This window comes from Leclercia adecarboxylata (assembly GCF_006874705.1).
Taxonomy (GTDB): domain Bacteria; phylum Pseudomonadota; class Gammaproteobacteria; order Enterobacterales; family Enterobacteriaceae; genus Enterobacter; species Enterobacter adecarboxylatus_C.
The window spans coordinates 3042364-3157706 of sequence record NZ_CP035382.1 but is presented as its reverse complement, the minus strand read 5'-3'; the positions used below and the strand labels follow the sequence as shown (position 1 = coordinate 3157706).

Genomic DNA, 115343 nt, shown 5'->3' with positions numbered 1-115343 from the left:
GACCGGCGCTGTTGATTAACCAGTCTGCCGGTTTCGCATCCCAGGCGTAGACATAAGACGCGCCGACGCTCCAGCCCGCCAGGTTCAAGTTACTCAGGTCATACATGGCCCCGAAGAAGACCGCCTTTTCGCCGTTGGCGTTAAAGTCGGAGCGGTTATCCCACCATACGTCCAGACGACCGTTGGATGACGCGTAGGTTGGGGTCATACGCTGCAGGAAGTAGCCCTGCTGGCCTTCAGCCTTGACGTAAGTTCCTTCCAGACGTAAATCGACCTGACCGACCTTGTAGCCCAACGTCAGCGCCTGCAGCCAGGCCGTACCGTCGTAGATATCGTTTACGGTGCCGCTGTCGGCTTTATCACGCGTGCCGTAGAACTGATAGGTAGTGGAGAGCGGGCCGCCCACGATATCAAGCTTGTAGCTGGCTTTGGCAAAGTACTGATCGATGAAGCCTTCAGCCTGGCCAAATGCGGCTTCCAGAATCAGGTTATTTTTGAAATCGTACTTCGCGCCGAAGGAGTGGAGATAGTCGACGCGGGTTTTTCTGTCATTCTGATAGAACTTGTCCATCTCGAGGTGCCACGGCGCTTTATACTCGTTGGTCCACATGTAAGAGAAACTCAACGCACCGCTATCGCCGTAGTCAAAGTTGGCTCCGGCTTCGGCACCCTGATAGGTACCCGGCATAAAGCTCCAGTGCGGCGCTAGCAGGGTTTGACCGGTTGGCTGAAGCCAGCCACCGCGTGCCCAGGCCGGGCCGTATTTGAATTTTGCTGCCGCTTTGTACAGGCTGATCCCGCTCTTATCACCGGACCAGTCCTCTTTATAGGCTTTATTGCTGGAGGAGAAGGCAATTTCGTTCGGGTGGCCGCTGTCGCCGTTTTCCGCCATTTCGATAGCAGTGAACGCAGCCAGATCAAGACCAAACATATCGGCGGCATAGCCGGACTGGAAATCAAGGTTGGCGTTCCAGGTGGAATGAGCCAGGTTGGTTTTATATTTGTCTGCATCGACATCTTTGCGGTCACGTTCACGCTGCCAGTAATAGACACCGCCCGTGAGGGTTGAATCATCGATGAAACCTTCGGCCTGGGCTTTCGGAGAAACCATCCAGCCTGACATTGCTGTAACACCGGCGATAGCCAGCGCAAGCGCACTACGTTTGCCACTAAACGTACGCATAATTAATCCTCTTTGACGTATTAAAAGCGCCTTAAACGGCGAAAAACAAAAAAGTAAAAAGTGGAGGCAACCGGAAATACCCGCTTACATCTCCTGTCCTTAGACTATTTTTCGCGACGCGAATTATCAATGCTTTTCAGCGATCAAAAGTCAGGATTATGACAAAGCGCACATATTTGGTTGCGGTTTGTAACAAAGCCAATGGGGAAGAATATTTATTTAAAATAATATTCAGAATGAGCGATTTATTTTTAATTAATAATAATTAAACAGCGCATCTGGTATCGATGACGGTTAATTTGCGAAAGGGAAGAGAAAGTAAACCGTTTTAAAAAATATAATTAATTCGCAACGCGAAGATTTAAAGGGTTAAGGGCATAATGGTCAGGCAAAAAAAACGCCGCATACGCGGCGTTTTTCAAAAGGAGAAAGGGATTACTCGCCCGCTTTCGCCCAAGTATCACGCAGACCGACGGTACGGTTAAATACCAGTTTGTCGGCAGTAGCATAGCGGCTGTCGAGGCAGAAGTAGCCTTCACGCTCGAACTGATACGCGTGACCAGCAACGGCAGCTTTCAGGGACGGCTCGGCAAAGCCCTGCTTGATCACCAGTGAATCCTGGTTAATCACTTCCAGGAAGTCCTCTGCGGCACCCGGATTTGGCACGCTGAACAGACGATCGTACAGGCGGATTTCAACCGGCAGCGCATGTGCCGCGCTCACCCAGTGAATAACGCCCTTCACCTTGCGACCGTCGGCCGGATCCTTGCTCAGGGTCTCAGCATCGTAGGTGCAGAAGATGGTGGTGATATTGCCTTCAGCATCTTTCTCGACGCGTTCGGCTTTGATCACGTAGGCATTACGCAGACGCACCTCTTTGCCCATCACCAGACGTTTGTACTGCTTGTTGGCTTCTTCACGGAAGTCGGCGCGATCGATCCAGATCTCGGCGCTGAACGGCACATCACGGCTGCCCATCTCCGGTTTGCTCGGATGATTTGGCATGGTCACCAGCTCGCTTTCGCCCTGCGGATAGTTTTCGATAACCAGTTTAACCGGATCGATAACCGCCATGGCGCGCGGGGCATTTTCGTTCAGATCTTCGCGGATACAGGATTCCAGTGACGCCATCTCAATGGTGTTGTCCTGCTTGGTCACGCCAATGCGTTTGCAGAACTCACGGATGGAGGCGGCGGTATAGCCACGACGACGCAGACCGGAAATGGTCGGCATACGCGGGTCATCCCAGCCTTCAACGTGCTTGTCGGTCACCAGCAGGTTCAGCTTACGCTTGGACATCACGGTGTATTCCAGATTCAGACGAGAGAACTCGTACTGACGCGGATGCACCGGAATAGAGATGTTATCCAGCACCCAGTCATACAGGCGACGGTTATCCTGGAACTCCAGGGTACAGAGCGAGTGGGTAATGCCTTCCAGCGCATCGCTGATGCAGTGAGTGAAGTCATACATCGGGTAGATGCACCACTTGCTGCCGGTCTGGTGGTGATCGGCAAACTTAATGCGGTACAGCACCGGGTCGCGCATCACGATAAACGGCGAGGCCATATCGATTTTGGCACGCAGACAGGCTTTGCCCTCTTCGAAGCCACCGGCACGCATTTTTTCAAACAGCGCCAGGTTCTCTTCTACGCTGCGATCGCGGTATGGGCTGTTTTTGCCCGGCGCGGTCAGCGACCCGCGGTATTCGCGGATCTCGTCAGCGGAAAGCTCGTCAACGTAGGCCAGGCCTTTGTTGATCAGCTCAACGGCATAAGCGTACAGCTGATCAAAATAGTCAGAGGAGTAGCAGATGTCGCCAGACCAGTTGAAGCCCAACCATTGCACGTCGTTCTTAATGGACTCTACGTATTCGATATCTTCTTTCACCGGGTTGGTGTCATCGAAACGCAGGTTGCATTGACCCTGGTAGTCCTGCGCGATGCCGAAGTTCAGGCAGATCGATTTCGCATGACCAATGTGCAGGTAGCCGTTCGGCTCCGGCGGGAAACGGGTGTGAACGGTAGTGTGCTTACCGGTGGCCAGATCTTCATCAATGATCTGACGGATAAAGTTGCTCGGGCGGGCTTCAGCCTCACTCATCGTGGATTCCTCAAAGCGTAAACGACGTATAACGGCATATGATCTTATAAGCCGGGCGTAGTGACAACCTTTAGTTACGCAAAAAAAGGTCTCTGAAGAGAATAATCGGGGCAATTGCTGCAAAAAAAAGCGGCGGGGATATCCCCGCCGCTCAGGCATTAACGCTGACTCAGGAGCACTTATTTGCCTTTAATTTCATACAGTGGTGTCTGACCGGCAACAACCTGACCCTGCGCCTTGATCACAAGGCCGCTGAAGTCGTCAATATTGCTGCAGACCACCGGGCTGATCATGGAGCGGGCATTGGCGTTCAGGTAGTCGAGATCCATTTCCAGAACCGGCTGACCGGCAACCACTTCGGCACCCTCTTCAACCAGGCGTTTGAAGCCCTGGCCACCCAGCGCAACGGTATCGATACCCATATGGACAACGATCTCCGCGCCTTTCTCTGTTTCCAGGCAGAACGCGTGGTTGGTGTTAAAGATCTTGACGATAGTACCGGCTGCCGGAGAGACCACGGTTTTATCCGTTGGTTTCACCGCTACGCCATCGCCCACTGCTTTGCTGGCAAAGGCTTCATCAGGCACCTGCTCCAGAGCAACCACTTCCCCGGTCACTGGCGAAACCAGCGCAGCGATGGTGGTGGCATTGGCAACAGCCTGTGGCTTAACCGCAGCAGGCGCAGCGGCTGGCGCAAATGTCGCTTCAGCAGCGGCAACCGGACCGGTGGTTTTCATTGCGTTGGCGATTTTCTCGGCCACAAAGCCGACGATAATCTGAACGCTGGTTTTGTTCAGGCGGATCACGCCAGACGCACCCAGGCGTTTCGCCATTGCTTCGTTAACCAGAGAAGAGTCTTTCACGTTCAGACGCAGACGGGTGATGCAGGCATCAATACCGGTCAGGTTGTCTGAACCGCCGACTGCCGCGATGTACTGACGCGCCAGGCCGGAAACGTCTTCCGTCGCGGTGCCGCTCACGTTCACGTCCTGACCATCCGCTTCGCTACCGGCGACAGCCAGCTCGCGACCCGGAGTCATCAGGTTGAATTTGGTGATGGTGAAGCGGAATACCACGTAGTAGATCACGAAGAAGGCCAGACCCTGCAGGATCAGCATGTACCAGTGAACCGCCAGTGGGTTACGGGACGACAGTACCATATCCACCAGGCCCGCACTGAAGCCAAAGCCGGCAATCCACTGCATGCTTGCGGCGATGAACACGGAGATACCGGTCAGCACGGCGTGGATGACGTACAGTACCGGGGCAACGAACATGAAGGAGAATTCCAGCGGTTCGGTGATACCGGTGAAGAAGGCCGCGAATGCGCCCGCCATCATGATACCCAGCACTTTTGCTTTGTTCTCTGGACGCGCGCAGTGGTAGATAGCCAGCGCCGCACCCGGCAGACCGAACATCATAATCGGGAAGAAGCCCGCCTGATAACGCCCGGTGATACCCACAACCGCTTTACCTGCTTCGATGGACTGTGCGCCGCCGAGGAAGTTAGGGATATCGTTAATGCCCGCAACGTCAAACCAGAACACGGAGTTCAGGGCGTGGTGCAGACCGACCGGGATCAGCAGACGGTTGAAGAACGCATACACGCCCGCACCGACGGAACCCAGCTTCTGGATGTGCTCACCGAAGTTCACCAGACCGTCGAAGATCACCGGCCAGATGTACATCAGGATGAAAGCGACAACAATCATCACAAAGGAGGTCAGAATCGGCACCAGACGACGACCGCTGAAGAAGGAGAGTGCTTTTGGCAACTCAACGCTACTGAAGCGGTTGTACAGTTCAGCGGAGATGATACCCACCAGGATACCCACGAACTGGTTGCTGATCTTACCGAAGGCTGCCGGAACCTGGTCCGCAGGGATCTTCTGGATCATGGAAACTGCAGCCGGGGAGCAGAGCGTGGTCAACACAAGGAAGCCCACGAAACCGGTCAGTGCCGCAGCACCGTCTTTATCTTTGGACATACCATAAGCCACACCAATGGCAAACAGTACGGACATGTTATCGATAATGGCAGAACCGGACTTAATGAAGAACGCGGCTAACGCGTTGTCCCCACCCCAACCCACAGGGTCAATCCAGTACCCGACACCCATCAGTATTGCTGCCGCTGGCAGCGTGGCGACCGGCACCATTAAGGCGCGGCCAACCTTTTGTAAGTAACCTAAAATGCTCAATTTGTTCCCCCTATGAGACCCCGTTAACAGTGTGTTCTCAGCTGTGTTTTTATTGTGTCACTAACTTGTAAATACAGTTGATGATTCACTGGCTGACTGAGTGTGTGGAAAATTAATTCGTATCGCAAATTAAACGCGTACTTTTTGTGAGTTTTGTCACCAAATATTGTTTATCACCCTCCCCTGCACTGGCAAACTGCCAAAACTTATTTTATGATACGAAAAATCAAGACGAATTGCCCCCTCTCGGTGTGAACCAGGTTAGTCTTAATCATACCCGGACAAGCAATCCGCCATCTTTTATGAAATCTTTAGAGGTGAATAATGAGACTGATCCCCCTGGCAACTGCAGAACAAGTCGGTAAATGGGCTGCCCGCCATATTGTAAACCGTATCAATGCGTTTAAACCGACTGCCGATCGTCCTTTTGTGCTCGGCCTGCCAACCGGTGGCACACCTCTTACTGCCTATAAAGCATTGGTTGAGATGCATAAAGCGGGCCAGGTAAGTTTCGAACATGTTGTCACTTTCAACATGGATGAGTACGTTGGCCTGCCAAAAGATCATCCGGAAAGCTACCATAGCTTCATGCACCGTAATTTCTTTGATCACATTGATATTCAGCCGGGAAATATTAACCTGCTGGATGGTAATGCGCCGGATATCGATGCTGAATGCCGTCATTATGAAGAAAAAATTCGCGCTTACGGCAAAATTCACCTGTTCATGGGTGGCGTGGGCAACGACGGTCATATCGCATTTAACGAACCGGCCTCGTCTCTGGCGTCCCGTACCCGTATCAAAACCCTGACCCATGACACCCGTGTGGCAAACTCGCGTTTCTTTGATGGCGACGTGAACCAGGTGCCAAAATACGCCCTGACCGTTGGCGTGGGTACCCTGCTGGACGCGGAAGAAGTGATGATTCTGGTGCTGGGCGGCGTGAAAGCGCAGGCGCTGCAGGCGGCCGTTGAAGGCAACGTCAACCACATGTGGACCATCAGCTGCCTGCAGCTGCATCCGAAAGCGGTAGTGGTGTGCGATGAGCCGTCCACGATGGAACTGAAAGTGAAGACGTTGAAATATTTCAACGAATTAGAAGCAGAAAACATTAAAGGTCTGTAATGTAACGCCGCCTCTGTTTGCAGAGGCGGGATGCTATTTTTATACCGGGGGTCGTTATGTACGCTTTAACCCACGGTCGGATTTATACCGGCCATGAAATTCTGGATGACCATGCGATTGTGATCGCAAATGGCCTGATTGAACGTGTCTGCCCGCTGGCCGAACTGCCGACGGAATTAGAACAACGCTCGCTCAATGGGGCAATCCTCTCCCCCGGTTTTATCGACGTACAGCTTAACGGCTGTGGCGGCGTGCAGTTCAATGATACAGCGGATGCCGTCACGGTTGAGACGCTGGAGATTATGCAGCGCGCCAACGAAAGATCGGGCTGCACCAGCTATCTGCCAACGCTGATCACCACCAGCGACGATCTGATGAAACAGGGCATTCGCGTGATGCGTGAATACCTGGCGAAATACCCGCACCAGGCGCTGGGCCTGCACCTTGAAGGTCCGTGGCTGAATATCGTCAAGAAAGGCACCCATAACCCGAGCTTCGTGCGTAAACCTGACGGCGAGCTGGTCGATTTCCTCTGTGCCAACGCGGATGTGATCACCAAAGTGACCCTGGCGCCAGAAATGGTCGATCCAGAGGTCATCGGCAAGCTGGCGGGCGCAGGAATTGTGGTTTCAGCCGGGCACTCCAACGCCACGCTGAAAGAGGCCAAAGTTGGCTTCCGGGCCGGTATCACCTTTGCTACCCATCTTTATAACGCCATGCCGTACATCACCGGGCGTGAGCCGGGTCTGACCGGGGCGATCTTCGATGAGCCGGACGTCTATTGCGGCATCATTGCCGACGGGTTACACGTAGATTATGCCAACGTGCGTAACGCCAAACGCCTGAAAGGCGACAAGCTGTGTCTGGTCACAGATGCCACGGCACCAGCGGGGGCAAATATTGAACAGTTCATTTTTGCTGGTAAAACAATATACTACCGGAATGGACTGTGTGTGGATGAGAACGGAACCTTAAGCGGTTCGGCCCTGACCATGATCGAAGGCGTGCGCAATCTGGTGGAACATTGCAGCATTGCTCTGGATGAAGTGTTGCGTATGGCAACCCTCTACCCGGCACGTGCGATTGGCGTGGACAAGCAGCTGGGCAGTATTGCACCTGGCATGGTGGCTAACCTCACCGCATTCACACACGATTATAAAATCATCAAGACCATCGTTAATGGTAACGAGGTCGTCACAGAGTAAGTAAACGTATGACACCTGGCGGACAAGCTCAAATTGGTAACGTTGATCTGGTAAAGCAGCTGAACAGTGCGGCGGTATATCGACTGATTGACCAGCATGGACCCATCTCGCGGATCCAGATTGCAGAACAGAGCCAGCTTGCCCCCGCCAGCGTGACGAAAATTACCCGCCAGCTCATTGAGCGCGGGTTAATTAAAGAAGTGGATCAGCAGGCCTCCACCGGGGGCCGTCGCGCGATCTCCATTGTGACCGAAACCCGCCATTTTCACGCCATCGGCGTGCGCCTTGGACGTCATGATGCCACCCTGACGCTGTACGACCTGAGCAGCAAAGCGGTTGCAGAAGAGCATTACTCCCTGCCGGAACGCACGCAAGAGACCCTTGAGCACGCCCTGCTCAACGCCATCGAGCTGTTTATCGAGTCCTGTCAACGCAAAATCCGCGAGCTGATCGCCATTTCGGTGATCCTGCCCGGGCTTGTCGACCCCGAAAGCGGCGTGATCCGCTATATGCCGCATATTCAGGTTGAAAACTGGGGGCTGATCGACGCCCTGGAAAAACGCTTCGCCGTCACCTGCTTTGTGGGCCACGATATCCGTAGCCTGGCGCTGGCGGAGCACTACTTTGGTGCGAGCCAGGATTGTGAAGACTCTATTCTGGTGCGTGTTCACCGGGGGACGGGGGCCGGGATCATCTCCAACGGGCGCATTTTTATTGGCCGTAACGGTAACGTCGGCGAGATTGGCCACATTCAGGTTGATCCGCTGGGTGAGCGCTGCCACTGCGGCAACTTTGGCTGTCTGGAAACGGTGGCTGCCAACGCCGCCATTGAGCAGCGCGTGCGTCATCTGCTGGAGCAGGGTTACCAGAGCCGCATTACGCTGGACGACTGTAAAATCAACGCTATCTGCAAGGCCGCCAACAAGGGCGACGCCCTGGCCAGCGAAGTCATCGAACAGGTCGGCCGTCACCTTGGCAAAACTATTGCCATTGCCATCAACCTGTTTAACCCGCAAAAAGTGGTGATTGCGGGCGAAATTACCGAAGCCGAAAAAGTGCTGCTGCCCGCCATTGAGGGGTGCATCAATACCCAGGCGCTGAAGGCGTTTCGCCAGAATCTGCCCGTGGTCCGCTCCGCGCTGAATGACCGTTCAGCGATCGGCGCCTTTGCGCTGGTAAAACGCGCCATGCTTAACGGTATCCTGTTGCAGCGTTTGCTGGAAAGCTGACAGCGTTTTATAGTGACGCCTTCTTTTTTTGATGTCGGGAAGTCCATGACCATTAAGAATGTTATTTGTGATATCGACGGCGTGCTGATGCACGACAACGTTGCCGTGCCGGGCGCAGCAGAATTTCTTAACCGCATCATGGAAAAAGGCATGCCGCTGGTTCTGCTCACCAACTTCCCGTCGCAGACCGGACAGGATCTGGCGAACCGCTTCGCTACTGCCGGTGTCGACGTGCCCGACAGCGTGTTTTACACCTCGGCGATGGCCACCGCAGATTTTCTGAAGCGTCAGGAAGGTAAAAAAGCCTATGTAGTGGGCGAAGGCGCGCTGATCCATGAGCTATACAAAGCAGGCTTCACCATCACCGATGTGAATCCCGATTTCGTGATCGTCGGCGAGACACGCTCCTATAACTGGGAGATGATGCATAAGGCAGCCTTCTTCGTCGCCAACGGTGCCCGATTTATCGCCACCAACCCGGATACCCACGGCCGCGGCTTCTACCCGGCCTGTGGCGCGCTCTGTGCCGGTATTGAGAAGATCTCCGGCCGTACGCCCTTTTATGTCGGTAAGCCAAGCCCGTGGATCATTCGCGCGGCGCTCAACAAAATGCAGGCCCACTCGGAAGATACGGTGATTGTGGGTGACAACCTGCGCACCGATATTCTGGCAGGTTTCCAGGCCGGGCTGGAGACCATTCTGGTGCTGTCAGGGGTATCGACCCTCGATGATATTGATTCGATGCCGTTCCGGCCGAGCTGGATTTACCCCTCGGTCGCGGAAATTGATGTGCTGTAATCTGAAACCACGTCACCGGACGTGGTTTTTTCATTTTGTCGCAGTAAAAACAGAGTCACATCTAAACAAAACCGTCATTCATTGAATAATCTTCAATAAACCAGCTCAAGTCATACGCTTTTTTCAACATTCAGCAATGACCATTGCACTTTTTCTCTTTTACCCGGCAAAACGCTTGCCGCTCCTCCCCTTTTGCGGCATTTTCATAAGCAAGCAACATCACACTGCAACAGGGTTAATGGAGAAGGTTATGTGTTCAATTTTCGGCGTACTGGATATTAAAACTGACGCAGGCGAACTGCGTAAAAAAGCACTGGAATTGTCCCGTCTGATGCGCCATCGCGGCCCGGACTGGTCCGGTGTCTACGCCAGCGATAAAGCGATTCTGGCCCATGAACGTCTGTCGATTGTCGACGTTAACGCCGGTGCTCAGCCGTTATATAACGAGAAAAAAACCCATGCCCTGGCGGTCAACGGTGAGATCTACAACCACCAGGCGCTGCGTGCGGAGTACGGCGATCGCTATGCCTTCCAGACCGGTTCTGACTGTGAAGTGATCCTGGCGCTGTATCAGGAGAAAGGCCCGGAATTCCTCGACGAGCTGCAGGGGATGTTCGCCTTCGCCCTGTACGACAGCGAAAAAGATGCGTATCTGATTGGCCGCGACCACATCGGGATCATCCCGCTGTACATGGGTCACGACGAATTCGGCAACTTCTATGTGGCATCAGAGATGAAAGCCCTGGTGCCGGTGTGCCGCACCATTAAAGAGTTCCCGGCAGGCAGTTTCCTGTGGAGTAAAGATGGCGAGATCCGTTCTTACTATCAGCGCGACTGGTTCGATTACGATGCCGTTAAAGACAACGTTACCGACAAAGTGGAGCTGACCCAGGCGCTGGAAGAGGCGGTAAAAAGCCACCTGATGTCAGACGTGCCTTATGGCGTGCTGCTCTCCGGCGGTCTGGACTCCTCTGTGATTTCGGCTATCACCAAAAAATACGCCGCCCGCCGCGTGGAGGATCAGGAGCGCTCCGAAGCCTGGTGGCCGCAGCTGCACTCCTTCGCCGTTGGTCTGGAAGGATCTCCGGATCTGAAAGCCGCACAGGAAGTGGCTAATCATCTCGGCACCGTACACCATGAAATTCACTTTACGGTGCAGGAAGGGCTGGATGCGATCCGTGACGTTATCTATCACATTGAAACCTATGACGTGACCACCATCCGCGCCTCCACGCCGATGTACCTGATGTCGCGTAAAATCAAAGCTATGGGCATCAAAATGGTGCTGTCCGGCGAAGGGTCTGACGAAGTGTTCGGCGGTTACCTGTACTTCCATAAAGCGCCAGACGCCAAAGAACTGCACGAAGAGACGGTACGTAAGCTGCAGGCGCTGCACATGTTTGACTGCGCCCGCGCCAACAAAGCGATGTCTGCCTGGGGCGTGGAAGCACGCGTGCCGTTCCTGGATAAGAAATTCCTCGACGTGGCCATGCGTATCAACCCGCAGGATAAGATGTGCGGCAACGGCAAGATGGAAAAACATATCCTGCGCGAATGTTTTGAATCTTACCTGCCGGCAAGCGTGGCCTGGCGTCAGAAAGAGCAATTCTCTGACGGCGTAGGTTACAGCTGGATCGATACCCTGAAAGAGGTGGCCGCGAAGCAAGTTTCCGATCAACAACTGGAAACCGCCAGCTTCCGCTTCCCGTACAACACGCCGGGTTCAAAAGAAGCCTATCTGTACCGTGAGATCTTCGAAGAGCTGTTCCCGCTGCCAAGCGCAGCAGAGTGTGTCCCGGGCGGCCCTTCCGTCGCCTGCTCCTCTGCGAAAGCCATTGAGTGGGATGAAGCGTTTAAAACCATGAACGATCCGTCAGGCCGTGCCGTAGGCGTGCACCAGTCTGCGTATAAATAAGCAATAAAATTTGCCATGAGGCCCTTCGGGGCCTCTTTTTTTGCCTCGCGTTATGCTGGACAAAATCGATTAATAACCAATAATTGCCGAATATTCGGCCACGCTGTTCGCAACCTAACCAAACAGTCACATTCCAGACATTTTCGATGAAAAAGGTGTTGACGCTGCAAGGGTCTATACGCATAATGCGCCCCGCAACGCCGATAAGGTAACGCGAAAAAAAGATGGCTACGTAGCTCAGTTGGTTAGAGCACATCACTCATAATGATGGGGTCACAGGTTCGAATCCCGTCGTAGCCACCATCTTTTTTGCGGGAGTGGCGAAATTGGTAGACGCACCAGATTTAGGTTCTGGCGCCGCAAGGTGTGCGAGTTCAAGTCTCGCCTCCCGCACCATTCCCATAAAAGCGTTGCACGGATGGGGTATCGCCAAGCGGTAAGGCACCGGTTTTTGATACCGGCATTCCCTGGTTCGAATCCAGGTACCCCAGCCATATTTCTTCGATTTTGCGGTTCTCCGCGGTTATTGGGGTATCGCCAAGCGGTAAGGCACCGGTTTTTGATACCGGCATTCCCTGGTTCGAATCCAGGTACCCCAGCCATCGAAGAAAGCAGTACTGGCTACGTAGCTCAGTTGGTTAGAGCACATCACTCATAATGATGGGGTCACAGGTTCGAATCCCGTCGTAGCCACCATATTAGTGATTTATCGATTCTGTCGGTAAACTAAAAAAATTGTTGGGGTATCGCCAAGCGGTAAGGCTCTGGTTTCTGATACCAGCATTCCGAGGTTCGAATCCTCGTACCCCAGCCAATTTAAAAAGTCGTTAGATGTTTATTGTTTAACGCCATTGGGGTGTCGCCAAGCGGTAAGGCACTGGTTTCTGATACCAGCATTCCGGGGTTCGAATCCCTGCACCCCAGCCACACTAAAAAAGCTCGCTTCGGCGAGCTTTTTGCTTTTCTGCGTTTCTAAAAGTCATGCCGGGTGGCGGCTTCGCCTTACCCGGCCTACAAGAGTTTTAAAGCCCTAAGGCGTATTTCAGCGCCTGACGTTTCAGTCCGCCCGCGCGCTGCGCCGCCATCAACCCCACATTACGCAGGACGCGCAGCGGTCCCAGATCGTTGCTGAACCCGGCGTAAAACAGATCCATTCCGGACTGCATAATGAAGTTGTCCGCCATCCGTCGGGTCTGATACCGCTTAAGCACCTGATGGCTGGCCCAGGCTTCGCCGTGGTTGCGGGCATTGGTGAGTACATCTATCAGCGCGTCGACGTCACGATAGCCGAGGTTAACGCCCTGCCCCGCCAGCGGATGAATGGTGTGCGCAGCATCGCCGACCAGCGCCAGCCCTTCCTGCGCGTACTGCAGGGCGTGACGACGCGTCAACGGGAAGGCCCCCGCGGCGACGGGCGTTACCTTACCCAGCCGTGCCGGGAAATGGTAAGCGATTTCGCGCTGCAACTGTTCCATCGACAGCCCCTGTAGCTGGCGAATACGTGCAGGGGTGTCGTACCACACCAGGGAGGCCCAGCGATCGAACAGCGGTAAAAAGGCGTGCGGACCGTTCGGGGTAAAGTGCTGCCAGGTGCTGTCGCCCGGCTCGTTCTCACAGGCGACGGTAATCAGCATGCAGGATTGTTGGTATTGCCAGGCGTGAATGCCGATCCCCGCCAGCTCCCGCACCCGGGAATTAGCCCCGTCGGCGCCCACCAGCAGTTTTACCGCCAGCTGCTCACCGCTATCCAGCTCAATCAGATGTTGATCGTTGTGGCGATGCAGATGCTTCACCGACGCGGGGACGCGCAGCGTGACCCTGGGATGCGCCTCCAGCGCCTGCCAGAGCGCCTGCTGCAGAACGGTATTTTCAACCATATACCCCAGCAGGGGGAGTTTGAGCTCCGCGGCGTCAAAAACCACATGGGCATTTTCCCACTCCCAGGTCTCCAGGCGGCGATACGGGTGCGCGCGCATCGCCAGGATCGCGTCCCACACGTCCAGCCCGCGAAGCAGATCGACCGACGCGGCGCTGATAGCGGAGATGCGAACATCAGGCTGCTGAGAAGCGTCAAAGGCAGGCGGCGGCGCCTGTTCGATAACCGTTACGTCGAAACCCTGTTGCGCCAGCCCCAGCGCCAGCGCCCCGCCGACCATACCGCCGCCGACAACGGCGATCCCGGTTTGTTGGATAGTCATGGTCATTTGTCCTTATTTGAGAATCCCTTAAGTTTACCGGATTTTTTCGCCCTGAGTCCGGGAACCTTCATACTGGTCACAACCGCACCAAAGCATTACAATACGCGCCCTGCAATCCTGAGCACGAGCAAGTCGATGACAAAAAAACTCCATATAAAAACCTGGGGCTGTCAGATGAACGAGTACGATTCATCAAAGATGGCCGATCTGCTGGATGCCACCCATGGGTATCAACTCACCGACGTGGCGGAAGAGGCAGACGTGTTGCTGCTGAACACCTGCTCGATCCGTGAGAAGGCGCAGGAGAAAGTCTTTCATCAGTTAGGTCGCTGGAAGCTGATCAAACAAAAAAGACCAGACGTGATCATCGGCGTCGGCGGCTGTGTCGCCTCGCAGGAAGGCAAGCTGATCCGCCAGCGCGCCCACTACGTCGATATTATTTTTGGCCCGCAGACCCTGCACCGTCTGCCGGAGATGATCAACTCCGTGCGCGGAACCGGCCAGCGCAAAGCGATCATCGACGTCAGCTTCCCGGAAATCGAAAAATTTGACCGTCTGCCGGAACCACGTGCGGATGGCCCAACCGCCTTCGTCTCCATTATGGAAGGCTGCAACAAATACTGTACCTACTGCGTGGTGCCTTACACCCGCGGTGAGGAAGTCAGCCGCCCTTGCGACGACATTCTCTTTGAAATTGCTCAGCTCGCGGCGCAGGGCGTACGTGAAGTGAACCTGCTCGGCCAGAACGTAAACGCCTGGCGCGGCGAGAACTATGACGGCAGCACCGGCTCCTTTGCCGAACTGCTGCGTCTGGTGGCGGCCATTGACGGCATCGACCGCATTCGCTTCACCACCAGCCACCCGATTGAATTCACCGATGACATCATTGATGTCTACCGGGATACGCCGGAGCTGGTGAGCTTCCTGCACCTGCCGATCCAATGTGGCTCTGACCGCGTGCTGAACCTGATGGGCCGCACCCACACCGCGCTGGAATATAAGGCGATTATCCGCAAGCTGCGTGAAGCGCGCCCGGACATTCAGATCAGCTCTGACTTTATCGTCGGCTTCCCGGGTGAAACGGACGACGATTTTGAACGCACCATGAAGGTTATTGGTGATGTGAACTTCGATGTGAGCTACAGCTTCATCTTCTCGGCCCGTCCGGGTACGCCTGCTGCCGATATGGTGGACGATGTGCCGGATGAGGTGAAAAAGCAGCGTCTGTATATTCTGCAGGATCGCATCAACCAGCAGGCTAACGCCTGGAGCCGTCGGATGCTTGGCACCGTGCAGCGCGTGCTGGTGGAAGGCACTTCACGTAAGAGCATCATGCAGCTCTCTGGCCGAACGGAGAACAACCGCGTGGTGAACTTCGAAGGTACGCCGGACCTGGTGGGCAAGTTCGTTGATATTGAAATTCTTGAGGTGTTGACCAACTCCCTGCGTGGAAAACTGGTGCGCACCGAAGATGAAATGGGCCTGCGCGTCGTCGAATCTCCGGAGTCGGTGATTGCCCGTACCCGTAAAGAAAGCGATCTGGGTGTCGGCGTATATCAGCCATAATCCCTCTGGCCTGTCATTTCTGGCAGGCCTTGTTTTCCCCTCTTCTCTCCCCCATATCCTTCGCAATGCTTGCGCCTTTATTCTGTGGCGTGAATACTTTCTTAAGACAGACCCACTGCCTTATGGCATCCAGGACATTAAGAGGAACGGTTTGAATATAGATACACGTGAAATTACCCTTGAGCCAGCAGACAACGCTCGCCTGCTGAGCCTGTGCGGGCCGTTTGATGACAACATCAAACAACTGGAGCGACGTCTGGGTATCGAGATTAATCGTCGCGATAACCAGTTCAAACTCACCGGACGCGCAATTTGCGTCAATGCCGCTGCGGATATCCTCCGTAGCCTGTACGTTGATACCGCCCCGATGCGCGGTGAAATTCAGGATATTGAGCCGGAACAGATCCATCTGGCGATCAAAGAAACGCGGGTGCTGGAGCAGAGCGCGGAGAGCGTGCCGGACTTCGGCAAAGCTATCCATATCCAGACCAAGCGTGGCGTCATTAAGCCGCGCACGCCAAACCAGGCGCAGTACATCGCCAATATTCTCGATCATGACATCACCTTTGGCGTCGGCCCGGCGGGTACCGGTAAAACCTACCTTGCGGTGGCGGCCGCCGTGGATGCCCTGGAGCGCCAGGAGATCCGCCGTATTCTGCTCACCCGTCCGGCCGTTGAAGCGGGCGAGAAGCTGGGCTTCCTGCCTGGCGACCTGAGCCAGAAGGTCGATCCTTACCTGCGCCCGCTGTACGATGCGCTGTTTGAGATGCTCGGCTTCGAGAAGGTCGAAAAACTGATTGAACGTAACGTCATCGAAGTGGCTCCGCTGGCCTATATGCGCGGTCGTACCCTGAACGATGCGTTCATCATTCTGGATGAGAGCCAGAACACCACCATCGAACAGATGAAGATGTTCCTGACCCGTATTGGTTTTAACTCCAAAGCGGTGATCACCGGGGATATCACCCAGGTCGACCTGCCGCGCAGCACCAAATCAGGTCTGCGTCACGCCATTGAAGTATTGTCCGAAGTGGACGAAATCAGCTTTAACTTCTTCCACAGCGAAGACGTGGTGCGCCACCCGGTGGTTGCCCGCATCGTCACGGCATATGAAGCGTGGGAAGCAGCAGATCAAAAACGTAAAGCAGAACAGGCAGCGGAACGCAAACGCGAAGCCCAGGAGCAAGAGCAGAAATGAGTCAGGTGATCCTCGATTTACAGCTGGCCTGTGAAGATAACGCCGGCCTGCCGGAAGAGAGCCAGTTCCAGGCGTGGCTGAATGCCGTCATCCCTCAGTTTCAGGAAGAGTCAGAAGTCACGATTCGCCTGGTGGATGAAGCAGAAAGCCATGACCTGAACCTGACCTATCGTGGGAAAGATAAGCCGACCAACGTGCTCTCTTTCCCGTTTGAAGCGCCGCCGGGCATCGAACTGCCGCTGCTGGGTGATTTGATCATCTGCCGGCAGGTGGTTGAGCAAGAAGCGAAGGAGCAGCAGAAGCCGCTCGAGGCCCACTGGGCGCACATGGTGGTGCACGGCAGCCTGCATCTGCTGGGCTACGATCACATTGAAGATGATGAAGCGGAAGAGATGGAGTCCCTCGAGACAGAGATAATGCTTGCTCTGGGCTATGAGGATCCGTACATTGCCGAGAAAGAGTAGTCTGTTCGGCGCTTTTGCGCCGGACTGACATAATGTGCCGTCGTGTCAGACCCAGGTCCGCGACGGCAGTTTTAAATCAACATGAGAACCCTTAACAAACGCCATGAGCGACGACAATTCACACAGTAGCGACACTCCAACCAGCAAAAAGGGATTTTTCTCCCTCCTCCTGAGCCAGCTGTTCCACGGTGAACCTAAAAACCGTGACGAACTTCTGGAGCTGATCCGTGACTCCGGGCAGAACGACCTTATCGACGAAGATACGCGCGAAATGCTCGAAGGGGTAATGGACATCGCAGACCAACGCGTTCGCGATATCATGATCCCCCGCTCGCAGATGATCACCCTGAAACGTAACCAGACCCTGGAAGAGTGCCTCGACGTCATCATCGAGTCTGCCCACTCGCGTTTCCCGGTCATCAGCGAAGACAAAGATCACATCGAAGGAATTCTGATGGCCAAAGATCTGCTGCCGTTTATGCGCAGCGAGTCAGAAGCCTTCAGCATGGAAAAAGTGTTACGTCCGGCGGTGGTTGTTCCGGAAAGCAAGCGGGTAGACCGCATGCTGAAAGAGTTTCGTTCTCAACGTTACCACATGGCGATTGTTATCGATGAATTTGGCGGCGTTTCGGGCCTGGTCACCATCGAAGATATTCTTGAACTGATCGTGGGTGAAATCGAAGACGAGTATGACGAAGAAGAGGATATCGACTTCCGTCAGCTGAGCCGCCACACCTGGACCGTGCGTGCGCTGGCGCCAATCGAAGACTTCAATGACACCTTTGGCACCCACTTCAGCGATGAAGAAGTGGATACCATCGGCGGGCTGGTGATGCAGGCCTTTGGGCATCTTCCGGCACGCGGTGAAACCGTGGAAATAGACGGTTACCAGTTCAAGGTCGCGATGGCCGACAGTCGACGTATTATTCAGGTTCATGTAAGAATGCCGGACGACGCTCCGCAACCCACACTGGATGATTGATTTAAATGGCATTTGCCCCACTGCTTGAACGCCAGCGCGTACGTCTGCTGCTGGCGCTGATCCTCGGAGCCAGCGGTACGCTGGCTTTTTCCCCTTATGACTTCTGGCCTGCGGCCCTGCTCTCCCTGATGGGACTTCAGGGGCTGACCCTGAACCGACGTCCTGTACAGGCGGCGGCGATTGGCTATTTCTGGGGACTGGGCCTGTTTGGCTCCGGTATTAACTGGGTTTACGTCAGTATCGCGCAATTTGGCGGCATGCCGGGACCGGTGAATATCTTCCTCGTGGTGCTGCTGGCGGCGTACCTCTCGCTCTATACCGGTCTGTTTGCCGGTATTCTGTCGCGCCTGTGGCCGAAAACCAGCTGGCTGCGGGTGGCGATTGCCGCCCCGGTAGTCTGGCAGTGCAGCGAATTCCTGCGCGGCTGGGTGCTGACCGGCTTCCCCTGGCTGCAGTTTGGCTACAGCCAGATCGACGGACCGCTGAAAGGGCTGGCGCCGGTAATGGGCGTCGAGGCGATCAACTTCCTGCTGATGGTGGTGAGCGGCCTGCTGGTACTGGCGCTGGTACAGCGCAACTGGCGTCCGCTGGCGGCGGCGCTGATCCTCTTTGCCCTGCCTTTCCCACTGCGTTATATCCAGTGGTTTACCCTTGAGCCGGAACGCGCCACCCAGGTGTCGATGGTGCAGGGCAATATTCCCCAGTCGCTGAAATGGGATGAAGGTCAGTTGATCAATACCCTGAAAATTTATCTGGATGCCACCCAGAAAGAGATGGGTAAATCCCAGTTGATTATCTGGCCGGAGTCGGCGATCCCGGATCTGGAGATCAACCAGCAGCGTTTTCTCGCCATGATGGACGATCTGCTGCGCGCCCGTGACACCACCCTGATCACCGGTATTGTGGATGCGCGTCTGAACAAGCAAAACCGTTACGACACCTACAACACCATCATCACGCTGGGAAAAGACAACCCGTACAGCTACGAGTCGACCAACCGCTACAACAAAAACCACCTGGTGCCCTTTGGTGAGTTTGTGCCGCTGGAGTCGATTCTGCGTCCGCTGGCGCCGTTCTTCGATTTGCCGATGTCCTCGTTTAGCCGGGGCTCCTACGTTCAGCCTCAGCTGAGCGCCCACGGCTTCCTGCTGACCGCCGCCATTTGCTACGAGATCATCCTCGGTGAGCAGGTGCGGGATAATTTCCGTCCCAATACCGACTATCTCCTGACCATCTCTAACGATGCCTGGTTCGGTAAGTCGATCGGCCCGTGGCAGCACTTCCAGATGGCGCGCATGCGCTCCCTGGAGCTGGCGCGTCCGCTGCTGCGCAGTACCAACAATGGCATTACGGCGGTGATTGGCCCGCAGGGTGAAATTCAGGCCATGCTGCCGCAGTTTACCCGCGACGTGCTGACTGCAAAGGTCACGCCAACGACCGGGCTGACGCCTTACGCTCGTACCGGCAACTGGCCGCTGTGGATCCTGACCGCGCTGTTCGGCTTTGGCGCCGTGCTGATGAGCCTTCGTCAGCGTCGTAAGTAACATTTCCCCTCTGTTGCCGGGTGGCGGCTTCGCCTTACCCGGCCTACGTTTGTAGGCCCGGCAAGCAAAGCGCCGCCGGGCAATTCCCCACTCTCCCCAACTCTGGCACGCCTATTGCTTTGTTTATTCACGCAAACGCGATTTGGCTTAACGTGCAACCCGGTCGCACCAGCATTGTTCACCGGTAGCACCGAAACGGTGCAACGGCAGATTTATGCCTCTGAATGGTGCGGCGCGCTTCGCAAAAATAAACAATAACGCAGCAAAATCTTTACATTAAGCCAAACTAAATGTTAACAAACACGTATAACACTGCACTCGTATCGCGCGAGTTATAACAACATCACACCGAATATCAATGCGCACCTGACGTTGATAAAAAAGGAGTTGGATATGCAATTACGTAAACTGGCCACAGCAATGCTGGTAATGGGATTGTCCGCGGGCGTCGTGCACGCCGAAGATGCTGCCCCGGCAGCGGGCGGTACGCTGGAAAAAATCGCCAAAAACGGCGTGATTGTGGTCGGCCACCGTGAATCCTCTGTTCCGTTCTCATACTACGACAACACGCAAAAAGTCGTGGGTTACTCTCAGGCTTACTCCAACGCGATCGTTGACGCGGTGAAGAAAAAGCTTAATAAACCGGACCTGGAAGTGAAGCTGATCCCAATCACTTCACAAAACCGTATCCCGCTGCTGCAAAACGGCACCTTCGATTTTGAGTGCGGCTCCACCACCAACAACCTTGAGCGTCAGAAACAGGCGGCCTTCTCCGATACCATCTTCGTGGTCGGTACCCGTCTGCTGACCAAAAAAGGCGGCGAGATTAAAGACTTCGCAGACCTGAAAGGCAAAGCGGTAGTCGTGACCTCCGGTACCACCTCTGAAGTGCTGCTGCACAAGCTGAACGAAGAGAAGAAAATGGACATGCGCATCATCAGCGCCAAAGACCACGGCGACTCTTTCCGTACCCTGGAAAGCGGCCGCGCCGTTGCGTTTATGATGGATGATGCCCTGCTGGCCGGTGAGCGTGCGAAAGCGAAGAAACCGGACAACTGGGAAATCGTCGGCACCGCGCAATCCAAAGAAGCCTATGGCTGCATGATGCGTAAAGACGACGCGGAATTTAAGAAACTGGTCGATGACACCATCGCTCAGGTTCAGACCTCCGGCGACGCGGAAAAATGGTTCGATAAGTGGTTCAAGAACCCAATCCCACCAAAAAATCTGAACATGAACTTTGAGCTGTCTGATGACATGAAGGCTCTGTTTAAAGAACCGAATGACAAAGCACTTAACTAATTAGAACCATTAAGGGGCGGGACCTCCTGCCCTCTCGATTGTCGGGAAGCGCGGACAGACTAAACGTTGAGTGGTCGTTCCCCACTCAGCGCGAACATTAAAGCTTCTCACCAATCTTCGAGGGTAGCGCTGCTACCCTTTTTTTTCTGGAGTTTATTATGTCAATCGACTGGAACTGGGGCATTTTCCTGCAGCAAGCCCCGTTCGGCAACACCACCTATCTTGGCTGGCTGTGGAGCGGTTTTCAGGTCACGGTCGCACTGTCGATCACCGCCTGGATCATCGCCTTCCTCGTCGGCTCGCTGTTCGGTATTTTACGTACCGTGCCTAACCGTTTTCTCTCCTCGCTGGGAACCTGCTACGTCGAACTGTTCCGTAACGTTCCGTTAATCGTGCAGTTCTTTACCTGGTATCTGGTTATCCCGGAACTGCTGCCGGAAGATATTGGCATGTGGTTCAAATCTGAACTGGATCCTAACGTTCAGTTCTTTGTCTCTTCCATGCTATGCCTGGGTCTGTTCACTGCCGCCCGCGTGTGCGAGCAGGTGCGCGCCGCGATCCAGTCCCTGCCCCGCGGACAGAAAAATGCTGCCCTGGCGATGGGTCTGACCTTACCCCAGGCCTACCGCTATGTGCTGCTGCCGAATGCCTATCGCGTGATTGTGCCGCCGATGACCTCGGAGATGATGAACCTGGTGAAAAACTCGGCCATCGCCTCCACCATCGGTCTGGTTGATATGGCCGCGCAGGCGGGCAAACTGCTGGATTACTCCGCCCACGCGTGGGAATCCTTCACCGCCATTACCCTGGCCTACGTGCTGATTAACGCTGTGATTATGCTGGTGATGAACCTGGTCGAACGTAAAGTTCGCCTGCCGGGCAATCTGGGGGGCAAATAATGTACGAATTTGACTGGAGTTCCATTGTTCCTTCCCTGCCCTACCTGATTGATGGTCTGATCATCACCCTGAAGATCACCCTGACGGCGGTCATTATCGGGATAGTCTGGGGCACCCTGCTGGCGGTGATGCGCCTGTCGAGTTTTAAGCCTGTCGCCTGGTTTGCTACTGCCTACGTCAACGTGTTTCGCTCCATCCCGCTGGTAATGGTGCTGCTGTGGTTCTACCTGATCGTACCGGGCCTGCTGCAGGATGTGCTTGGTCTGTCGCCGAAGTCCGATATCCGCCTGATCTCGGCGATGGTGGCCTTCTCGATGTTTGAGGCGGCGTACTATTCAGAGATTATCCGCGCCGGGATCCAGAGTATCTCCCGCGGGCAGTCCAGCGCTGCCCTGGCGTTAGGCATGACCCACTGGCAGTCGATGAAGCTTATCATTCTGCCGCAGGCGTTCCGCGCCATGGTTCCGCTGCTGCTGACCCAGGGTATCGTGCTGTTCCAGGATACCTCTCTGGTTTATGTGTTGAGCCTGGCAGACTTCTTCCGCACCGCCTCCACCATCGGCGAGCGCGATGGGACTCAGGTTGAGATGATCCTCTTCGCAGGTGCGGTCTATTTTGCAATTAGTTTAAGCGCGTCGCTGTTGGTCAGCTGGCTGAAGAAAAGGACAGTGTAATGATTTCCCTGAAAAATGTTTCTAAATGGTATGGGCACTTTCAGGTGCTGACCGACTGCTCTACGGAAGTGAAAAAAGGTGAGGTAGTGGTAGTTTGCGGGCCGTCCGGCTCGGGAAAATCCACGCTTATCAAAACCGTGAACGGCCTCGAGCCAGTGCAGCAGGGCGAGATTATCGTCAACGGCACCAAAGTAAATGACAAGAAAACCAACCTGGCGAAGCTGCGTTCTAACGTCGGGATGGTGTTCCAGCATTTCGAACTCTTTCCGCATCTGTCAATCATTGAGAACCTGACCCTGGCGCAGGTGAAGGTCCTCAAGCGCGATAAGGCGGCCGCACGCGAGAAGGGGCTGAAACTGCTGGAGCGCGTGGGCCTCTCCGCCCATGCCGATAAGTTCCCGGCGCAGCTCTCCGGTGGTCAGCAGCAGCGTGTGGCGATTGCCCGTGCGCTCTGTATGGACCCGGTAGCGATGCTTTTTGATGAGCCAACCTCCGCACTTGACCCGGAGATGATCAATGAAGTGCTGGATGTTATGGTTCAACTGGCGCAGGAAGGTATGACCATGATGGTGGTCACTCACGAAATGGGCTTTGCGCGTAAAGTCGCAAACCGCGTGATCTTTATGGATGAGGGTAAAATCGTGGAGGACTCTGCAAAAGAAGAGTTCTTTAATAACCCGCAATCCGAACGCGCCAAAGACTTCCTCGCCAAAATCCTGCATTAATCTCCCCGGTGCGCAATCGCTCAGATTGCGCACCTGTTCACGTTTCACACCCCTTCTTCTCGTCGATTAGCAATGACAGCGTTAACCTTGTCACACATATGCTGTGAACGGAGAACGCTATGGCACTACCGATTATTCTTGATTGCGACCCGGGTCATGATGACGCGATCGCACTCGTCCTGGCCCTTGCCTCACCCGAACTGGAACTCAGAGCGGTAACCTCTTCTGCCGGAAACCAGACCCCGGACAAAACCCTGCGCAACACGCTGCGGATGCTGACCCTGCTGAAACGCAGCGATATTCCGGTGGCCGGCGGGGCAATCAAGCCCCTGATGCGCGACCTGATTATTGCCGATAACGTCCACGGGGAAAGCGGCCTTGACGGCCCCGCCCTGCCCGAGCCGGGCTTTGCCCCGCTGGATTGCACTGCCGTAGAGCTGATGGCAAAAGTACTGCGCGAAAGCCCCGAAGCGGTAACGCTGGTGGCTACCGGCCCACAAACTAACGTCGCCCTGCTGCTGAATAGCCACCCGGAGCTGCATGCTAAAATCGCCCGGATTGTGATCATGGGCGGTGCCATGGGGCTGGGTAACTGGACACCCGCGGCTGAATTCAACATCTTTGTCGATCCTGAAGCGGCTGAAATCGTCTTCCAGTCCGGCATTCCGGTGGTGATGGCCGGTCTGGACGTGACCCATCGGGCGCAAATTATGGCGGAAGATATCGAGCGTTTTCGGCGGATCGGCAACCCGGTGGCGGCCACGGTCGCGGAGCTGCTTGACTTCTTTATGGAGTACCACAAAACCGAGAAGTGGGGCTTCCAGGGCGCGCCGCTGCACGATCCCTGCACCATCGCCTGGCTGCTGAAACCGGCGATCTTCACCACGGTGGATCGCTGGGTCGGCATTGAGACGCAGGGAAAATATACCCAGGGAATGACGGTGGTCGATTATTATTTCCTGACCGGCAATACGCCGAATACGACGGTCATGACGGATATCGATCGTGAAGCCTTTGTTGATTTACTGGCTGAGCGATTGAAATTTTACAGCTAGCCCCCACGCCCCTGAATGCAGGGGCGTGTTCCAACTGAAGAAAAACGCATCGGTCAAAGTCAGATATCCACGAATTGAGATACAAATTCATCTTTAAATGAGAATATGAGCCTGGCTTAAGAAACTGCTTTTCGTTAACCTTTCACCCTATCCCCCCTGGTTCTTCTCCGTCAAGTTTGCCCGGGCTATTTACTTATTCTTAAGATAGTTTTTATTGTTCAAATTAACGCTGTCGCGTTAATGTGGCGGCGCTGCATCTGTTTACATTTTGAGAAGGATATTCATATGTTCAGAAGCAGAGATGATAACCTGCCCAATGAAACAAAATGGATATTGCTTCATGTCAATCAGTAACAGCGGCTTGATTGCCGGTTGTATTATTTTTATTACGCTTTGTCATAATGCTAATGCCAGCACGGCGCATCCTGTTAGCAACCAGGCTGAACAGGATCGGGCTCGTGAAGCCTCGCTTACTCCCCAGCAACAACAATATCAGCCCTCTCAGATTAATTCCGCAGAGGAGAAAATAATTTTTCCCGAAGAGAATAACTGTAAATACATCAACGAAATTAATGTTGAGTCAGAGAATAATGAACTGACTCAGCGACTGCTGAAAAAAATAATCTTTCAGGCGAAATCAAAATGTCTTGGGATTGAAGGGATCCGTTTACTGGCCCGCACAATGCAAAATGAATTAATTGCCAAAGGGTATATTACCTCGCTCATTGATGTTCCCTCTCAGTCCCTGGATAATGGCATATTACGGCTGACCCTGACCTATGGAAAAATTGGTCACATCGCCTATTCCGCCGATGAACCGGTGACAAGAACCACATTGTGGAATTCGCTGCCCTTTTCCCGCGACGATATTCTGCGCCTGCCCGACCTCGAACAGGGAATGGCAAACCTGCAACGTCTCCCGGGATCCTCTGCCCATATGCAACTGGTACCCGGGCAAAACTTCAGCGAAACAGACATCCGTCTGACCCGAAAAATGGGAAAGCCCTGGCAGGTTAGCGCATGGCTGAATGATGCGGGCAGCCGGTCCAGTGGGCGTTATCTGGGCGGCGGTGCGCTCTACCTGTATGACATGGCGTCGCTCAATGACATTCTGTACGTTGCGGGCGGCGGCGACGTTGAGTTCAACCAGCACAATGAAGGTAATAAAAATAGCAGTATTTATTACTCCATCCCCTTTGGCTACTGGAATCTGAGCCTGTACGCTGCGCAGAGCGAGTATCTTCAGCAGTTTCGGGGACGGTGGTCTACAACGGATTATGAGAGTAAAAATCGCTACTACAGCGCGACCGTGACGCGCTTGCTCACACACACCCGCACGCAGAAAACCAGCCTCGATGCGAAAATTTTCAAAAATCGTTCACGTTACTATTTTGGCGGCAGCGAACTTCGCGTTATGCGCAAGCAAAACCCGGCCTGGGATGTCACGCTTCGCCACCAGCGCTACTTTGCCAATAAAGTCGTTGAGGCCTCGGTGGGCATGCAAAACAGATTGCCCTGGCTAAGCTCCTCAGCCACTCCAGAAGAAAAAGCGGGCTTGTATGATAAGCAAGCGCGTGTGCTGCATGCCGAACTCCAGGCTTATATGAAATTTGCGGCGACGGGTGATTCATTTACCTATGCTCCACAAATCAGTGCGCAGTTCAGTCCGGACCTGTTATCTACGGATAATAAAATGAATATTGGCAACCGCTGGACCATACGTGGCTTCGATGGCGAAAGGACATTGTCCGGTAACCAGGGCTGGTACTGGCGTAACGATTTCATCTGGGATATTCCGTCGACCAGTCAACAATTTTATACCGGTCTGGACATTGGCAGGCTGACGGGAAGTGAACAATATAATCAGGGAAAAGTATTATCCGGGGCCGTTGCAGGATTGCGTGGAGAAAAATTCTCAACGCAATATGATATTTTTATCGGTACACCAGTAATAAAACCAGATGCGTTTCATTCGCAGGCATTCAATATGGGCTTTTCATTGCAGTGGAGGTATTAACACTAATCAAATCATTCAACTTCTTTCAATACCGTTACAGATTCGTATTATTTAAAGGAATAAATTAATGTTTAAATTCAAACTTTCTTATGTTGCATTTGCAACCGCGTTAACGTCTTCATTTGTCTATGCCGACCCCACGATTTATACTCACCAGACGGGTAGGCAAATTATCGATATTGAGGCACCAAACGCTGCCGGGGTATCGCATAATATGTATCGCGAATTTAATGTTGGCAGCAAGGGGATGATACTCAACAACAACGGCAGTAATTATACCCATAATACGTTGGGCAATATCGCTAAAAATAACAACCTGACCAACGGCAGTGCGTCAGTGATCTTAAATGAAGTCATCTCCAACAAATCCAGTTCATTGCAGGGCTTTATTGAAGTCGGTGGGCAAAAAGCCGATGTGGTTATCGCTAACCCAAACGGTATCACCTGCTCAGGCTGCAGCTTCATCAACACCAACAAAGCCGTTCTGACGACCGGCAAAGTGAACTTTAGCGATACCGGCGCCATCAGCAGCTATGACGTGACTGGCGGCAACATTACCATCGGTAAGGATGGAATGGACGCGGCGAATAACTATGCGGTAATTCTGGCCGATGCCATCAATATCAACGGTACCATCACTGCCGCCAACGCCATTATTGGCGGGGGTAATTTTACTTTTGACAACAGCACAGGAAAACTGACCTCTCACCAAAAATCGGCCAGCCTGAAGCACCTTCTGATGCCGGAGTACAGCATCGATATCAGCATGCTGGGTGGAGTGAAAGCAAACAGCATCACCATGATCGGCAATAATTTGGGCTTTGGCGTACGCAATAAAGGTGCGATTATCGCCAATTCTACCCTCGCGATGAGCAGCAATGGCTCCCTGATTAACGAAGGCCAAATCGTTGGCAAAGGTTTCGTGACCCAGATGGTTTCCGCTGGGGAACTGAATAATTCAGGCACCATTTCCACCAAAAACATCGCCATGCTCAATACCCTGAGCAATCTTGTTAACACTGGCGAGATCAGCAACACCGGGTCAATGGCCGTTTCTGCCTCCGGTAACATGGAAAATAAAGGGACAATCCATGCAGCCCAGTCCCTGGCAGTGAACACCGGCGGCAATCTGACTACCGCTTATGGCTCCTGGTTAGGTTCGGATAACCAGGCCTCGGTCAACGTACTTGGCAATGTCGACCACGGCGGTTCTCTGCGTGCGCAAAATACGTCCGTCAGTTTCGGCGGCGACACGCTTAAAGTCACCGGCGATATTTATGGTTACACCACTGCACAAGTTCAGGCAGCGAAAAATGGCAGTCTGACGTCAGGTGAAATTACTAACGCCGGTATCATCTCTGGTAACGATATCGCACTGGCCACCAACGGCAGCCTGATTACAGACTATGGAAGCATGCTGGAAGTGGGTAAGTCCTTAACCGCTCATAGCCACTGGCTGAGCAATGGTGGCAGCATTCGTGGAAATAGTGCCGACATGAACTTCGATAACTATGTCACCACCAATACCGGTAATATCATCGGCGGGACGTTGAATATTCTGACCCAGAAAGACCTGCTCAACACCGGGCTGCTTGAATCGAAGGGCGACCTGACCATCAACACGCAAAACCAGGGCAAGATTACTAACCAGGGCACCATGAAAGCGGCCCAGACGATGACGCTGGACGCGACGCAGGTAGTAAATGGAGGTTACAAATGTGGTTTCCTCAACTTAAAAACCTGTGGAGCTGGCAGCCTGTCCGCCAATAAGTTGGTTCTGAACTCTAAGCAGAAATACGCCAACAATATGGGCGGCTCACAGGCCTTTAAAGCGACTGAAATTAATACTAAATAGCGCGCAACAGAAACCGGCACAGCGCATTCACCGTGCCGGTTCAGATAACGCTGGCGGCAGCTACGCCAGCGTTATTTCAGGGCTCAAAGGGGCGACGCTGGAACTGATCGTGCCCGCACTTCGGGCAGGCCGGCAGGACATCCGGCGTATAGATCGCCAGATGAAAATGGCAATTCTCGCAAACCAGATTACCCAGCCCAACCACTTCTCCACTGTGATACACCCCATGATGATTGAGATCCTGGAATACCTCGCGCCACTCCAGCTGCGTTTTATCGGTGATATCCGCCAGCTCCTGCCACAGACTCTCCTTAATCACCCGCATAAAGACGCTGTCGGCGACCTCATCCTGACTCTCTTCGTAGCTGCGGGCGAACTCTTCCAGATCGCGGCGCACCGCCCGGGTCACCTCTTCCACTTCAGTACGTGTTAACTCACCCGTCTGCGTCACCCTCAGGCGCGCCTGCTCGACGAGCGCATCAATATCACGCTCACCATTACGCAGACGTTCGGTTAATGTGGCGACCAGTTCACGGTAAAATTGAGCAACCTTGTTCATCATTTGCCTCCTGGGTAAGTAACTCTCTCTAATGATAGACCTTATTTGCGCCCCGCTTTGTCAGGTCATCCACACTCTGCGTAAATTCCTGCAAGGCGCTTTTGAGGTAAAGGCTGTTTTGACGCGGGCGTTTGGGCTATGCTATGCGGATCTGAATTACCACATCCATTGGCTACGTTTGTAGCTGTATTGAACACAGGACCACTGGCTGCCATGCAAGAGCAATACCGCCCGGAAGAGATAGAATCGAAAGTCCAGCAACACTGGGACGAGAAGCGCACTTTTGAAGTCACCGAAGACGAGAGCAAAGAGAAGTATTACTGCCTGTCGATGCTTCCCTATCCTTCTGGCCGACTACACATGGGCCACGTGCGTAACTACACCATCGGTGATGTGATCGCCCGCTATCAGCGCATGCTGGGTAAAAACGTCCTGCAGCCGATCGGCTGGGATGCGTTCGGCCTGCCAGCTGAAGGCGCTGCGGTAAAAAACAACACCGCACCGGCGCCATGGACCTACGACAACATCGCCTACATGAAAAACCAGCTCAAGATGCTGGGCTTTGGCTATGACTGGAGCCGCGAGCTGGCGACCTGCACCCCGGAATACTACCGCTGGGAGCAGAAGTTCTTCACCGAACTGTACAAAAAAGGGCTGGTCTACAAGAAGACCTCCGCCGTTAACTGGTGCCCGAACGATCAGACCGTTCTCGCGAACGAACAGGTTATCGACGGCTGCTGCTGGCGCTGCGACACCAAGGTTGAGCGTAAAGAGATCCCGCAGTGGTTTATCAAAATCACCGCTTACGCTGACGAACTGCTGAGCGATCTGGATAATCTGGATCACTGGCCAGATACCGTGAAAACCATGCAGCGCAACTGGATCGGCCGTTCTGAAGGGGTGGAAATCACCTTCAACGTTGAGAACTACGATCAGAAACTGACCGTTTACACCACCCGCCCGGACACCTTTATGGGTGCGACCTATCTGGCCGTGGCCGCAGGTCACCCGCTGGCGCAGAAAGCGGCAGAGAACAATCCGGAACTGGCTGCCTTCATCGACGAATGCCGCAACACCAAAATGGCCGAAGCCGATATGGCGACCATGGAGAAGAAAGGCGTTGCTACCGGTTTCTACGCCACGCACCCGCTGACCGGCGAAGCGATCCCGGTCTGGGCAGCCAACTTCGTACTGATGGAGTACGGTACGGGCGCGGTGATGGCCGTTCCGGGTCACGATCAGCGCGACTACGAATTTGCCACCAAATACAGCCTGGCGATCAAACCGGTTATCCTCGCGGCAGACGGCTCTGAGCCGGACCTGTCCGAACAGGCGCTGACCGAAAAAGGCACCCTGTTCAACTCTGGCGAATTCAGCGGCCTGAGCTTCGAAGAGGGCTTTAACGCTATTGCTGACAAACTGGCCGCACTGGGCGTTGGCGAGCGTAAAGTTAACTACCGTCTGCGCGACTGGGGCGTTTCCCGTCAGCGTTACTGGGGCGCGCCAATCCCGATGGTCACCCTGGAAGATGGCACCGTTCTGCCAACCCCGGAAGATCAGCTCCCGGTGATCCTGCCGGAAGACGTGGTTATGGACGGCATCACCAGCCCGATCAAAGCCGATCCTGAGTGGGCGAAGACCACCGTGAACGGCATGCCTGCGCTGCGTGAAACCGACACCTTCGACACCTTTATGGAGTCCTCCTGGTACTACGCGCGCTATACCTGTCCGCAGTATCAGGAAGGCATGCTGGATTCCGATGCAGCAAACTACTGGCTGCCGGTCGACATCTACATCGGCGGGATCGAACACGCCATCATGCACCTGCTCTACTTCCGCTTCTTCCACAAGCTGATGCGCGATGCGGGCCTGGTGAACTCTGACGAGCCAGCCAAACAGCTGCTGTGTCAGGGTATGGTGCTGGCGGATGCGTTCTACTATGTGGGCGTGAACGGCGAGCGTAACTGGGTCTCTCCGGTTGATGCCATCGTTGAGCGCGACGAGAAAGGCCGTATCGTTAAGGCGAAAGATGCCGCAGGTCACGAGCTGGTGTATACCGGCATGAGCAAAATGTCGAAGTCCAAAAACAACGGCATTGACCCGCAGGTGATGGTTGAGCGTTACGGTGCCGATACCGTGCGTCTGTTCATGATGTTTGCCTCCCCGGCAGACATGACTCTCGAGTGGCAGGAGTCCGGCGTTGAAGGCGCTAACCGCTTCCTGAAGCGTGTCTGGAAGCTGGTTTACGAGCACACTTCTCAGGGCGAAGCACCGGCACTGGATACCGCAGCACTGACTGAAGATCAGCAGGCGCTACGCCGTGATGTTCATAAAACTATTGCTAAAGTGACCGATGATATTGGTCGCCGTCAGACCTTCAATACCGCAATTGCGGCTATTATGGAATTGATGAACAAGCTGGCGAAAGCCCCGCAGGAAGGCGAGCAGGATCGTGCCTTAATGCGTGAAGCGCTGCTGGCGGTTGTCCGTATGCTGAACCCGTTCACCCCTCACGCCAGCTTTACCCTGTGGCAGGAGCTGAATGGCGAAGGCGATATCGACAATGCACCGTGGCCGGTGGCGGATGAATCCGCAATGGTGGAAAACACCACCCTGGTCGTCGTTCAGGTCAACGGCAAAGTTCGCGGTAAAATCACTGTTCCGGTTGATGCAACCGAAGAGCAGGTCCGCGAGCGTGCTGGCCAGGAACATCTGGTGGCGAAGTATCTCGATGGCGTTACCGTACGTAAAGTGATCTACGTGCCCGGTAAACTGCTGAACCTGGTCGTTGGCTAAGCGCGGGAGGAAGCGTGCGACAACTGGCAACATTACTGTTATCGCTGGCGGTGTTGGTCACCGCCAGCTGTGGCTGGCACCTGCGCAATACCACACAGGTGCCGGAACAGATGAAAACGATGATTTTCGATTCGGGCGATCCAAATGGTCCGCTGAGCCGTGCCATTCGTAACCAGCTGCGTCTTAACGGCGTTGACCTGATCGAAAAAGGAACGCTGCGCCAGGATATACCGTCATTCCGCGTATTAAGCTCGACCCTGAGCCAGGATACCGCCTCCATCTTCCAGGATGGTCGTACTGCGGAATACCAGATGGTGATGGAAGTCCACGCCGCGGTTCTGATTCCGGGTAGCGATATTTACCCTATCAGCACCAAGGTCTACCGTTCGTTCTTCGATAACCCGCAGACTGCACTGGCGAAAGATGCTGAGCAGAGCATTATCATTAACGAAATGTATGACAAGGCAGCGGAGCAGCTGATCCGTAAGCTGCCGAGCGTCCATACCGCTGAAAAAGAGAATGACCTTAAAGCTCAGCTTGGTGCTCAGCCAACGGCATCCTCACCTCGCGTCTCCACGACGCTGGGTCAGTAATGCTCAGGTTGTACCCTGAACAACTCCGCGCGCAGCTCAATGAAGGGCTGCGCGCGGCGTATCTGCTTCTCGGAAACGATCCGTTGCTGTTGCAGGAAAGCCAGGACGCCGTACGTCAGCTTGCGGCCACCCAGGGCTTTGACGAGCACCACAGTTTCACTCTGGATAACAGCACCGACTGGCAGGAGATTTTCTCCCTCTGCCAGGCAATGAGTCTGTTTGCCGCCCGGCAAACCCTGCTTATTCAGTTACCTGAAAACGGCCCCAATGCCGCTATCAACGAACAGCTAGCCACGCTGGTGAGCCTGCTGCACGGCGATCTTCTGTTGATTGTTCGCGGCAACAAGCTGACCAAAGCCCAGGAGAATGCCGCCTGGTTTACGGCGCTGGCAAACCATTCGGTGCTGGTGACCTGTCAGACCCCGGAACAAGCGCACCTGCCCAAATGGGTCGCGGCCCGGGCTAAACAGCGCAATCTGGAGCTGGATGATGCTGCCAACCAACTGCTCTGTTACTGCTACGAAGGTAATCTGCTGGCCCTTGCCCAGGCGCTGGAGCGTCTGTCTCTGCTCTGGCCGGATGGCAAACTGACCCTGCCGCGCGTCGAGCAGGCGGTTAACGACGCGGCCCACTTCACCCCTTTCCACTGGGTCGATGCCCTGCTTTCTGCGAAGAGCAAGCGCGCCCTGCATATTCTGCAACAGCTGCGTCTTGAAGGCAGTGAGCCGGTAATTCTCCTGAGAACCCTGCAGCGTGAACTGCTGCTGCTGCTGACCCTGAAACGTCAGTCAGCGCATACTCCTCTGCGTGCGCTGTTTGATAAACACCGGGTCTGGCAGAACCGTCGCGGTATGACCACCGAGGCCCTGAATCGCCTGAGTCCGGAACAGCTGCGCCAGGCCGTTCAGCTGCTGATGCGTACCGAGCTGACCCTGAAGCAGGATTACGGTCAGTCGATCTGGTCAGAGCTGGAAAGTCTTTCGCTGTTGCTGTGCCACAAGGCGCTGGCCGATATTTTTATAGAGGGGTAAAAGATGCACTCTCTACAAGCCCTGTTTGGCGGCACCTTTGACCCGATCCACTACGGGCATCTGAAACCGGTCGAGATTCTGGCGAACCAGATTGGCCTGCAATGCGTCACTATTATGCCGAACAACGTGCCGCCGCACCGCCCGCAGCCCGAGGCCAGCCCTGCACAACGCAAAGAGATGCTGGCGTTGGCGATTGCCGATAAGCCGCTGTTTCGCCTTGATGAACGCGAGCTGCGCCGGGATACCCCGTCGTATACCGCCGAAACGCTGCAGGCGTGGCGCGCCGAACAGGGGCCGGAGACCCCCCTGGCATTTATCATCGGCCAGGACTCGCTGCTTAACTTCCCGGGCTGGTATCAATATCAGACGATCCTCGATAACAGCCATCTGATCGTCTGTCGTCGCCCGGGCTATTCCCTGATGATGAAAGAGGAGCAGCATCAGCAGTGGCTGGAGCAGCACCTGACGCACCAGGTTGAGGATCTGCATAGCCTGCCGGCCGGTAAAATTTACCTGGCGGAAACGCCGTGGTTTGATATTTCGGCCACGCTGATCCGCCAGCGTCTGCAGCAGGGGCTCCCCTGCGATGAGATGTTGCCCGCTGCGGTGCTGCGTTACATTCAACAGCAAGGTCTGTATCAGAAAAGCAGCAACTGACCGGGCGGCGGGAGAAAAAGCGCGCCATTCGCGCTCTCGCCATTGACACCCCCGTCCAGGCTGATATCCTCCGCTGCCAGACTTCCCGCCAGCACTGTTTTACAAAAACTGTTTTACAAAAATGGCGATGCAATCTCCGGCATAGGGTGGGATGATACCCGCCTTCGCAGGCCCGTCCGGTGACATTTGTCCCGACACTGCGGCCAGTTCAGGTATACTGTCTGGCTACGAATTTACAGTTATTCAATCTCACTCTCCCAGGGGGAAAACTTGCAGGGTAAAGCACTCCAGGATTTTGTTATCGACAAAATTGATGACCTGAAAGGTCAGGACATCATCGCCATCGACGTTCAGGGCAAATCAAGCATCACCGATTGCATGATTATCTGCACCGGTACCTCCACTCGCCACGTTGCGTCCATCGCTGACCATGTGGTTCAGGAATCCCGCGCTGCCGGTATGCTGCCGCTGGGCGTAGAAGGGGAAGCGACCGCTGACTGGGTCGTCGTTGACCTTGGCGATGTGATTGTCCACGTCATGCAGGAAGAGAGCCGTCGCCTGTATGAGCTGGAAAAACTCTGGGGTTAATGCGTGAAGCTGCAACTGGTAGCCGTCGGCACAAAAATGCCCGACTGGGTACAAACGGGGTTTACTGAATATCTGCGTCGTTTTCCGAAAGACATGCCGTTTGAGCTGGTGGAGATCCCCGCCGGTAAACGCGGCAAAAACGCAGATATCAAACGCATTCTCGATAAAGAGGGTGAACTGATGCTGGCTGCCGCAGGCAAAAACCGCATCGTCACGCTCGATATTCCGGGCAAGCCCTGGGATACACCGCAGCTGGCGCATGAACTGGAGCGCTGGAAGCAGGACGGTCGCGACGTCAGCCTGTTAATCGGCGGTCCGGAGGGGTTATCTCCCGCCTGCAAAGCGGCAGCAGAACAGAGTTGGTCTCTCTCCGCGCTGACGCTCCCCCACCCGCTGGTTCGGGTGTTGGTTGCTGAAAGTCTCTATCGCGCGTGGAGCATCACGACTAACCATCCTTATCACCGTGAGTAATGATGACGTCCTGGATAAATTAAGCAGCGGATGAAACTACAGAATTCTTTTCGCGACTATACGGCTGAGTCCGCGCTGTTTGTGCGCCGGGCGCTCGTCGCCTTTTTGGGGATTTTGCTGCTGACTGGCGTACTGATCGCCAACCTCTATAATCTGCAGATTGTCCGTTTTACCGATTACCAGACCCGCTCCAACGAAAACCGCATCAAACTCGTCCCCATCGCCCCAAGCCGCGGCATTATCTACGATCGCAACGGTACGCCACTGGCGCTGAACCGCACGATCTATCAGATTGAAATGATGCCGGAAAAGGTCGATAACGTGCAGGATACGCTCGAAGCGCTACGCAGCGTGGTCGATCTGAATGACGACGATATTGCCACCTTCAAAAAAGAGCGCTCCCGCTCGCATCGCTTTACGTCGATCCCGGTTAAAACCAACCTCACCGAAGTACAGGTGGCCCGTTTCGCCGTAAACCAGTACCGCTTTCCCGGTGTGGAAGTCAAAGGCTACAAGCGCCGCTTCTACCCGTACGGCTCTGCCCTGACGCACGTCATCGGCTACGTCTCAAAAATCAACGATAAAGACGTCGACAGGCTGGACAAAGACGGCAAGCTCGCCAACTACGCGGCGACGCATGATATTGGCAAGCTGGGCATTGAGCGCTATTACGAAGATATACTCCACGGTCAGACCGGGTACGAAGAGGTTGAAGTTAACAACCGCGGCCGGGTTATCCGTCAGCTGAAAGAGGTGCCGCCGCAGGCCGGGCATGACATCTATCTGACCCTGGATCTCAAACTCCAGCAGTATGTTGAAACCCTGCTGGCAGGCAGCCGTGCGGCGGTGATTGTGACCGACCCACGCACCGGCAGCATTCTGGCGCTGGTCTCCACCCCGAGCTACGACCCGAACCTGTTCGTGGATGGCATCTCCAGTAAAGATTATTCGGGCCTGCTCAACGACCCCAACACGCCGCTGATCAACCGCGCAACCCAGGGCGTCTATCCGCCGGCATCGACGGTTAAGCCTTATGTGGCAGTTTCCGCGCTGAGCGCCGGGGTGATCACCCGCAATACCGGTCTCTTCGATCCGGGCTGGTGGCAGTTGCCCGGCTCAGAAAAACGCTACCGCGACTGGAAGAAGTGGGGTCACGGCCATCTGAACGTCACTAAATCGCTGGAGGAGTCGGCGGATACCTTCTTCTACCAGGTCGCCTATGACATGGGCATCGACCGTCTGTCCGAGTGGATGGGCAAATTTGGTTATGGTCACTATACCGGTATCGACCTGTCAGAAGAGCGTTCCGGCAACATGCCCACCCGCGAATGGAAGCTGAAACGCTTTAAGAAGCCCTGGTACCAGGGTGACACCATTCCGGTGGGGATCGGCCAGGGCTACTGGACCGCAACGCCGATTCAGATGAGCAAAGCGCTGATGATCCTTATCAACGATGGGGTGGTAAAAGTGCCACACCTGCTGATGAGCACCGTCGAAGACGGCAAAAAAGTGCCGTGGTCGCAGCCGCACGAGCCGCCGGTGGGCGATATCCACTCCGGTTACTGGGAAATTGCCAAAGACGGGATGTACGGCGTAGCCAACCGCGCAAACGGTACGGCGCATAAATACTTTGCTGGCGCACCCTATAAAATTGCGGCGAAATCCGGTACCGCGCAGGTCTTTGGCCTGAAAGCGAACGAAACCTATAACGCGCATAAAATTGCTGAACGTCTGCGTGACCATAAGCTGATGATTGCGTTTGCTCCATACGATAACCCGCAGGTCGCCGTGTCGATTATTCTGGAAAACGGCGGTGCAGGCCCGGCGGTCGGTACCATCATGCGCCAGATCCTTGACCACATCATGCTGGGTGATAACAACACTGACTTGCCGAGTGAAAGCCCGGCTGCCGCCGGCGCGGAGGACCAATAATCGTGACGGATAATCCGAATAAAAAATCGCTGTGGGACAAGATCCACATCGACCCGGCCATGCTGCTAATCCTGCTGGCGCTGCTGGTCTATAGTGCCCTGGTCATCTGGAGCGCCAGCGGCCAGGATCTCGGCATGACGGAACGCAAAATCGGCCAGATCACCATGGGTCTGGTGGTGATGGTGGTGATGGCGCAGATCCCTCCACGGGTCTACGAGGGCTGGGCGCCCTATCTCTATATTTTTTGTATCATTCTGCTGGTGGCGGTGGATGCGTTTGGCGCTATCTCAAAAGGCGCGCAGCGCTGGCTGGACCTCGGTATCGTGCGTTTTCAGCCCTCAGAGATTGCGAAAATCGCCGTTCCCCTGATGGTGGCTCGCTTCATAAACCGTGACGTTTGCCCACCGTCGTTGAAAAACACCGCTATCGCGCTGGTGCTGATCTTCCTGCCTACGCTGCTTGTCGCCGCACAGCCGGATCTCGGCACCTCAATTCTGATCGCCCTCTCCGGCCTGTTTGTTCTGTTCCTCTCCGGGCTGAGCTGGCGGCTTATCGGCATTGCGGTGGTACTGGTTGCCGCCTTTATCCCGATCCTGTGGTTCTTCCTGATGCACGATTATCAGCGCCAGCGCGTGATGATGTTGCTCGATCCGGAGAGCGACCCGCTCGGGGCAGGCTATCATATTATACAGTCGAAGATTGCGATCGGCTCTGGTGGCCTGCGCGGCAAGGGCTGGCTGCACGGCACCCAGTCGCAGCTTGAATTTCTGCCCGAACGCCACACCGACTTTATCTTCGCGGTTCTGGCGGAAGAGTTAGGGCTGGTGGGGATATTGATCCTGCTTGCGCTGTATCTGCTGTTAATCATGCGCGGGTTGTGGATAGCCGCCCGGGCGCAAACCACCTTTGGCCGGGTGATGGCCGGTGGCTTGATGTTGATTTTATTCGTTTATGTTTTCGTAAATATTGGTATGGTGAGCGGTATTCTGCCGGTGGTAGGCGTACCGCTTCCGCTGGTGAGTTACGGAGGCTCGGCCCTGATCGTTCTGATGGCCGGGTTCGGGATCGTGATGTCGATCCACACACACAGAAAAATGTTGTCAAAAAGCGTATAAGGGGCACGCAATGCGTAAGCAGTGGTCTGGGATCTGCATCGCAGTGAGTTTACTGGCAGCCTGTACAAGTGACGACGGTCAGCAGCAAGCTGCCGTCGCACCGGCGCAGCCGGCAGTATGTAATGGTCCGGTGGTTGAGATCAGCGGAGCCGATCCGCGTTTTGAACCGCTGAGCGCCACCGCTAATCAGGATTACGAACGCGACGGTAAAAGCTACAAAATCGTTCAGGATCTCTCCCGATTCAGTCAGGCAGGCCTGGCGGCTATTTATGATGCCGAACCGGGAAGCAACCTGACCGCCAGCGGCGAAGCGTTCGACCCGATGCAGCTCACCGCTGCGCACCCGACTCTGCCGATCCCGAGCTATGCGCGTATCACCAACCTGGCGAATGGCCGGATGATCGTGGTGCGTATCAACGATCGTGGCCCTTACGGCAACGATCGCGCGATCTCGCTGTCGCGCGCCGCGGCCGACCGCCTGAATACCTCCAATAACACCAAAGTGCGCATCGACCCGATTATTGTTGCTCAGGACGGTTCGCTCTCGGGTCCGGGTATGGCCTGTACCACCGTGGCAAAACAGACTTACGCCCTGCCCGCGCGTCCCGATCTGAGCAGCGGTATGGGTGGTGCATCGTCCGTTTCCGAACCTGCGCCGCAGGGTGACGTGCGTCCCATCAGTAACGACACGCTGAAAAGCGAAGACAGCATGGGCGCGCCGGTCAGCAGTAGCGGCTTCCTTGGCGCGCCGACCACGCTCGCCTCTGGGGTGCTGGAAGGCAGCGAACCGCCTGCGCCTCAGCCGGTTGTCACTGCGCCAGTGAACCAGACGGCGCCGGTCACAGCCCCTGTTTCGGCCCCAACTCAGGCACCGGTGACGGCGCCCGTTTCTGCACCAGCCCAGGCCGGCGGCTACGTCGTGCAGGTTGGCGCGGTCAGCGATCGGGCTCGTGCCCAGCAGTATCAGCAACGCCTCGGTCAACAGTTCGGCGTGCCGGGCCGCGTTGAGCAAAATGGCGCGGTATGGCGTATTCAGCTAGGTCCGTTTGCCAGCAAATCTGAAGCAGCAGCGCTGCAGCAGCGTCTGCAGAATGAGGCGCAGTTACAGTCGTTTATCACTGTTGCGAAATGATTAATCAGCGGTATCCGAATTGTCAGTATTTGTCATGTTGATTCACACTCTCATGCTGAAAGTCGGATGCCTGCCTGTATAGCATTTGCTATAGTAAGGCACTTTTTTTAATTCCATCACGGATGTCGTTGTTCTGACCATGAAGACCACTTTCTCCGCTCGTTTTATGCAGCGCATGGCGCTCACTACGGCGCTTTGCGCAGCCACGCTCTCCGTGGCTCACGCCGATGACCTGAATATCAAGACCATGATCCCGGGCGTTCCGCAGATCGACGCGGAATCCTACATCCTGATCGACTACAACTCCGGCAAAGTATTGGCTGAACAGAACGCTGATGCACGACGCGACCCGGCCAGCCTGACCAAAATGATGACCAGCTACGTCATCGGTCAGGCCATGAAAGCAGGTAAATTCAAAGAAACTGACCTGGTGACCATCGGTAACGATGCATGGGCTACCGGCAACCCGGTGTTTAAGGGCTCATCGTTGATGTTCCTGAAACCAGGCATGCAGGTTCCCGTATCCCAGCTGATCCGTGGTATTAACCTGCAGTCCGGTAACGACGCCTGCGTGGCGATGGCTGATTTTGCTGCGGGCAGCCAGGATGCCTTCGTCGGCCTGATGAACAGCTACGTTTCCGCGCTGGGCCTGAAAAACAGCCACTTCCAGACTGTTCACGGCCTGGATGCTGATGGTCAGTACAGCTCTGCACGCGATATGGCCCTGATTGGCCAGGCGCTGATCCGTGACGTGCCAAACGAATACACCATCTATAAAGAGAAAGAGTTTACCTTTAACGGTATTCGTCAGACCAACCGCAACGGCCTGCTGTGGGATAACAGCCTGAACGTTGACGGCATCAAAACGGGTCACACCGATAAAGCCGGTTACAACCTGGTAGCCTCTGCCACCGAAGGTCAGATGCGTCTGATCTCAGCGGTTATGGGCGGTCGTACCTTCAAAGGGCGTGAAACCGAGAGCAAGAAGCTGCTGACCTGGGGCTTCCGCTTCTTCGAAACAGTGAATCCACTGAAAGCGGGTAAAGAGTTCGCCTCTGAGCCGGTATGGTTTGGGGATAACGATCGCGCCTCCCTGGGCGTCGATAAAGATCTCTACCTGACTATCCCACGTGGCCGCATGAAAGATCTGAAGGCCAGCTATGTGCTGAACGCCAGCGAGCTGCACGCCCCGCTGCAGAAAAACCAGGTCGTGGGCACCATCAACTTCCAGCTTGATGGCAAAACTATCGATCAGCGCCCACTGGTGGTGCTGGATGAAATCCCGGAAGGCAATTTCTTCGGCAAAATCATTGATTACATTAAATTGATGTTCCATCACTGGTTTGGTTAAGAATTGAACACTTGAAAGTGTGATTTCCGTCCCCATATACTATGTAACCTGATAACTCCCACCCAACGTGGGAGTTATTCTTTTTTTGACGTACTGCCGGAGCTCACATGAAAACCAAACTTAACGAACTGCTTGAATTCCCTACTCCTTTTACTTACAAAGTAATGGGGCAGGCGTTGCCTGAGCTGGTTGATCAGGTGGTTGAAGTGGTACAGCGCCACGCGCCAGGCGACTACTCTCCGACGGTGAAACCAAGCAGCAAAGGCAACTACCACTCCGTGTCTATCACCATCACGGCGACGCATATTGAACAAGTCGAGACGCTGTACGAAGAGCTCGGTAATATCGATATCGTACGTATGGTGCTGTAACGCCTTTCGGTTACCCGCATGGCCGGGTAACCTGTTTCCCCTCTGTGATATACTCCCCGCTACAGTTTGTCCCTTCGTTCGGAGATATCGTTTTGTATCAGGATACTATTCTCGTCCGCCAGCTTGGGCTCCAGCCCTATGAACCTGTCTCCCAGGCTATGCATGAATTCACCGACACGCGCGACGAGAACACGCTGGATGAGATCTGGCTGGTAGAACATCCCCCGGTGTTTACCCAGGGCCAGGCCGGAAAAGCAGAGCATCTGCTGATGCCTGGCGATATCCCGGTGATCCAGAGCGATCGTGGCGGGCAAATCACCTACCACGGCCCGGGCCAACAGGTGATGTATGTCCTGCTCAACCTGAAGCGCAGAAAGCTCGGCGTACGCGAGCTGGTAACGCTGCTTGAACAGACGGTAGTCAATACGCTGGCCGAATTTGATATTGATGCGCACCCGCGCGCGGATGCGCCCGGCGTCTATGTTGGCGAAATGAAAATATGCTCTCTCGGTCTGCGTATTCGCAAAGGGTGCTCTTTTCACGGTCTTGCTTTAAATATCAATATGGATCTTTCGCCTTTCCAGCGCATCAATCCTTGCGGTTATGCCGGGATGGAAATGGCACAAATGCGTCAGTGGGTAGAGAACATTACCCCGGAAATTGCATGCCCTCATTTGGTTAATGCTTTTTTAGCCCTGCTAAACAATCCACCCCATAAATATATTCCTGCTTAATTACTGCCTCCCGTTGGCTCATTATTTGATGGGCCATTCTTATTTGAAGGCTTTTACGCTTTACATCAATGCCTGGTTTCTATATTTTCAAAAAGACCGTAACGCGCCTGCGTATAAGCATTTATCTATTGTCTGCTCCGGCATGGCCAACCGACTGGCACGGATCACGCCTGCGCAAATATTAGACAACCCAATGATTTTACTTAAAAAGATTAACCCTCGAAAGCAGTTTATCCATAACAATAAGCACATTATTTAAATTCAACTATTATTTATATTGTGAATGAAAAGGGAGGAATAGCGTGGATAATAATAATTCTTCAGAAAAGCGCTTGAGTGAACCAGGCATTGAAGCAAAACCACAAATTTTTCGGACTTTACGCAATATTGATCTCAACTTATTGACGATTTTTGAGGCGGTGTATGTTCACAAAGGGATCGTTAATGCTGCGAAAATTCTTAATCTCACTCCCTCGGCAATAAGCCAGTCCATACAAAAATTACGGACAATTTTCCCGGACCCGTTATTCATTCGCAAAGGCCAGGGCGTGACGCCAACCGCCTACGCCACGCATCTGCACGAATACATCAGCCAGGGCCTGGAGTCGATTCTCGGGGCGCTGGATTTAACCGGCAGCTACGATAAGCAGCGCACTATCACTATTGGTACCACCCCGACCGTGGGCGCGCTGGTTCTGCCGCCGATTTACCAGGCCGTAAAGACGCATGCGCCACACCTGATGCTGCGTAATATTTCGGTCCATGACGCCGAGACGCAGCTGGGTCAGTTCCAGACCGACCTGATTGTCGACAGTAACGCCCTTAATGCCCGCGCCCTGAGCCACAACGTACTCTTCGCTGACAGGCTACTGTTGATCTGCCGTAAACACCATCCAGCCCTGAGCCAGGCCGCCACGGTTGAAAATCTGCAGCACTACGAGCAAACGTTGCTGATGCTGGAAGGACAAAACCTGAATGGCCTGCGGCAACGCATTAACGATATTTTCCCGGAAAAGCAGGTCAACTTCAGCAGTTACAATCTTTTTACGATTGCCGCCCTGATCGGCAGCAGCGATCTGATTGGTATCATCCCGGAGCGCCTGTTTAACCTGGTACGCCACTGCTGGCCGCTGGAGCAGATCCCCTTCGCCCCACTCAATGCAGAATGCGTTGAAATCTCGCTGTATTACAACAAGCTGAGCCTGCGTGACCCTGTGCTGGAAAACCTGATCAACGTTATCCGCCAGGCCTTCTGAAAAGGGGTTATCCCCTGCAAAGCCGTGCTGCTCCACACAAAAGGCACTAAACAACAACTATTTTACAATTTGGCGACCGGGCAGGCTGCTTTATCGTCCGTATCAATGATATACTGCCTGTCGTTCGTTCAAAAATAGTTGATAAATACAACATTCCCTTGAATTGAAACGCTTTCCTTCGATTTTCGCAACTGGAAGACGCACGCTATGAGTAAACCCATTGTGATGGAACGTGGTGTTAAATACCGCGATGCCGATAAAATGGCCCTAATCCCGGTTAAAAACGTGGCTACGGAGCGCGAAGCGCTGTTAAGAAAACCGGCCTGGATGAAGATCAAACTTCCGGCGGACTCTTCGCGTATTCAGGGAATCAAAGCAGCGATGCGCAAAAACGGCCTTCACTCCGTTTGTGAAGAGGCCTCCTGCCCGAACCTTGCTGAATGTTTTAACCACGGCACCGCGACCTTCATGATCCTCGGCGCGATTTGTACCCGCCGCTGCCCGTTCTGTGACGTTGCCCACGGTCGTCCTGTTACCCCTGACGCTAATGAGCCACAGAAACTGGCACAGACCATTGCTGACATGGCGCTGCGCTATGTGGTTATCACCTCCGTTGACCGCGACGATCTGCGCGACGGCGGTGCACAGCACTTTGCCGACTGTATCTCTGCCATTCGGGAAAAAAGCCCGTCCATTAAAATTGAGACGCTGGTTCCTGACTTCCGTGGCCGTATGGATCGTGCGCTGGATATCCTCAACGCTACCCCGCCGGACGTGTTTAACCACAACCTGGAAAACGTGCCGCGTCTCTATCGTCAGGTTCGTCCGGGTGCCGATTACAACTGGTCGCTGAAACTGCTGGAGCGTTTTAAAGAAGCGCATCCAGAGATCCCAACCAAATCCGGTCTGATGGTCGGTCTGGGTGAAACCAACGAAGAGATCGTTGAAGTGATGCGCGACCTGCGTCGCCACGGCGTCACCATGCTGACGCTGGGCCAGTATCTGCAGCCAAGCCGCCACCACCTGCCGGTCCAGCGCTACGTGAGCCCGGAAGAGTTTGATGAAATGAAAGCCGAAGCGATGGCAATGGGCTTCATCCATGCTGCCTGCGGTCCGTTCGTTCGTTCGTCCTACCATGCCGATATGCAGGCGAAAGGCGAAGAAGTGAAGTAAACCCCGTCACAAAAGTTTACAGTTCACCCATAAAAAAACCGGCCTGAGCCGGTTTTTTTCTATCGCAAGCCATGAGGCGTGGCCGTTACTCTTTGTGCGAGAGTTTCTCAGTGGCGATATCCGCATCGGCTTTCTTCGCCGTGGCGTCATCGTCGTTCATCGCCTTCTTAAAGCCTTTGATGGCAGCACCCAGGTCTCCGCCCAGCGTACGTAATTTCTTGGTACCAAACAGCAGGACAACCAGTGCGGCTACCACCAGCAGTTTGGTAATACTAATCTCACCCATAGATACCTTCTTGACGTAAACAGGCTGCGTTTCGCGCCTAAAAAACCCGACGTTATTAACGGTCATTTGACGCCCGCACACAATAGCAATCTGTAACAAGGTGAATCAAGCGTTGTTTAAAAAACGTCATAATAATTGCGGAGGCGCGAAGCGTCGGTTGCGCAGGACCGGCAGCTGCTGACGCGCCAGGGTAACGCGTTCCCGGCTAATCTCAGCTAACAGCAGCGCCGGCCCCTCAGCTGCAGCCGCAATGGTCACGCCCAGGGGATCGATAATGCGGCTCTGACCAATATTTTTGTTACCGCACTCCCCTGCTGCCACCACATAGCAGGTGGTGTCCAGCGCCCGGGCCGCCAGCAGCGTTGCCCAGTGGTGCTCCTTGAGCGGCCCTCTGACCCACGCCGCTGGCAGGACCAACACGTCCGCCCCCGCCAGCGCCAGGTTCAACGCCATCTCCGGGAAGCGCAAATCGTAGCAGGTCATCAACCCCAGACGAATCCCGTCGATTTCGATTAACGGCGGCACACGCGTTCCCGCATCGACCAGCCGGGATTCCCGGATACTGAACGCATCATAAAGATGCAGCTTGGCGTACTGCTCAACTATCCTGCCGTCACGCAGAGCGACGAGGGTGTTTATTGCCCTGCCTGCAGTTGACGGGACATGCACGGTCAGCACCGTGGTCATCTGGTTCCGGGCACTCTCTGCCATCAGCATCGTTAAAAAGCCGCCGTCCAGCGGCTGGGCCGACTTCACGGACAGGTCGGGATCGTTATCATCGCGGGCCAGTAGCGCTTCAGGCAGTACCAGCAGCGAAGCCCCCTGCGCTGCTGCCTGCGCCATCAGCGACACGCAGGTTTCGGCATTTTTTTGCCAGTTTGCCGTTACTGCAAATTGTCCAACCGCAACGTGCATATTTTCCCCTTACCTCAAACGGCGTTACACTCAGAGTCCTTACACATCAGATAGCAGGTATTGTTCGTGTTTCAACTTCTTTTAGCTGTTTTTATCGGTGGGGGCACAGGAAGCGTGGCGCGCTGGCTGTTGAGCATGCGGTTTAACCCTCTGCACCAGCAGATCCCGTTCGGCACCCTTACGGCCAATCTTCTCGGCGCTTTTATCATTGGGCTGGGTCTGGCGTGGTTCAACCGAATGACCCATATCGATCCTGTCTGGAAAGTCCTTATCACCACCGGCTTTTGCGGCGGGCTGACTACCTTTTCAACGTTCTCCGCAGAGGTGGTGTTTCTGTTGCAGGATGGACGTGCGGCCTGGGCGCTCCTGAACATTGCGGTCAATCTGCTGGGTTCGCTAATGATGACCGCGCTCGCATTTTGGTTAATTTCTGCGGTGAATGCTCACTAAAAGACGCGGGCCTTAATGTTGGCTTAATTTTTCTCAGGCAACCTGTCACCACATACACTGAGGGTGACGCAATGAAAGAGAAAATAACAAATGCGGGGATGTTCGTACTGAGCGTAGCGATTCTTGCCAGCTTTTTGAGACTGTACTTGTTCAGCTGAGCCAAAACGAAAAAAACCCGCTCAGGGAGCGGGTTTTGAAATTCTTGCTGGTCTCGTCTGAATTACAGAGCGATGACGTTAGCAGCAGAAGGGCCTTTGGCACCGTTAGTGATTTCAAACTCAACGCGCTGACCTTCAGCCAGGGTTTTGAAACCATTGCTCTGGATTGCAGAGAAGTGTACGAACACGTCTTTGCTGCCATCTTCCGGAGTAATGAAACCGAATCCTTTGGATTCATTAAACCACTTAACGTTACCTTTAATCTTAGACATCAAAATTACCTTTACATGAAAATTGGACACAAATGCTGTGTCGGGTATCAGTACAACAATTGTGAGCGGTTTTGTCCAGCGCCTTTTTGAAGAAAAGTGACAAAAGTCGCGTTAATTTTTGCCCCCCAATTTTTATCCTTTACGATTCAACAAGTGGCTATTAAATCACCGCTACGTAAAGTTTTTTCAGTTAAAACTGGAAGCGCATCCAGGCGAAGTAGACGTTGCCGTTGTTATAGGTGCCCGGGATATAGGTCATCTGGAAAGTGGCCGGGCCGTACCCTACCGAGGCCAGCGGCAAGACCAGCGGAACGGGGATGTAATTCCAGTTATCGCGCGCCGTGACGGCGGCGGTAAAGCCAAGGCCCAGATGGAAATTATCATCTGCCAGCGGTCGCCAGATTTTCTCCCAGCCGTAGCCCGCAATAGGCTCCCATTTATTGTAAGAGTCTTTAAACGCCATCGCGTAAAGGCCATGCCAGTTGCCTTTTTCATCCCAGCGTGACTGACCAAAGCCCGCGCCCCACGGCCGCTCATTGTAGCGATCGGTCTTCTCCTTGTCGTACGCGAAGCGGGCATGCCAGGTAATCGCTGGCACGTAGAGATCGTAATGTTGAGGTTCTTCCCAGGTTTCAATCATATCGTTGTGGATAGTTTTGACCCAGGCTCTGAGAGGAGGAACGTCTTTAGCCATTGCCATAGTTGAAAAAGTCAACTGAGCAAAAATAAAAGAAAAAACAAGGAAAGACTTATTAACAACTGTCACGATCTTATTAACATTTTCATATTCGCTGCGTGTTCTCGCATAGAATAGTTGAATGGGATCCAGACGGCATTGGTCATTATCTTAATTGTTTACTTAATTTAATCAGAATACTCCCAGGAAAAAGAGAGCGCCTTAAAATAGTTAAGGCGCCATTTAGAAAAATTAACGTTGATGCAATAACTTATACAGCGCAGGAATAATCAACATTGATAACAGCGGCGCGCTCACCATGCCGCCTATCATCGGCGCAGCAATGCGCTGCATCACCTCTGCCCCACTGCCTCCACCCCACATCACCGGCAGCAGACCGGCCATGATGGTAGCAACGGTCATCACCTTGGGGCGCACGCGCAAAACGGCGCCTTCGTGAATAGCCTGAATTAATAATGTATTTTCCTCATCATCATCGCGCGTCCGATATTTATTTAACGCCTGATTAAGATAGAGCACCATAATAACGCCAAACTCTGCCGACACGCCTGCCAGAGCAATAAAACCGACAGCGCCTGCCACCGACAGGTTATATTCCAGAAGCCATAATAACCAGACGCCACCGATAAGAGAAAAAGGTAATGTTCCCATGATGATAAGGACATCTGAAATACGCTTAAAGGTCAGCCAGAGCAGGACAAATATAATCCCCAGGGTGACCGGCAGCACTATTTTTAGCTTCGCGGTGGCCCGTTCGAGATATTCAAACTGCCCGGACCAGGCGAGCGAGACCCCCTGCGGCAATATAACCTCCTGGTTTACCCGCTGCTGCATCTCTTCCACTGCCGATTTAAGATCGCGCCCGCGCAGATCCACGTAGATCCAGTTCGAGAGTCGGGCATTTTCACTTTTCAGCATCGGTGGCCCCTCGGTTATCAGGATCTCCGCCAGGTCGCCCAGCGCAATCTGGTTGCCGTTGGCCGTCACCACCGGCAATGCCCGCAGCTTATCGACAGAATCCCGGCTGTCGCGGGGATAGCGCAGATTGATGGGATAACGTTCACGGCCAAGGATCACCTCTCCCACCTTATCGCCACCCACCAGCGTGGCGACCATACCCTGCAATTCCTCCACCGAGACGCCATAGCGCGCTGCCTTCTGGCGATCGATACGGATATCAACGTAACGCCCGCCCGCCAGCCGCTCCGCCAGCGCCGAGGTCACGCCCGGCACCTGCTTCACCACCTGCTCAATCTGCTGCGCAACACGTTCAATATCTGCAAGATTATTGCCGTTGACCTTGATCCCTACCGGGCTTTTGATCCCGGTCGCCAGCATGTCGAGCCGGTTGCGGATCGGCGGCACCCAGACGTTGGCAATGCCCGGCAGCTGAACGGTGCGATCCAGCTCTTCAACCAGCTTCTCCGGCGTCATGCCCGGTCGCCACTGGTCGCGCGGCTTAAAGTGAATGGTCGTCTCCAGCATGGTTAGCGGTGCCGGATCGGTTGCCGTCTCCCCCCGCCCGGCCTTGCCGAATACCGTCGCCACCTCCGGCACGCTTTTAATCAGCCGGTCCGTCTGTTGCAGCAGCCGGGCCGCTTCCCGGGCCGAGATCCCCGGCAGGGTTGATGGCATATACAGCAGATCACCCTCGTTGAGCGGCGGCATAAACTCGCTGCCCAGCCTGCTCAGCGGCCAGAGCGTGACCAGCAACAGGAGCACCGCCAGCGCCAGCGCCATCTTCGGAAAGCGCAGCACCCTGTCCAGCAGCGGCTCATACAGGCGGATCAACACCCGGTTGATAGGGTTTGCTTTCTCATCCGGGATGCGCCCGCGAATGAAATACCCCATCAGCACCGGCACCAGCGTGATCCCCAGCCCCGCCGCCACCGCCATCGCCCATGTCTTGGTGAACGCCAGCGGCGCGAACAGTCGCCCTTCCTGCGCCTCCAGCGAAAAGACCGGTATAAACGACAGGGTGATGATCAGCAGACTGCAAAACAGCGCCGGGCCCACGTCGATAGCCGCGCGCTCCGTCAGCCGCCAGTATTCGGCTGAGGTCGGCTCCTGACCCGGGTTGTCGTGACGCCACTGCTCCAGCACCTTGTGCATATTCTCGATCATCACAATTGCCGCATCGACCATCGCGCCAATGGCAATGGCGATCCCTCCGAGAGACATAATGTTGGCGTTGATCCCCTGATAGTGCATCACCACGAACGCGCCCAGAATGCCCAGCGGCAGCGAGACCACTGCCACCAGCGCCGAACGGAAATGGAACAGGAACAGGGCGCAGACCAGCACCACTACCACAAACTCTTCGAGCAGCTTGTGGGTGAGCGTTTCGACGGCGTCCTCAATGAGCGTCGAGCGATCGTAAACCGGGACGATCTCCACCCCTGCGGGCAGCGTTTTTTGCAGCTCAGCCAGCTTCGCTTTGACCGCATGCAGCGTCTCCAGCGCGTTCTGGCCGTAGCGCATCACCACCACGCCACCCGCCACTTCGCCTTCGCCATTCAGCTCGGCCACACCCCGGCGGATCTCGGGGCCATAGCCGACGCTCGCCACATCCCCCAGCAGAATAGGCACTCCGTCACGGGAGGCAATCACCACGTGGCGAAAATCCTCCAGGCTTTGCAGATAGCCGGTGGTGCGCACCATGTACTCCGCCTCGCCCTTCTCAAGCAGGGCTCCCCCGCTCTCTTTGTTGGCCGCCTGCAACGCCGTGACGATTTGCGCGTGGGTGATGTTCAGGGCCCGCATTTTTTCCGGATCGGCAATCACCTGATACTGACGCACCATGCCGCCGATGCTGGCCACCTCCGACACATTCACCACGCTTTTGAGCTCAAATTTCAGGGTCCAGTCCTGAATGGCACGCAGATCGGCCAGGCTGTGTTTGCCGCTGCGGTCGATCAGGGCATATTCGTAGATCCAGCCCACCCCGGTCGCATCCGGGCCCAGGGCGACGTTCCCCCCGGCCGGCAGCTGCGACTGGACCTGGCTTAAATACTCCAGCACCCGCGATCGCGCCCAATAGAGATCGGTTCCGTCCTCAAACAGCACGTAGACATACGCATCGCCAAACATCGAGAACCCGCGCACCGTTTTCGCGCCGGGTACGGAGAGCATCGAGGTCGTCAGGGGCCAGGTCACCTGATCTTCAATCACCTGCGGCGCTTTGCCCGGAAAACTGGCGCGGACAATCACCTGCACGTCCGACAGATCCGGCAGCGCATCCAGCGGCGCCCGCTGCACCGCCCAGATCCCCCACCCCGCCATGACCAGGGCCGCGAGGATCACCAGTAGCCGGTTACGCAGAGAGGCTTTAATTACCGCCGCAATCATTGCGTCACCTCCGGCAGCATGCTGCGCAGGCTGGCTTCGGAGTCGATCAGGAACTGTCCGGAGGTGACGACCTCGTCCCCCTCCTGCACGCCGGAGCGGATTTCGGTCCACCCCTGTGCGGTCAGCCCGGTTTCCACGTTCACCGGCTGAAAATAGCCGTTGCCGCTGGCAAGCAGCAGGCGTTTACTGTTCCCGGTATCGATAACCGCCTCTTCCGGCACGGCCAGCACCGGTTCCCCCGCCGCCGACTGCGCCCGGGAGACCGTCAGGAACATACCCGGCTTCAGCTGCTGCTGCGGATTGTCCACCAGTATTCGCGCCTTCAGGGTGCGGGTGGCGATATCCATCTGCGGCAGCAGCTCGCTGACCCGCCCGTGAAAACGCATCCCGGGGAAGCTCTCAGAGGTCGCCACCATCTCGCTGCCGACGCTCAGGGCCTGCGCCTGCGACTGAGGATAATCCACCACCAGCCAGACCGGATCGAGACGCGCCATTTCGAACAACGCGGTCATTGCCGCCACCTGCGCGCCTTCGCGCACGTCCAGTTTTGCCACATAGCCGGCCTGCTGCGCCCTGAGGAGCAGCGAGGTCTGCGGTTTTCCGCTGCGCTCCAGAGCGCGGATCGCCTCCTCGGGCATAAACTGCAGCTTCAGGCGCTCCCGGGCGGCAGCGCTTAACGCCGCATCGCCCAGCGCGCGCACGGCCAGATACTCCTGCTGCGCCTGCGTCCACTGTGGGATCCACAGCTGCGCCAGCGCCTCACCGGCTTTTACCTGCTGGAGCGGCGCCCGGACATACAGCTTCGTCACCACGCCTGCGGCAGGAGCAGAGAGCACCGTGACGCTGCGTTCATCAGCGGCGATGGTCGCAAAGGCGGAGAAGGGTTGGGCCAGCTGACGCCGCGCTACGCGAGCGGTCTTCATGCCCAGATTTTGCTGTTGGGCGGCGCTGATCCCCACGCCTACAGGCGCATCTTCCTCATCGGCATAGCGCGGCACGAGATCCATATCCATAAACGGCGAACGCCCCGGCTTATCAAAACGCTGGCCCGGCACCATGGGATCGTACCAGTAGAGCACCTTGCGTTCGGCAGGCGCCGACGCTACCCCGTGTGAAGCGTGACGCTGCCCGGCGAAATAGCCGCCAGCAGCCAGCAGCAATGCCAAAGGCACGGCGACCCGGAATGTGATTTTCATTGTGCCAACTCCTGGGGGATTAACCATTGGATCGCAGCCCAGGTGCGCGCCATCTCGCGCTCGGCCTGATTGGCTGCCAGTTCGCTGTCCAGCACGCTGCGGCGTGCCTCGAGCAGGGCGGGCAGCGCTGACTGACCCGAACGATATTGCGCATTCAGCACCGCCAGGCGCTGATGCTGTAACGGCAGCACCTCTTCGCGCTGGCGCTGCCACAGCGTCTGCGCGGCCTGGTACTGGGCTACCAGCGACTGTACCTGGGCGATGTGCTCACGCTTTATCAGCGTCAGTTCATCCACCGCCTGCAGGGAGCGGGAGACTTCCGCGGCGTAGTCCTTGTCCTGGCGTCGCGACTGGAACAGGGGCAGATCGACCGTGAACATCACCCCGGCCATATCGTCATAGCCTTCGGCACGATGGGCGTAGAACACCTCGACATCCACATCCGGGATCGCCGCTACCGCCGACTGCGCCGAGCGGGCTTTGGCAGTCTCAGCCTCTCGCTGTGCGGCCTCCACTTCCGGGTGATGGGCGATGGCCTCTTCGAGCTGGATAACGTCGGCAGGCAGACGCTGATAGCGCGGCAGCGGCCCCTGCACGTCCTCGACCTGCTGGCCGGTGAGCTGCAGCAGCCGGCTTTGCGCCAGCTGAACGTCACGTCCTGCCAGGGTGGCTTTGTCGCGCATGGCGCTGAGGGTCATGCGCAGGGCCAGCACGCTGTCGGGGCTGGCGCTCCCGGCCCCGACGCTGGCCTTCTGCACGTTCAGCTGCCGCGCCGTCTCATCGACCAGCCGATCTGCCATGTTCAGCCCCTGCTGCGCCAGGGCCAGCTCCAGCCAGGCCTGGGTGGTATCCCGCTGGAGGGCGGCGCGCACCGCGTCCGCTTTCGCCAGCACGCCCCGGGCCTGAGCCTGCAGGGTTTGCGCCTTGCGCGCCCGCTTCTGCTGGCTGACGTAGCTCTGCATAATACCGACCCGCTGCATGGTCATCCCTTCCCGGGTGAAGCGGCGATCGTTGCTGCCCTGCACCGGCACGTTTTCAATGCCGAACTTCAGTTTCGGATCGGGTAGCTGGGTAGCGGAATCCGCCATCGCATCCAGCGCCCGGGCCTCATTACGGCTGGCGGACAGGGCCGCAGAGTAGCGTTGGGCTTCGGCCAGGGTTTGATCGAGCGTCCAGGGTGCGGCCTGCCCGGCCGCACTGATGAGCCCGAGCATCACCCCACCGAGCCAGGTGCTCAGTGTTGCTGTTTTCATGGGATCCTCGCTTAGCGCAGCGGCGTGAGCGAGATTATCTGAAAGCCGTCACCGGCCCGAACCAGCGTAAATGTCACCGGCTCGCCCGGTTTGACGGCGCTGAGGTCAACATCGGCTGAAAAGGCAAACGGCATGGTCATCGCGGGCCACTTCAGGGCCGGGATTGCGTCATGCTGGATAACCAACGTCTTCGCGTCGATCGCCCGGACAACGCCCTGTCCCTGCCACTGCGGGGTCACTGGGGAGGGACTCTCCGTCGCCTGAACGGAAAATGAAGAAAGGGTAATGCACGCGCCAAGCAGCGCGGAAAAGAGTAAAGCACGCATGGTAAAGCTCCTGTTAAACGTAATTGAAAGTAAATCAACGAATTAACAGGTCTGTTCATTCCCGGAACCGGCAAAAACGGATCGTTGCCGGCGGCCCCACGGCGGGCGGAGTGACGACGCGGGACGACGACGCCACAGCGACGCAGTCCGGTTCATTGAGGGTCACGGTCATGGCCGCAGGCAGCGCCACCAGCTGTGAATGCCCCGTGTCTTTTTGCACCTGCTCCGGCACGCAGTGCTTATCACACAGCCCCGACGGCGCAGGCGCGGCGTGATGCTGCGGCATCGCCATCATGTCCAGATGCTGAATAGAGGCCGTCTCGCCCTGCACATTGATGGTGCAGTCGTGTGAGGCCACCGCCACCTGACTCTGGATCAACAGCCAGCCGAAAGCGAACATCAGCATCAGCAGATGTTTTTTCAGATAGCGCAGTCGAAAGATCCAGCTGGCAGGCATAACAGCGTCTTGAGGTTGTAAAAAGAGACCCGAGTATACGCAGGGATATTGCTGAGATAAAAGCCGTTTTAAATTTATTTACTTTTTGTGCGGTTATTACAGTCCTGGACCCAGGACAGGACCAACACGCCCCCATTAGCGCTACAACAGCAGCAAAATCGGCCTGGATACCTCTTTAGTAGTCGTTTTATTGATTTTGGTCAGCGAGGCCGGTCCATTATTTCGGCACATTTTGTCACCTTAATTTCATTGCTAATTTCTCCTTTCGCTCTGGGGCGTCGGGAACTGAGGGATCCATGCTAACGTTTATCGAGCTCCTGATCGGGGTGGTTGTCATTGTCGGCGTCGCGCGCTACATCATCAAAGGCTACTCCGCCACCGGCGTGCTGTTTGTCGGCGGCCTTGTCCTGCTGATCGTCAGCGCCCTGATGGGCCATAAGGTGCTGCCGTCCAGCGCCACCAGTACCGGCTACACCGCAACCGACATCGTCGAATACATCAAAATCCTGCTGATGAGCCGCGGTGGCGATCTGGGGATGATGATCATGATGCTCTGTGGGTTTGCCGCCTACATGACCCACATCGGTGCCAACGATATGGTGGTCAAGCTGGCCTCGAAGCCGCTGAGCTATATCAACTCCCCTTACCTGCTGATGATCGCCGCCTATTTCGTTGCCTGTCTGATGTCGCTGGCCGTGTCGTCAGCAACGGGCCTGGGCGTGCTGCTGATGGCGACCCTGTTCCCGGTAATGGTCAACGTGGGGATCAGCCGCGGCGCGGCGGCGGCAATCTGTGCCTCCCCGGCAGCGATTATTCTCTCCCCGACCTCCGGTGACGTGGTGCTGGCCGCCAAAGCCGCCGAGATGCCGCTGATTGACTTCGCGTTTAAAACCACCCTGCCGATCTCCATTGCCGCCATTATCGGCATGGCAATCGCGCACTTCTTCTGGCAGCGCTACCTCGATAAAAAAGAGAATATCTCTCACGAAAGACTCGACGTCAGCGAAATCACCACCACGGCTCCGTCGTTCTACGCCATCCTGCCGTTTACGCCGATCGTCGGCGTGCTGATTTTCGACGGTAAATGGGGGCCGGAGCTGCATATCATCACTATTCTGGTGATCTGCATGCTGCTGGCGGCAGTACTGGAATTTGTGCGCGGCTTCAATACCCAGAAGGTGTTTAGCGGTCTGGAAGTGGCGTATCGCGGCATGGCGGATGCCTTCGCCGGCGTGGTGATGCTGCTGGTGGCGGCCGGGGTCTTTGCCCAGGGGCTGAGCACCATCGGCTTTATCCAGAGCCTGATCTCCATCGCCACGTCGTTCGGCTCGGCGAGCATTATCCTGATGATGGTGCTGGTGGTGCTGACCATGCTGGCGGCGATGACCACCGGTTCCGGCAACGCCCCCTTCTATGCCTTCGTGGAGATGATCCCGAAACTGGCGCACTCTTCCGGGATTAACCCGGCATACCTCACCATCCCGATGCTGCAGGCCTCCAACCTGGGCCGTACTATCTCCCCGGTCTCCGGCGTGGTAGTGGCCGTCGCCGGGATGGCGAAAATCTCGCCATTCGAAGTGGTAAAACGGACCTCTGTTCCGGTCCTCGTCGGGCTGGTCATTGTGATTATCGCCACGGAAGTGCTGGTGCCAGGCACCGCCGTCGGTTAATACCCCTCACAGCATAAAGCGCCTGCGGGCGCTTTTTGTGCTTTAATCATTCCCAGCAACGCCCTGCTTCCAACCACCAGGAATTGACATGTTCAGAAAGGATTTCGTTTTCGCTATCAGCGCAACCGCTGCAGTACTGTGCGCTCTTCCGGCGCGGGCAGCCCCGCTTCAGGCGACACAATACGCGGACTTTGATCGCTACGTGCTGGCGCTCTCCTGGCAATCCGGCTTTTGCCAGAGCCTGCATGACCGCAATCGCGCCGCGCCCGACGAGTGTCGCCTGCAAAAAGAGCGTGACGATAAAACAACGATCCTCACCGTTCATGGCCTGTGGCCGGGCTTACCTAAATCTATCGCCGCACGCGGGGTCGACGATCGCCGCTGGATGCGCTATGGCTGCGCCACTCGCCCGCTCCCCAATATGCCGGAGGCTAAAGCCAGCCGTAAATGTGACGCCGCAGAAACCGGATTATCGCTGACGGGGGCCGCAAAGCTGAACGAGGTAATGCCTGGCGCAGGCGGTAACTCCTGTCTGGAGCGTTACGAATATGCCAAACACGGGGTCTGCTTCGGCTTCGATCCCGACGCGTATTTCGGCACCATGGTACGGATGAATCAGGAGGTGAAAGCCAGCGGGCTTGGGCAGTTCCTGGCGGCAAACTACGGTAAAACCGTCACCCGCAGCGCGTTCGACGCCGCGGTGGCTAAAAGCTGGGGCCCGCAGACGGTCAAAGCCGTCAAGCTCAGCTGCAGCGGCAACCCGGCTTATCTCACCGAAGTGCAGCTCACGCTTACCGCCGCCAGCATCAACGCTCCACTGACAACCCGCTCATTTATCGCCCAACCGCACCCGGGTAACTGCGGCAAGCAGTTTGTAATCGACAAGATCGGCTACTGAGAGTGTCTCAGGCTTTTCGCGCATCCGGGCGCACCAGATCAAAACGCTGATCCTCACCGATGGCGAAGTACGCCGTCGGGCCACCCGCGCGCAGTACCGGCTGCGCTTTTGCCGTCTGATAGATGCCGTCATGCAGCAGGCTTTCATCAATGTGGATCCCGACCACCTCCCCCAGCACCAGCCAGGTGTCGATCTCCGCACCGTTCGCCGCCGTCAGCTGGATGCACTGCGACAGGCGGCATTCAAAGTTGACCGGGCTTTGCGCGACGCGCGGTACCTTCACCACCCGACTTTCGGCTTTGGTGAGGCCGGCACGTAAAAACTCATCTTCGCCGTGCGGCAGGCTGGCGGAGGTTTCATTCATGGCGCTGGCCAGCTCGCGGGTGGTGAGATTCCAGACAAACTCCCCGGTCTCGACGATATTGCGCACGCTGTCCTTCCAGCCGGTGCTGGCGAAGCCGATAATCGGCGGATGGTAGTTAAAGCAGTTAAAGAAGCTGTACGGCGCCAGATTCGGGCGTCCTTCGGCATCGCAGGAGGCAATCCAGCCAATCGGGCGGGGTCCAACAATAGCGTTTAACGGGTCGTGCGGCAGGCCGTGTCCCTGGGAAGGTTGATAAAAGTACATAGTGCTCTCTGGGAAATTCGGAAATAAAGACCGGCAGGCACGGATTACGCTTCGCTCATCCCCCTGCCCCAAGGGGATCAGCGTAACGCAATCCGTAGAAAAGTAAGACTGAATTTAGTGCTACAGTCTTCGTTGTTCTGCTGTTATGGGTGTGTCACGCTACATAACCTGCGCCTTAGAAGGATAATCCAAATTGGCGAAGGATCACCTTTTTTGGCTAAATTTCATACTAACGACCCAGTTGACGCTTCCGGACTACATCCACACCATGAATGTGACAAGCATCACTTCAAACCGGGGCACAGACTCAGTATTATCAGACAGAGTTAAACCCTCGCTACCGGATGGCGAGGGTTTTCTTTTGGCATCTCTTCTGCGGTTGTCGCAGCATGAACGACATGGAGTAAATAATGTCCAGACCCACAATCATCATTAACGAACTCGATGCTGAGCGTATCGACCGCCTGCTGGAGCAACCGGCTTTTGCCTCGCTGCCCGTCGCCAGCGCTTTGAACGACGAACTGGATCGTGCGCAGATGTGCGCTCCGCAGGACATGCCCGCTGACGTGGTGACCATGAACAGTCAGGTGAAGTTTCGCGATCTGGCTACCGGGGAAGTCCGCACCCGCACGCTGGTCTATCCGGCGCAGATGACCGACAGCAGCACGCAGCTGTCGGTCCTGGCCCCGGTGGGCGCAGCACTCATCGGCCTGCGTACCGGCGATACCATCCACTGGGAACTGCCAGGCGGTACCGCCACGCATCTGGAGGTGCTGGAACTTATCTGGCAGCCTGAAGCCGCGGGCGAATACCTGCGCTGATCCCATCTGAACAAGCGTTAACCCGCTTTGCCCAGAGGATGCCAGGGCATCCTCTTTCCGCCTCCCGCTATCAGATAACGCCGCCCGGCATAGGGTTGACCAGCCCGGTAACCCGCTCTTTTGCCACTTCCGCACTTTGTGCCCCGGGCACCAGAATGATCTTCCGGCAATCTTCCTGACGTTTATCAAAGATCTCGTAGCCGCGGGCCGCCTCTTCAAACGGCATATAGTGGGTGACGATCTCTTCCGGCGTGATCAGTCCCTGCTCGATCAGCGGCAACAGTTCCCCCAGCCAGGCGTGAACGTTGGTCTGCCCCATTTTAAAGGTGAGCCCTTTGTCGAAGGCGTCGCCAAACAGGAAACCGTGAATAAAGCCGGCATAGACGCCCGGCACGCTGACGATCCCCCCGCGCCGTACCGCGGCGATACACTGCCGCAACGCTTTACCGCTGCTGCCTTCAAGTTTGAGGTTGGTCAGCACGGTTTCGGTGGTGCTCCCTTTGGCCTCAAAGCCGACCGCATCAATGACCGCATCCACCCCGCGCTGGCCCCGGGTCTGCTCGATGATTTTTTCTGCGGCATCGTCGTCGCGGTCAAAGTTAATGGGGATCGCGCCGTAGCGATCCTGAGCAAAACGCAGCCGGTAGTCGTGATGATCGACAATAAAAATCTGCTCGGCGCCGAGGTAACGCGCGCAGGCGACGGTCAGGAGCCCCACTGGCCCGGCCCCGAACACCGCGACGCTGCTGCCCTGAGTAATCTGGGCATTTTTAGCGGCCTGCCAGGCGGTGGGCAGGATGTCCGAGAGGAACAGGGCCTTATCATCCGACAGCAGCGGCGGCACCTTAAAGGGTCCGACGTTGCCTTTTGGCACGCGAACGTATTCCGCCTGGCCGCCGGGTACACCGCCATAAAGATGGCTGTAGCCGAAGAGCGCAGCCGGAGGCGGGATCTGTTTTTTGTTCAGCGCTGCGCCCTGGCCGCTGTTGCTATTTTCACAGGCGGCGTACTGCTGCATACGGCAGAAAAAGCAATCGCCGCAGGCAATGACAAAGGGGATCACCACCCGATCGCCCTTGGTGAGATTTTTCGCGTCTCGCCCGGTCTCCACCACTTCACCCATAAACTCATGACCGAAGATATCGCCATGTTCTACCTTAGGTATCTTCCCGTGGTAGAGATGCAAATCAGAACCGCAGATCGCGGTGGCGGTGATGCGCAGAATGATATCGTCAGCTTGTTCAATGGCCGGATCGGGTACCGTTTCAACCTTAACGTTATGTGGTCCGTGATACGTCAATGCTTTCATTCGACCTCCGGATTCAGAGAAAAAATGCGGGTTTACCTTAAAAGGGTAGCCATCAGCGGGGATATACCTGGAAATTGCACGGCTTTGGGATTAATCCTGGCATCAAAGCGGCACGGCAAAACGCCAACAAGCGGGGCGATATTAAAAAGTGTCAGCGAGCTATCAGAATCTAATTATATTTTGTGTTTGAATGGATTAAGCGTAAATAAACAGGGAGAAACGGTTATGTACCAGACGATTATTATGCCGGTGGATGTTTTTGAGATGGAGTTGAGCGACAAGGCGATTCGCCACGCTGAATTCCTGGCGCAGCAGGATGGCATTATTCACTTACTGCACGTTTTACCAGGCTCGTCCACTTTTGGGCTGCATCGCTTCGCCGCCGATATGCGCCGCTTCGAGGAGCATATCGAACAGGAGGCGCACACCCGCCTGAAGACGATGGTCAGCCATTTCAGCATCGACCCGTCGCGGATCAGAACCCATGTCTGCTTTGGTAATGTGCGCGACGTGGTGAACGAGGTGGCCAGCGAGTTGAAAGCCGATATCGTGGTGATCGGGTCGCGCAACCCGTCGATCTCCACCCACCTGCTGGGCTCGAACGCCTCCAGTGTGGTAGGTCACGCCAATATACCGGTGCTGGTGGTAAGGTAAAAAAAAGAGGCTACCGTCAGGTAGCCTCTTTACTTTGCAGGTGTAGTCTTACGTTCTTATGCTGTTTTGGTACGAATCAGATGATCAAAGGCGCTCAGGGAGGCCTTCGCCCCTTCGCCGGTCGCGATGATGATCTGTTTGTACGGCACGGTGGTGCAGTCGCCCGCCGCAAATACGCCCTTCACGCTGGTTTCACATTTGGCGTCGATGATAATCTCGCCCATGCGGTTGCGCTCAATCGCGCCTTCCAGCCAGGTGGTGTTGGGCAGCAGACCAATCTGCACGAAGATCCCCGCCAGCGGCACGCTGTGCACATCCCCGCTCACGCGGTCGCGGTACTCAAGACCGGTCACTTTGCTGCCGTCGCCTTTCACTTCGGTCGTCTGCGCGTTCAGAATGATGTCGGCGTTTTTCAGGCTGCGTACTTTATCCTGCAGAACCTGGTCGGCCTTCATCTCTGGTGCGAACTCCAGCAGCGTCACATGCTCAACGATACCGGCCAGATCGATTGCCGCTTCGACACCGGAGTTACCCCCGCCAATTACCGCTACGCGCTTGCCTTTAAACAGCGGGCCGTCGCAGTGCGGGCAGTAGGTCACCCCTTTGGTACGATACTGATCTTCGCCCGGCACGTTCATGTTGCGCCATTTGGCACCGGTAGCAATGATGATGCTGCGTGCTTTAAGCACCGCTCCAGACGCCGTTTCAATCTGATGGAAGCCGCCTTCCTGCGCCGCAGGCACCAGTTTGCTGGCGCTCTGACTGTCGATCACATCCACTTCATAGTCGCTGACGTGCGCTTTCAGGGCGCCAGCCAGTTTCTGACCTTCGGTTTTCGGCACGGAGATATAGTTTTCGATATCCACGGTATCCAGCACCTGGCCGCCAAAACGTTCGCCCATCAAGCCGGTACGAATGCCTTTACGGGCAGAATAGACCGCAGCCGCCGCACCCGCCGGGCCGGAGCCGACAATCAGCACATCGTAGGCGTCGCGCTTGTTCAGCTCTTCCGCGGCACGTTTTTCAGCGCCGGTATCCACTTTGGCGACGATCTCTGTCAGCGTCATACGACCCTGACCAAACTCTTTCCCGTTCACAAACACCGCCGGAACGCCCATCACGTTGCGATCGGTGATTTCGTTCTGGAACACGCCGCCGTCAATAGCGGTGTGTTTGATGCGCGGGTTCAGCACCGCCATCAGGTTCAGTGCCTGGACCACATCCGGGCAGTTGTGGCACGAGAGCGAGTAGTAAGTTTCAAATTCAAAATCACCGTCGATATCGCGGATCTGTTCAAGCAGAGCCTGCGCCTCTTTAGACGGATGACCACCGGTCCACAGCAGCGCCAGCACCAGTGAGGTGAATTCGTGTCCCAGCGGGGAACCGGCAAAGCGCGGGCCCTGGGTGGAGCCTGGGTTAGCGATCAGGAAGGACGGCTTGCGCACCGGCAGGCTGTTGTCTTCCCTAAAGGTCACTTTCGCAGACAGTTCGGCAATTTCAGCCAGCAGTTCCTTGATTTCTGCCGATTTAGCGCTGTCGTCCAGCGTGGCAATCAGCTCAACAGGTTTGGTCAGTTTCTCAAGGTAGGCCTTGAGCTGGGTTTTCATGTTGGTGTCGAGCATTATTCATCTCCTGCTTAAAAAACATCATCATGCAAGCGGCCTTATCCGGGCTGCCTGAATGCAACTTGCATCATGGTGTTGGAATGAAATGGGCGCAGATGCGCCCATTGATTGCCGGGTGGCACTTCGTTTACCCGGCCTACGGTGTTGTAGGCCCGTGCAAGCGCAGCGCCGCCGGGCATTGTGGACTTAAATTTTACCAACCAGGTCCAGAGATGGAGCCAGAGTCGCGTCGCCTTCTTTCCATTTCGCCGGGCACACTTCGCCTGGGTGAGAAGCAACATACTGTGCCGCTTTGATTTTGCGCAGCAGATCGGATGCGTCACGGCCAATACCTTCAGCGGTAACTTCGATGGCCTGGATGATGCCCTGCGGGTCAACGATAAAGGTGCCGCGGTCGGCCAGACCTTCGTCTTCACGCATGTTTTCAAAGTTACGGGTCAGGGCGCCAGTCGGGTCACCGATCATCGCGTATTTGATTTTAGCGATGGTTTCAGAGCTGCTGTGCCACGCTTTGTGGGTGAAGTGGGTGTCGGTAGAGACAGAGTAAACGTCTACGCCCAGCTTCTGCAGTTCTTCGTAGTGATCTGCAACGTCACCCAGTTCGGTCGGGCAGACGAAAGTAAAGTCAGCCGGGTAGAAGAAGAACACGCTCCAGCGGCCTTCGGTATCTTTCTCGGTGATCTCTACGAAGTCGCCGTTTTTGAACGCCTGGTTTTTGAAAGGTTTGATTTTGGTGTTAATTAAAGACATCTGTACTTCCTCCGTGTTTTCGTTGAGAGCTAAGGTAACCAACTTTGCCCGAACGGGCTAATGCGTTTGCTTTATCAAATCAATCAGCAATACCTAACAACCCGGTTGGATGCTGCAAAGTAAAAAGGCCGCCTTGACGGCGGCCCTGATACCTGAGCTACCCGAGGGTAACATCAGTGCCAGCCGAAGCTGGCGATGTGTTGCGCTCTACATTACCTTTAGCAAGGTCGTAACAGCGAAGTGGATTACACCACCCACCCACAGAAAGGGCAATTGGCTGACAGGGTAAAAATACCTATGATTGCGATAGGTTTTACCGAACCCGTTCTTTGGTATTGATTTTTTAAGGATTAATCATGTTAAGACCCGCCCTGCTCCTCGCGTTATTCCCCTTCGTCGTCCATGCCGAAGAGTTACCGGCCCCGGTAAAAGCCGTTGAAAAACAAGGTATCACCATTATCAAATCCTTTGAGGCGCCCGGCGGCATGAAGGGCTGGCTGGGCAAGTATCAGGACATGGGGGTCACCATCTACCTGACGCCGGATGGCAAACATGCCATTTCCGGGTACATGTACGATGAGCAAGGCAAAAACCTGAGCGAGCAGGTGATCCAGCAAGAGCTGTACGCGCCTGCCGGACGCGAACTCTGGCAGCGTATGGAGAAGGCCCACTGGCTGCTTGAGGGGAACAAAGACGCCCCGCGGGTGATCTATGTTTTCGCCGATCCTTACTGCCCTTACTGCCTGCAATTCTGGCAGCAGGCGCGTCCGTGGGTCGAGTCAGGCAAGGTGCAGCTACGTACGTTGCTGGTAGGGGTTATCAAGCCTGAAAGCACCGGCGCGGCAGCGGCCATTCTCGCCGCAAAGGATCCGGCGAAAAGCTGGCATGACTACGAACAATCTGGCGGAAAAATGGCGCTTAAGGTGCCGCAGACCCCGTCTCCTGCCCTAATTAAAACGTTGAAAGATAATCAGTCGATCATGGACGATCTTGGCGCAGAGGCCACCCCCGCGCTGTATTACATGAATAACCAGAATGAATTACAGCAGGTTGTCGGATTACCGGATAAAGAACAACTTAATATGATGATGGGAACGCCGTAATACCTGAACGGCGGCGGAATAGCAATAATTCCGCCCGCCTTTTTAAGGACAAAATTATTGTAGTAATTGCTGGGCTTTTATTTCATTAATCTACAGCCATGATATATTAAGTTGAAATTTAAAATCAGTTAAGTTATCCGATCAAATGGATGGTGAATGGCTAACTTACTTCTATAGTTATCCTGTATGTGATAACACTATTCAGACAGCTAATCAGGACGAATCATGGCTAATCTCTACGATCTGAAAAAATTTGACCTTAATCTGCTGGTAATTTTTGAGTGCATTTATCAGCATCTCAGTATCAGCAAGGCAGCGGAGACGCTCTTTATTACCCCTTCTGCGGTAAGCCAGTCTCTGCAACGGCTGCGTAATCAGCTGAACGACCCGCTGTTTATCCGCTCCGGTAAAGGCATCTCCCCGACCACGGTAGGCGTCAATTTACATAAACATCTTGAACAGAATCTGAACCAGATCGAGCAGACGATTAACATCATGCACGGCTCGGCGCTGAAGAAGAACTTTGTTATCTACTGCCCGCAGGTTCTGACGCAAAACCGGATGATCGGCTCGATGAAGCTGTTGATGCGGGAGCATAACTATGAGGTCGAATTTCATGACATGCTGCTGTCTGTCGACTCGGCAGAAGATCTGTTAGCCTACCGTAAAGCCGATCTGGTCTTCTCATTCGCTTCCGTCTCCAACCGCTCTATTGTCTGCTCCCACTTTATCCATTTACCGATGGTGATTGTGTGCCGTGAAGCTCACCCTCGCATAGGCGACGCGGCAACGCTGGAAGAGTTGAGCAATGAAAAATATACTTTATTTATGAGCGAAGAGCCGGGCGTAAAAAGCTTTCAGGCACAGGCAGAAAGCGCTTTCCCGGAGAGGAAAATTGCCTTTCGCTGCGACTCATTTTTCTCGCTCATTACAATGATCAGCTCCTCTAATTTATTGGGCTTTGTTCCTGAAGCGGTATACGAAAAGTATCGTGATGCCTTTAAGTTGAAAAAAATTGATGCTCCCGTTACGTTACCCGCCGCGGATGTCTACATGATGTATAACCGCACTGCATTAACTAGCACAGTATTTTCGAATTTCATTGAGCAAATCAGCAATGAAGATTTTCAATATGACTAAGAAAACCCGACGGAGAAATATAATTATTTGTTAATATTCCCGTCAAATAAATACGCAGACGTTATTTAATAAATCTGCGTATTAAATTATGTCGGTTTCAACATATTTCGTTATAGTTTTTTCAGCCGTTCCGCCGCCGCCAGCAGCGTGGTTTCCTGTTTGGCAAAGCAGAGTCGAATAAGCTTGTGCGGGAACGCGTCGGCACAGAATACCGATAGCGGGATGGCCGCCACCCCCACCTCTTTGGTTAACCACTGGCAAAAACTGACGTCATCGAGATCGGAAATGGCGCTGTAGTCAGCCAGCAGGAAATAGGTCCCTTCGCAGGGTAAAATCTCCAGCCGGCTGGCGCTCAGGGCCTCGATAAACAGATCCCGGCGGGCGCGATAAAAGTCAGGCAGTTCACGGTAATGTTCCGGCTGATTGCGCAGCATATCGGCAATCGCCAGCTGGGCCGGGGTATTGACCGCAAAGGTGAGGAACTGATGCACCTTACGCAGCTCGGCGCTAATGGCCGCAGGTGCCACGCAGTAGCCCACTTTCCAGCCGGTCATGTGGAAGGTTTTCCCGAACGAGGAGACGGCAATCGCCCGCTCGCGCAGCTGCGGATGGGCCAGCACGCTGGCATGCCCCGCCTCAACAAAGCAGATGTGCTCGTACACCTCATCGCTCAGAACATAAATCTCACGTTCGGCAATGGCCTGCCAGAGCGCGGCGAAATCTGCCTGCTGCCATACCGTCGCCGACGGGTTATGCGGGGTATTCAAAATGACCAGCCGGGTTTTCTCGCTCAGCAATGCCGCAAAGGCCTGCCAGTCCGGGCGGAAATGCGGCGGCTGGAGCGCCACCCGCTTGACTACGCCGCCCGACAATTCAATTGCCGGGGCATAGCTGTCGTAGCTCGGATCAAAGCAGATCACCTCATCGCCGGTCCGTACCAGGGCGGTGATCGCCGCGTACAGCGCTTCGGTCGCCCCTGCGGTCACGGTGATCTCACTGTTTGCATCCGGTTGATAGCCATACAGTTCGGCGGTTTTATCGGCAATCGCCTCGCGCAGCGGCTGGGCCCCGGTCATAGGCGCGTACTGGTTAGCGCCGTTCGCCACATGGTGAGCCAGCCGCTGTTGCAGATAGTCTGGGCCATTGAAATCAGGAAAACCCTGCGACAGATTAATCGCCTTGTGCTGCTGCGCCAGGGCACTCATCTGCGTAAAGATGGTGGTGCCGAGACCTGGAAGTTTACTCTCTGGAATCAAGGGTTTATTACTCATTTCGACGGGCCTGTATGTAATACATATGTTGCTGCCACTATAACACGATGTTAGTATTTGGCAATCAAGACGCTTAGACGTCTAAACCATAATGATATTCCTGCCGAAGAGGTAAGAAGGATGACAGACAACCTGCAACTCACATCCCTGGTCGAGGCCTGTCACTGGATCGGCGCAAAGGGCTGGGCCCCCGCCACCGGCGGCAACATGTCCGTACGTCAGGACGCCAGCTGGTGCTGGCTCAGCGAATCCGGCAAAGACAAAGGCAGCCTGACCCCCGATGACTTTCTGCAGGTTGAGATTGCCACCAACCGCGCCCCCTCCGGGCGGAAACCTTCGGCGGAAACCGGCCTGCATACCCTGGTCTATCGCCTCTTCCCCGAGGCCAACGCGGTGCTGCATGTCCACACCGTCAACGCCACGGTGCTGTCGCGACTGGTCAAAGCGCCGGAGCTACATATCAGCGGCTTTGAAATGCAGAAATCCCTCAGCGGCCAGACCAGCCATCTTGATACCGTGCCGATCGCCGTGTTCGACAACGACCAGGACATCGACGCCCTGGCCTCCCGCATTGCCCATTACGCTCAGGAACGTCCGCTTAATTATGGTTTTCTTCTGCGCGGTCATGGCTTAACCTGCTGGGGACGCGACGTGGCAGAGGCCCGGCGTCACCTTGAAGGCCTCGAATTTTTGTTCGAGTGCGAGATGCGTTTACGACAACTGGAGAGAGTATGATTCGCGCGATTGTGACGGATATTGAAGGCACCACCAGCGATATTCGTTTTGTCCATAATGTCCTGTTCCCCTACGCGCGCGAGCGGCTGGCGGCCTTTGTCACCGCCCAGCAGTATGCTGAACCGGTCAACACCATTCTGGACAATCTGCGTGAAGAGATTGCCGAGCCGCAGGCCAGCACCCGCGATCTGATCGACACCCTGTTCGCCTTTATGGACGAAGACCGCAAATCGACAGCCCTGAAAGCGCTGCAGGGGATCATCTGGCAGGATGGCTACGTCAACGGCGACTTTACCGGTCATCTCTACCCTGACGTTCTCCCTTCGCTGGAAAAATGGAAGTCGCAGGGCATTGATTTGTATGTTTATTCATCGGGGTCCGTGGCAGCGCAAAAACTGTTATTTGGCTACAGCGACGAAGGTGATATTACTCATCTGTTCAGCGGCTATTTCGATACCCACATCGGCGCCAAGCGCGATGTGCAGTCGTATCAGACTATTGCGGCACAGATTAACCTTGCGCCCTCGCAGATCCTGTTCCTGTCGGATATCCATCAGGAGCTGGACGCCGCGGAACAGGCGGGTTTTCGCACCCTGCAATTGATTCGCGGCGATGACGACGGCGCCAGCCATCATCATCAGGTGCACCAGTTCGACGACATTAATCCGGAGCAGATCCCTTCATGAGCGCATTGACCATTTTTTCAGATAAAGAAGCCCGCGAGCCGCAGTGGCACAGCACCGACCCTGAGGCGATCCAGCAGCAGCTGAATGCCCGTGGCGTCCGATTTGAACGCTGGGAAGCCGACCGCGATTTAGGCCGCGATCCGACTGCTGACGCAGTGATTAATGCCTATCAGCACGCCATCGACAGGCTGGTGGCAGAGAAAGGCTACCAGAGCTGGGATGTGATCAGCCTGCGGGCGGACAACCCGCAAAAAGAGGCCCTGCGCGCGAAGTTTCTCAATGAACATACCCACGGTGAAGATGAAGTGCGTTTCTTTGTCGAAGGTGCCGGGCTGTTCTGCCTGCACATTGATGACCAGGTGTATCAGGTGCTGTGCGAGAAAAACGATCTGATCTCGGTGCCCGCCGGCACGCCGCACTGGTTTGATATGGGTTCCGAGCCGAACTTTACCGCCATTCGTATTTTCGATAACCCGGAAGGCTGGGTGGCGCAGTTCACGGGCGATGCGATTGCGGATGCGTATCCACGATTGCCGTAGGCACCCTGCCCTGCCCGGCGGCGCTGCGCTTGCACGGGCCGACAAACCAGGTGTTGTAGGCCGGGTAAGGCGAAGCCGCCACCCGGCATTACTCAGACCGCACCGCTGCGAAAAATCCCTTCTTCCACATCTTCCGGCAGCACCACCCCGCTATCCAGCACCCAGCCGCTAATCAGCGCCGCAGGCGTGACGTCGAACGCCGGATTATAGACCCTCGCATCAAGCGGCGCCCACTGCACCGCGCCAAAACTCCCTGCCACGCCGGTCACTTCCCGGGCATCGCGCTGCTCAATCGGGATAGCGTCACCGTTCGGGCACGCTGGATCGAGGGTGGTTTGCGGTGCCGCCACGTAAAACGGAATACCGTGGAATTTCGCCAGCACCGCCAGGGAATAGGTGCCGATTTTGTTCGCCACATCGCCGTTGGCGGCAATCCTGTCTGCCCCGACCCATACCGCGTCCACCTGGCCTTTGGCCATCAGGCTGGCGGCCATCGAATCGGTAATCAACTGATAGGGCACACCCAGCTCGCCCAGCTCCCAGGCGGTTAATCTGCCGCCCTGCAACAGCGGACGGGTTTCATCCACCCAGACGTTGCTGACGTTGCCCTGCTGATGCGCAAGAGCAATCACTCCCAGCGCGGTGCCGACACCCGCCGTCGCCAGCCCGCCGGTATTGCAGTGGGTCAGCAGGCGGCTACCCGGCTTCACCAGCTGGCTTCCCGCCTGCGCGATGGCATCACAGAGCCGCTTGTCTTCGTCGATCAGACGCAGCGCCTCGGCCACCAGCGCCGGGACATAATCTTCCTGCCACAGCGCCTGCTTCATACGGTCGAGATTGTTCATCAGGTTTACCGCCGTCGGGCGCGAGGCCCGCAACGTTTCCAGCGCCGCCGCCAGCCGATCCCGGCGGTGGCCGTTTTCCGCCAGCAGCGCTAACAGCAGGCTGGCAGAGAGACCAATCAGCGGCGCCCCCCGCACGCGCAGGGCGTGAATATGCCCCACCAGCGCGTCAACCGTGGACGCATCCAGCCAGCGTTTCTCCTGCGGAAGCGCCTGTTGGTCGAGAATAAATAGCTGATTTTCCGTCACCCGCAGGCTGGTCGTCTGTAATCTCTGCATGTCGTTAATTCTCTGTTGCGTTGTTGTAGCACATTGTGTCAGGATAAAATTCAGATGTATAGACGTCTAAATGTCTTTATTACCGGAACAGATGAGGAACTGGCAATGTCGCAATACCGTACCTTTACCGCTCAGGACGCCGTGGCCTACGCCCAACAGTTTGGCGGCCTCGAAAACCCATCGTCACTGGTGGAGGCGCAGGAGGTGGGCGACGGCAACCTCAATCTGGTATTCAAAATTTTCGACAGCGAAGGCGTAAGCCGCATTATCGTTAAGCAGGCCCTGCCCTACGTGCGCTGCGTGGGAGAGTCCTGGCCGCTGACGCTGGACCGCGCCCGTCTCGAAGCGCAAACCCTGGTGGAGCACTATCAGCACAGCCCGCAGCACACGGTGAAAATCCACCACTTTGACCCGGCGCTGGCGGTAATGGTGATGGAAGATCTCTCAAGCCATAAGATCTGGCGCGGCGAGCTGATCAATAACGTTTATTATCCCCAGGCGGCACGCCAGCTGGGGGAATACCTGGCCCATACCCTGTTCCACACCAGCGATTTTTACCTCCATCCGCACGCCAAAAAGGCGCAGGTAGCGCAGTTCATCAACCCGGAGATGTGCGAGATCACCGAGGATTTGTTCTTCAACGACCCGTACCAGATCCACGAGCGCAATAACTACCCGGCGGCGCTGGAAAACGATGTCGCCGCTCTGCGCAATGACGATCAGCTGAAGATTGCCGTCGCCGCCTTGAAACACCGCTTCTTCTCCCAGGCCGAAGCGCTGCTGCACGGCGACATCCACAGCGGCTCAATTTTTGTCGCCGACGGCAGCCTGAAGGCGATTGACGCGGAGTTCGGTTATTTCGGCCCGATTGGGTTTGATATCGGCACGGCGATCGGCAACCTGCTGCTTAACTTCTGCGGCCTGCCGGGCCACCTCGGCATCCGCGACGCGGCGGCCGGTCGCGAGCAGCGCCTGATCGATATCCAGCAGCTGTGGACCACCTTCGCGGAACGTTTCCAGGCCCTGGCCGCGGAAAAATCCCGCGATGCGGCGCTCGGCGTGCCGGGCTATGCCAGCGCGTTTCTGAAGAAGGTCTGGCAGGACGCGATTGGCTTCTGCGGCACCGAACTGATCCGCCGCAGCGTGGGCCTGTCGCACGTGGCGGATATCGATACCATTCGCGATGACGAGATGCGCCACGAATGCCTGCGCCACGCCATTACCCTCGGTAAGGCGTTGATTGTGATTGCTGACCGTATCGACAGCGTGGATGAACTGGTGGCAAGGGTGCGTCAGTACAGTTAAGTTGCGTGCGACCTGTTTGCCGGGTGGCGGCTTCGCCTTACCCGGCCTACAAAACCGGTCCCCTCACCCCAAATACTCAATCACCGACAACCCGCCGTTATAATCCGTGCTGTAAATAATCCCCTGCGCATCCACAAACACATCGCAGGACTGGATCACCTGCGGGCGGTTGGGCCGGGTATCCATCATCTTCTCCGGTGCGGCGGGCACCAGCGCGGCGGTCTCTACCGGGCGATACGGGTTCGAAATGTCGTACGCGCGCACCCCCGCATTCTGATACGTGGCAAAAATCAACGTTGAGCTGACAAAGCTGCCCGGGCGGTTTTCGTGCAGGTTGTGCGGCCCGAAGTGCGCCCCTTTCGCCACGTAATCCCGCTCGTTCGGCTGTGGGAAGGTGGCAATACTCACCGGGTTCGACGGCTCGCGAATATCAAACAGCCAAATCAGCTTCTCGCCGTCCTCCTGATTGTCGAGCACCGCTTCGTCCAGCACCACCAGCAGGTCCCGGTCCGGCAGCGGCAGCGCGGTGTGGGTGCCGCCGCCAAACGGCGGGCTCCAGTTGCGATGGGCGATCAGTTTCGGCTGGCTGCGATCCTTTACGTCCAGCAGGGTCAGGCCGCCGTCGCGCCAGCTACCGTAGGCGGTATCCCCATTGATAATCGCGTGATGCAGGGCATAGCGTTTGCCCTCCGGCCACTCGGGCGTTTCTCCTGCCGCCTGGTTCATCCCCGGCAGCCACCAGCGCCCGGCGACTTCCGGCTTGCGCGGATCCGCCAGATCGATGGTCAGGAAGATGTAATCGGTAAAGCCGTCGATCAGCGCCGAGACATAGGCCCAGCGGCCGCCCACGTACCAGATGCGGTGAATGCCGATACCACTCAGCGACAGGAAGCTGATTTCCCGCGGTTTATCCGGGGTGGAGATATCAAAGACGCGCAGCCCGGCGCTCCAGCCTCTGTCCTGCACGTCGCTGACCGTCTCCCCCACCTGACGGGTGTAGTAGACCTTTTCGTCAGCAAAGCGGACATCGGCAAACAGATCCCGGGCGTTGATCACCAGCAGCAGGTCGTCGTGGGCCTGGAGATGCACGTTCCAGGTGCCCGGCGGCGCAGGAACATAGCCCGCAGCCCTCGGGTTTTTCGGGTCGCGCACGTCGACGATCGAAAAGCCCTGGGACACCATATGGCCGATATAGGCAAAGCCGCGATGCACCATCAGCTGTACGCCGTCCGGGCGTCCGCCCTGGTCGCTGTGGCCAATTAAGCGCATATTGCGGCTGTATTCGGGGGTGGGTAGTTGAGAAGTCATATCGAGCCTTTCGCCGGGTGGCGGCTGCGCCTTACCCGGCCTACAAAACCGTAGGCCCGGTAAGCGCAGCGCCACCGGGCATTATTTTGCCTTCGCTTCTAACGTCGCGAACCACGGGGCGATAAAGTCTTCGGTCTGGCCCCAGCCCGGGATGATTTTCCCTAATGATGCCACGTTCACCGCGCCCGGCTGGGACGACAGCAGCGCCTGCGGAATAGCGGCCGCCTTAAAGTCATAGGTTGCAGGCGTTGCTTCACCGGCAATCTTGTTGGCAATGAGACGCACGTTGGTGGCGCCAATCAGCTTCGGATCCACCGCCACGCTCACCACCCACGGGCTGCCCGCTTCACGCATCAGCTGTAGATCCTGGTTGGAGATGTCGATGCTGTAGAGTTTGATCTCGGTGCGGCCGTTCTCTTTCAACGCTTTATAGGCGCCCTGGCTGAAGGCGTCCCAGGTGCCCCAGATAGCGTCGATCTTGCCTTTCGGGTATTTCGCCAGCACCGCGCCCACTTTGTTGGCAGTATCGCCCTGCACGTCTGAGGAGACCGCGCCGATGGACTCCAGCTCCTTGATGCCCGGGTTCTGCTTCAGCAGTTCCTGGTAGGCGGTCTGACGACGCTCCATCGGCGGGAAGCCGGCGACCCACAGCTTGATGATGTTGGCCTTACCGTTGAAATCTTTCACCAGCTGGCCAAACGAGAGGTTGGTCAGGGAGGCGTCATCCTGCTGGGTCACGGTTACGCCGGGGATCTCCCCGTTCACTGCGGTATCGAACACCGCCACCTTGATCCCGGCATCGACGGCTTTTTTCACCAGCGCGGTGGAGTACGGATCGCGTCCCTGGGAGAGGATAATGCCGTCATATTTCTGGGTGATCGCCTGGTTAACGAAGTCCTGGAATTTGGCGTCGTCGCCGTTGCTTAAAAAGGTGCTGACCTTAAAGCCGAGCTTTTTGCCTTCCTGAATCGCACCGGCCACAAACTGGGTAGTGTTGTCGTCCGAGCCGAGGTTGCGGATCACCGCGATGCGGATCTGTCCGTCATGGTTGGCAATGGCCGCCGGAACCGGCGCAGGCGTCGCCGCATAGCCCGGCAGGGAACTCAGTAATCCCAGGGTCAGCAAAGAAAGTGCAACTTTTTTCATTTTTTATCCCGTCGTGTTGTTAACGTTTTTGTACGTAGGTGATGGCCAGCGCAATCGCCAGCACCAGCCCTTTTATAATGTCCATTGCGTAATAGGGCACCGAGAGCATCACCAGCCCGTTGGAGAGCACCCCAAGGATCACCGCCCCCACCAGGGTGCCCAGCGCGTTCGGTTTGCCGGAGCCGGCGAACGAGAAGCCGATCCACGCCGCCGCCACCGCATCCATCAGATAACCGCCGCCGGCATTCACCTGCGAGGAGCCAATGCGCGAGGCCAGCAGAATGCCGCCAAGGCCCGCCAGCAGCGAAGCAATCACGTAGGCCGCCACTTTATAGCGGGTGGTGCGAATGCCGGACAGGCGCGCCGCTTCCGGGTTGCCGCCAATGGCGTACATACGGCGACCGTGGGTGGTCAGGGATAGTCCCAGCTGCGCCAGCAGCGTCACCGCCAGCATAATGATGACGATGGTCGGCACCTGCCCCAGCGCGCCAAACGCTGCCGGGATGGTCCCTTCCGCCATGTCGCCGCTCGGCAGCACCATGTTTTCGGTGATCGACCCGCCGTAGCTGTAAGTCATCGCCACGCCCTGGATCACAAACAGGCTGGCGAGGGTGGCGAGCATGTCGGGAATGCGCAGGATGACGATCAGGAAGGCGTTAAACAGCCCCACCAGGGTGCAGAGCGCCAGGGTGATCAGAATGGATTCGGTGGTGCCGAAGCCGTGCCAGACAAACAGCGAGATCACCAGGGCATTTGCCAGCGACGCGGTAGAGCCGACAGAGAGGTCAAACCCGCCAATGGTCAGCGAGATGGAGACGCCGATGGCAATTACCGTCACGATGGCGATAGAGCGCAGAATGTTGATGATGTTGTTGGGATCGAGGAAGTTCTCTGACGCCACGCCGAAAATGGCCACCAGCGCGACCACCGTCAGCAACATGCCCCATTTGTAGAGAAAATCGAAAATTTGCTGACGGCCAGACGCCGCCGCCGTCACTGAAAGGGCCTTGCTCACGACGCCGTTCCTCCGGTTGAATAATAAAGTAATGTCTCTTCGCGGGCGGTTGCCCCCTCGAGCTCCGCCACGATGCGCCCGTCCCACAGCACGCAGATGCGGTCGCACAGGCCCACCAGCTCGGCAAATTCCCCCGAGGCATAAATCACCCCTTTGCCTTCCCGCGCCAGGCCGTCAATCAGCTGGAACAGATCGGTTTTGGCCTTCACGTCCACCCCTTTAGTGGGCTCGTCGAAGATCAGCACCTGGGCGTTGCCGCGCAGCCATTTGCCAATCGCCACCTTCTGCTGGTTACCACCCGACAGACGGCGCAGTACCTGCCCCGGCCCGCGGGTGCGCACGCCCACCCGGGCGATCACCTCTTCAGCCCAGCGCCACGCCTGGCGATGCCCGAACAGGCTCCAGCGCGAAAAGCTGTTATCCGCTGACACCGCCAGGTTCATGCTCACCGGCTCATCGATAAAGATGCCCTCTTTGCGCCGCTCTTCCGGCACCAGCGCCAGCCCACGCAGGACCGAATCCGCCGGGTCACGCGGTTTCCAGGGCTTTTGGTTCAGTTCGCCTTTTGCCACCTGGCTTTTACTGGCGCCAAACAGCGCCTTGCAGAGTTCGGTTTTCCCGGCTCCCGCCAGCCCGGCGATGCCCAGAATTTCGCCCTTGCGCAGGTGCAGGGAGATATCCTTCAGCAGCCCTTCGTCATGCAACCCCTCCACGCGCAGCAGGGTTTCGCCGCTGTGAGGAGGACGCGCAGGGGGGTAGATATCGCTCAGCTCGTGGCCGAGCATCTTCTCGACGATCGCTTCGCCGCTGAGGTCCGCCATCGGGCCGGACTCGATCAGCTTGCCGTCGCGCAGCACCGTTAAGGTGTCGCAGATCGCCTTCAGCTCGTGGATGCGGTGGGAGATAAACACCACCCCGATCCCCTGCTGCTGCAGGCGTCGCACCACGGTAAACAGCCGCTCGCTCTCGTGGGCGTCCAGCGGCGCGGTGGGTTCATCCAGAATTAAAAACCGGCAGTGATGAGAGAGCGCCCGCGCCAGCAGGATCTGCTGCTTTTCCGCCAGGGTGCAGCTGTCGATAGCGCGCCGCACGTCGAGGGAGACGTCCAGCTGCGCCAGCGCCTGCCGGGCCTGCTCGCGCAGTTTTCCCCAGTGGAAGCGGTGCCCCGGCTGCGCCAGATGATCGAGCATGATGTTTTCCGCAATGCTCAGGCCGGGGATCAGCGCTACGTCCACCTCCTGCTGCACCAGATGGATGCCCAGCCGTTTGGCATCCACCGGCTCGCGAATAGTGACAAGCTGGTGATTGATGCTGATTTCGCCTTCATAGCGCGCGTGCGTGCCGCACAGCACCGCCATCAGGGTCGATTTACCGGCGCCGTTCGCGCCCGTGAGCGCGTGTACCGATCCGCCCGTCAGTGTGAAATCGACGCGCGACAATGCCTGAAAGCCAGAAAAAGCCAGGCTGATGCCGCGCATCTCGAGGCGACTGGTTGACATTCGCTGCGATCCCTTATCATTAATCTTTTGATTTATGGAATTTTTCACAGCCGGGACTGGCTGGCAACGAAGGAAAAAGCATAAGATAAAGCAAAATAGTATTAGCCATCTGGATGTCTAGCCATAACATCGGGTTAGCGCTTCGTAAAAAGGACACCATCATGAGCAACACCGATATCCGCGTCGTTCCCGGCCCGGCCAACTATTACTCCCACCGCGGGGCCCTTGCCCGCCTGAACGCATTTTTCACTCCGGAGCAGCTCTCCCGGGCGGTATGGATCTACGGCGAACGCGCCCTTGCCGGTGCGCGCCCGTTCCTGCCCGAAAGTTTCAATACAAAGGGAGCCAAACATCTGCTGTTTAAAGGCCACTGCAGCGAACACGATGTGAACCAGCTCGTGCAGGATGCTGGCGATAACCGCAGCGTAGTGATTGGCGTCGGCGGCGGCGCGCTGCTGGATACCGCCAAAGCGGTGGCCCGTCGTCTGGGCCTGCCGGTGGTTGCCATTCCAACCATCGCCGCCACCTGCGCCGCCTGGACTCCGCTGTCGGTGTGGTACAACGATGCCGGGCAGGCGCTGCACTTTGAGATCTTTGACGATGCCAACTATCTGGTGCTGGTCGAGCCGGAAATCGTGCTTAACGCCCCGGCGGAGTACCTGCTGGCGGGGATCGGCGATACCCTGGCAAAATGGTATGAAGCGGTGGTGCTGGCCCCGCAGCCCGAGCAGCTACCGCTGACGGTCAGGCTCGGGATCAACGGCGCGCTGGCGATCCGCGACGTGCTGCTGGAACACAGCGAGCAGGCGCTGGCCGACCAGACGCGCCGCGAGGTCACCCGTGAATTTCATGACGTGGTGGATGCCATTATCGCCGGCGGCGGCATGGTGGGCGGGCTGGGAGAACGCTACACCCGCGTGGCGGCGGCGCATGCGGTGCATAACGGCTTAACGGTGCTGCCGCAGACCGCGCAGTTCCTCCACGGCACCAAGGTGGCCTACGGCATTCTGGTGCAGAGCGCCCTGCTCGGCCAGGACGCGGTGCTGCGCGAACTGGTCGCGGCGTATCAGCGCTTTAACCTGCCCACCACCCTGCGCGAGCTGGAGGTGGATATCCACAACCGCGACGAGCTGGACAAGGTTATTGCCCATACCCTGCGCCCTGTGGAGTCGATCCATGCCCTGCCGATCGCCCTGACGCCAGCGATCCTGCGCGCCGCGTTTGAGAAAGTGGAAAACCTCAGCCGCCCGGCGGATTGACGCCGGACACACGCCTTCTATACATAAGGATGGTTCTCATCACTCTTGAGTTGAGGTCATCATGCAGATCGATTTAACAGGTAAGAAGGCGCTGGTTACCGGTGCCAGCCGGGGTTTGGGCCGTGCTATTGCGCTGTCGCTGGCCCGGGCGGGTGCCGATGTGGTTATCACCTATGAGAAATCCGCCGATAAGGCCCAGGCCGTTGCCGATGAAATTACGGCGATGGGACGCCTCAGCGAGGCGGTTCAGGCCGACAGAGCCAGCGCCGAGGCCATTCAGAATGCCGTCACCCATGCGGCGCGCACCCTGGGCGGGCTCGATATTCTGGTCAATAACGCCGGGATTGCGCGCGGCGGTGAACTGGAGTCCATGACCCTGGCGGACATTGATGCCCTGATTAACGTCAATATTCGCGGGGTGGTGATCGCTATCCAGGCCGCGCTGGTGCATATGTCCGACGGCGGACGGATCATCAACATCGGCAGCTGTCTGGCCAACCGCGTCGCCCAGCCGGGTATCGCGGTCTCTTCAATGACCAAATCGGCGCTCAACTCTCTGACCCGTGGGCTGGCACGTGACCTCGGGCCGCGCGGCATCACCGTCAATCTGGTCCACCCCGGTCCCACCAATAGCGATATGAACCCGGAGGATGGCGTGCAGGCCGCATCGCAGCGCCAGCTTATTGCCACCGGGCACTACGGCCAGCCGGAAGATATCGCCGCCGCGGTCACCTTCCTTGCCAGCCCTGCAGCCGGGCAGATCTCCGGCACCGGGCTGGACGTGGACGGTGGGCTGAACGCCTGACGCCCGCTCGCAGATCTTATGTACGCCTCTGCCGCCTGGCAGAGGCGTTTTCGACCCGCCTCGACAATCCGTTTTTTGCCGCTTTTTCCGCCCCGATCCCCGTCCTACAGTACCTCATAAGTAATTCGGAATTTATCTAATAGTCTTATTATTTCCTTATATTTCGTGTGGGCGTACAGTGGAGGTACGGATGAAGATTGTGTGGTCAAGAACCGCTAAACGCGATCTGGCAAAGATAGATAAGCGCTACCAGACGCGAATTGAAGAGAAAATGGCGGCAATCAATGACAGAAATGCGCCGCGTCCTGATATTAAAAAACTCGATATGGGTGAGGATTATTATCGCTTACGGACTGGAGATTACCGGGTGATCTTCATTTTCCAGGGAGAGTCGCGGGATGTTTGCTACATCGTGGCCGTCAAGCGAAGAACGTCCACCACTTATCTGCATGAGGAGAACACTCTCTATGGCTGTACAAATGATCAATGATGACGAAGGTAAGCCGCAATATGTCGTTATTCCTTACGACGAGTACTTCCGTATGCAACTGCAACTGGCGGAATATGATGATGAAAATGAAGAAGAATGGGAGAAAATCGATAGCGAAACCGACATCTATGATCATGTTGGTTTACCCGAAGATGTCTGCCGCATTATGACTTATGAACAGGTCAGCCTGCAGGCCGCCTGGCGCATCCTGCGCGGCTTATCGCAACAGGAGGTAGCCGACAAGCTGGGCATCAGCCAGTCCGCCGTGTCACAGCTGGAAGCCGTCGACTCCCGCCCGCAAAAACGCACCCGTGAAAAACTGGCGGCCATTTACGGCTGCACGCAGGAGCAGATCAGCCTGTATCTGCCGAAAGAGGGTTAACAGCACTTCGCCCCGCCTTTGGCGCCGTAGCGGGCGTCCTGGCGATCGCGGAAAAATTCTTCGTAGGTCATCGGGGTCTGGTCAGGATGGTTGACGCGCATATGCTCAACGTAGTTGTCGTAGTCCGGCACGCCGATCATCATTTTTGCCGCCTGGCCTAAGTACTTACCTGCTTTAGATAGGGTGTCGAACATATCGCTCATCTCACTGGAAATGTAGGCCGGGTAAGCGCTAGCGCCACCCGGCATTGCCTTTAATGGGCACTTTTCGCCTGGGTCACAATCTCTTCATAGTTGGCAGGCATCGGCTGATACGGCGTCTCTTTCGCCGTTGGCTTGTCCTGTTTCAGGGCGGCCAGGGCGGTCTTCAGAGAATACAGCGCCAGCACCACAACCACCACCATAAAGAAGATGGTCAACCCGGCATCGAGACGGTTGTTAAACACCAGCTGTGACAGCTGCGACTCGGTGTACTGCGCAGGGATCTTACCGCTGTCGATCAACGCCTGGAACTTGTTGGCGATGGCGAGGAAGCCCACTTTCGCATCCGGGCTGAAGGCTTTCTGCCAGCCGGCGGTCAGGGTACAGATCAGCAGCCACGCCGTTGGCACCAGGGCCACCCAGGCGTAACGCTGACGTTTCATCTTGAACAGCACCACCGCGCAGAGCATCAGCGCCATACCGGCCAGCATCTGGTTAGCGATACCGAACAGTGGCCACAGGGTGTTGATGCCCCCCAGCGGATCCACCACCCCCTGATGCAGGAAGTAACCCCACGCCAGCACGCACAGCGCGGTCGCCAGCAGGTTGGCCGGCAGCGACTCGGTGCGCTTCAGCCCCGGAGAAATCACCCCCAGCAGATCCTGCAGCATAAAGCGCGCCGCACGGGTTCCCGCATCCACCGCCGTCAGGATAAACAGGGCTTCAAACAGGATCGCAAAGTGATACCAGAACGATACATCCATCAGGCCGCCCAGCGCGCCGTGCAGAATGTAGGCCATCCCCACCGCCAGGGTCGGCGCACCGCCCGCACGGGAGATAATCGACTGCTCGCCCACTTCGTTGGCGATCTGGGTCAGGGTATCCGGGGTAATGGCAAAGCCCCAGCCGCTCACCACCTGGGCCGCAGAGGCCACCACGTCCGCCGTACCGGCCGGTGCCAGCACCGCAATCGGGCTGTTCATCGCGAAGTAAACGCCGGGATCGATAATACAGGCCGACACCAGCGCCATGATGGCAACAAAGGACTCCATCAGCATGCCGCCGTAGCCGATAAAGCAGGCCTGATTTTCATTAGCCAGCATCTTCGGCGTGGTGCCGGAGGCGATCAGGGCATGGAAGCCAGAGACTGCGCCACAGGCGATGGTGATAAACAGGAACGGGAACATGTTGCCGGACCAGACCGGACCGGTGCCGTCGATAAACTTAGTTACCGCAGGCATGGTCAGGGTCGGGCGCATAATCAGAATGCCAATCGCCAGCCCGACGATGGTGCCGATTTTCAGGAAGGTGGAGAGGTAGTCGCGCGGGGCCAGCAGCAGCCACACCGGGAGTACCGCGGCCACAAAGCCATAGCCCACCAGCATCCAGGTCAGCTGCACGCCGGTATAGTCAAAGTACGGGGCCCAGGTTGGACTCTCGGCCACCCAGCCGCCGGAGATAATGGCGAACACCAGGAAGAACAGGCCAATCACCGACACTTCACCAATGCGGCCCGGGCGCAGGTAGCGAATGTAGATCCCCATGAAGATCGCCAGCGGAATGGTAAAGGCCACGGTGTAAGTCCCCCACGGGCTGTGGGTCAGGGCTTTCACCACAATCATCGCCAGCACCGCAAGGATAATCACCATGATCATGAAACAGGCCACCAGGGCAATTACCCCGGCGGTAGGCCCCATCTCCTCTTTCACCAGCTCGCCGAGCGAGCGCCCGTCGCGGCGGGTGGAGACGAACAGCACCATAAAGTCCTGCACTGCCCCGGCCAGCACCACCCCGGCGAGGATCCAGATCATCCCCGGGAGATAGCCCATCTGCGCGGCCAGCACTGGCCCCACCAGCGGTCCGGCTCCGGCAATCGCCGCAAAGTGGTGGCCAAACAGCACCTTTTTGTCGGTCGGGACATAGTCCAGACCATCGTTATGCCGCACCGCCGGCGTCATGCGCGTCGGGTCGACGGAGAGCACGTTGCGAGCGATAAATTTACCGTAAAAACGGTAGGCAATCAGATAGATACAGACCGCTGCGACCACAATCCACAGCGCATTGATCTGTTCACCGCGGTTGAGGGCGATATAGCCCAGCGCAAAGGCGCCCACCACGGAGAGCCCTGCCCAGATGAGGTATTTCCCTGAGTTGTTCATGATATGGTTTCCATCATCGCAGAAGAGAGATGTTACATTTTGTATCTATAACACTCGCTTAAGATTTAACAACTCAACTACACGTAAAAACAGACATCCAACCAGTCATTTACATAACATTGTTAAGCCGATCACTTTCACCCGCTTTCCGTGCCTTATCCAGTTCACAATTCAGGCAATTTTTCCCGTATCTGCGTTTACAGGATGATTTACATCAGTTTTTTTATGGGTTTTATCACCAGAATAGCCTTGCAGGACACTATTTTAACAAGGAAAAGGATATGAAAAGTTTACACCCTGAGGAGTATAAGGTGGGCCCCGGCGCGTATTTCGCACTGGCGTTTGCAGCAGTATTTTTCTCCGGCCTGTTAGGCGGTAAAGAGTGGTACGGCGTGTTTGATTTCACCACGCTGAACGGCGCGTTTGGCAAGGTGGTCAGTAAAGCGAGTCTTAACGAGGGCACCTTAACCACCGCCACCAGCGCCTTTCGCGGCACCGGTGGCAGCGGCGCGATGGATGGTTTTCTGTTTGCCCTCGGGCTGATCCCGGCGGTGATGTTTGCCCTCGGCATGATCAACGTGCTGGAGCATTACGGCGCCCTGCGTGCCGCGCGCAAGCTGCTAACCCCGCTACTGCGGCCGCTGCTGGGCATCCCGGGCACCACCGGCCTGGCGCTGATCGGCAGCCTGCAAAGCACCGATGTGGGCGCGTCCCTGACCCGCAACCTCGCCGACGAGGGGCAGATCAGCGAGAACGAAAAAGATGTCTTCGCCATGTTTCAGTTCTCGGCCGGGGCGATGATCACCAACTTCTTCTCCTCCGGCGCGATCCTCTTCACCCTGGTGGCTATCGACGGCACGGCGGCAGTGCCGACCTCCATCGGAGCCTGCATCGCGGTGATGTTCATCATGAAAATTGTCGGTGCCAATATGATGCGCCTGGTTGTCAGATTCCAGAATAAAGCCCCCGTCACCGCCCCGGCAAAAGGAGAAGCCTGATGAGCGCCCCGAACGCAAATCCTGTTATTACCGACGTCTTTGTCGAAGGCGCCCGCAAGGGCTGGGGCATTGCCACCAGCAGCACCCTACCAAACGTGGTGATGGCCTTTATCATCATCAAAGCGCTGGAGATAACCGGCGCGTTAAAAGGACTGGGAATGATATTCGCCCCGCTGATGGGGCTGTTTGGCCTGCCGGGAGAAGCCGCCGCGGTGCTGATCGGCGGCTGGATGTCGATGGGCGGCGGTATTGGCGTCGCCATCGGCCTGTTTGATAAAGGCATTCTTACCGGCGAGCACCTAGCGATCCTCGCTCCGGCCATCTACCTGATGGGCTCCCAGGTGCAGTACCTCGGGCGCATCCTCGGGGTGATTGGCACCCGTGCCACCCGTATTCCGCTGATGATCGCCATCTCGGTTATCAACGCCTTCTTAGCCATGCTGCTGATGCGCATTATTCTCTGAAAAAGGATCGCTGATGAATCTTGAACACTACATTGAAGAGCTGAAAACCCTGGTCAATGTCGACTGCGGGACCAAAACCCTCGACGGCGTGGCGACGGTGGCGGGCATTATGCAGCGCCTGTGGCAGGCCGAAGGCTGGCATACCGAACAGGTTGATCTGGGCGATCGGGTGGGCCCCGGCGTGTTTGTTACCAACAAGCCGCAGGCGGAAAAATTCGACGTGCTGCTGGTGGGCCACCTCGACACGGTGTTTGCCCCGGGCACGGCGGCAGCGCGTCCGTTAAGTCAGGATGACACCCGGCTGTACGGCCCTGGCGTCTCGGACATGAAGAGCGGCCTGCTGAATATTCTGTGGGCGATGCGCGGGCTGGACGTGGCTGATAAACAGCGGCTGTCGATTGCGGTGGCGATGAACCCGGATGAAGAGACCGGTTCCGTTTACTCACACGAATGGATCGGCGAGCTGGCAAAACGGTCCCGCTGCGTGCTGGTGTGCGAAGCCGCCCGCGCCGACGGGTCGCTGGTGAAAGCGCGTAAAGGGATGGCCGGCTATCAGCTGCACTTCAGCGGCGTGGCGGCCCATGCGGGTAACGACCCGGAGAAAGGCCGTTCGGCGATCGTGGCGCTGGCCCACAGCATTCTGGCGATTAACGGGCTGACCGACCTGACGCGCGGCACCACGCTGAACGTCGGGGTGATCCAAGGCGGCAGCGCGGGAAACGTGGTGGCCGACATCGCCGACGCCGAGCTGGACGTGCGCTTCTGGGAAAACGACGAATACGACCGGGTGCATCAGGCGCTGGAGGCATTATGTGCGAAAGGTTTTCTCGACGGGGTGACCACCACTCTCACCCGCATCAACCACAAACCGGCGATGGCCACCAGCGATGAGACGCGTGCGTTGATGGCACGGGTTGAGCAAGCCGGACGCGAAGAGGAGATCGCCATTACCTGGCAGGCGGTCGGCGGCGGCAGCGATGCGAACCATACCGCGGCCTTGGGTATCCCGACCCTCGACGGTTTTGGCCCGATCGGCGCCGGTTTCCACAGCCCGGCGGAGTGGCTGGATAAGGCGTCGATTGAACCGCGGATCAGGTTGTTAAAGCGGGTGGTGTCGATGTTGTAACCATTGTGCAGTTGTGCGCCCGGTGGCGGCTTCGCCTTACCGGGCCTACAAAACCCACGTTTGCGGGTGGATACCCAGTTAAAGCAAAGGGATATAATTACGCCTTTTTATATTCCCGGTGGGTAAGTATTTTATTTTCATTAAAAGTCAGTACCAGCGTTACGGACTCATCATAAAACACAGGAACGACCACATACAGCGCGCGTCCTTTAACCTTCGAATGATATAACCACGTATTCTGATGGTTGTAATCCTGCGGAATATCGGGTCGCCCTAACAGCAGTAACACATCCTTTTTGGTTGTTTTACCCGTCACCAACTTTTTATCCAGGTCGCTTTCCTGGAGTTTACTGACGGTTCCCTGTTGCGTACGATCGACATTCCTTATACAACCGCTGAGCATAGCCATACAAAATAAGCCCAACAAAATAAGCCCCGGTATTTTCACACCGAGACTATTTACTTGTGTAACCTTCATATTTTTCGACCTTTTCGTCCAGGTAGATTTGGTTTTCGCTGTCATATTTTAAATGGGTCGCATACAGCACGCAGTAACCACTCTTATCCGAAACTGAAAGGCGAAACTCATAGGTTTCACCTTTTTGCGGCACAAAGGTATAGCTCACAAAGTTACAGCCATAGAGGAACCTGAACCCCACCCGGGTCGGCGTTCCGGCATACACTTTCGCGTCGTAATAGGTTTCTTTATAGCGATCCGGGTCATTGCTGGCTTTCGGGAACCCCAGATCGTGGGTAGGCCGTAACACCACGACGCTGGTAAAATCAACCGCACCATCTTTTTTGCCGTGCTGACTGATCGTAAATCCAGGCGGGTTACCGATCATGCGAACATTTGCCGTGTTTTGCTCGGAATCCGGCGGCGGCGTATAAGGTACTTTTCCCCAGTAGGTGGCGCATCCTGATAATAATAATGATGCAGCGAGCGCTCCCGTAATATATCGCATTTTTTCCATTGTCATTTCCATTATATTCATCCCGCCGGGCAGCATAACGAAAAACCGTAACAGCGACCATCCTGCCGCAATTAAAAGGGGAATTTTAAGAAAATAGTGATGCTAATTTCGTTAAGATTAAAATAAATGACGCAGGGCGAGAATATTCTCGCCCTGATATTAGCCCAACACCATGGTACTCAACCTACAGGTACAGCAGCGCCGCCCTTGCTCGTCATACACCACGATCTCCCAGCTCTGGCTGGTGCGCCCGAGATGCAGAGGCTGACACACCCCACGCACCTTCCCCTGCGACACCGCACGATGATGAGTGGCATTGAGCTCCGTGCCTACCACGCTCTGTCCATCACGGGTCATCAGAAAACCGGCCATTGACCCCAGCGTCTCCGCCAGCGCCGCCGACGCGCCGCCGTGCAGCAGGCCAAACGGCTGATGGGTGCGGGCATCCACCGGCATCTCGGCTTCGAGGGTGTCATCACCGATGCGGGTATAGACGATCCCCAGATGCGCCACCATCGTGTTCAGGCTGGAGTCGTTCAGCGCCTCCAGGGACAAATGTCGTTTCCAGATCATTCAGGCCCCCAGCGTCGAGCCACCGTCCACCACGATATCCTGTAAGGTGATGTGGCTGGCGTGGTCAGAAGCGAGGAACAGCACGGTGCTGGCAATCTCTTCAGGACGGGCGATTTTTCCCAGCGGAATGCCGAGCTTGAACTGCTCGCCAAAGCCGCGAATACGCTGCTGCTCGGCGTCATCGCTCACCCACAGGGTGCGCTGCATATCGGTATCGGTAGAGCCCGGCGACACCAGATTACAGCGCACGCCGCTGCCCGCCAGCTCGAGGCCGACGGTCAGGGCGAGGCTTTTCAGCGCCGCTTTCGAAGCACCGTAGGCGCTCATGCCGATGCGCGGGGTATGCGCCGCGTCGGACGCCACGGTGACAATCGCCCCGCCCTGCTGACGACGGAACTGGCCCATCGTCTGCTGGAACAGGTTGAAGGCCCCACCCACGTTGACCGCAAAGGTCTCCTGCCAGTGGTCCTGCGAGAGCTGATCGGTCGCCCCCATCCGCAGGATCCCGGCGGCATTGACCAGCACATCCAGACGATCGATCGTCGCCAGCAGACGCCCGCAAACCTCGTTCACCTGTACCGCGTCCGCCACGTTCAGCACTTCGGTGGCAAAGGGATAGCTCGCCTGCGGGAAGGCGACGTCAAAGCCTGTCACCTTTGCGCCCGCCTCAGCAAACGCCCGCGCGGTGGCGTAACCGATGCCTTTTCCGGCCCCGGTCACCCAGACAGTTTTCCCCGTGAAATCCAGCATTATTTCACCTCGCGGGAGAGCAGCGCCCACCAGGCATCCAGGGTCGGGTTTTTCGCCAGCATCACGAAGTCGATATCGCCATGCACTTTGCGCCAGCGCGCCGCCAGGGCCATCATCCGCACTGAATCCAGACCGTAGTCGATCAGGTTTTCGTCATCCATCGGCTCGTCGGACTCGTCCAGCAGCGGCAGGATCAGCTCCCGCAGCGCCGCTTTACTGGCCGGCAGCGACGGCAGCAGTTCGTCGGTCATCACCACGCGACCGGAACGACCGGCCACATACTTGAGCGACATCAGGTGCTCATCCCGGGTGAAGTCCGCCAGCGCATCGGCGACAAAGAACGGCTGGATGTCGCGCATAAAGGCGTCGGTGGCGGTAGTCATGCAGCCGATATGGGCGTACACCCCGGTGATGATCAGCTGATCGCGGCCGCTCTCTTTGAGCATCTGCTCCAGCGGCGAGCGGTGAAACGCGCTGTAGCGCCACTTCACCAGCACGGTGTCGGCGTCATCCGGGGTCAGCTCCGCGACAATGCGCTGCTGCTCCGGGGAGCGGGTCAGGCCCGGTCCCCACATATCGTTCAGCAGGGCGCGATCTTCATCGCTCTGCTCTTTCGGCTGGGCGGTGTAGTAGACCGGGATCCCTTGCTGTTTGCAGTAGTCGCGCAGGCGGGCAATGTTCGCCACTACCTGGGCCATCATTGGGCAGTTATCGCCCCAGAAGTTGAGAAAATACTCCTGCATATCGTGGATCAGCAGCGCGGCGCGCGCGGGCTCCATCGTCCAGCTGACTTTGTTGGTCGGCAGATCTGCTGCCCCTGGCAGCGCATAACCGGTTAATTTTGGAATTGCCATCTTCTGCTCCTCAGCCCTGCGCCCGTTCGGCCAGCCACAGGCGTAATTGTTTTTTATCGACTTTGCCTACCGGCGTCAGCGGCAGTGCCTCCAGGCACTCCACGCGATCCGGCAGTTTGAATTCTGCAACCCCCTGCTCGCGCAGGAAGCGGCGCACCTCGACCGCGCGCAGGGGCTGTTTCACCACCAGATACGCACAGCTCTTCTCGCCCAGCAGGCTGTCCTCCATGCTGACCAGCGCGGCGTGGATCACCGCCTCGTGGCGCAGGAGCAGGTTTTCCACCTCTTCGGCGGCGATCTTCTCCCCGCCGCGGTTGATCTGATCTTTTTCGCGACCCTGCACGGTGATATAGCCCTGCTCGTCAATGGCGATCAGATCCCCGGAGCAGTAAAAGCCGTTCGCATCAAAGGCGCTGGCGTTGTGTTCCGGGCTCTTGTAGTAGCCACGGAAGGTGTAAGGCCCGCGGGTCATCAGACGCCCCACCTCGCCGCGCGGCAGCGGATTGCCGTGCTCATCGGCCACCCACACTTCGTCATCCGGGCACATCGGGCGGCCCTGGGTATTCATGATGCGTTCCGGGGCATCATCCAGCGCGGTGTAGTTCACCAGCCCTTCGGCCATGCCGAACACCTGCTGGAGCTGGCAGCCCATCTCCGCCGGAATACGGGCAGCCAGGGTGGCGGAGAGTCGCGCTCCGCCCACCTGCAACAGCTGCAGCGAGGCCAGCTGGGCATTACCAGCCCCTTCTGCAATAGCCTGTAGCCACAGGCTGACCGCCGGCGGCACCAGCGAGGTGACGGTGATCTGATGCTGTTCGATCAGTGGGAAGCAGAGCGTGGCGCTCGGATCGTTGGCCAGCACCACGCAGCCCCCGGCCATAAAGATCCCCAGCGTGCCCGGGGAGCTCATCGCAAAGTTGTGCGCCGCCGGGAGGGCGTTCAGGTAACGGGTTTGCGCGCTAATACCGCAGATCTCGTTGCTGCGACGAATGCTGTAGTAGTAGTCGTTGTGGGTGCGCGGGATCAGCTTCGGCGTGCCGGTACTGCCGCCGGAGAGCTGGAAGAACGCCACCTCATCGGCCGGGGTCGGGCTGGCGATAAAGTTCTCCGCCGGACGGGCAATGGCCGTCTCCAGCCCTTCGCCGCGCAGCAGCACCACGCGCACGGAGCGGTGCTGCTCCACAAAGGTGTTGAGGAAGTCGTCGCCGGCAAACAGCCCGTGGGCGCGGTCGGCAATCAGCAGCGCGGGCTCAATCTGGCTGGCGTAGGCGTTCAGCTCGCTGCGCTGATGGCTGAAGAGAGCATTGACCGGAGCCACGCCCACCTGCAACAGCGCGAAGAAGGTGATATAGAACTCGGCGACGTTCCCCAGCTGCACCAGAGCGGTTTCGCCCCGCTGGATCCCCTGCGCCTGCAGCGCGGCTGCGAGGTTATTGACGCACTGCTGGAACTGGCGATACGTAATGCGGCGTTCGCCGTCGATAATCGCCAGCGCATCGCTGTCGGCGTGGCGGGTCAGAATCTCTGTCAGAGGCAGATCCTGCCAGTAACCTTTTTCACGATAGCGGCGGGCGAATTCATCGGGCCAGCGGGTAAAGGGAAGGGTCATGATTAATCCTTAATGCAAACCAAAAACGTTCAGCATGGTGGTCAGTTTGACGCCGGTTTCGCGCCACTCGGCGACCGGTGAGGAGGCAGGCACAATCCCGGCACCGGCAAACAGGCGCACGCTGTTGGCGTGAAGTCGCGCGCAGCGGATGGTCACCACCCACTCGCCGTTGCCTTCGCTGTCGCACCAGCCGACGATGCCGCCGAACAGGTCGCGGTCGAACGGCTCCAGCTCGGCAATCAGTTCTTTCGCCGCCTGGTGCGGGAAGCCGCTCAGGGCCGGAGTCGGGTGCAGCAGGCAGGCCAGGGTCAGGGCGTTTTCATCTTCACGCGCGTCGCCTTCCACCGGGGTGGCGAGGTGCCACAGGGTCGGGGTGGTCACCAGCTGCGGCGAGGCAGGCATGGTCAGCTGATGGCTGCGCGGGGTCAGGACCGCCTTCATCGCCTGGGTGACCAGCTCATGTTCGTGACGATCTTTTGCCGAGGCCAGCAGCTTGTTGCCCGCCTCGCGATCGAGCATGTCGTCCGGCTGACGACGGGCGGAGCCGGCCAGCGGCAGAGAGCTGAAATGGGGCCCCTCTTTACGCAGCAGCAGCTCCGGGCTGGCGCCGAGCAGTACCCCGCCATCTTCCAGCGGGACGTGGAAGTTAAAGCTGGCCGGGTTCTGGGCAATCAGTTTTTCCAGCAGCGCACCGCTGTCGAGGTGCTCTTCGGTTGCGATATCGATCAGGCGCGACAGCACCACCTTGTTGACGCGCGGAGTGGCGGTCAGGGCGGCGGCGCGGGCCACCATCTCTTCGAAGGCTAACTGCGCCGGGATCTCGGTGCGGGATTTGACCGTCAAGGGTGCGGTCCGGGCGGCATAGCGGGCAGACTGCTGGCGCGCCGGGCGGGCAAAAGGTTGCCACGCTTGCGGAATGAACAGCGACGAGGGCTGGCGGGTATCAAAAGGGATCGCCCCTACCATCACCGGGTTAGCAATCCCGGCGGCTTTGGCATCGGCAAAGGCCTGGGCCAGCTGCTGCTGAAACGCGCTGGCCGGATCGTCGCCGCCGACGGCTGGAGTGGAAAAACGGGCAAAGCAGCCAGACGTGGTAAAGCTGCGATAGGGCGACATAAAGAAGAAGCTGTCTTTGTGCAGCGTGGTCGCGGTGTGCTGAACGTCCTCAGCCAGTGACGTATCCATATCATCCTCCTGAAATGATAAAAGCAGTAAGAATTATTATCATTTATATTTTCGCTCGCTAACCTAATCCCAGAGCGCGATGGTGTCAACCGCCTACAGCGCAACTTGTGCGACTATCGCTTGCAACCCTGCGGCTCATTCATGAAAATGAGAAGCATTAACTTCAACGAAAACAGGATGCCCCTTAGTGAAACTGCCCGCTGTTTGTCGTAACACCCTGCTTTTAACCGGACTTTTAATTTCAGGATTAACCTCAGCGCTTGCCGCCGACTGGCCGCGTCAGGTCACTGACAGCCACGGAACCCACACGCTGGAAAGCAAACCGACGCGGATTGTCTCCACCAGCGTGACCCTCACCGGCTCCCTGCTGGCGATTGATGCCCCGGTGATTGCCAGCGGCGCCACCACGCCGAATAACCGGGTGGCGGACGATCAGGGCTTTTTGCGCCAGTGGGGCGAGGTGGCAAAACAGCGTAAGCTGGCGCGCCTGTATATCGGTGAGCCGAGCGCCGAAGCCGTTGCCGCCCAGATGCCGGATCTGATCCTGGTCAGCGCCACCGGTGGGGATTCTGCCGTGGCGCTGTACGATCAGCTCTCAGCTATCGCCCCAACGCTGGTGATCAACTACGACGACAAAAGCTGGCAGGCGCTGCTGACCCAGCTGGGCACCCTCACCGGCCAGGAGCAGCAGGCCGCCGCGCGGATTGCGGAACTTGATACACAGCTCACCCGGGTCAAACAGCAGCTGAAGCAGCCGCCGCAGCCGGTGAACGCCATTGTCTATACCGCCGCCGCCCACAGCGCCAACCTGTGGACCGCCGAGTCGGCGCAGGGCAAGCTGCTGCAACAGCTGGGCTTCTCTCTTGCCACTCTGCCCGCCGGGCTGAACCCGTCGCAGAGCCAGGGCAAACGCCACGACATTGTGCAGTTAGGGGGAGAAAATCTGGCGACCGGGCTGAACGGCGAAGGGCTGTTCCTGTTTGCCGGGGATCAGAAGGACGTGGATGCGATCTACGCCAACCCGCTGCTGGCCCATCTCCCGGCGGTGCAAAACAAACGCGTCTGGGCGCTGGGCACCGAGACCTTCCGCCTGGATTATTTCAGTGCGATGCGGGTGCTGGAGCGTTTAGAGGGGTTGTTTAAGTAAGGTGCGGCCTTGTGCCCGGTGGCGCTGCGCTTACCGGGCCTACGGTTCGTGCGGTTGTGGGTGTTGTAGGCCGGGTAAGGCGTAGCCGCCACCCGGCACATTCCACCGCATTAAACCGGAGCAGGCTCCTGCCGGAACCGGCGCAACTCCGCTAACCCCACCAGCAGTATTGCCCCCACCATCGCCAGCATAAACCCGCTGCTGCTGGCCGACGCCACCGGGGTCATAATCACCCCCAGCCCGCCGAGAATGGCGGCGCCAATCGCATCCCCGGTCACGTTTTGCGCCGTCCACAGGCCGTTGATGCGCCCGAGCATCGCTTCCGGGGTCTGGGTCTGGATCAGGGTGTATTGCAGCAATGAGCTGACCGCGCTCAGCCAGCCGAACAGCGCCAGGCAGATCGCGCCCAGGGCCCAGAACGGCATCAGGCTGAAGAAACCAATCGCAATAAACGAGGCCAGGGTTGCCACCAGCATAATCAGCCCCGGCCGCGCACTCTGCGCCAGGTTGCCGCTGGTGAGCGCGCCAAAAGCCGCACCCAGCGGGATCGCCGCATACAGCAGGCCAATCTGCGACACGCTCATCTGCCACTCAATCGCCAGCGCCGGATAGAGCACCCGCACCGCGCTCGCCATCGTCAGCAGACCACCCAGCAGGGCGATGCCGCCAATCAGCGGGTTGCTGAACAGAAAGCGGATCGCCGCCATCAGGGATTTCAGCGGATGCTCACGCGGCTGCGGCGGAGGTGGCAATAAAGGCAGGCGCAGCAGGGTTAAGGTGGTGATAAAGGTACCCGCCGCCGCCAGGCCGTAGTTCCAGGCGACGTTCCCGGTGCCGAGCAGCAGGCCGCCGACCATCGGCGAGATCACCGAGCCCAGACGCACGGTGAGCATAGTGATGGCGCCGGCCTGCATCAGGTTTTCGCGCCCCACCAGCGCCGGCGTTGCCGCCAGCAGCGCCGTTACCCCGAGGGAAGCAAAAAAGCCGTCCCACAGGCCCAGGGCATAGATGGCGATTAACGACGGCTCCGGCAGCATCGCGTTCAAACATAACCCGACAAAGCCCACCCCACAGGTGCCGCGCGCCAGCAAAATCAGCTTCTTACGCTCGTAGCGATCCGCCAGCACCCCGCCGACCATCAGACCGATAAACATCGCTCCACCGGTCAGGGTGACGGAGAGCCCCACCAGCCAGCTGGAGTGGGTCATTATCTGGATTTGGACCGGTACGGCCACGCCGAGCAGGCCAAGGGATAAAATGGAGATAAAACGGGCAATAAAAACAGCACGAAACGCCGGATGGGTCTTCAGCAGACTCAGATTGAGCAGCCAGGATTGTCGGGTCATTACAAAGCCTTAATGGTTTCTTTTGTACCAATTCCATGGCCGCACATGCTAACATAGCTAAATAAGATAGATAACGATAATTACTATCATTATCAAATCATGGACGTTGCTATGTCGTACTCCTCTTCCGCGTCACGCGCCCTTGCCGTGCCCGGTTTACTGTTACTGCTCGCGTTTGCCGTCGCCCTCAGCCTGTCGGTGGGTGCGAAACCGCTGCCGTTTTCCGTGGTGGTCGATGCCCTCACCGCCACCTGTCAAAGCGCCGACTGCACCATCGTGCGGGATGCCCGACTTCCGCGCACCCTCGCCGGACTGCTGGCCGGTGCCGCTCTCGGTCTCGCCGGCGCGCTGATGCAAACCCTGACCCGCAATCCGCTGGCCGACCCGGGCATTCTCGGGGTTAACGCCGGGGCCAGCTTCGCCATCGTGCTGGGCGCGGCGCTGTTTGGCTTATCCTCCCCCGGCGAACAGCTGGTGATGGCGCTGTGCGGGGCCTTTGCCGCCTCGCTGCTGGTGGCCTTTACCGGCAGCCAGGGCGGGGGCCAGCTTAGCCCGGTTCGCCTGACGCTTGCGGGCGTAGCGCTGGGGGCGGTCCTGGACGGTCTCTCCAACGGCATCGCCCTGCTCAACCCGGACGTCTACGACCAGCTGCGCTTCTGGCAGGCGGGCTCGCTGGATATCCGCACCCTGCAAACGTTACAGGTGGTGAGCGTGCCGGTGCTGATCGCCGCCGCCGTAGCGCTGTTGTTAAGCCGGGCGCTCAACAGCCTGAGCCTCGGCAGCGACACCGCCACCGCCCTCGGCAGCCGCGTGGCGCGCACCCAGTTTCTCGGATTACTGACCATTACCGTCCTGTGCGGCAGCGCCACGGCGGTGGTGGGCCCCATCGCCTTTATCGGCCTGATGATGCCGCACATGGCGCGCTGGCTGGTGGGAGCCGATCACCGCTGGTCCCTGCCGGTGACGCTGCTTGCCACGCCTGCCCTGCTGCTGTTTGCCGATATTATCGGGCGTCTGCTGGTGCCCGGCGAGCTGCGGGTGTCGGTGGTCAGCGCCTTTATCGGCGCGCCGGTGCTGATTTTCCTGGTGCGCCGCAAGCGCGGAGGTGGATTGTGATGGCCCCGTCCCGTCGTTTAGTTATCAGTTGCCTGATGCTGGTTCTGGTCAGTCTCGGCGTGGCCCTGTTTAGCCTGCGCAGCGGGGCGGTGACGCTCGATTTCGCTCAGGTCTTCAATGCCCTGACCGGCAGTGCGCCGCGTAATATCACCATGGTGGTCACCGAATGGCGTTTACCGCGGGTGATGATGGCCCTGCTGGTCGGCGCGGCCCTTGGGATCAGCGGCGCGATTTTCCAGTCGCTGATGCGCAACCCCCTCGGCAGTCCGGACGTGATGGGCTTTAACACCGGGGCATGGAGCGGCGTGCTGGTAGCGATGGTGCTGTTTGGTCAGCACCTGACGGCCATTACGCTGGCGGCAATGGCGGGCGGTATTCTCACCTCGCTGATCGTCTGGGCGCTGGCCTGGCGCGACGGCATTGAAACCTTCCGCCTGATCATCATTGGCATCGGCATGCGCGCCATGCTGATGGCCTTTAACACCTGGCTGCTATTGCAGGCGTCGCTGGAGACCTCGCTCTCTGCCGGGCTGTGGTTCGCCGGGTCGCTCAACGGCCTGACGTGGGCCAAAACCCTGCCCGCCGCCCCGCTGATCCTGCTGATGTTTGTCTGCGCATTACTGCTGGTAAAACGGATGCGTCTGCTGGAGATGGGTGACGACAGCGCCTGCGCGCTGGGCGTCAGCGTCGAGCGTTCGCGTCTGATGCTGATGCTGGTGGCGGTGGTGTTAACCGCCGCGGCCACCGCCATTGCCGGGCCGATCTCCTTTATTGCGCTGGTAGCACCGCATATCGCCCGCCGTCTGAGCGGTACCGCCCGCTGGGGGTTAACCCAGTCGGCGCTGTGCGGATCGCTGCTGCTGCTAGCGGCGGATCTCTGCGCCCAGCAGCTGTTTATGCCGTATCAACTTCCGGTGGGCGTAGTGACCGTCAGTCTTGGCGGTATCTACCTTATCGTCTTGCTTGTTCAGGAGTCCCGCAAGAAATGAGTGCCAATCTGACCCGCTTGCGCGGCGAAAATCTGACCCTCGGCTACGGCAAAAAAACCGTGGCTGAAAATTTGCAGGTGGCGATCCCCGACGGCCACTTCACCGCCATTATCGGCCCTAACGGCTGCGGGAAATCGACCCTGCTGCGCACCCTCAGCCGCCTGATGACGCCGCTTCATGGCAACGTTTTCCTCGATGGCGAGCAGATCCAGCGCTTTGCCAGCAAAGAGGTGGCGCGCCGGGTCGGGCTGCTGGCGCAAAACGCCACTACGCCGGGGGATATCACGGTGCAGGAGCTGGTGGCGCGCGGGCGCTATCCGCACCAGCCGCTGTTTACCCGCTGGCGTAAAGAGGATGAACTGGCGGTCACCAAAGCGATGCAGGCCACCGGTATTACCGACCTGGCGGCGCAGAGCGTGGATACCCTCTCCGGTGGACAGCGTCAGCGGGCGTGGATTGCGATGGTGCTGGCCCAGGAGACATCGATCATGCTGCTGGATGAGCCGACCACCTGGCTGGATATCAGCCATCAGATCGACCTGCTGGAGCTGCTGAGCGACCTGAACCGCACCCAGGGCTTTACCCTTGCGGCGGTGCTGCATGACCTGAACCAGGCCTGCCGCTATGCCACCCATCTGATTGCCCTGCGTGACGGAAAGATTGTGGCCGAGGGGGCGCCGAAAGATATTGTCACCCCGGAACTGATCGAGCGGATCTACGGGATGCGCTGCATGATTATTGACGATCCGGTGGCGGGCTCCCCGCTGGTGGTGCCACTGGGACGGCGGTAAAATAAAAAATATCTCTACACTAAAGACACCTAATGGTGTCTTTAGTGTTTATATAACTATGTTAAACTCGCTATGTGCACACTAAAAACACTTGGAGATGTCTTTTTTGTAGAGATAGCGCCATGGATAAACTGACCGCCATTAACACCCTGGATACTTTCAGCCGACACGGAAGGTATGTTTTTCATATAAACGACCTGAAATACCTGTTTTCTGATGAGTCAGACTGCACGCTGAAAGCTTCCCTTAAACGTCTTGTTGAGGCAAATATCCTGACCCGCGCGGTACAGGGAGTTTATGTCTACAACCGCGCGCCCCGCTTATACCTACTCGTACCGACAGCTCGTGCGCAATTACAGCGTGTTGCCTGACGGCTATAGCGATACCCTCATCAGAGTCGAATCATTAGATGAGATCATGGCGGATAAACTGGTCTCGCTACCTGCAAGTACCCTCAGGATCCGATATCGCGATATGTGGGATTTGATCTGGTTAAAACAGCAAGGCGCAAAAATGAATGTCGGGCTGGTGAGTCAAAAACTCGCTGACTATAAGATCGAGAATTTTGAGCAATTAATTCAGATCAGAATTGATTCTCTTCCAGCAATCATCGCCGAAGGTCATTTTTATAATGAAATGACGCGCTTTATTCCATCGGCAGTATATGAAACCAGCCTGGGTAGAGAAGGCTTTTCATCGTTTTTACTCGACAGCCTTAGCGATTTATTAAACCAGCTCAGAACAGAACTCTATGCAAAGAAAAATAACCCCGCCTTATTCAAATTATAAACAGACCCGCGTTTTCCGTAGGCCCGGCAAGCGTAGCGCCGCCGGGCGTCAGCCGCAACGCTGCTGCAACGCCGGGTGGCGGCTTCGCCTTACCCGGCCTACGAAACCCATTACGGCACGGACCCCAGGCCCGGCAAGCGCAGCGCCACCGGGCGTTTTTACTCCCCCAGAATCCTCTTCATCACCGGTCCTATCGTCTCAAACGCCTGCGGGGAGATGATGTCCACGTGGGCGCAGTCCTGGTGATAGAGCTCCAGCTCCCCCACCCACGGTGCCCAGGCGGCGAGCGGGTCCATGGTTCGCGTGCGTTCGGCAACAAACAGCGTCGCTTTGCCGTCGAACTTCGCGCTGTGCGCCGTGGTCAACAGACGCACCGCATCGGCATAGTTGCCCTCGATGGCGCTGAACAGCTCCCCGGATGCCTGCCCCTGCTGGGCGGCGAGGAACGCCTGACGCTCACGCTCGATCTCCGCTAAGACCTCCGGATCGAGGCCGTTAGCCTCTTTTTCACGCCAGTTTTGCGTCTCCGGCGGCCAGGTATCCAGCAGGCCAAGGAACGCAACAGCTTCCCCTTGCCCACGCAGGCGGGCGGCGATGCCCTGTGCCAGCGTGCCGCCGAGAGAGTAGCCGAACAGGTGATAAGGCCCGTGCGGCTGCTGGGCGCGTAGCGTCGCCAGGTGCTGGTCAATCACCTCGTCCAGGGTGGCGCAGTGCTGCATCGGTCCCGGTCGCGGCGACTGGATACCGGTAATCGACCAGCGCGGATTGAGATAGCGCGCCAGGACGCTGAACTGCCAGGCAAAACCGGAGGCCGGATGGAAGCAGAACAGCGTCGGGCCGTGGCTTTCGCGCAGGGGCAAAATCGTCTCGTAGCCCAGACGCCGGGCCTGCTCGTCGCTGATGTCGGATCCCAGCAGGGCGCTCAGCTTGCCCACCGTCGAGGCCACCATCACCTGGCCGGGGGTAACCTGGCGGGCAAAGTGGCGGCTCAGGCTGGCGGCAAGGCGCATCGCCAGCAGCGAGTGGCCGCCGAGGGCGAAGAAATCCGCCTCGATGTCGTTGATCTCGCAGCCCAGCAGGGCAGAAAACGCCACGGCAATCGCCTGTTCGGCGTCGCTTTCCGGTGCGCGACCCCGGGTCTTCATCGTCAGCTCCGGCAGCGGCAGCGCCTTGCGATCCAGCTTGCCGTTGGCGCTGAGGGGCAGCGCACTGAGTTGCAGTAACACCACCGGCACCATATGCGGCGGCAGCTGGGTTTTCAGGGCAGTTAAAAGCGCGTCGCGATCCAGCGGCAGGCCGGATTCCGAGACCACATAGCCCACCAGCTGACGGGCATCGCCGCCGGTGTCCGCCGCCTGGTTGATGACGCAGGCATGGGTTACCGCCTGAGCCACGTCCGGCAGGGTCAGCATCGCCCGGTCGATTTCCCCCAGCTCGATGCGCTGGCCGCGAATTTTCAGCTGATCGTCGCTGCGACCCAGATACTCCACCGCGCCGTTATCCAGCCAGCGGGCCACGTCTCCGGTGCGGTACATGCGCTCGCCCGGCGCGAACGGGTCGGCGATAAAGCGGCTGGCGGTCAGATCCGGGCGGCCCAGGTAGCCCTGCGCCAGTTGGATCCCGGTAAGATAAAGATCGCCCGCCACGCCGAACGGCACCGGGCGCATCATCGCATCCAGAATGCGCAGGCCGGTATTCCACACCGGGAAGCCGATCGGCACGCTGTTGCCCTCTATCGCCGCCAGTTCCGGGCCAAAGGCCGGATACCAGCTGACGTCCACTGCCGCTTCGGTCGGGCCGTAGAGGTTATGCAGCGGCGCATGGGTGAGCTGCTCCCACTCCCGGCACAGCGCGGTCGGCAGGGCTTCGCCGCTGCAGAACACCTGCTTCAGGCTGGCGCAGCAGGCGGCGTTTTCCGGAGTCAGCGAGGCGACAAAGGCCGCCAGCATCGACGGCACAAAGTGGGTGGTGGTGACGCCGTACTTCGCGAAGAAGTCCTGCATCGCCAGCGGATCGCGGTGCGCCTCCGGCTCGGCCATCACCAGCTTCGCCCCGGCGATAAACGGCCACCAGAACTCCCACACCGAGACGTCAAAGCTGCACGGCGTTTTTTGCGCCACCACGTCGGCGGCGGTGAGCGGGTAGTGGTTTTGCATCCACAGCAGGCGGTTGACGATGGCGGTCTGGCCGACCATCACCCCTTTCGGCCGTCCTGTTGAGCCGGAGGTAAAGATGATATAGGCGGTCTGTTCCGGGGCACTGAGGTTGAGCGGTGCGCTGCTCTCCGCAGGCATTAGTGTGTTGTAACTAAAAAGAGCCGGATGGTTAAAGCGCGGGCGCTGGTCGTCGGTGGTGATTAACAGCGACGGCTTCGCGTCCTCGATCATCATCTGCAGACGATCGTCAGGATATCCGGTGTCCAGCGGCAGCCACGCGGCCCCCGCTTCGACGATGGCGTGCAGGGCCAGCGTCAGGAACACCGAACGCGGTAACGCCACCGCCACGCTGTCGCCGGGCTTCACGCCCCGGGCACGCAGCTGGTTCGCCAGGGCCACCACCTGCTCGCGCATCTGGCGGTAGGTCAGTTCGTGGTGCGCATCAGCCAGCGCCGGGGCGTCCGGGGTTTTCGCCGCCTGCTCCGCCACCAGCGCGCTCAGGGTGGTGAGCGGCAGAGGAACCGCTGTCTGGTTAATCTTTTCCAGCTGCTGATATTCGGCGTCAGAAACCGTTTCGGCCTCGCCGCAGCGCAGGTCGATATTGGCGGCAAACTGCGCCAGCAACCCATGCAGGCGATCGACGTGGCGCACAAGGGTGGCCTCATCGTAACGCTGCTTGTTGGCGAGGATCTCAATGCTCAGACCGCCCTGCTCGTCCGGGAACAGCGCCATCTCAAGGTCGTTGACCGGGCCGGTGGCGAGGGTATGCGTCACCGCCTGAACGCCATCGATATCCAGCTGGTAGTCGAAGACCTTGACGTTAAACACCGGGCCAAACAGCGCCTCGTCGCTGGCGGTGCGCCCGCTGTCGCGGACGATCTGCTCGGCGTCATACCGCTGATGGCGACGCATCTTTTTCATCTGCCCGGCCAGGCGCTGGGCCAGCTCCGGCAGCGTCTCCTGAGCGTTGATGTTCACCGCCAGCGGCAGCACGTTCAGCACCGGCCCGGTAGCGGTGAGCGCCGCGGAGCCCATCCGGCGCATAAAGATAAACCCGGCGGCATAGTTCATGCGTCCGGTCAGACGGGCGAGCCACAGGGCCACCAGCGCCAGAGCGAGGTCGGTGCGCTGGATCTGGCTGGTACTGGCGAGCTGGCTGAAGGCGTAACGATCGGCGGTAAGCTTCAGGCGCAGAATGTCGGTGGTCGCGGCGCGACCCGGCAGCGGTGCGCTGGAGAGCGATACCGGCGGCGGGAGCTGCTTACGCTGCCCGGCCCAGAAAGCACCGTCGCGGACATACGCCTCGCTGTCGCGGTAGCGCTGATACTCCTCCACCACCTCGGCAAAGGGCGTAAACGGCGACGCCGGCGTGGCGTCGCCGTTAGACCAGGCGCGATAAATGGCGGCGATCTGACGGGTAATAGCGGGGAAGCTGAAACCATCCACCACTAAATGGTGATAGCGCTGATACCAGTACCAGCGGTTGTCCGCCACCTGAATCAGCAGGTGGAAAGCCAGCGGCTGGCCGCTGTCGACGCGCAGGTTCTGGTTAAGATCGGCGTGCATCTGCGCCTGCGCCGCGGCATGCGGATCGGCGTGAGCGCGAAGGTCAATAATCTGCGGCTCCGGCAGGGTAGCACTCTCGTCCACCCACTGCCCGATCTCGCCGTTGTCCTCGGTAAACCGCGTACGCAGGGTGTCGGCCTGCATCATGCCCGCCACCACCGCTTTCGCCAGCAGCGGCGCATCAACCGGGCCGATCAGCTCGACGTAATGGGCCACGCTCCAGGCGTTGGGCAGGTCGGAAAGCTGTTCCGCCATCCAGATCCCCGGCTGGGCGGCCACGAGAGGAAGTTGTGCGCTCATGGGGTCACCTGTGCAAAATGGGCCGGGATCAGGGTTTGCCACTGGGCTGCAAGCCACTGCTGACAGGCTTCCTGCGACTGCGGCTCGCACACCACGCGCCAGCCCTCAGGCAGGGCGCACTGCTGCGGCCACAGGCTGTACTGCTGTTGGGCGTTTTGCACAATGGCGAACAGGCCCTGCGGATCGTCGAAGGGGTTACTGAATTCCATACCAGACTCCATTATTAAATAAGCGGCTGCCAGAGAGTCATCAGCCCCTGCGTCAGCCCTCCCCGCCAGCAAAGTGCATCATGTCCGCCGTCCACCGGACGCCAGTAAACCTGCTGCTGTGTGTGCTGTAGCTCGGCGTACAGCGCCTGGCACGCGCGGTAGATCAGCGGTTCGCGTCGCCCCGCCTCAAGGACAATGCGCAGTCCCTGCGCCGACAGCTGTTGGTTTTTGAGTTGTTCGATAATCACGCCGTCCTGTTTGCCACCGCGATGGGGCCACCAGAAGGATCCCGACTGGCTGAGCACGCAGGCAAAACGCCCGGGCCAGTGCAGTCCGGCATAGAGCGCCGAGAGCCCGCCAAAGCTCTGTCCGGCGACCACCGTGCGATCGGCCCGGTCGCTGAACGGGGCCAGCGCCTGCACCTGCGGGAGTAATTCCTCCTGCACCGCCAGCCAGAAGTCGGGGTTGCAGGGCAGCTCGTGGCTGCGATGGGCGGTATCGATAACGTCGATCAGCACATAAACGGCGGACGGCAGCTGGCCTGCGGCGGTGAGCGCAGAAAGCGCGGGCCAGATTGGCATACTTTCGGCCCAGAACTGGCCGTCGAGCAGCACCGCCAGCGGGCGCTCGTCAGAGGTATCCTCGCCGGTGGTAAAGATCCAGACCCGGCGGGTGTTGCCAAGCCTGGCGCTCTGCCATGAAATACACTGCGGGGGCATATAAGGGGTATCGAGCCGATCCCAGCCCGGCTGAACCGGTGCCTCGGGCATCTCCAGCGCCGAGACCGGATGACCGCGCCCGCCGCGCCAGTGCTGGCGGTTTAGCGGATCGGCAATAGCGCCCGGCAACAGCTTGCGCCAGCCTTCGCGCAGGGCCATGCGGTCCGGCGGATCGGTGGCAAACACCGCCTCGCTGAAGTCGTCCTCGTGAACAGATGGGATAAAGCAGTAGCTACCCCGCCAGTTTGGGCTGAACTCGCCCTGCCACTGCCAGACGTCGGTGCCGGCAATGCGCTCCAGCGTCTGCGGACGGGCATTGTGGTGGTGATCGGTCACGCCTGTGATATAGAGCCATACCCGCTTCAGCGGCGAAGTCTGCTCTGTTCCGCCCGGATCGCGCCACCAGAAGGTCACCCGATAGTGATCCCCTTCCCGCACCCCTTCGGGCCCCTGTTTCGACTGCCACCAGGCGTCACTTCCCGTTTCCAGCGTCGTCACCGATATAACCCCATGACCTGTTCTGTTTTTTTGATAAAAGATAAACAATATCGATAATATTATTGATAACTATTTTCATTTGCAATAGCGTATGGGCGCGCTGTGGGAAGCGCGAACATTAAATAACCATGCCATGCGCTGCGTACTGACTCAGGACTGAGGGGTTTTCGCAGACTGCGGGCGATAGCCTCCCGCCGCCTCACCCATTCGGGACGGAGCCATGAGGCATGCGGCATCGAAAAGCAGGACATACAATGAATAACAAGCTTCACTCACTGGCCTTACTGGTCAATCTGGGGATTTACGGTGTGGCACTGCCTGCGATGGCAGCCGATACCGCGGGCAACGAAGACACCATGGTGATCACCGCCGCCGAGCAGAACCTGCAGGCACCGGGCGTATCGACCATCACCGCCGATGAAATTCGTAAAAACCCGGCGGCACGCGATGTGTCAGAGATTATCCGCACCATGCCGGGCGTCAACCTCACCGGTAACTCCACCAGCGGCCAGCGCGGCAACAACCGCCAGATTGATATCCGCGGCATGGGCCCGGAAAACACCCTGATCCTGATTGACGGTAAGCCGGTGACCAGCCGTAACTCCATCCGTCTGGGCTGGCGCGGCGAGCGTGACACCCGCGGCGATACCGGCTGGGTGCCGCCAGAGATGATCGAGCGCATCGAAGTGATCCGTGGCCCCGCCGCTGCGCGTTACGGTAACGGCGCGGCGGGCGGCGTGGTGAACATCATCACCAAAAAGGTCAGCAACGAGTGGCATGGCTCCTGGAACACCTATCTGAATGCCCCTGAGCACGATGAAGAAGGCTCCACCAAACGCACCAACTTTAGCCTCAATGGCCCGCTGGGCGGGGATTTCAGCTTCCGCCTGTACGGCAACCTGGATAAAACCCAGGCCGATGCCTGGGACATCAACCAGGGCCATCAGTCTGAACGTACCGGCGCCTATGCCGATACGCTGCCTGCTGGCCGTGAAGGGGTCGAGAATAAAGACGTCAACGGCGTGCTGCGCTGGGACTTTGCCCCGATGCAGGCCCTGCAGTTCGAAGCGGGTTACAGCCGTCAGAATAACCTCTACGCGGGCGATACCCAGAACACCAACAACGATAACAGCAGCAACGGGCTGGTGAAGAAGAACTACGGCAAAGAGACTAACCGTCTCTATCGCCAGAACTTCGCGGTCACCTGGACCGGCGGCTGGGATAACGGCATCACAACTAACAACTGGGCGCAGTACGAACACACCCGCAACTCCCGTCTGGGTGAAGGGCTGGCGGGCGGCCTGGAAGGGCTGTTTAACAGCAACAAATTCACCGACACCGACCTGTCCGACGTGATGCTGCACAGCGAAATCAACCTGCCGATCGACTTTATCGTCAACCAGAACCTGACCCTGGGTACCGAGTGGGATCAGCAGCGGATGAAGGATATGTCCTCCAATGGTCAGGCCCTGCAGGGCGGTGCTGTTCCGGGAATGAGTGACAGCCGCAGCCCGTACTCCGATGCGGAGATCTTCTCTCTGTTCGCGGAGAACAACATGGAGCTGACCGACAGCACCATGCTGACCCCGGCGCTGCGCTTCGATCATCACTCTATCGTGGGCAACAACTGGAGCCCGTCGCTGAACCTGTCGCAAGGGCTGGGGGATGATTTTACCCTGAAGATGGGGATCGCCCGGGCCTATAAAGCCCCGAGCCTGTACCAGACCAACCCGAACTACCTGCTCTACAGCAAGGGCCAGGGTTGCTACGCGAGTGCAGACGGCGTCGGCTGCTATATGCTGGGTAACGAGGATCTGAAAGCCGAAACCAGCATCAATAAAGAGATTGGCCTGGAGTGGAAACGCGACGGCTGGCTGGCGGGCGTGACCTGGTTCCGTAACGACTACCGCGACAAGATTGAAGCGGGCTATGCCCCGGTGGGTCATACCTCTTCCGGTAAGGTGCAGACCGATATCTACCAGTGGGAAAACGTGCCGAAAGCTGTAGTGGAAGGGCTGGAGGGCACCCTGAACGTGCCGGTCAGCGACACCATCAACTGGACCAACAACATTACCTACATGCTGCAAAGCAAGAACAAGGAGACCGGCGACCGTCTGTCGATCATCCCAGAGTACACGCTGAACTCAACCCTGAGCTGGCAGGTACAGCAGGATGTCTCCCTGCAGTCGACCTTCACCTGGTACGGCAAGCAGCAGCCGAAGAAGTATAACTACAAAGGTCAGCCGGTGAGCGGTTCTGAGAAGGACGAAGTCAGCCCTTACAGCATCGTCGGCCTGAGCGCGACCTGGGACGTAACCAAATACGTCAGCCTGACCGGCGGCGTGGATAACGTCTTCGATAAACGCCAGTGGCGTGCAGGTAATGCCCAGACCACCGGGAATACCACCACCGGGGCCTATATGTATGGCGCAGGGGCGTATACCTATAACGAACCGGGCCGCACCTGGTATATGAGCGTGAATACGCAGTTCTGACAACAGCAAAAAGGCAACGTGAGTTGCCTTTTTCTTTATTCTCGCATCCTGCCTCGCCCGGCGGCGCTGCGCTTGCACGGGTCTACATACTCAACTCAACGGCACCAGGAACCGTCCGGGCGCGTGTGCTACCATAAGACCCCTTTTTGCGCGGCGAGAAGCATATGCAGACTACCTACTCCACGTTTCTTCTGGCCGGGCAAACCGTTCATTGTATTACCTTCGATCCCACGACTTTTACCGATGCCGATCTCCTGTGGCTCCCGCATCATCAGCTACTGTCCGAAGCCGGGCGCAAGCGCAAAGCCGATCACCTGGCCGGGCGCATCGCCGCCTTTCATGCCCTGAAGCGGCAGGCCATCCCCGGTATCGGCAGCAGCGGCGAACCGCTGTGGCCTGCGGGCGTGAGCGGCAGCATATCCCATAGCGGTACTCAGGCAGTTGCGATATGCCAGGAAAAGGGTGTTGTTGGTATCGATTGTGAAGCCATCATTAACGAACGTGAGGCCCGTGAAATCCAGGACGGCGTAATCGATGCCCGGGAAGCACAACTCCTGGCCGGGAGCGGCCTTCCTTTCGATCTGGCCTTCACCCTCACCTTCAGCGCCAAAGAGAGCCTGTTCAAAGCCCTGTTTCCGCAGGTGCAGGCGTGGATGGGCTTCGACAGTGCGCGCGCCACGGCATTGACGGCCAACACCCTGACCTTATCCCTCTCCCGCCCTTTTCCGCCCTTTGCACAAAATCAGGCATTTACCCTGCACTGGAGCCAGATTAATACCCAGGTCATCACCCTGATCTGCGATGCATAACGGCTCAGGATCGTGATCCTTTTCTCCTTTTAAACAAATTAGCTGCCTAAACCGTAGACAGTTTTATCAGGCAGTCTTATCGTTACATTGAATAATAAATCATTATTGAATAAATATTCAATGTGGAGAAAAAGAATGAACACGACCTTTGTAAAATCCGCTTTACTGGCCTCAATGATCGCCGCTTCCGGCTCCCTGTTTGCCGCCGATAACGGACTCATTGCGATTATTACCCCCTCACACGACAACCCGTTCTTCAAGGCTGAAGCCGACGGCGCGGCGGCGAAAGCGAAAGAGCTGGGTTACACCACCCTTGTCGCCTCGCATGACGATGACGTGAACAAACAAAACCAGCTGATTGAGACCGCTATCGCCCGTAAAGCGAAAGCGATCATTCTGGATAACGCCGGGGCAGATGCCACCGTCGGTCCGCTGGAGAAGGCCAAAGCGGCAGGCGTCCCTGCTTTCCTGATCGATCGTGAAATCAACAAAACCGGCGTGGCGGTGGCGCAGATTGTCTCGAACAACTATCAGGGGGCGCAGCTGGGTGCGGAGAAATTCGCCAAACTGCTGGACGGCAAAGGCAAATACGTTGAGCTGCTGGGCCGTCCGTCGGACACCAACGCCCACGTGCGCTCCCAGGGCTACCACGACGTGCTGGATGACTATCCGGACATGAAGATGGTGGCGCAGCAGACCGCCAACTGGAGCCAGACCGAAGCCTTCACCCGTATGGAAGCCATCCTGCAAACCAACCCGGATATCGTCGGCGTGATCTCCGGAAACGACACCATGGCGCTGGGTGCCGAAGCGGCGCTGAAGGCCGCCGGGAAAAACAACGTGATTGTGGTCGGCTTTGACGGCAGCGACTACACCCGCGACTCGATCCTGAAGAAGGGCAATATCAAAGCTACCGTTCTTCAGCCGGGCTGGGAGCAGGCGCAGATGGCCGTTGAGCAGGCGGATTACTACCTGAAAAACGGCAAAGCGCAAAAAGACGAGAAACAGCTGATGGACTGCGTGCTGATCGATGAGTCCAACGCCAGCAAGCTGAATGTGTTCAACCTCAGCAAATAAGCGGAGGCAGTATGCGGTTAAAACAATGGGGCGCCGCGCTGACAGGCGCAGCCGCCCTGTTGCTGACGGCCTGCACCGTGGTGGATCTGGATGAGAACGGCAAGCCAATCATGCCTGCCGATCCCAACGCCAAAGCGAGCTTTGACAACCAGACCCCACAGCAGATCGCGCAACAAACCTGGCAGCCGCGGATCCTCGACGCCGCCAAAAATCATGCGCTGGACGCCAGCGCCCTCTCCACCCAGCTGAAAACGCCGTCTGACAAAGCGCAGAGTGTCTTCGTGCGCCTCAGCGGCAAAGTGGAGCGTGTGGAGGCCAGCAGCGCCAACGAGCAGAAACTGGTGATGACGGTGAACGGCCAGCCGCTTCAGATCCAGACCGGGCCGGTGATGCGCGGCAACGCCATCCGCGACGCGGCCGGCTTCCGCTTCGATGAATTTACCAATCAGGTGCAGTACGCCCAGCTCTCCCGGGCGTTAAACCGCGAGGCGGTGAAACATCTGCCAAAAGTCGATGACAGCTGGAGCGGCAAAAATGCCACCGTGATGTTCGCCACCACCCTGACGGGCGGCAAAGCGAATGAAGCGGCGGCGCTGGAACTGACACAGGAGGCGCCGTGATGAGCGATAACCCGGCAGAGGACATTATCCTCAGCACCCGCGGCATCTCGATGCTGTTTCCCGGCACCGTGGCGCTGGATAAGGTCGATTACCGCGTCTGGCGCGGCAAAGTGAACGTCATTATCGGCGAGAACGGCGCCGGAAAATCGACGCTGATGAAGATCCTTGCCGGGGTGCAACAGCCCAGCCTCGGCGAGATGTGGCTCAACGGCAAGCAGGTGGCGTTCACTAACACCCGGGATGCCGCTGCCCACGGGATCGGCATGGTGCACCAGGAGCTGAACCTGTTTGAAAACCTCAACGTGGCGGAGAACGTCTTTCTCGGTCGCGAGCTGCAAAAAGGGGTGACGCCGATTAACGAGGCGGAGCAGGAGTCCCGCACCGCGGCGCTGCTGAAACGCCTCGATCAGCCCATCTCCCCGCGGGAGCTGGTGGGCAACCTGAAGGTCGGGCAGCAGCAGCTGATCGAGATAGCCAAGGCGCTGGCCGAGGATGCCGACATCCTGATCCTCGACGAGCCCACCTCGGCGCTGAGTAAAACCGAGGTGGAGATCCTGTTTAGGGTGATCCGCGAGCTGACCCGCCAGGGCGTCACCATCATCTATATCTCCCACCGGCTGGAAGAGCTGATGGCGATAGGCGATGTGATCACCATTCTGCGCGACGGCAAATTCCAGGCCGAGGCGAAGGTGCAGGATATCGACGTGCCCTGGATCGTGCGCGAAATGCTCGGCAGCGATCCGGTAAGCAACTTCCTTGAGCCGGGCCGTACCTTCGGCGCGCCGGTGCTGGAGGCGGAACACATCACCTGCGTCAATGCCGCCGGAAATACGGTGGTCAACGACGTCAGCTTCCAGGTGAACGCCGGGGAGATCGTCGGCATCTACGGCCTGATGGGTGCCGGGCGTACCGAGCTGTTCGAGTGCATGCTCGGCACCGAGCGCAACTATCTGGGCAAACTGTGGCTCGACAGTAAACCGGTGCCGCAGCGGCTCACCACCGCCGAGCGCATCCGCATGGGGATGAGCCTGGTGCCGGAAGACCGCAAACGCACCGGGATCTTCCCCGGCTCGTCGGTGGCCAGCAACCTGACCATCGCCAGCCTGTGGCGCCGTCTGCAGCGCGGTTTCACCATCGCGCAGAAAGCGGAGCAGGAGGTGGTGGCCAGCACCATCGGCAATCTGTCGATCAAGGTCTCCACCCCGGAAGTCGAGATCCAGGCGCTCAGCGGCGGCAATCAGCAAAAAGTGGTGATTGGCCGCTCGCTGCTGACCAATCCGAAGGTGCTGTTCCTTGATGAGCCGACGCGCGGCATCGACGTGGGTGCCAAAGCGGACGTGTTTCGCATGATGGTGCAGCTGTCGCAGCAGGGCATCGCGGTGGTGTTCTCCACCTCGGATTTGAAAGAGATTATGGCGGTATCGGACCGCATTCTGGTGATGTCCGGCGGCAAACTGACCGCCGATATTGTTCGCGATCGGGCCGACGAATCGGCGCTGGTCACCGCAAGTGCTCAGGGGTTCTAAGATGAAAACGACACAGTCTGTCGCGCTGACGCCGCAAAAAGGGGCCGCGCCTTCCCGGGAAAAATTACTTCTGCTGCTGCTGAAGATGCGCACTTTCATTGCGCTGTTTCTGATTGTCGGCTTTTTCACAATGACCGTGCCAGGCTTTCTCTCTGCCGGAAGCCTGGTGATCATGATTAAGCATATCGCCATCAACGCGTTTCTGGCGCTGGGGATCACCTTCGTGATCATCACCGCCGGGATCGACCTGTCGATTGGCGCCACGCTGGGGCTGTGCGGGATGATCGCCGGGTGGATGATCACCAAAGGGATTGTGCTGCCGATGTTCGGCATCGCTATCTTCCCGAGCGTATGGGTGATTGTGCCCATCGTGCTGCTGATTGGCGCACTTATCGGGGCGGTTAACGGCTGGATCATCACCCGCTATAACGTCGCGCCCTTTATCTGCACCCTTGGCACCATGTACGTGCTGCGCGGGGCGGCGATGCTCACCTCCGACGGCCAGACCTTCCCGGGCCTGTCAGGCAACCCGCAGCTGGGGAATACCGGCTTCGATGAGATTGGCGCCGGCACGCTGCTCGGCATCCCGTGGGCCATCTGGATGATGATCGTCCTGGCGCTGGCGATCGCCTACATTGCCCGCCGCCTGCCGTTTGGCCGCCACGTCTACGCCATCGGCGATAACGAACGCGCGGCAGAACTCTCCGGAGTGCGGGTCAAGCAGGTGAAAGTGCTGGTCTATACCCTGTCGGGGTTCTGCGCCGCCATCGCCGGGATTGTGGTCTCCGCGCAGCTGCTGGCGAGCCACCCGGCCAACGGCACCGCGTTTGAGATGAACGCCATCGCGGCGGTGGTACTGGGCGGCACCTCGCTGGCCGGTGGCCGCGGCACCATTCTCGGCACCCTGATTGGCGCCTTCGTCATCGGCTTCCTCGCCGACGGCCTGGTGATGATGGGGGTCAGCGAGTTCTGGCAGATGGTGATCAAAGGGATCGTGATTATCGTGGCGGTGATCATCGACCAGATGCAAAACCGGATGCAGCAGAAAGCGGCGGTGGTGGCGCAAAAGGCGGTGATGGAAGGAAAGTAGCGCGGTTGTGCGGTCTTTGTGCCGGGTGGCGGCTTCGCCTTACCCGGCCTACAAGGTCAACGGCAGTTTTGTAGGCCCGTGCAAGCGAAGCGCCGCCGGGCAAAACTACGCTTTCAACAAACTCCGCGCCGTCGGGTAATCGGTGATCAACACGTCGATGTACTTCCCTTCCAGCGCCCCGCGAATGGCGTTGCGCTTTTCTTCCCCACCGGCCAGGGCAATCACCTGCGGACAGGCGCGGATCTGCGCCAGCTCCATGCCGATCACCGGATCTTCTTCCGGGCTCAGCACCGGCTCGCCTTTCGCATCGTAGTAGTGCAGGCAGATGTCCCCTACCGCCCCGCGCTCGGCCAGCAGTTTGAGCATATCTTCGTTGTAGTAGTTGCCGGAGTTTTTCAGCAGCTGCGACGGCTCCAGTTCGCCGATGCCGACAATCGCCACGTCCACTTCGGCGAATTTGCCCACCACCGCCGCCACGTCCGGGCTGCTCACCAGCCGGGCGCGCTCCTCCACCGAGTGCTCAATGCTCTGGGACGGCAACAGCCCTGCCGGGCAGCCGAGGTGCGCCGCCAGCTGCTGGGTGAGGATCGTCGCCTGCACGTTGCCGTTCGGCCCGACGCCGCCCAGCAGCTGGATCACCCCGGCGGCGCGGATATTCTGCGGGTGCATCTCATCCACCATGCAGCGGATGGTGCTGCTCCAGGAGGAGATCCCGACCAGATCTTCCGGGCGCAGGCGGGTTTCAACATAGTGCGCCGCCGCGCTGCCGATGGCGTGCTTAATCTGGGCGCTGGACGGGTTCTCCCCCACGTCCACCACGATGGTCTGGCGGATGCCATACTGCTCTTCCAGCGCCTTTTCCAGCGAGACAAAAATGTTGGTCGGTTGCACCACGGTAATTTTGACCAGCCCCTCTTTCTGGCAGCGGGTCAGCGCCCGTGAGACAAAGGACTGCGAGAGATGCAGCAGCGAGGCAATCTCGGACTGCTTTTTATTCTCGCTGTAGTAAAGTGTGGCGATCTTAACCAGCAGTCGCTGTTCATCCTGCTTCGACATAACGTTCCCCTTAATCGACTGTCGTTATTTTTATTCATCCCTGAATATTTAACAAGCAAGCGCCGTCGCGATCCGCCGGGCAAATGTGATCCTTTTCTCTTTTCTTCGAAATTTGCCTGCGCAAATCGTAGACAAACCCCGGTTATGGCGCTGCACTCCCTGCTAAGGGGCCGACTGGCGGCAAAAGGCAGCAATAACAAACGTCGGGTGTTTGTCGTGATCGGGGATGGTGAACTGGCCGAGGGCAGTAACTGGGAAGCCGCGCTGGTCGCTGCGCATTACCCGCTGGATAACCTGTACATCATCAATGATTAAAGCAATCTCCATCTGGCGGGAATTATGGAAACCGGCCTTATCGCTGCACTCCATGCTACTTTTTCTGCTGGTTGTAACCCACTGGGCGGCTCCAGTCATCGTCATACTTGATATTCCCTTCGATATAAAACCACTCAATTCCTGAATAGGAAATTGCGATATTCTCCATCATTCCTGGCGTGCGAGAGCCCGGGATATAAGCATGAGAAGCATTAACTGACATGATCACAATGCTGGTAAGCGTAATTCTGTAAATCTCGTATTCAATGCCAGCCTCGTTGATGTCGTAATAATGTATCACTGCCTTTTGCAGCCGCTTACTTTGGCAGACTGCAACCGCAAAATATGGCGAGGTTTTATCAATCTCTTTGTGCAGGGTAAAAGCGTTGTGTTCGCGCGAGCCCATAAGTTTACCCGTGTTGCGGCATGTGTTCTGGTACACACCGTAACTGCTGTTCATAATTTCAATTGCACCCTCACGGTCCAGCGCTATACAACTGCCTTTGATCAGCTGTCCATTTTCATCATAGAGATACATATAAGCTGGTAATGACATCGTTATTTCCCTTATTGATTACTTGAGACGTTCCAGTCATTGTCGATAAAGAACACGTAGCGATAATTTGAACCATTCAGCGTGTACGACACGCCATAGGTATAACCCGGCCTAAGCATCAGATTTAAACAGGAGTCTGGCCAGGAGAAAGAAACGTGCTCATTAGTGGCAAATTCTTTGTATTCTCCGCCCTGCATTGAAGAAATGTTATAGCGACTCAGGACGTCGGTTTTATCCACCGAAAAGCAAACATGCCCCTTATCAACGATGATTGAGCGCCAGGGGGCTGCACGATCACCTTTACCACATCCGACAAGGGTTACAGATAACAGAATCAAGGATAAGTAGCGTTTCAATGCGGGAAACTCCCAAGCACTTTCTGATATCGAGCCATAAGTTTGAGGGTAGGCTCTGACGAGTCATAGTTTTTGAGGCGATACAGGTCGTTTCGATTACAGAATCCATAGGTTTTGAGCAACCAGTAATCACTCACGATACATGCCTGATTTTCTATGCCGTAGTCCATCAAATTTGGTTTATTGAGCTCATAGTTGTAATCAACAGCCCATGAGAATGCGCCACGCGTTCTTACCATCATCCCGCGCTGGTGTTGCCAGACATGCATCATTTCATGCAGAAATATGTGCTGACCGCCTATGCGATCATTTTTGACGTGTGGCTGTGAAAAATCAGGCTCATACACCCCTTCCTGAAAATATATTTCGCCGTTTGGCGCCATGGCGACGTTGTTCGCCTGCATATTGAAAGGAAGGTAGCTGCTGCGGTGAATCCATACTTCGTTATAACGAATACTAAAAGCGTAGAGCGTGCGGGCCAGGTTAATTTCACCAAGGGTCAATAACCGCAGACCTCCGCGATTTATTCCATTCGACATTTAATCCCTCCAATAAGAAGGATTTATCATATCAACTGCGTAAAATTGTACAATTGTTTATGTGCTCAATAAAAATAGATAATACATTGATCTCGTTTATCATATTTCACATCGTTAAGCGCTAAACATAGCACCTATCTATTTTCGTTAGCATAGCTAATATTTAAACAATTCATATTGGTATTTAAACGGCCATTAATCCGGCATGACTGAGGTCAACATATTTTATTAGTCTGCCTTCGTAACCCTTTAAAATAAAAATTACTACAATTGCCTTAGGTCTTACTAAACCATTTTCTTTATAGCCTTTTACAGCCCTTATGTAGACCGGCGACCCTGCAACGATAAATGTGTCCTTCTGATTCTTCGCCATTAGTCCCCTATCGACGAGGATCATTCTGAAACAACTGGCGTAAAAACAGTATTACGCAGCGGTATGGCGCACCGCGATTGCGTTATTCCGCTCAGCCCGCCAGGGCAATCACCTGTGGGCAGGCGCGGATTTGCGCCAGCTCCATGCCGATGACCGGGTCTTCTTCCGGGCTCAGCACCTGCTTCGACATAACGTTCCCCTTAATCGACTGTCGTTATTTTTATTCATCCCTGAATATTTAACAAGCAAGCGCCGTCGCGATCCGCCGGGCAAATGTGATCCTTTTCGCTTTTCTTCGAAATTTGCCTGCGCAAACCGTAGACAAACCCCAGAGCAGGGCATATCTTACTATCATGAATAATAAATCAGCATTGAATATATATTCAAAGCGGTCATAAATCCCTGCTCTGACAGAGAGAACAGGGAAAAAACGTACCCGGCTGGAATAATTATTCACAATAGATTATAAATTCAGGAGGTATGTTATGAATCCGTTTTCGCTCTCCGTCGCGGAGCTCGAAACCCGGGCGCGTTCGATTCGTCGCCGGATCATTGTGCTGAATGCCGAAAGCCCGGCGGGCGGCCATACCGGCGCCGATCTTTCGCAGGTCGAACTGCTGACCGCCCTCTACTTTCGCATTCTGAACTGCTCCCCGCAGCTGAAGGACAGCGATGAGCGCGATATCTATATCCAGTCAAAAGGCCATGCGGTGGGCGGGTATTACTGCGTGCTGGCCGAGGCCGGGTTTATTCCCGTCGAGTGGCTCTCCACCTATCAGCATGCCGACTCTCACCTGCCGGGCCACCCGGTGAAACACAAAACCCCTGGCATTGAGCTGAATACCGGCGCGCTGGGACATGGTCTGCCGGTAGCGGTGGGGATCGCCCTGGCCGCGAAACGCAACAACAGCAAGCGTCGGGTGTTTGTGGTGACCGGCGACGGTGAGCTGGCGGAAGGCAGCAACTGGGAAGCCGCGCTGGTCGCCGCTCATTATCAGCTGGATAACCTTTTTATTATCAATGACAAAAACAACCTCCAGCTGGCGGGCTCTACCAAAGAGATCCTCAACACCGATCCGCTGGATGAGAAGTGGAGAGCCTTCGGCCTGGAAGTGACCGGCTGCAACGGCAATGACATGGCGGATGTGGTCGCCACGCTGGAAGGACTGAAGCCCAACGGCAAGCCGCATGTGGTGATTGCCCATACCACCAAGGGCGCGGGAATTTCATTTATTCAGGGACGGCCTGAATGGCACCACCGCGTGCCGAAAGGGGAAGAAGTTGAACTGGCGCTGGAGGAACTGAAAGATGAGTAATAGCGAACACCTTGCCACGGTGATGGTTAATGCCTTTATTGACGCCGTCGAACGCGGCGTGGACCTGGTGCCGGTGGTGGCAGACTCCACCTCCACGGCGAAAATCGCCCCCTTTATGCAGCGTTTCCCGGGCCGGCTGGTTAACGTCGGCATCGCCGAGCAGACGCTGGTGGGCGCCGCTGCCGGTCTGGCGATTGGCGGCAAGATCGCCGTCACCTGTAACGCCGCGCCCTTTTTGATTTCACGTGCCAACGAGCAGATCAAAGTCGACGTCTGCTACAACAACACTAACGTGAAGCTGTTCGGCCTGAACGCCGGCGCCAGCTACGGCCCGCTCGCCAGTACCCACCACAGCATCGACGATATCGCCATTATGCGCGGCTTCGGCAATATCGAAATTTACGCCCCGTCGAGCCCGAACGAGTGCCGCCAGATCATCGACTACGCCCTCGACCATGTGGGCCCGGTCTATATCCGTCTCGACGGCAAAAATCTGCCGGAACTGCACGATGAAAGCTACCGTTTTGCCCCGGGCAAGATTGACGTCCTGCGCACCGGCCACGACGTGGCGCTGGTGGCGATGGGATCGACGGTGCATGAAATAGTGGAAGCCGCCGCACAACTCGCGGAAGAAGGTATTGACGCCACTGTTATCAGCGTTCCATCTATTCGTCCCTGTGATACCCAACAGCTGCTGGCGGCAATCGCCCCCTGCAAGGCGGTGGTGAGCGTCGAGGAGCATAACGTCAACGGCGGCGTCGGCAGTCTGGTAGCGGAAGTGCTGGCCGAGGCCGGATGCGCCGTGCCGCTGAAACGTCTGGGGATCCCGGATGGACAATACGCGATTGCCGCCGACAGAGCGTCAACGCGGGCACGTCATGAGATTGATGTCGCTGGGGTGGTGAAACACGCCCGGGAAATGCTGACGCGACAGATTTGCTGAAAATAACAACAACATCTTACTGGAGAGAGAAGCAATGTCCCGAATTCCTCAACAACTTACGATGGGCGTGATCATCGGCAACCGTGGGTTTTTCCCGAGCTATCTGGTGGCAGAAGCACGCGAGCAGGCGATCGCCCTGTTTGGCCGCCTGGGGATCAACACCGTGATGCTCGATCCGAGCCAGACCGAACTCGGCGGCGTCGAAACCCGTCAGGATGCCAAAGTGTGCGCCGAGCTGTTTCGCGCCCATCGCGATCGCATTCATGGCGTGGTGGTGCTGCTGCCGAACTTTGGCGATGAAAAAGCGGTGGCAGAAACCCTGCGTCTTTCTGGCCTGAACGTGCCGGTGCTGGTGCAGGCCGAGGAAGATAACCTCGATAAAATGGGGCTGGCGACCCGCCGCGACAGCTTCTGCGGCAAGATCTCCCTGTGCAACAACCTGCGTCAGTACGGCATTCCCTTTACCCTCACCTCCCAGCACGTCTGCGCCCTCACCGGCGAGGTGTTTGAACAGGATCTGAAGCGCTTCGAGCAGGTGTGCCGCGTGGTGAGCAGCATGCGGGGAGTGCGCGTGGGGGCTATTGGTGCCCGTCCGGCGGGCTTTAACACCGTGCGCTACAGCGAGAAATTGCTGGAAAGACTGGGCATTGCCGTGGAAACTCTCGATCTGTCCGAAGTCTTTACCCGCATTAAAACCCTGCGCGATGACGATATCCGCGTGGATGAAAAACGCCGGATTCTGATCGACAACGCCGACGCCAGCCGCATTCCGGCCGACAAGCTGGTGACTATGGCCAAGCTGTTTGTGGTGATCAGCGAGTGGGTGGTGGCCAACGACATCGACACCACCGCCATCCAGTGCTGGACCTCCCTGCAGGAGAACCTCGGTATTAACGTCTGCTCGATCATGAGCGTGATGTCCGGCCAGCTGATGCCTAGCGCCTGCGAGGTGGACGTGATGGGGGCCCTCTCCATGTATGCCCTGGCCAGCAGCAATATGAATCCGGCCTCCATTGCCGACTGGAACAACAACTTCGGCGACGATCGCGACAAATGTGTCCTGTTCCACTGCGGTAACTTCGCCGCCTCCAGCCTCGAATCCCCGCACATGGGCACCGCCGACATCATCGGTACCACGGTCGGGAAAGAGAACACCTGCGGCGCGGTCCACGGTCGTCTGAAAAGCGGCCCGCTGACCTACTTCCGCCTGAGCACCGACGATCTGACCGGAGAAATCAAAGCCTACGTGGGCCAGGGCCAGTCGGTGGACGATCCGCTGGATACGGTGGGCTGCCGGGCGGTGATCCAGGTCCCGCATCTGGAGAACCTGCTGAACTGGATCTGCCGCAACGGTTTTGAGCATCACGTGGCGATGAACCACTCTGCCAGCGCGGAGATCCTGCATGAAGCCTTCACCCGTTACCTCGGCGTTTCAACTTATCTCCATCGTTAAGGGCAGGAGGCCGCAATGTCGGTGAGCAAGGACATTATTATTGCCCTCGACGAGGGTACCACCAACGCCAAAGCGGTGGCGCTGGACGCAAGCGGTCATGTGGTAGCGAGCTTCTCCCGGGCGCTGGCGATCCAGACCCCGCACGAAGGCTGGGTGGAGCAGTCTGCTGAACTGCTGGTCGAGGCCTCCCTCGAGGTGGTGGCCCGGGCGATTGCCACCGTTGGGGCGGAGAGAGTTGCCGCGCTGGCGATCAGCAATCAGCGTGAAACCGTCGTGGGCTGGTATCGGGCAACCGGCAAGCCCATTGCTCCGGCGCTCAGCTGGCAGTGTTCCCGCACCGCGTCCTTTTGCCATCAGCTACGGGAAAATGGCTACGGGCCGCAGATCAAGGCGGCAACGGGCCTGCCCATCGCCCCGCTGTTCTCGGCCTCTAAAATGCGCTGGCTGCTGGATAATACCCCCGACGGCACGCAGCGCGCCGCCCGGGGGGAGATCTGCCTCGGCACCGTTGACAGCTGGCTGCTGTGGCAGTTGACCCAGGGCCTGTCGTTCAGCTGCGACCACGCCAACGCCGCCCGCACCCAGCTGATGAACCTGCATACCGCCGACTGGGATCCGCAGATGCTGGCGCTGTTTGGCATCCCGCGCGCGGCGCTACCGGATATCAAGCCCTCCAGCGGACTGTTTGGTTACACTTGCGGCTGTCCGTCGATCCCTGACGGACTGCCGGTGATGGCGATGATTGGCGACTCCCACGCTGCGCTCTTTGCCCATGGTCTGGGTGCCG

107 protein-coding genes, 7 tRNA genes and 1 pseudogene (2 of these 115 only partly in view) are annotated in these 115343 nt (G+C 57.2%); 73 read left to right on the top strand and 42 right to left on the bottom strand.

The annotated features are described in order from the left end of the window. The 3 genes from chiP to nagE all read right to left on the bottom strand — a co-directional run. Positions 1-1183: the 5' portion of a chitoporin ChiP gene (gene chiP / locus ES815_RS15980; protein WP_142488695.1), read on the bottom strand. It extends 224 nt beyond the left edge of the window; 1183 of the gene's 1407 nt are visible here — the first part of the coding sequence; the start codon lies at positions 1181-1183; its stop codon lies off the left edge, out of view. 435 nt (positions 1184-1618) lie between these two features. Next, positions 1619-3286, bottom strand: coding sequence for a glutamine--tRNA ligase (glnS, locus tag ES815_RS15975; protein WP_142488694.1), 1668 nt, complete (start codon positions 3284-3286; stop codon positions 1619-1621). A gap of 179 nt (positions 3287-3465) precedes the next feature. Continuing rightward, the gene (nagE, locus tag ES815_RS15970; protein WP_142488693.1) at positions 3466-5487 is read right to left on the bottom strand and encodes an N-acetylglucosamine-specific PTS transporter subunit IIBC; all 2022 of its coding nucleotides are present in this window, start codon (positions 5485-5487) and stop codon (positions 3466-3468) included. 324 nt (positions 5488-5811) lie between these two features. Between nagE and nagB the strand changes: the two genes are divergently transcribed. The 12 genes from nagB to ES815_RS15910 all read left to right on the top strand — a co-directional run bounded on the left by nagB (position 5812) and on the right by ES815_RS15910 (position 12686). Next, positions 5812-6612 (top strand): glucosamine-6-phosphate deaminase, encoded by an 801-nt coding sequence (gene nagB / locus ES815_RS15965; protein WP_142488692.1) that lies wholly within the window; start codon positions 5812-5814, stop codon positions 6610-6612. A gap of 56 nt (positions 6613-6668) precedes the next feature. Continuing rightward, on the top strand, positions 6669-7817 hold the full coding sequence (nagA, locus tag ES815_RS15960; RefSeq protein ID WP_142488691.1) for an N-acetylglucosamine-6-phosphate deacetylase: 1149 nt from the start codon (positions 6669-6671) through the stop codon (positions 7815-7817). Between the two features lie 8 nt (positions 7818-7825). Next, positions 7826-9046, top strand: a complete 1221-nt coding sequence (locus tag ES815_RS15955; RefSeq protein WP_142488690.1) for an N-acetylglucosamine repressor — start codon at positions 7826-7828, stop codon at positions 9044-9046. Between the two features lie 45 nt (positions 9047-9091). After that, positions 9092-9844, top strand: a complete 753-nt coding sequence (gene nagD, locus ES815_RS15950; RefSeq protein ID WP_142488689.1) for a ribonucleotide monophosphatase NagD — start codon at positions 9092-9094, stop codon at positions 9842-9844. 250 nt (positions 9845-10094) lie between these two features. Further along, the gene (gene asnB, locus ES815_RS15945) at positions 10095-11759 is read left to right on the top strand and encodes an asparagine synthase B (RefSeq protein ID WP_142488688.1); all 1665 of its coding nucleotides are present in this window, start codon (positions 10095-10097) and stop codon (positions 11757-11759) included. A gap of 226 nt (positions 11760-11985) precedes the next feature. Next, positions 11986-12062: transfer RNA gene (locus tag ES815_RS15940), tRNA-Met, on the top strand. A gap of 8 nt (positions 12063-12070) precedes the next feature. Continuing rightward, a tRNA-Leu gene (locus ES815_RS15935) sits at positions 12071-12155 on the top strand. A 23-nt stretch (positions 12156-12178) separates the two neighbouring features. Beyond that, positions 12179-12253, top strand: a tRNA-Gln gene (locus ES815_RS15930). A gap of 33 nt (positions 12254-12286) precedes the next feature. Then, positions 12287-12361, top strand: a tRNA-Gln gene (locus ES815_RS15925). A gap of 17 nt (positions 12362-12378) precedes the next feature. Beyond that, positions 12379-12455: transfer RNA gene (locus ES815_RS15920), tRNA-Met, on the top strand. A gap of 43 nt (positions 12456-12498) precedes the next feature. Beyond that, positions 12499-12573, top strand: a tRNA-Gln gene (locus ES815_RS15915). A gap of 38 nt (positions 12574-12611) precedes the next feature. Further along, positions 12612-12686 (top strand) — tRNA-Gln (locus ES815_RS15910). A gap of 95 nt (positions 12687-12781) precedes the next feature. Here the strand turns inward: ES815_RS15910 and ubiF are convergent. Then, positions 12782-13957: a 3-demethoxyubiquinol 3-hydroxylase gene (gene ubiF, locus ES815_RS15905; protein WP_142488687.1), complete on the bottom strand. Its 1176-nt coding sequence runs from the start codon at positions 13955-13957 to the stop codon at positions 12782-12784. Positions 13958-14092: 135 nt separating this feature from the next. Here ubiF and miaB point away from each other — a divergent pair, with 135 nt between their 5' ends. The 12 genes from miaB to ES815_RS15840 all read left to right on the top strand — a co-directional run bounded on the left by miaB (position 14093) and on the right by ES815_RS15840 (position 28238). Continuing rightward, a complete protein-coding gene (gene miaB, locus ES815_RS15900) occupies positions 14093-15523 on the top strand; it encodes a tRNA (N6-isopentenyl adenosine(37)-C2)-methylthiotransferase MiaB (RefSeq protein WP_142488686.1) in 1431 nt (476 codons plus the stop codon). Between the two features lie 151 nt (positions 15524-15674). Beyond that, positions 15675-16721 carry a PhoH family protein gene (locus tag ES815_RS15895; RefSeq protein ID WP_142488685.1) on the top strand — a complete coding sequence of 349 codons (1047 nt, stop codon included), beginning with the start codon at positions 15675-15677 and terminating at the stop codon, positions 16719-16721. After that, the gene (gene ybeY / locus ES815_RS15890) at positions 16718-17185 is read left to right on the top strand and encodes an rRNA maturation RNase YbeY (RefSeq protein WP_142488684.1); all 468 of its coding nucleotides are present in this window, start codon (positions 16718-16720) and stop codon (positions 17183-17185) included. Before ES815_RS15895 ends, ybeY begins: the two co-directional genes overlap by 4 nt. A 103-nt stretch (positions 17186-17288) precedes the next feature. Beyond that, positions 17289-18167, top strand: a complete 879-nt coding sequence (gene corC / locus ES815_RS15885) for a CNNM family magnesium/cobalt transport protein CorC (RefSeq protein ID WP_142488683.1) — start codon at positions 17289-17291, stop codon at positions 18165-18167. Positions 18168-18172: 5 nt separating this feature from the next. Next, a complete protein-coding gene (gene lnt / locus ES815_RS15880; RefSeq protein WP_142488682.1) occupies positions 18173-19711 on the top strand; it encodes an apolipoprotein N-acyltransferase in 1539 nt (512 codons plus the stop codon). A 393-nt stretch (positions 19712-20104) separates the two neighbouring features. Then, positions 20105-21013, top strand: coding sequence for an amino acid ABC transporter substrate-binding protein (locus tag ES815_RS15870; RefSeq protein WP_185902340.1), 909 nt, complete (start codon positions 20105-20107; stop codon positions 21011-21013). Positions 21014-21171: 158 nt separating this feature from the next. After that, positions 21172-21912, top strand: a complete 741-nt coding sequence (gene gltJ, locus ES815_RS15865; RefSeq protein ID WP_142488680.1) for a glutamate/aspartate ABC transporter permease GltJ — start codon at positions 21172-21174, stop codon at positions 21910-21912. Beyond that, positions 21912-22586 carry a glutamate/aspartate ABC transporter permease GltK gene (gene gltK / locus ES815_RS15860; protein WP_142488679.1) on the top strand — a complete coding sequence of 225 codons (675 nt, stop codon included), beginning with the start codon at positions 21912-21914 and terminating at the stop codon, positions 22584-22586. The genes gltJ and gltK overlap by 1 nt, the downstream gene beginning before the upstream one ends. Further along, positions 22586-23311, top strand: coding sequence for an amino acid ABC transporter ATP-binding protein (locus ES815_RS15855; protein ID WP_103823591.1), 726 nt, complete (start codon positions 22586-22588; stop codon positions 23309-23311). The genes gltK and ES815_RS15855 overlap by 1 nt, the downstream gene beginning before the upstream one ends. A gap of 119 nt (positions 23312-23430) precedes the next feature. Then, positions 23431-24366: a pyrimidine-specific ribonucleoside hydrolase RihA gene (gene rihA, locus ES815_RS15850; protein ID WP_142488678.1), complete on the top strand. Its 936-nt coding sequence runs from the start codon at positions 23431-23433 to the stop codon at positions 24364-24366. Positions 24367-24706: 340 nt separating this feature from the next. Then, complete coding sequence (locus tag ES815_RS15845; protein WP_142488677.1) at positions 24707-26383, top strand: ShlB/FhaC/HecB family hemolysin secretion/activation protein; 1677 nt, start codon at positions 24707-24709, stop codon at positions 26381-26383. Positions 26384-26450: 67 nt separating this feature from the next. Beyond that, complete coding sequence (locus ES815_RS15840) at positions 26451-28238, top strand: filamentous hemagglutinin N-terminal domain-containing protein (protein ID WP_142488676.1); 1788 nt, start codon at positions 26451-26453, stop codon at positions 28236-28238. A gap of 76 nt (positions 28239-28314) precedes the next feature. Here ES815_RS15840 and ES815_RS15835 read toward each other — a convergent pair whose 3' ends face one another. Then, complete coding sequence (locus ES815_RS15835) at positions 28315-28797, bottom strand: zinc ribbon-containing protein (protein WP_142488675.1); 483 nt, start codon at positions 28795-28797, stop codon at positions 28315-28317. 213 nt (positions 28798-29010) lie between these two features. On the opposite strand from ES815_RS15835, the gene leuS reads away from it, so the two are divergent. From leuS to lipA, 14 genes are all read left to right on the top strand, one after another. Continuing rightward, positions 29011-31593, top strand: coding sequence for a leucine--tRNA ligase (gene leuS, locus ES815_RS15830; protein WP_142488674.1), 2583 nt, complete (start codon positions 29011-29013; stop codon positions 31591-31593). A gap of 14 nt (positions 31594-31607) precedes the next feature. Then, positions 31608-32186 (top strand): LPS assembly lipoprotein LptE, encoded by a 579-nt coding sequence (lptE, locus tag ES815_RS15825; protein ID WP_142488673.1) that lies wholly within the window; start codon positions 31608-31610, stop codon positions 32184-32186. Continuing rightward, the gene (gene holA, locus ES815_RS15820; RefSeq protein WP_142488672.1) at positions 32186-33217 is read left to right on the top strand and encodes a DNA polymerase III subunit delta; all 1032 of its coding nucleotides are present in this window, start codon (positions 32186-32188) and stop codon (positions 33215-33217) included. The genes lptE and holA overlap by 1 nt, the downstream gene beginning before the upstream one ends. Before the next feature lie 3 nt (positions 33218-33220). Further along, complete coding sequence (nadD, locus tag ES815_RS15815) at positions 33221-33874, top strand: nicotinate-nucleotide adenylyltransferase (RefSeq protein ID WP_142488671.1); 654 nt, start codon at positions 33221-33223, stop codon at positions 33872-33874. A gap of 270 nt (positions 33875-34144) precedes the next feature. Then, the gene (rsfS, locus tag ES815_RS15810) at positions 34145-34462 is read left to right on the top strand and encodes a ribosome silencing factor (protein ID WP_032617029.1); all 318 of its coding nucleotides are present in this window, start codon (positions 34145-34147) and stop codon (positions 34460-34462) included. Positions 34463-34465: 3 nt separating this feature from the next. Continuing rightward, positions 34466-34933 (top strand): 23S rRNA (pseudouridine(1915)-N(3))-methyltransferase RlmH, encoded by a 468-nt coding sequence (gene rlmH, locus ES815_RS15805; RefSeq protein ID WP_003858701.1) that lies wholly within the window; start codon positions 34466-34468, stop codon positions 34931-34933. A 30-nt stretch (positions 34934-34963) separates the two neighbouring features. Continuing rightward, positions 34964-36865, top strand: coding sequence for a peptidoglycan DD-transpeptidase MrdA (gene mrdA / locus ES815_RS15800; RefSeq protein WP_142488670.1), 1902 nt, complete (start codon positions 34964-34966; stop codon positions 36863-36865). Between the two features lie 2 nt (positions 36866-36867). Further along, on the top strand, positions 36868-37980 hold the full coding sequence (mrdB, locus tag ES815_RS15795) for a peptidoglycan glycosyltransferase MrdB (RefSeq protein WP_032617027.1): 1113 nt from the start codon (positions 36868-36870) through the stop codon (positions 37978-37980). 10 nt (positions 37981-37990) lie between these two features. After that, positions 37991-39112, top strand: a complete 1122-nt coding sequence (rlpA, locus tag ES815_RS15790; RefSeq protein ID WP_142488669.1) for an endolytic peptidoglycan transglycosylase RlpA — start codon at positions 37991-37993, stop codon at positions 39110-39112. 139 nt (positions 39113-39251) lie between these two features. Further along, entirely contained in the window at positions 39252-40463 is a 1212-nt protein-coding gene (gene dacA, locus ES815_RS15785) for a D-alanyl-D-alanine carboxypeptidase DacA (RefSeq protein WP_142488668.1), read from the top strand. 107 nt (positions 40464-40570) lie between these two features. Next, a complete protein-coding gene (gene ybeD / locus ES815_RS15780; protein WP_003022706.1) occupies positions 40571-40834 on the top strand; it encodes a DUF493 family protein YbeD in 264 nt (87 codons plus the stop codon). Positions 40835-40926: 92 nt separating this feature from the next. After that, the gene (gene lipB / locus ES815_RS15775) at positions 40927-41568 is read left to right on the top strand and encodes a lipoyl(octanoyl) transferase LipB (RefSeq protein ID WP_142488667.1); all 642 of its coding nucleotides are present in this window, start codon (positions 40927-40929) and stop codon (positions 41566-41568) included. 302 nt (positions 41569-41870) lie between these two features. Beyond that, entirely contained in the window at positions 41871-42824 is a 954-nt protein-coding gene (locus tag ES815_RS15770; protein WP_142488666.1) for a YbeF family transcriptional regulator, read from the top strand. Between the two features lie 207 nt (positions 42825-43031). Continuing rightward, positions 43032-43997: a lipoyl synthase gene (gene lipA, locus ES815_RS15765; protein ID WP_142488665.1), complete on the top strand. Its 966-nt coding sequence runs from the start codon at positions 43032-43034 to the stop codon at positions 43995-43997. A gap of 85 nt (positions 43998-44082) precedes the next feature. On the opposite strand, the gene tatE is transcribed toward lipA, so the two are convergent. Both tatE and ES815_RS15755 read right to left on the bottom strand, forming a co-directional pair. After that, a complete protein-coding gene (gene tatE, locus ES815_RS15760) occupies positions 44083-44283 on the bottom strand; it encodes a twin-arginine translocase subunit TatE (protein WP_142488664.1) in 201 nt (66 codons plus the stop codon). 126 nt (positions 44284-44409) lie between these two features. Beyond that, the gene (locus ES815_RS15755) at positions 44410-45198 is read right to left on the bottom strand and encodes a deaminated glutathione amidase (RefSeq protein WP_142488663.1); all 789 of its coding nucleotides are present in this window, start codon (positions 45196-45198) and stop codon (positions 44410-44412) included. A gap of 66 nt (positions 45199-45264) precedes the next feature. Here ES815_RS15755 and crcB point away from each other — a divergent pair, with 66 nt between their 5' ends. After that, positions 45265-45648, top strand: coding sequence for a fluoride efflux transporter CrcB (gene crcB / locus ES815_RS15750; protein WP_039031372.1), 384 nt, complete (start codon positions 45265-45267; stop codon positions 45646-45648). Positions 45649-45868: 220 nt separating this feature from the next. Here crcB and cspE read toward each other — a convergent pair whose 3' ends face one another. The 7 genes from cspE to ES815_RS15715 form a co-directional block, all read right to left on the bottom strand. Continuing rightward, the gene (cspE, locus tag ES815_RS15745) at positions 45869-46078 is read right to left on the bottom strand and encodes a transcription antiterminator/RNA stability regulator CspE (protein WP_002439184.1); all 210 of its coding nucleotides are present in this window, start codon (positions 46076-46078) and stop codon (positions 45869-45871) included. Positions 46079-46268: 190 nt separating this feature from the next. Continuing rightward, positions 46269-46772 carry a lipid IV(A) palmitoyltransferase PagP gene (gene pagP / locus ES815_RS15740; protein WP_409518837.1) on the bottom strand — a complete coding sequence of 168 codons (504 nt, stop codon included), beginning with the start codon at positions 46770-46772 and terminating at the stop codon, positions 46269-46271. A 234-nt stretch (positions 46773-47006) separates the two neighbouring features. Next, positions 47007-50123, bottom strand: coding sequence for an efflux RND transporter permease subunit (locus tag ES815_RS15735; protein WP_142488661.1), 3117 nt, complete (start codon positions 50121-50123; stop codon positions 47007-47009). Next, complete coding sequence (locus tag ES815_RS15730) at positions 50120-51319, bottom strand: efflux RND transporter periplasmic adaptor subunit (protein ID WP_142488660.1); 1200 nt, start codon at positions 51317-51319, stop codon at positions 50120-50122. The genes ES815_RS15735 and ES815_RS15730 overlap by 4 nt, the downstream gene beginning before the upstream one ends. Next, complete coding sequence (locus ES815_RS15725; protein WP_142488659.1) at positions 51316-52572, bottom strand: TolC family protein; 1257 nt, start codon at positions 52570-52572, stop codon at positions 51316-51318. Before ES815_RS15725 ends, ES815_RS15730 begins: the two co-directional genes overlap by 4 nt. 11 nt (positions 52573-52583) lie before the next feature. Further along, positions 52584-52898, bottom strand: coding sequence for a copper-binding protein (locus ES815_RS15720; RefSeq protein WP_142488658.1), 315 nt, complete (start codon positions 52896-52898; stop codon positions 52584-52586). A gap of 55 nt (positions 52899-52953) precedes the next feature. Then, entirely contained in the window at positions 52954-53355 is a 402-nt protein-coding gene (locus ES815_RS15715; RefSeq protein ID WP_142488657.1) for a hypothetical protein, read from the bottom strand. Positions 53356-53651: 296 nt separating this feature from the next. Between ES815_RS15715 and dcuC the strand changes: the two genes are divergently transcribed. Continuing rightward, positions 53652-55025, top strand: coding sequence for an anaerobic C4-dicarboxylate transporter DcuC (dcuC, locus tag ES815_RS15710; protein ID WP_142488656.1), 1374 nt, complete (start codon positions 53652-53654; stop codon positions 55023-55025). A gap of 88 nt (positions 55026-55113) precedes the next feature. Further along, the gene (rna, locus tag ES815_RS15705) at positions 55114-55923 is read left to right on the top strand and encodes a ribonuclease I (protein ID WP_142488655.1); all 810 of its coding nucleotides are present in this window, start codon (positions 55114-55116) and stop codon (positions 55921-55923) included. Positions 55924-55930: 7 nt separating this feature from the next. Here rna and ES815_RS15700 read toward each other — a convergent pair whose 3' ends face one another. Then, positions 55931-56551, bottom strand: a complete 621-nt coding sequence (locus tag ES815_RS15700; RefSeq protein ID WP_142488654.1) for a flavin reductase family protein — start codon at positions 56549-56551, stop codon at positions 55931-55933. Positions 56552-56961: 410 nt separating this feature from the next. Between ES815_RS15700 and rnk the strand changes: the two genes are divergently transcribed. Beyond that, the gene (gene rnk, locus ES815_RS15695; protein ID WP_142488653.1) at positions 56962-57372 is read left to right on the top strand and encodes a nucleoside diphosphate kinase regulator; all 411 of its coding nucleotides are present in this window, start codon (positions 56962-56964) and stop codon (positions 57370-57372) included. Positions 57373-57442: 70 nt separating this feature from the next. On the opposite strand, the gene ES815_RS15690 is transcribed toward rnk, so the two are convergent. Then, positions 57443-58681: a zinc-dependent alcohol dehydrogenase gene (locus tag ES815_RS15690; RefSeq protein WP_142488652.1), complete on the bottom strand. Its 1239-nt coding sequence runs from the start codon at positions 58679-58681 to the stop codon at positions 57443-57445. Between the two features lie 225 nt (positions 58682-58906). Here ES815_RS15690 and uspG point away from each other — a divergent pair, with 225 nt between their 5' ends. Continuing rightward, positions 58907-59335, top strand: coding sequence for a universal stress protein UspG (gene uspG, locus ES815_RS15685; protein WP_142488651.1), 429 nt, complete (start codon positions 58907-58909; stop codon positions 59333-59335). 56 nt (positions 59336-59391) lie between these two features. Here the strand turns inward: uspG and ahpF are convergent, their stop codons facing one another. Both ahpF and ahpC read right to left on the bottom strand, forming a co-directional pair. Then, positions 59392-60957 carry an alkyl hydroperoxide reductase subunit F gene (ahpF, locus tag ES815_RS15680; protein ID WP_142488650.1) on the bottom strand — a complete coding sequence of 522 codons (1566 nt, stop codon included), beginning with the start codon at positions 60955-60957 and terminating at the stop codon, positions 59392-59394. 189 nt (positions 60958-61146) lie between these two features. Next, positions 61147-61710: an alkyl hydroperoxide reductase subunit C gene (gene ahpC / locus ES815_RS15675; protein WP_032617008.1), complete on the bottom strand. Its 564-nt coding sequence runs from the start codon at positions 61708-61710 to the stop codon at positions 61147-61149. Between the two features lie 356 nt (positions 61711-62066). Here ahpC and dsbG point away from each other — a divergent pair, with 356 nt between their 5' ends. Both dsbG and citR read left to right on the top strand, forming a co-directional pair. After that, on the top strand, positions 62067-62813 hold the full coding sequence (gene dsbG, locus ES815_RS15670) for a thiol:disulfide interchange protein DsbG (RefSeq protein ID WP_142488649.1): 747 nt from the start codon (positions 62067-62069) through the stop codon (positions 62811-62813). A 225-nt stretch (positions 62814-63038) separates the two neighbouring features. Next, the gene (citR, locus tag ES815_RS15665; protein WP_142488648.1) at positions 63039-63953 is read left to right on the top strand and encodes a DNA-binding transcriptional repressor CitR; all 915 of its coding nucleotides are present in this window, start codon (positions 63039-63041) and stop codon (positions 63951-63953) included. A gap of 110 nt (positions 63954-64063) precedes the next feature. Here the strand turns inward: citR and ES815_RS15660 are convergent, their stop codons facing one another. Continuing rightward, entirely contained in the window at positions 64064-65224 is a 1161-nt protein-coding gene (locus ES815_RS15660) for a pyridoxal phosphate-dependent aminotransferase (protein WP_142488647.1), read from the bottom strand. Positions 65225-65344: 120 nt separating this feature from the next. On the opposite strand from ES815_RS15660, the gene ES815_RS15655 reads away from it, so the two are divergent. The 3 genes from ES815_RS15655 to ES815_RS15645 are packed head-to-tail and all read left to right on the top strand — an operon-like array spanning position 65345 to position 67184. Then, the gene (locus ES815_RS15655) at positions 65345-65959 is read left to right on the top strand and encodes a methylthioribulose 1-phosphate dehydratase (RefSeq protein WP_142488645.1); all 615 of its coding nucleotides are present in this window, start codon (positions 65345-65347) and stop codon (positions 65957-65959) included. Further along, entirely contained in the window at positions 65956-66645 is a 690-nt protein-coding gene (gene mtnC, locus ES815_RS15650) for an acireductone synthase (protein ID WP_142488643.1), read from the top strand. Before ES815_RS15655 ends, mtnC begins: the two co-directional genes overlap by 4 nt. Then, positions 66642-67184: an acireductone dioxygenase gene (locus ES815_RS15645; RefSeq protein WP_142488641.1), complete on the top strand. Its 543-nt coding sequence runs from the start codon at positions 66642-66644 to the stop codon at positions 67182-67184. Before mtnC ends, ES815_RS15645 begins: the two co-directional genes overlap by 4 nt. Before the next feature lie 92 nt (positions 67185-67276). Here ES815_RS15645 and mtnA read toward each other — a convergent pair whose 3' ends face one another. Then, positions 67277-68305, bottom strand: a complete 1029-nt coding sequence (gene mtnA, locus ES815_RS15640) for an S-methyl-5-thioribose-1-phosphate isomerase (protein ID WP_142488640.1) — start codon at positions 68303-68305, stop codon at positions 67277-67279. Positions 68306-68410: 105 nt separating this feature from the next. On the opposite strand from mtnA, the gene mtnK reads away from it, so the two are divergent. Next, the gene (gene mtnK, locus ES815_RS15635) at positions 68411-69610 is read left to right on the top strand and encodes an S-methyl-5-thioribose kinase (protein WP_142488638.1); all 1200 of its coding nucleotides are present in this window, start codon (positions 68411-68413) and stop codon (positions 69608-69610) included. A gap of 63 nt (positions 69611-69673) precedes the next feature. Here mtnK and ES815_RS15630 read toward each other — a convergent pair whose 3' ends face one another. From ES815_RS15630 to ES815_RS15615, 4 genes are all read right to left on the bottom strand, one after another. Beyond that, positions 69674-70918, bottom strand: coding sequence for an LVIVD repeat-containing protein (locus ES815_RS15630; RefSeq protein WP_142488636.1), 1245 nt, complete (start codon positions 70916-70918; stop codon positions 69674-69676). A gap of 81 nt (positions 70919-70999) precedes the next feature. Then, the gene (locus ES815_RS15625; RefSeq protein ID WP_142488634.1) at positions 71000-72064 is read right to left on the bottom strand and encodes a sugar ABC transporter substrate-binding protein; all 1065 of its coding nucleotides are present in this window, start codon (positions 72062-72064) and stop codon (positions 71000-71002) included. A gap of 19 nt (positions 72065-72083) precedes the next feature. Then, positions 72084-73079: an ABC transporter permease gene (locus ES815_RS15620; protein WP_142488632.1), complete on the bottom strand. Its 996-nt coding sequence runs from the start codon at positions 73077-73079 to the stop codon at positions 72084-72086. Then, the gene (locus ES815_RS15615) at positions 73076-74578 is read right to left on the bottom strand and encodes a sugar ABC transporter ATP-binding protein (protein WP_142488630.1); all 1503 of its coding nucleotides are present in this window, start codon (positions 74576-74578) and stop codon (positions 73076-73078) included. The genes ES815_RS15620 and ES815_RS15615 overlap by 4 nt, the downstream gene beginning before the upstream one ends. A 161-nt stretch (positions 74579-74739) precedes the next feature. Between ES815_RS15615 and ES815_RS15610 the strand changes: the two genes are divergently transcribed. From ES815_RS15610 to ES815_RS15595, 4 genes are all read left to right on the top strand, one after another. Continuing rightward, entirely contained in the window at positions 74740-75837 is a 1098-nt protein-coding gene (locus ES815_RS15610; RefSeq protein WP_142488628.1) for an oxidoreductase, read from the top strand. 61 nt (positions 75838-75898) lie between these two features. Then, the gene (locus ES815_RS15605) at positions 75899-76642 is read left to right on the top strand and encodes an SDR family NAD(P)-dependent oxidoreductase (RefSeq protein WP_142488626.1); all 744 of its coding nucleotides are present in this window, start codon (positions 75899-75901) and stop codon (positions 76640-76642) included. 190 nt (positions 76643-76832) lie between these two features. Next, a complete protein-coding gene (locus ES815_RS15600; protein ID WP_142488624.1) occupies positions 76833-77132 on the top strand; it encodes a type II toxin-antitoxin system RelE family toxin in 300 nt (99 codons plus the stop codon). After that, a complete protein-coding gene (locus ES815_RS15595; protein WP_142488622.1) occupies positions 77110-77514 on the top strand; it encodes a helix-turn-helix domain-containing protein in 405 nt (134 codons plus the stop codon). The genes ES815_RS15600 and ES815_RS15595 overlap by 23 nt, the downstream gene beginning before the upstream one ends. On the opposite strand, the gene ES815_RS15590 is transcribed toward ES815_RS15595, so the two are convergent. Together ES815_RS15590 and cstA are read right to left on the bottom strand one after the other, a co-directional pair. After that, positions 77511-77708 (bottom strand): YbdD/YjiX family protein, encoded by a 198-nt coding sequence (locus ES815_RS15590; RefSeq protein ID WP_142488620.1) that lies wholly within the window; start codon positions 77706-77708, stop codon positions 77511-77513. The genes ES815_RS15595 and ES815_RS15590 overlap by 4 nt on opposite strands. 59 nt (positions 77709-77767) lie before the next feature. Further along, complete coding sequence (cstA, locus tag ES815_RS15585; RefSeq protein WP_142488618.1) at positions 77768-79873, bottom strand: pyruvate/proton symporter CstA; 2106 nt, start codon at positions 79871-79873, stop codon at positions 77768-77770. Between the two features lie 281 nt (positions 79874-80154). Between cstA and ES815_RS15580 the strand changes: the two genes are divergently transcribed. The 3 genes from ES815_RS15580 to ES815_RS15570 are packed head-to-tail and all read left to right on the top strand — an operon-like array spanning position 80155 to position 82461. Further along, a complete protein-coding gene (locus tag ES815_RS15580; protein ID WP_142488616.1) occupies positions 80155-80871 on the top strand; it encodes a nucleoside recognition domain-containing protein in 717 nt (238 codons plus the stop codon). Beyond that, complete coding sequence (locus ES815_RS15575; RefSeq protein ID WP_142488614.1) at positions 80871-81335, top strand: YjiG family protein; 465 nt, start codon at positions 80871-80873, stop codon at positions 81333-81335. The genes ES815_RS15580 and ES815_RS15575 overlap by 1 nt, the downstream gene beginning before the upstream one ends. Before the next feature lie 13 nt (positions 81336-81348). Further along, the gene (locus ES815_RS15570) at positions 81349-82461 is read left to right on the top strand and encodes a M20 family metallopeptidase (RefSeq protein ID WP_142488613.1); all 1113 of its coding nucleotides are present in this window, start codon (positions 81349-81351) and stop codon (positions 82459-82461) included. A 97-nt stretch (positions 82462-82558) separates the two neighbouring features. Here the strand turns inward: ES815_RS15570 and bamE are convergent, their stop codons facing one another. From bamE to entC, 7 genes are all read right to left on the bottom strand, one after another. Then, positions 82559-82939, bottom strand: a complete 381-nt coding sequence (gene bamE / locus ES815_RS15565) for an outer membrane protein assembly factor BamE (protein WP_260609625.1) — start codon at positions 82937-82939, stop codon at positions 82559-82561. Then, the gene (locus ES815_RS15560; protein WP_260609624.1) at positions 82917-83447 is read right to left on the bottom strand and encodes a hypothetical protein; all 531 of its coding nucleotides are present in this window, start codon (positions 83445-83447) and stop codon (positions 82917-82919) included. The genes bamE and ES815_RS15560 overlap by 23 nt, the downstream gene beginning before the upstream one ends. A 147-nt stretch (positions 83448-83594) precedes the next feature. After that, positions 83595-84008: a proofreading thioesterase EntH gene (gene entH / locus ES815_RS15555; RefSeq protein WP_142488611.1), complete on the bottom strand. Its 414-nt coding sequence runs from the start codon at positions 84006-84008 to the stop codon at positions 83595-83597. Continuing rightward, complete coding sequence (gene entA / locus ES815_RS15550; RefSeq protein WP_142490068.1) at positions 84009-84755, bottom strand: 2,3-dihydro-2,3-dihydroxybenzoate dehydrogenase EntA; 747 nt, start codon at positions 84753-84755, stop codon at positions 84009-84011. Between the two features lie 2 nt (positions 84756-84757). Then, entirely contained in the window at positions 84758-85612 is an 855-nt protein-coding gene (locus ES815_RS15545; protein ID WP_142488609.1) for an isochorismatase, read from the bottom strand. Between the two features lie 10 nt (positions 85613-85622). Further along, the gene (gene entE, locus ES815_RS15540; protein ID WP_142488607.1) at positions 85623-87221 is read right to left on the bottom strand and encodes a (2,3-dihydroxybenzoyl)adenylate synthase EntE; all 1599 of its coding nucleotides are present in this window, start codon (positions 87219-87221) and stop codon (positions 85623-85625) included. A gap of 9 nt (positions 87222-87230) precedes the next feature. Next, on the bottom strand, positions 87231-88406 hold the full coding sequence (entC, locus tag ES815_RS15535; RefSeq protein WP_142488605.1) for an isochorismate synthase EntC: 1176 nt from the start codon (positions 88404-88406) through the stop codon (positions 87231-87233). Positions 88407-88593: 187 nt separating this feature from the next. Here entC and fepB point away from each other — a divergent pair, with 187 nt between their 5' ends. After that, a complete protein-coding gene (gene fepB / locus ES815_RS15530; protein WP_142488603.1) occupies positions 88594-89553 on the top strand; it encodes a Fe2+-enterobactin ABC transporter substrate-binding protein in 960 nt (319 codons plus the stop codon). 110 nt (positions 89554-89663) lie between these two features. On the opposite strand, the gene entS is transcribed toward fepB, so the two are convergent. Next, complete coding sequence (entS, locus tag ES815_RS15525) at positions 89664-90899, bottom strand: enterobactin transporter EntS (RefSeq protein WP_142488601.1); 1236 nt, start codon at positions 90897-90899, stop codon at positions 89664-89666. A gap of 111 nt (positions 90900-91010) precedes the next feature. Here entS and fepD point away from each other — a divergent pair, with 111 nt between their 5' ends. The 5 genes from fepD to ES815_RS15500 all read left to right on the top strand — a co-directional run bounded on the left by fepD (position 91011) and on the right by ES815_RS15500 (position 94584). Next, complete coding sequence (gene fepD, locus ES815_RS15520) at positions 91011-92015, top strand: Fe(3+)-siderophore ABC transporter permease (RefSeq protein ID WP_142488599.1); 1005 nt, start codon at positions 91011-91013, stop codon at positions 92013-92015. Beyond that, complete coding sequence (gene fepG / locus ES815_RS15515; protein WP_142488597.1) at positions 92015-93004, top strand: iron-enterobactin ABC transporter permease; 990 nt, start codon at positions 92015-92017, stop codon at positions 93002-93004. Before fepD ends, fepG begins: the two co-directional genes overlap by 1 nt. After that, positions 93001-93795: an iron-enterobactin ABC transporter ATP-binding protein gene (gene fepC / locus ES815_RS15510; protein WP_142488595.1), complete on the top strand. Its 795-nt coding sequence runs from the start codon at positions 93001-93003 to the stop codon at positions 93793-93795. Before fepG ends, fepC begins: the two co-directional genes overlap by 4 nt. A 122-nt stretch (positions 93796-93917) precedes the next feature. Then, the gene (locus tag ES815_RS15505) at positions 93918-94166 is read left to right on the top strand and encodes a hypothetical protein (RefSeq protein WP_260609710.1); all 249 of its coding nucleotides are present in this window, start codon (positions 93918-93920) and stop codon (positions 94164-94166) included. Next, positions 94093-94584: a nucleotidyl transferase AbiEii/AbiGii toxin family protein gene (locus ES815_RS15500; RefSeq protein ID WP_142488592.1), complete on the top strand. Its 492-nt coding sequence runs from the start codon at positions 94093-94095 to the stop codon at positions 94582-94584. The genes ES815_RS15505 and ES815_RS15500 overlap by 74 nt, the downstream gene beginning before the upstream one ends. A gap of 158 nt (positions 94585-94742) precedes the next feature. On the opposite strand, the gene entF is transcribed toward ES815_RS15500, so the two are convergent. The 3 genes from entF to fes are packed head-to-tail and all read right to left on the bottom strand — an operon-like array spanning position 94743 to position 100032. After that, positions 94743-98606, bottom strand: a complete 3864-nt coding sequence (gene entF / locus ES815_RS15495; protein WP_142488590.1) for an enterobactin non-ribosomal peptide synthetase EntF — start codon at positions 98604-98606, stop codon at positions 94743-94745. Next, entirely contained in the window at positions 98603-98815 is a 213-nt protein-coding gene (locus ES815_RS15490; protein ID WP_142488588.1) for an MbtH family protein, read from the bottom strand. The genes entF and ES815_RS15490 overlap by 4 nt, the downstream gene beginning before the upstream one ends. 14 nt (positions 98816-98829) lie before the next feature. Further along, positions 98830-100032, bottom strand: coding sequence for an enterochelin esterase (gene fes / locus ES815_RS15485; protein WP_142488586.1), 1203 nt, complete (start codon positions 100030-100032; stop codon positions 98830-98832). 254 nt (positions 100033-100286) lie between these two features. On the opposite strand from fes, the gene ES815_RS15480 reads away from it, so the two are divergent. From ES815_RS15480 to ES815_RS15455, 6 genes are all read left to right on the top strand, one after another. Next, a complete protein-coding gene (locus ES815_RS15480; protein ID WP_142488585.1) occupies positions 100287-102527 on the top strand; it encodes a TonB-dependent siderophore receptor in 2241 nt (746 codons plus the stop codon). A 164-nt stretch (positions 102528-102691) separates the two neighbouring features. Then, a complete protein-coding gene (entD, locus tag ES815_RS15475; protein ID WP_142488583.1) occupies positions 102692-103336 on the top strand; it encodes an enterobactin synthase subunit EntD in 645 nt (214 codons plus the stop codon). Between the two features lie 135 nt (positions 103337-103471). After that, complete coding sequence (locus tag ES815_RS15470; protein ID WP_142488581.1) at positions 103472-104413, top strand: D-ribose ABC transporter substrate-binding protein; 942 nt, start codon at positions 103472-103474, stop codon at positions 104411-104413. Between the two features lie 11 nt (positions 104414-104424). Next, the gene (locus ES815_RS15465; protein WP_142488579.1) at positions 104425-105033 is read left to right on the top strand and encodes a DUF2291 family protein; all 609 of its coding nucleotides are present in this window, start codon (positions 104425-104427) and stop codon (positions 105031-105033) included. Further along, positions 105033-106559: a sugar ABC transporter ATP-binding protein gene (locus ES815_RS15460; protein ID WP_185902339.1), complete on the top strand. Its 1527-nt coding sequence runs from the start codon at positions 105033-105035 to the stop codon at positions 106557-106559. The genes ES815_RS15465 and ES815_RS15460 overlap by 1 nt, the downstream gene beginning before the upstream one ends. Before the next feature lies 1 nt (position 106560). Further along, positions 106561-107649: an ABC transporter permease gene (locus ES815_RS15455; protein ID WP_142488577.1), complete on the top strand. Its 1089-nt coding sequence runs from the start codon at positions 106561-106563 to the stop codon at positions 107647-107649. 105 nt (positions 107650-107754) lie between these two features. Here ES815_RS15455 and ES815_RS15450 read toward each other — a convergent pair whose 3' ends face one another. Beyond that, entirely contained in the window at positions 107755-108705 is a 951-nt protein-coding gene (locus tag ES815_RS15450) for a sugar-binding transcriptional regulator (RefSeq protein ID WP_142488575.1), read from the bottom strand. Between the two features lie 174 nt (positions 108706-108879). On the opposite strand from ES815_RS15450, the pseudogene ES815_RS15445 reads away from it, so the two are divergent. Further along, positions 108880-109017, top strand: a pseudogene (locus ES815_RS15445) (transketolase); the annotation flags it as partial. Positions 109018-109075: 58 nt separating this feature from the next. Here the strand turns inward: ES815_RS15445 and ES815_RS15440 are convergent. From ES815_RS15440 to ES815_RS15425, 4 genes are all read right to left on the bottom strand, one after another. Next, complete coding sequence (locus tag ES815_RS15440) at positions 109076-109576, bottom strand: Hcp family type VI secretion system effector (protein WP_142488573.1); 501 nt, start codon at positions 109574-109576, stop codon at positions 109076-109078. Between the two features lie 11 nt (positions 109577-109587). Then, complete coding sequence (locus ES815_RS15435; protein WP_142488571.1) at positions 109588-109932, bottom strand: putative T6SS immunity periplasmic lipoprotein; 345 nt, start codon at positions 109930-109932, stop codon at positions 109588-109590. After that, entirely contained in the window at positions 109929-110471 is a 543-nt protein-coding gene (locus ES815_RS15430) for a type IV secretion protein Rhs (RefSeq protein ID WP_142488569.1), read from the bottom strand. Before ES815_RS15430 ends, ES815_RS15435 begins: the two co-directional genes overlap by 4 nt. A 184-nt stretch (positions 110472-110655) precedes the next feature. Then, positions 110656-110844, bottom strand: a complete 189-nt coding sequence (locus ES815_RS15425) for a hypothetical protein (protein ID WP_142488567.1) — start codon at positions 110842-110844, stop codon at positions 110656-110658. A gap of 485 nt (positions 110845-111329) precedes the next feature. On the opposite strand from ES815_RS15425, the gene ES815_RS15420 reads away from it, so the two are divergent. The 4 genes in view from ES815_RS15420 to ES815_RS15405 are tightly spaced (at most 34 nt apart) and all read left to right on the top strand, a layout consistent with a single transcriptional unit that may run on beyond the window. Next, positions 111330-112160 (top strand): transketolase, encoded by an 831-nt coding sequence (locus ES815_RS15420; protein WP_142488565.1) that lies wholly within the window; start codon positions 111330-111332, stop codon positions 112158-112160. Next, positions 112153-113103: a transketolase family protein gene (locus tag ES815_RS15415; protein ID WP_142488563.1), complete on the top strand. Its 951-nt coding sequence runs from the start codon at positions 112153-112155 to the stop codon at positions 113101-113103. Before ES815_RS15420 ends, ES815_RS15415 begins: the two co-directional genes overlap by 8 nt. A 34-nt stretch (positions 113104-113137) precedes the next feature. Further along, complete coding sequence (locus tag ES815_RS15410; protein ID WP_059308548.1) at positions 113138-114556, top strand: L-fucose/L-arabinose isomerase family protein; 1419 nt, start codon at positions 113138-113140, stop codon at positions 114554-114556. 15 nt (positions 114557-114571) lie between these two features. Continuing rightward, positions 114572-115343: the 5' portion of an FGGY family carbohydrate kinase gene (locus ES815_RS15405; RefSeq protein ID WP_142488561.1), read on the top strand. 728 nt of this gene lie beyond the right edge of the window; the window shows 772 of its 1500 coding nt (coding positions 1-772); it begins with the start codon at positions 114572-114574; its stop codon lies beyond the right edge, outside the window.

Bases quoted from the DNA above. Each gene is read 5' to 3' on its own strand.
- ES815_RS15415 (WP_142488563.1), top strand. From the start codon at position 112,153: ATGAGTAATAGCGAACACCTTGCCACGGTGATGGTTAATGCCTTTATT.
- dacA (WP_142488668.1), top strand. From the start codon at position 39,252: ATGAAGACCACTTTCTCCGCTCGTTTTATGCAGCGCATGGCGCTCACT.
- gltJ (WP_142488680.1), top strand. From the start codon at position 21,172: ATGTCAATCGACTGGAACTGGGGCATTTTCCTGCAGCAAGCCCCGTTC.
- uspG (WP_142488651.1), top strand. From the start codon at position 58,907: ATGTACCAGACGATTATTATGCCGGTGGATGTTTTTGAGATGGAGTTG.
- ES815_RS15730 (WP_142488660.1), bottom strand. From the start codon at position 51,319: ATGAAAATCACATTCCGGGTCGCCGTGCCTTTGGCATTGCTGCTGGCT.
- ES815_RS15500 (WP_142488592.1), top strand. From the start codon at position 94,093: ATGTCTACAACCGCGCGCCCCGCTTATACCTACTCGTACCGACAGCTC.
- ES815_RS15425 (WP_142488567.1), bottom strand. From the start codon at position 110,844: ATGGCGAAGAATCAGAAGGACACATTTATCGTTGCAGGGTCGCCGGTC.
- ybeY (WP_142488684.1), top strand. From the start codon at position 16,718: ATGAGTCAGGTGATCCTCGATTTACAGCTGGCCTGTGAAGATAACGCC.
- miaB (WP_142488686.1), top strand. From the start codon at position 14,093: ATGACAAAAAAACTCCATATAAAAACCTGGGGCTGTCAGATGAACGAG.
- ES815_RS15615 (WP_142488630.1), bottom strand. From the start codon at position 74,578: ATGTCAACCAGTCGCCTCGAGATGCGCGGCATCAGCCTGGCTTTTTCT.
- nagA (WP_142488691.1), top strand. From the start codon at position 6,669: ATGTACGCTTTAACCCACGGTCGGATTTATACCGGCCATGAAATTCTG.
- ES815_RS15470 (WP_142488581.1), top strand. From the start codon at position 103,472: ATGAACACGACCTTTGTAAAATCCGCTTTACTGGCCTCAATGATCGCC.
- ES815_RS15605 (WP_142488626.1), top strand. From the start codon at position 75,899: ATGCAGATCGATTTAACAGGTAAGAAGGCGCTGGTTACCGGTGCCAGC.
- ES815_RS15410 (WP_059308548.1), top strand. From the start codon at position 113,138: ATGTCCCGAATTCCTCAACAACTTACGATGGGCGTGATCATCGGCAAC.
- ubiF (WP_142488687.1), bottom strand. From the start codon at position 13,957: ATGACTATCCAACAAACCGGGATCGCCGTTGTCGGCGGCGGTATGGTC.
- ES815_RS15690 (WP_142488652.1), bottom strand. From the start codon at position 58,681: ATGAAAGCATTGACGTATCACGGACCACATAACGTTAAGGTTGAAACG.
- ES815_RS15610 (WP_142488628.1), top strand. From the start codon at position 74,740: ATGAGCAACACCGATATCCGCGTCGTTCCCGGCCCGGCCAACTATTAC.
- asnB (WP_142488688.1), top strand. From the start codon at position 10,095: ATGTGTTCAATTTTCGGCGTACTGGATATTAAAACTGACGCAGGCGAA.
- entS (WP_142488601.1), bottom strand. From the start codon at position 90,899: ATGACCCGACAATCCTGGCTGCTCAATCTGAGTCTGCTGAAGACCCAT.
- nagB (WP_142488692.1), top strand. From the start codon at position 5,812: ATGAGACTGATCCCCCTGGCAACTGCAGAACAAGTCGGTAAATGGGCT.
- ES815_RS15560 (WP_260609624.1), bottom strand. From the start codon at position 83,447: ATGGAAATGACAATGGAAAAAATGCGATATATTACGGGAGCGCTCGCT.
- ES815_RS15855 (WP_103823591.1), top strand. From the start codon at position 22,586: ATGATTTCCCTGAAAAATGTTTCTAAATGGTATGGGCACTTTCAGGTG.
- ES815_RS15580 (WP_142488616.1), top strand. From the start codon at position 80,155: ATGAAAAGTTTACACCCTGAGGAGTATAAGGTGGGCCCCGGCGCGTAT.
- glnS (WP_142488694.1), bottom strand. From the start codon at position 3,286: ATGAGTGAGGCTGAAGCCCGCCCGAGCAACTTTATCCGTCAGATCATT.
- ES815_RS15575 (WP_142488614.1), top strand. From the start codon at position 80,871: ATGAGCGCCCCGAACGCAAATCCTGTTATTACCGACGTCTTTGTCGAA.
- mrdA (WP_142488670.1), top strand. From the start codon at position 34,964: ATGAAACTACAGAATTCTTTTCGCGACTATACGGCTGAGTCCGCGCTG.
- ES815_RS15595 (WP_142488622.1), top strand. From the start codon at position 77,110: ATGGCTGTACAAATGATCAATGATGACGAAGGTAAGCCGCAATATGTC.
- leuS (WP_142488674.1), top strand. From the start codon at position 29,011: ATGCAAGAGCAATACCGCCCGGAAGAGATAGAATCGAAAGTCCAGCAA.
- mtnK (WP_142488638.1), top strand. From the start codon at position 68,411: ATGTCGCAATACCGTACCTTTACCGCTCAGGACGCCGTGGCCTACGCC.
- entE (WP_142488607.1), bottom strand. From the start codon at position 87,221: ATGACCCTTCCCTTTACCCGCTGGCCCGATGAATTCGCCCGCCGCTAT.
- ES815_RS15590 (WP_142488620.1), bottom strand. From the start codon at position 77,708: ATGTTCGACACCCTATCTAAAGCAGGTAAGTACTTAGGCCAGGCGGCA.
- cspE (WP_002439184.1), bottom strand. From the start codon at position 46,078: ATGTCTAAGATTAAAGGTAACGTTAAGTGGTTTAATGAATCCAAAGGA.
- ES815_RS15420 (WP_142488565.1), top strand. From the start codon at position 111,330: ATGAATCCGTTTTCGCTCTCCGTCGCGGAGCTCGAAACCCGGGCGCGT.
- ES815_RS15870 (WP_185902340.1), top strand. From the start codon at position 20,105: ATGCAATTACGTAAACTGGCCACAGCAATGCTGGTAATGGGATTGTCC.
- ES815_RS15430 (WP_142488569.1), bottom strand. From the start codon at position 110,471: ATGTCGAATGGAATAAATCGCGGAGGTCTGCGGTTATTGACCCTTGGT.
- ES815_RS15460 (WP_185902339.1), top strand. From the start codon at position 105,033: ATGAGCGATAACCCGGCAGAGGACATTATCCTCAGCACCCGCGGCATC.
- ahpF (WP_142488650.1), bottom strand. From the start codon at position 60,957: ATGCTCGACACCAACATGAAAACCCAGCTCAAGGCCTACCTTGAGAAA.
- ES815_RS15840 (WP_142488676.1), top strand. From the start codon at position 26,451: ATGTTTAAATTCAAACTTTCTTATGTTGCATTTGCAACCGCGTTAACG.
- ES815_RS15845 (WP_142488677.1), top strand. From the start codon at position 24,707: ATGTCAATCAGTAACAGCGGCTTGATTGCCGGTTGTATTATTTTTATT.
- ES815_RS15630 (WP_142488636.1), bottom strand. From the start codon at position 70,918: ATGACTTCTCAACTACCCACCCCCGAATACAGCCGCAATATGCGCTTA.
- mtnC (WP_142488643.1), top strand. From the start codon at position 65,956: ATGATTCGCGCGATTGTGACGGATATTGAAGGCACCACCAGCGATATT.
- dcuC (WP_142488656.1), top strand. From the start codon at position 53,652: ATGCTAACGTTTATCGAGCTCCTGATCGGGGTGGTTGTCATTGTCGGC.
- corC (WP_142488683.1), top strand. From the start codon at position 17,289: ATGAGCGACGACAATTCACACAGTAGCGACACTCCAACCAGCAAAAAG.
- ES815_RS15570 (WP_142488613.1), top strand. From the start codon at position 81,349: ATGAATCTTGAACACTACATTGAAGAGCTGAAAACCCTGGTCAATGTC.
- cstA (WP_142488618.1), bottom strand. From the start codon at position 79,873: ATGAACAACTCAGGGAAATACCTCATCTGGGCAGGGCTCTCCGTGGTG.
- ES815_RS15660 (WP_142488647.1), bottom strand. From the start codon at position 65,224: ATGAGTAATAAACCCTTGATTCCAGAGAGTAAACTTCCAGGTCTCGGC.
- ES815_RS15655 (WP_142488645.1), top strand. From the start codon at position 65,345: ATGACAGACAACCTGCAACTCACATCCCTGGTCGAGGCCTGTCACTGG.
- nadD (WP_142488671.1), top strand. From the start codon at position 33,221: ATGCACTCTCTACAAGCCCTGTTTGGCGGCACCTTTGACCCGATCCAC.
- entC (WP_142488605.1), bottom strand. From the start codon at position 88,406: ATGGATACGTCACTGGCTGAGGACGTTCAGCACACCGCGACCACGCTG.
- fepG (WP_142488597.1), top strand. From the start codon at position 92,015: ATGGCCCCGTCCCGTCGTTTAGTTATCAGTTGCCTGATGCTGGTTCTG.
- ES815_RS15440 (WP_142488573.1), bottom strand. From the start codon at position 109,576: ATGTCATTACCAGCTTATATGTATCTCTATGATGAAAATGGACAGCTG.
- ES815_RS15755 (WP_142488663.1), bottom strand. From the start codon at position 45,198: ATGCACGTTGCGGTTGGACAATTTGCAGTAACGGCAAACTGGCAAAAA.
- fepD (WP_142488599.1), top strand. From the start codon at position 91,011: ATGTCGTACTCCTCTTCCGCGTCACGCGCCCTTGCCGTGCCCGGTTTA.
- rihA (WP_142488678.1), top strand. From the start codon at position 23,431: ATGGCACTACCGATTATTCTTGATTGCGACCCGGGTCATGATGACGCG.
- entD (WP_142488583.1), top strand. From the start codon at position 102,692: ATGCAGACTACCTACTCCACGTTTCTTCTGGCCGGGCAAACCGTTCAT.
- entF (WP_142488590.1), bottom strand. From the start codon at position 98,606: ATGAGCGCACAACTTCCTCTCGTGGCCGCCCAGCCGGGGATCTGGATG.
- ES815_RS15715 (WP_142488657.1), bottom strand. From the start codon at position 53,355: ATGCCTGCCAGCTGGATCTTTCGACTGCGCTATCTGAAAAAACATCTG.
- entH (WP_142488611.1), bottom strand. From the start codon at position 84,008: ATGATCTGGAAACGACATTTGTCCCTGGAGGCGCTGAACGACTCCAGC.
- ybeD (WP_003022706.1), top strand. From the start codon at position 40,571: ATGAAAACCAAACTTAACGAACTGCTTGAATTCCCTACTCCTTTTACT.
- ES815_RS15600 (WP_142488624.1), top strand. From the start codon at position 76,833: ATGAAGATTGTGTGGTCAAGAACCGCTAAACGCGATCTGGCAAAGATA.
- ahpC (WP_032617008.1), bottom strand. From the start codon at position 61,710: ATGTCTTTAATTAACACCAAAATCAAACCTTTCAAAAACCAGGCGTTC.
- ES815_RS15545 (WP_142488609.1), bottom strand. From the start codon at position 85,612: ATGGCAATTCCAAAATTAACCGGTTATGCGCTGCCAGGGGCAGCAGAT.
- mtnA (WP_142488640.1), bottom strand. From the start codon at position 68,305: ATGCAGAGATTACAGACGACCAGCCTGCGGGTGACGGAAAATCAGCTA.
- ES815_RS15955 (WP_142488690.1), top strand. From the start codon at position 7,826: ATGACACCTGGCGGACAAGCTCAAATTGGTAACGTTGATCTGGTAAAG.
- dsbG (WP_142488649.1), top strand. From the start codon at position 62,067: ATGTTAAGACCCGCCCTGCTCCTCGCGTTATTCCCCTTCGTCGTCCAT.
- holA (WP_142488672.1), top strand. From the start codon at position 32,186: ATGCTCAGGTTGTACCCTGAACAACTCCGCGCGCAGCTCAATGAAGGG.
- citR (WP_142488648.1), top strand. From the start codon at position 63,039: ATGGCTAATCTCTACGATCTGAAAAAATTTGACCTTAATCTGCTGGTA.
- ES815_RS15505 (WP_260609710.1), top strand. From the start codon at position 93,918: ATGGATAAACTGACCGCCATTAACACCCTGGATACTTTCAGCCGACAC.
- bamE (WP_260609625.1), bottom strand. From the start codon at position 82,939: ATGAAGGTTACACAAGTAAATAGTCTCGGTGTGAAAATACCGGGGCTT.
- ES815_RS15480 (WP_142488585.1), top strand. From the start codon at position 100,287: ATGAATAACAAGCTTCACTCACTGGCCTTACTGGTCAATCTGGGGATT.
- fepC (WP_142488595.1), top strand. From the start codon at position 93,001: ATGAGTGCCAATCTGACCCGCTTGCGCGGCGAAAATCTGACCCTCGGC.
- ES815_RS15465 (WP_142488579.1), top strand. From the start codon at position 104,425: ATGCGGTTAAAACAATGGGGCGCCGCGCTGACAGGCGCAGCCGCCCTG.
- ES815_RS15450 (WP_142488575.1), bottom strand. From the start codon at position 108,705: ATGTCGAAGCAGGATGAACAGCGACTGCTGGTTAAGATCGCCACACTT.
- ES815_RS15625 (WP_142488634.1), bottom strand. From the start codon at position 72,064: ATGAAAAAAGTTGCACTTTCTTTGCTGACCCTGGGATTACTGAGTTCC.
- ES815_RS15720 (WP_142488658.1), bottom strand. From the start codon at position 52,898: ATGCGTGCTTTACTCTTTTCCGCGCTGCTTGGCGCGTGCATTACCCTT.
- ES815_RS15725 (WP_142488659.1), bottom strand. From the start codon at position 52,572: ATGAAAACAGCAACACTGAGCACCTGGCTCGGTGGGGTGATGCTCGGG.
- ES815_RS15490 (WP_142488588.1), bottom strand. From the start codon at position 98,815: ATGGAATTCAGTAACCCCTTCGACGATCCGCAGGGCCTGTTCGCCATT.
- gltK (WP_142488679.1), top strand. From the start codon at position 21,912: ATGTACGAATTTGACTGGAGTTCCATTGTTCCTTCCCTGCCCTACCTG.
- nagD (WP_142488689.1), top strand. From the start codon at position 9,092: ATGACCATTAAGAATGTTATTTGTGATATCGACGGCGTGCTGATGCAC.
- rna (WP_142488655.1), top strand. From the start codon at position 55,114: ATGTTCAGAAAGGATTTCGTTTTCGCTATCAGCGCAACCGCTGCAGTA.
- ES815_RS15700 (WP_142488654.1), bottom strand. From the start codon at position 56,551: ATGTACTTTTATCAACCTTCCCAGGGACACGGCCTGCCGCACGACCCG.
- ES815_RS15835 (WP_142488675.1), bottom strand. From the start codon at position 28,797: ATGAACAAGGTTGCTCAATTTTACCGTGAACTGGTCGCCACATTAACC.
- pagP (WP_409518837.1), bottom strand. From the start codon at position 46,772: ATGGCTAAAGACGTTCCTCCTCTCAGAGCCTGGGTCAAAACTATCCAC.
- rlpA (WP_142488669.1), top strand. From the start codon at position 37,991: ATGCGTAAGCAGTGGTCTGGGATCTGCATCGCAGTGAGTTTACTGGCA.
- ES815_RS15645 (WP_142488641.1), top strand. From the start codon at position 66,642: ATGAGCGCATTGACCATTTTTTCAGATAAAGAAGCCCGCGAGCCGCAG.
- lipA (WP_142488665.1), top strand. From the start codon at position 43,032: ATGAGTAAACCCATTGTGATGGAACGTGGTGTTAAATACCGCGATGCC.
- tatE (WP_142488664.1), bottom strand. From the start codon at position 44,283: ATGGGTGAGATTAGTATTACCAAACTGCTGGTGGTAGCCGCACTGGTT.
- ES815_RS15455 (WP_142488577.1), top strand. From the start codon at position 106,561: ATGAAAACGACACAGTCTGTCGCGCTGACGCCGCAAAAAGGGGCCGCG.
- rnk (WP_142488653.1), top strand. From the start codon at position 56,962: ATGTCCAGACCCACAATCATCATTAACGAACTCGATGCTGAGCGTATC.
- ES815_RS15735 (WP_142488661.1), bottom strand. From the start codon at position 50,123: ATGATTGCGGCGGTAATTAAAGCCTCTCTGCGTAACCGGCTACTGGTG.
- lnt (WP_142488682.1), top strand. From the start codon at position 18,173: ATGGCATTTGCCCCACTGCTTGAACGCCAGCGCGTACGTCTGCTGCTG.